The organism is Parafrankia soli, from assembly GCF_001854695.1.
Lineage (GTDB): Bacteria > Actinomycetota > Actinomycetes > Frankiales > Frankiaceae > Parafrankia > Parafrankia soli.
The window spans coordinates 1-115,343 of sequence record NZ_MAXA01000080.1; the positions used below are offsets into that span (position 1 = coordinate 1).

Consider the following 115,343-nt stretch of genomic DNA (forward strand, 5'->3'; position numbering starts at 1 on the left):
CCCTTGGGGCCGAGCGTGACCTTGACCGCGTCGGCCAGCTGGTTCATGCCGCGCTCCAGGCCGCGCCGTGCCTCTTCATCGAAGGCAATGATCTTCGGCATGGTGTCTGGGTCCTCCCAGGGGGATGGCAGTTCGATGGCCTGGCCACAACGACGCCCGCGACGGACGGCTCCGACCCGGCCCCCGTGCGAACGGAAGGATGACCAGGAAGCCTCGTCGTTTCAGCCCTTGGCACTCCCATGGGGAGAGTGCCAAGTCCTGTTTAGCACTCGGCATGGGTGAGTGCAAGCTCGCCCCCCGTGTCCCATCGGCGTGGCGGCAGGCCGCCGAGGCCTCCCCGCCTGCGGCGACATCCACGGGAAATCGGTGTGGCCCCAGGCGGAATCGGTGTCGAACAACGCCATCCTGACCAGCCGCGCACAACTCCCCGCCCGGCTACGCGCACACGACGCCGACCGACCACCACCGGGCTCGGTTCGGCCCGCGACCGGCCCACCACCGGTTCGGGCTGGTCCACCACTGGGTTCGGCCGGGCCATCGCCCGGTGCGCCCGGGCCCCACTGGCCCGTTCCGCGGGAGGCCCCGCCACCGCTGCGCGAGAGCACCCGGGCGCTGCCGCTCCGTGGGCCCGGGTGTCACCGTTCTGCGGGCGCCCGGGAGCCGCGGTTTCGCGCGGGTCCGGGCGCCGACGCTTCGTCGGGGAGAGCGGGAGGCTAGTCGTCGCCGAGGCCGGCGGCCTCGAACGCGGAGAGTGAGGGCGGGATCGTGGCGGTGGGGCCACCTGTGGAGACCAGGGGGTCGAGGGTCTTCAGCCCGTCGCCGGTGTTGTAGATCACCGTCTCGACGTCCGGGTCGAGGAGGCCCTCGTTCAGCAGGCGGCGCAGGCAGGCGACGGTGACGCCGCCGGCGGTCTCCCCGAAGATCCCCTCGGTGCGGGCCAGGAGGCGGATGCCGTCCACGATCTCGTCGTCGGTGACGTCGGTGATGGCGCCGCCGGTGCGGCGGGCGACGTCGAGGGCGTAGGGGCCGTCCGCCGGGTTGCCGATCGACAGCGACTTGGCGATCGTCGACGGCTTCACCGGGGCGACCGTGTCGGCGCCGCGGGCGTAGGCGGCGGCGACGGGGTTGCAGCCGGCGGCCTGGGCGCCGAAGACCTTGTACGGGGTGGGCTCGACGAGCCCGAGGCGGCCGAGCTCGCCGAACGCCTTGTCGACCTTGGTCAGCAGGGAGCCGGAGGCGATCGGCACCACGACCTGGCCGGGGATGCGCCAGCCGAGCTGCTCGGCGACCTCGTAGCCGAGGGTCTTCGAGCCCTCCGCGTAGAACGGCCGGACGTTGACGTTGACGAACGCCCACTCGTACTCGCCGGCCAGCTCGCTGCACAGCCGGTTGACGTCGTCGTAGTTGCCCTTGATCGCGACGAGGGTGCCGCCGTACACGGCCGTCGACACGGTCTTGCCGGCTTCCAGGTCGTGCGGGACGAGCACGACCGAGCGCAGGCCGGCGGACGCGGCGTGGGCGGCGACGGACTGGGCGAGGTTCCCGGTGGACGCGCAGGCGACGGTGTGGAAGCCGAGCTCGCGGGCGGCGGTGAGGGCCACCGAGACGACCCGGTCCTTGAACGAGTGGGTCGGGTTCGCGCTGTCGTCCTTGACCCACAGGGTGCGCATGCCGAGCTCGGCGGCGAGGCGCTGGGCGGGTCGCAGCGGGGTCCAGCCGGCGTCGAGGGAGACGCGCCGTTCGGCGACGTGCCCGGCGGGCAGCAGGCCGACGTACCGCCACAGGTTGGACGGCCCGGCCTCGATCGACGCCCGGGTGACCTTGCGCAGCCGGTCCTCGTCGTAGGCGATCTCGAGCGGCGCGAAACACTCGACACAGACGTGGGTGGCCGACAGCGGGTAGGTGGCACCGCAGTGACGACAGGACAGCGAGACGGCGGGGTTGGCGGCGTCCGGGCTCGGGAGAGTGGCGCGCTCGGGCGCGAGAGTCATGCGGAACTCCTCATCTTTCCCGGGAGCCGGCTGCGTCCCGGGTCGGAATTAGCACCTGCCGCGCATGGATGCGACGGTGGTTGCCGGGGCTTCGCTGGGCCGTTCCCTCTGCCCCTCTGGATGAGCCAGATGAAGTTGTCTGTCCGTACTGTAGACCGCGTGCGGACAGGCGTGCACCGGAGTTCCAGCGGTTTGCCGTGTGCCACAGGTGCTTCGATGACACGTCCTGAGGTGGGCCGCGGTCGGGTCGAGGGGCCGTGTGCCCGCGTCACCTGGGCCGCTTGCCGCCGGCCGCGATCTCGCCGGACCGACACCAGGGAGCCCGAAGCGTGAGCGTTCGCGTGGTCTACACCGATCTCGACGGAACGATGGTCGGCCCGCGGGGCTGCTTCTTCCGGGCCGAGGGCGGCGACACCACCCTTGACCCCGCCCGCGCACTCGTCGACCTGCACGACGCGGACATCGCGCTGGTGCTGGTCTCCGGGCGGACGAGGCCGCAGCTCGTGGAGGCCGCCGGGATCTTCGGCGCCGACGGGTTCATCGGCGAGCTGGGCGCGATCATCGGATGGAACGCCGGGCTCGACACCGAGATCCTGCGCGGCGCGATGCCCGACTCGTTCGAGCGGGTGCCGGAGAGCCTGCTCGACGAGCTGATCCGGTTGCACCCCGGCCGCCTGGAGCTGCACACCCCCTGGCACACCGGCCGCGAGGTGGACGTCATGCTGCGTGGCCGGATCGACGTCGCCGAGGTGGACGGCTGGCTGGCCGAGTCCGGTTTCGGCTGGCTGAGCATGCGCGACAACGGGCTCATCTCACCGGCGCACATGCCCGATCTCGGCGTGCACCCGCACGTCTACCACCTGGTGCCGGACGGCGTCAGCAAGGGCGACGCCGTCGCGCACGACCTCAAGCGGCGCGGGGTGGACCCGGCCGAGGCGATCGCCATCGGCGACTCCGCCAGTGATCTCGCGATGGCCCGTTCGGTGGGGCGGATGCACCTGGTGGCCAACGCGGTGCGCCACCCGGACATCGCCGCGCTGCTCCCGGCCTACGACAACGTGGTGGTCGAGGACGGCCCGCTCGGTGCAGGTTGGGCCACCGCGGTGCGCGCCGCGCTCGGCGCCGGCTGACCGCGGGCCCCGTCGCGGCGGCCATGCCGGGCGGCATTCCGGCGGCGCGCACCCGCGGTGCTTGCGGGTGGCGCCCCGACAGGGCACTCGATGGCCTACGCTCCGCTGTGTGCGTCACATGCCGGGCATCGGGGAGTTCACGGCGCCCGGGAGCGAGTACCCGGCCCAGGCCGATCTGCTGATCGCGTCGAACCGGGGGCCGGTGTCGTTCGTCGTCGGCGACGACGGCCTGCTGCATCCCCGGCGCGGCGGCGGCGGTCTGGTCAGCGGCCTGGCCCAGGTCGTCCAGGACACGCCCGAGGACGGCCGGGAGATCGTCTGGGTCTGCGCGGCCCTCAGCGACGCCGACCGGCGGGCCGCCCGCTCCGCTCCGGGCGGCCGCATCGACCGCAGCGGCTACGACACCGGCGGCGCCTCGGTGCGGATGCTGGACCTCGACCGCGTGCTGTTCGACCGCGCCTACAACGCGGTCGCCAACCGGACGCTCTGGTTCGTCCTGCACCTGTTGCACGCGCCGGCGACGGAGCCGAGCTTCGGCGCGTCCTTCCGCAAGGACTGGGCCGCCTACGAGGCGTACAACGCGGCGTTCGCGGACGCGCTGGCCGAGCTGGCGGCGCCGGGGGCGTGCGTGCTCGTCCAGGACTACCACCTGACGCTGGTCCCCGCCCGGCTGCGCCAGATGCGGCCGGACCTGCGGATAGCCCATTTCAGCCATACGCCGTGGTCCCCGCCGGAGTACTTCCGGATGCTGCCCGACGACGTGTCCGCGGCGATCCTGCACGGCATGCTCGGGGCGGACCGGCTCGGCTTCCTCGCCCCGGCGTGGGCGGCGGCCTTCCGCGACTGCTGCGCCGAGATCCTCGGCGCCGAGGTGGTGGGCGACACCGTCACCGCCGGCGGGCGCACCGTGCGCACCAGCCTGTACCCCCTTGGAGTGGACGCCGCCGAGCTGCGGGACCGCGCCGCCCGCCCCGACGTCCGTGCCCGCGCGGCCGAGCTGCGCGAGCTGGCGGGGGGCTGCCGCCTGGTGGTCCGGGTCGACCGCACCGAGCTGTCCAAGAACATCGTCCGCGGCCTGGACGCCTACCGCGAGCTGCTCCGCTCGCACCCGGAGTGGCACGGTCGGGTCATGCACCTGGTGTGCGCCTACCCGTCCCGCCACGACCTGCCCGAGTACCGCGAGTACACGGCGGCCGTCCAGCACCTCGCCGCCGAGATCGAGGACGAGTTCGGGACGGACACCTGGCTGCCGGTGCACCTGGAGATCAACGACGACTTCCCACGCTCGCTGGCCGCCATGACGCTCGCGGACGTCCTCGTGGTGAACCCGATCCGGGACGGGATGAACCTCGTCGCCAAGGAGGGGATGGTGGTCTCGGCCGACGGCGGGGTCCTCGTCCTCTCCCGGGAGGCGGGGGCGTGCTCGCAGATGGGCGCCGACGCGGTCGTGGTGAACCCGTTCGACGTGACGGCCACCGCGGAGGCGATGCACACCGCGCTGGTCATGCCGGCGGCCGAGCGGCGCGAGCGGGCCCGGCGGCTGGCCGCCGTCGCCGGTGAGCTGCCGCCGCGGGCCTGGTTCCGGGCGCAGCTGGACGAGATCCGCGGCCACGCGCCGGCGGAACCGGACCGCGCCGGCTGATCCGGTTCCCCGGGCCGGGCCGGCCCCCGAGCCCGGTTCCCGGGTCAGGCCCCGAGCGGCCGTCCCGGGTCATGCCTCGAGTCGACGTCGCGGGTCAGGCGCCGAGGCGGTCGGCGAGTACCTCCAGCAGGGTGACCATGCCGGTCGGGCCGCTGACGACCAGATCCGCCCGCTCGCGCAGCACGTCGGGCACCTCCGGGCTGTCGCTGCACACGGTGATCGCGCCCAGGCCGCCGGCCCGCAGCTCGTCGACCGCCTCGAAGGCGGGGAGATCCCCGTAGTCGTCGCCGGCGACGAGGACGGACCGGGCCGCCCGCTCGGCGACGAGCCCGCGCAGGGCACGGCCCTTGTCGTGACCGGGCGGGCGCAGCTCCAGGACCCGCTTGCCCGGCGCCGCCTCGAGCCCGTGCTCCTCGGCGAGCCTGGTCAGCGCCGGGGTGAGCGCCGCCAGCGCGGCGTCGGGGTCGGCGGTCCGCCGCACGTGGACGACCAGCGCGTGCCGCTTGTCCTCGACCGACGTCCCGGCCGGGGCGTCGTGCAGTGCGTCTGGCAGGGCCGAGCGCAGCGCCTCCACCCCGGGCAGTGGTTCCGGGGCGGTGGTCTGCCGGGTCTCGGCGTCCCACCGCTGCAGCCCGTACTGGCCGAGGACGAGCAGGTGCCCGAGATCGGTGAACCGCTCCACCCCGGTGAGCTCGAGGACAGCGTCCACCGGCCGGCCGGTGATGATCGCGACGGTGCCGACGCGGCGGGAGATCCGCCCCAGCGCGGCCATCGCGCCGGGCGCGGGCACCGCGTCGGAGGGCCGGGAGACGATCGGGGCGAGGGTGCCGTCGTAGTCGAGGGCGACGAGCGCCTTGTCCGGCGTCGTCAGCAGGGCGGCCAGGCCGGCGCCGCCGGCCAGGGTGCGCGGGGCGGGGGCAGGCTCGGCGGTGGCGTGGGCACCCGCGGGAGCGGGCGGCGAGGGCGCGGAGGAGTCGGTCACGATCCCTTCCCGGTCACGTCGTTTGTGAGGGATGGTGGCTGCTGGTGGGYCGTTGTCAGGGCTGGTCGTCGGTCGGGAAGTCACGGGTGACGACCAGGATCAGGGTGTCGGTCTCGATGATCCTCGTTTCTGCGCGGGGCACCATGCGCTCGACGCCGGGAACCGTCTCGAGCAGGGTGCGCGCGGCGTCGGCGTCCTCGGGATCGTAGAAGACGGTCGAAACCGGCACGTTGTACTGGCCCAGGTAGTTGCCGACCCGTTCGACCCGGAAGCCGGCCGCCTCCACCCGGTTGGCGGCGCTGTCCGCGAGACCCGCGATCCGGGAGTTGTTCAGCACGACGACGGGCGCGAAGACCTTCGGCGCCCCGGTGGCCGGGGCCGCGGGTGGCTGCGCCGGGGCGGATTGCGGCGTCGGCGACGGCCGCGGGCCGGGTGTCGGGCTGGGCGACCGGCTCGGGGTCGCCCGCTCCGACGGCGTCGGGCTGGAGGAGTCCTCGGGGCGGTCTGCGCCCTGCGCCGGCTCGCCCGAGGGGGCGGCGGGCCCGCCGGTCACCGCAGGGGCGGCGCCGTCGTCGGAGTCGCCGGACCCGTTGAACAGGTTCACCAGCAGAATTCCGGCCAGTACGGCCAGCACGGCCACCAGGGCGGCACCTGCCATGCGCAGGCGGTCACCACCCGGGTGCCGGGAGAAGTCGTGGGAGCCTCTGGGCACGGGCTCTCCTCAGGCGTCGTCGGAACCGTCGTCGCCGGGCTCACCGGCGTCGTCCACATGACCGGCGCGGGCGCGCCGGCGTTGCTCGCGCAGCCGCCGCAGTCGGCGGACGAGCATCGGGTCGGCGGCCAGCGCGGCCGGCGAGTCGATCAGAACGTTCAGGATCTGGTAGTAACGGGTTGACGACAGGCCGAACTCCGCCCGGATGGCGGCCTCCTTGGCGCCGGGATAGCGCCACCACTGGCTTTCGAAGGCGAGGACCCGGGCTTCCCGTTCCGTCAGCCCGTTGGCGCCGCGCCCGTTCTCGCCGGAGCCACCCTCGCCGCCGCCGGTCGCGCTCCCGCCTGCCGCCGCCTGGCTGGGCCCGGAGTTTTCCGGCCCTGAACCGGTTGGCCTGGAACCTGCGGGCCCTGGATCCGCGGGCCTGGATCCGGTGGGCCCGTGACCTACGGGTCCGGCGCTGGTGGGCCTGGAGTTCGCAGGCCCGGAACCCGCGGGCCTGGTGCCGGCGGGGCCGGAGCCGCCCGGGCCGGTGTGGCCGCCGGGGCCCGTGTCCGCGGAGCCGCTCCGCCCCGGGCGCGGCGACGAGGCCGGGCCCGGGACACTTCGGCGCCGGGCCTCGGCATGGGCGGCGTCCACGCTGGGACCTCCTTGTGGGCAGCCTCGCTACGGAGGCGCTCAAGCGGGCGTACGCGCACCACGGTCGCGTGGTCGCCGCCCACTATTTCACCCTGGGCGTCCGACATCCCCGTTCGTTCCCGGGACACACCCTGGCGCGTCGGTCACGCTGCCCCCGCACGGACCCGTCCGGTGGCACGGAGCCCGTCCGGTGGCACGGAGCCCGTCCGGTGGCGCCCGGGCCGGGCGGCCCGGGCGCGCCCTGCCCTACCGTTGAACTGTGCAACCGCCTGAGGACGGGCCCGGTGCCGCCCGGGGCGCCGACGACGGCCGCCGGTTCGCCCGGACGCCGGAGGACTTCGCGTGCCTGGTGTGCGGCGCCACCGTGCGCGGCGACGGGTACACGAACCACTGCCCGGCCTGCCTCTGGTCGCGGCATGTCGACGTCAACCCCGGCGACCGCGCGGCGCCGTGCCGCGGGCTGATGCGTCCTGTCGGGGTGGAGATGCGTGCGCGCGAGACCGTCCTGACTCACCGCTGCGAGAGCTGCGGGCACCTGCGGCGCAACCGGACCTCGCCCGCCGACGCCGAGTCCGCGCTGTTCGCGCTGGCCGCCCGGGTCGCGGACGAGGTGAGCCTGCGGGGCCCGGGCGACACCGGCCTCAGGGGTGGGGCGGCCGTCAGGGGTACAGGCCGCGGGTCCGGTGCGCCTCGGCGACGCGGGCGACCCCGATGATGTGGGCGGCCGTCCGCAGGCTCACCCGCCGTTCGCGGGCCAGCGCCGACACCTCCTGGTAGGACCGCTGCATGAGAGCGCGCAGCCGGTCGTTGACCTGGTCCTCGGTCCAGAAGTACGCCTGGATGTCCTGCACCCACTCGAAGTAGGAGACGGCGACCCCGCCGCCGTTGGCGAGGATGTCGGGGACGATCACCGTCCCCTTGCCCGTCAGGACGTGGTCCGCCTCGGCGGTGACCGGCCCGTTCGCGCCCTCGACGATCAGCGGTGCCCGGACGCGGTCCGCGTTGCCGATGTTGATGACCCCCTCCAAGGCGGCGGGGACGAGCATGTCGACGTTCAGCTCGAGCAGCTCGGTGTTGGTGATCGTGTCGGTGCCCGGGTAGCCGACGACGGTGTCGGCCCCGCGGGCCAGGTGGCGGATCAGCGCGGACGGGTTCAGCCCCGCCCGGTTGTGGATGCCGCCCTTCACGTCCGACACCGCGACCAGCCGGCAGCCGGCGTCGTGCAGGTACTGGGCGGCCAGGGCGCCCACCTTGCCGAACCCCTGGACGGCGACCGTGGTCTCCCGAGGGTCCCGGCCGAGCTCGCGCAGCGCGGCGAACGCGGCGAGCTGGACCCCGCGGCTGGTCGCCCCGGCACGCCCGGCGGACCCCCCGATGGACAGCGGCTTGCCCGTGACGACTCCCGGGGCGGTGTGGCCGGTGTGCGTCGAGTAGGTGTCCATGATCCAGGCCATGGTCTGCTCGTCGGTGCCGACGTCCGGGGCCGGGATGTCCTTGTCCGGCCCGATCAGGGGGACGAGCTCGGCGGCGTACCGGCGGGTCATCCGCTCCCGCTCCTGCCGGGAGAGCAGCCCGGGCTCGACCGCGATGCCGCCCTTCGCGCCGCCGTAGGGGATCCCCATCAGCGCGCACTTCCACGTCATCCACATGGCCAGCGCCTTGACCTCGTCCAGGTCGCAGGCCGGGTGGTAGCGCAGCCCGCCCTTGGCCGGCCCGCGGGCGAGGTTGTGCTGAACGCGGTAGCCGGACAGGACGAGCAGCTGCCCGTCGTCCCGCAGCAGCGGGACGGAGACGGTGATCGACCGCCGCGGCGTGCGCAGCAGGTCGTGCATGCCGTCGTCGAGACCCAGGTGCTGGGCCGCGTCGGCGAGCTGCACGCACGCCGTGTCCCAGGCGGAGCCGGTCCCGAGGATCACAGAACACCTCCGCGGCGCGTCCGGCCACCCGTAACGCGCGGAGCGCGCCGTCGGGCTCCGCGCTCACGGGCGCAAATGCGCACCGTGGAGTGACTCCTGCTGTCGGTAGCAGGTACGTGGGCTCGAGGCACGTAACCGCTCGTGTGACGCTAGGTTGCGCAGCGTACTCGCATGGCTACGACTGTCCCACGTCGGTACCGCGCTCGCCGCCGCGACCGGTACCTTCCGGGGATCGTGAACAGCGCGGGAGTAGCAGGTCCGGCAGGACGGGCGCGCGGCCCGGCACGCTGGTACGCGGCCCTGCGAGGACGGCCGCTGGTCGTCCGGTGGGTCGTCAGCCGGGCCCTGCTGCTCACCCTGGCGCTGGCCGGCCAGGTGTTCGGCGCGCAGCAGAGCGTTCTCGGTGATGTCGATCTCTACCGGGAGTGGGGCCACACGCTCGTCGGTGACGGGACGGTGCCCGGGGACGAGAAATGGCAGTACCCGCCGGGCGCGGCGGTCGTCCTGGCGCTGCCCGCGGTGCCGCGCGAGCTGGCCGGCGTCCCGTATGAGGTGTCCTTCTACCTGCTGATGCTCGTCGTGGACGCGGTGCTCACCCGGGCGCTGGCCCGCCGCTCACCCGCGGCAGCCCGGTACTGGCTGCTGGCCACGCTCGCCCTCGGCCCGGTGATGCTGACCCGGTTCGACCTGGTGCCGGCGGCCGCGGCGCTGGCCGCGGTCCTCGCCCTGGACGGCTCCGCGCCCGGTGGCACCCATGGCTCCGGTGACGCTGAGCCTTCTGATGGCGCTGGTCGGCCGGGGCACTCCCGGCGCCTCCGCCCGTTCAGTTTTTTCGGTGCGCTTGGTCCACTCGGTCGTTTCGGTGGCTGGGTGGCGCTGGGCGTGGCGGTGAAGGTGTGGCCCGGGTTGCTCCTGGTGGCCCTGGGACGACGCGGGCTGACGCGCCCGGGCTCGCCGGTGCTGGGCCGGGTGGCGCGGATCGTGGCGGGTGCGGGTGTGACGGCGGCCGTCCTGGCCGCCGTCCTCGTGCTCGCCGGTTGGTGGCGGGGCGCGCTGGGGTTCCTGGACGCGCAGAGCGCCCGCGGCCTGCAGATCGAGGCGGTTCCGGCCACCCCGTTCGTCGTGGCGCGGATGCTCGGGATCGGCTCCGCCCCGGAGTACTCCTACGGGTCACTCCAGTTCGACGGCGGGCTCGCCAGGGCGGTGGCGACGGCCTGTTCGCTCGCCGAGGTGATCGTGATCGCCGCCGCGGTCCTGTGGTGGTGGGCGCGGCGGTCCCCTGGTCGGGCCGTGGACGCCTCCCCCCGGCCGGGCGGGGACGGTCCGATGGACGCGGAGGGCACATCGCCGGTTGCCGGGCGTGGCCTCGCGCTGGTCCTGCTGATTGTGATCACCTCGCGGGTGCTCAGCCCGCAGTACCTGGTCTGGCTGCTCGTCCTCGCCGCCGCCGCCGTCCGCCCGTCCGCCGCCGGCGCCGAGCGTGTGCGGGCCGAGTCATCGGACCACTCCGAGAGCACAGGCGGCCGGCTCGGGTGGTCCGGGTGGCGTGGGCGGAAGGTCGACGCGGCGGGGCTGCTCGCCGTCTGCGCCGTGCTGTCGCAGGTCGTCTACCCGTGGCGCTACAACGACGTCGTGCAGGGGCGGGTCGTCGGCGGGCTGCTGCTGGTCGCGCGCAACGCCGTGCTCGTCACCGCGGCCTGGTACGCGCTTCGGGCTGCGGCGCGGGAATCGTCCGGCGACGGACAGTCGTCCGGCGACGGACCGCCGGCACAGTCGCCGCCGACACCACTGCCGCCAACACCACCACCAGAGCAGCGCCGAGCAGCGGGTCGGCCCGGCCGAGCAGTCGCCAGGTGGCGGCGAGCGGCGACAGCGTCGCGAGGCACAGCCAAACCGACGTGACGGCGATCAGCCCGACGGCCGCGCGGGTCTGCCGTCCGGGCGGGGATGGGGCGAGTGCGACCAGCGCGGCCAGGAACGGCACGCTCAGAGCGAGATACCACGGGTAGACCACGGGGGAGCCGAGCACCAGGGCCATCCCCCCGAAACCCACGACAACCAGGTCGTCCCGGCGGCCGGGCTCCGGCCCGGTCGGCCTGACGGCGTCGGGCGTGAGCGGCCGGGTGGCCTGCGCCGCCGGTCGCGCCGTCGCTCGCGCCGGCCAGGTCCGCAGCGCGAGCCAGGCTACGGTCAGGCCGACAACGGCCAGCACGAGGGCGCGGGTGGCGCCGAGCACGGCGTCGGAGTCTCCGGGCCACTCGAGGCCGACGATCCGCGGCGCCAGGTCGACGAGGGTCGCGAAGACCGAGGCGGGCGCGATGCCGGTCTCGAGCTTGCCCGAGGTGGCCAACGCGCCTATCCAGGTCGGCCCGAATCCGCCTGCGGCCATCCCGGCCAGCAGCGCCAGGGCCGCCGCCACGGTGTTCGCGGCGAGCGCCGTCCCGATCGTCGCCGTGCGCCGGCCGGGCCGCCCGGTGGCCGCGGCCGGTCCGGAGTGCCAGGCATCGCGGACGTGGACGAAGACCAGCCAGCCGGCGCCGAGGAACGCGGTGGCCTTCACGCTGCCCGCCAGACACGCGAAGGCCACCGCGGTGGCGCCGAGAGCCCAGCTGGGAGCGCGACCGGTCCCGCGGCCACGGTCGATCACCAGCGCCGCGACGAGCAGCGCGGCGGCGAGGGCGTCCAGGTGCGCGCCGCCGACCAGATGAATGATCACAAACGGGTTCGCCGCCAGCAGCGCGAGCACGATCGCCACCGTTCGACCAGAACGGCACCGACCAGAACGGCCACCCTGGTCCGCTCGGCGCGGGCCGCCGGGCAGCCTCAGGGCCAGGGCGACCAGGAGCACGGTCGAGATCAGGGCGACCACCCGCAGCGCGGCGACCGTCCCGGCCGCGCCGGTCCCGAGCAGGTCACCGAGCGCCGCGCACGCGCGTTCGACACCCACCCCCAACCCCCCGTAGGGGGCGTGTGTGTCGCGCCACCGCGGATCGACCGCGGCGATGAACAGACCCCCGCCTGCCTCCCGCGAGAGCAGGCTGTTGATGCCGTGCGTCGCCGGGTCGAGACCGTGCCGGGCGAGCTCGCCCTGGGCGGCGTAGGCGTAGACGTCCCGGCTGAACAGCGGCGGTCCCACCGCGAACGGGACGGCCCACGCGAGCGCGGCGGCGCCGGCCGCCCGCGGCGAGATCGTCCCGCGGCGCGCGCGTGCCAGCAGGAGCAGCCAGCTCAGGCAGAGCCCGATCACGGCCAGCCCGGCTGTGGCGGCAAGCACGCCCCTGGCCGTGTCCGCGGGCTGTCCGGATGGGAGAATTCCCCACCAGGACGACGGGTCGGCCACTTCAGGATCTCGCGGCCCGAGCCGAGCCTCACTGATCATGGCGAGCGCGGCGGCGATCGCGCCGGCCAGGATCAGCCGCCACGCGGGCCGGTCGCCGGCCCCTCGGTCGACGCGGCCGTGCCGCTCGGGATGGGATGGTCCCACGAGCTCGGCGGGGCCGTCCGCCCGAACGGCCGCGCCCCGACGGGCGGCCCGTGGGTCGCCCTGGGTGGTCACGGCGCCGGACGGACCGGCGGCGGAAGGTGGGGAGGTGGCGGGTGGGTCTGCTCGCGACGCCCGAACCACCGGTCGGAACCACCGTGGACGCCCCGGCCGCGTCGGGGATCCCCCGGCCGGGCGGAACCGGGCGTCGCCACGACTCACTCGCACAGATCTCCTGCCTCGCCGTGGGACCCCGTCGCCGTAACAGGCTGGTCGAGGGGGCCGTGACCCTGGGTACGGCGGTGCGGCGGCGCCCCTGGCTGCTGACCGCCGTCCTGTGCCTGATCTGCGTGTGCCTCGATGTGACCGGCCCCGACACCCCTGCCCAGGAGTATCGGGTGTGGCTGTTCGAGCACGGCGGCGCGGTGCTGTGGGACGACGGCTGGTACGGCGGCCATACGATACCGGGCTACAGCGTCCTGTTCCCCCCACTGGGCGCCCTCCTGGGTGTGCAGGCGGTGGGGGCGCTCGCGTGCGTCGCGTCGACCGTCGCCGTCACCAGGCTGTTGCGCGGGCCGGGGGTGCGCCGCGGTCAGGACCTGCCGCTGCTGTGGTTCGCGGTGGCCACCGTGGCCAATCTGGTGGTCGGCCGGATGCCCTTCGCGCTCGGGATGGCCTTCGGCGCGGTCGCGCTGGTCGGGGCACGCGAGCGCCGGGTGTGGCTGGTGTGGGCCGGGGCGGTGCTGGCCTCGCTGGCCTCGCCGTTGGCCGCCGGGTTCGTGCTCATGGTGGGGCTGGCGCTGGCGCTGACCGGGTCGCTGCCCCGCCGCGTGATCCTCGCCTTCGGCGGGGCCGGAGCCGGGATCATCGTCGCCCTCGCCTTCCCGGAGGAGGGCTACCAGCCCTTCCCGGCTGTGACCTTCCTGTCGTTGCTCGCCCTGATCGGTGGCGGGCTGCTCCTTGTTCCGAAGGAGCACCGGGCGGTCCGCAACGGGCTGTTGCTGTGGGCGGGCGCGGCGATCGTGTTCTTCTTCGTGCCCACCCAGGTCGGGGGGAACATCACCCGTCCGGCGACGCTTCTCGCCGGTCCCGCCGCCGCGGTGTTCCTGGCCACCCGGCCGCGGGCGCTCGCGCTGGTCGCCATCCCGTTGATCGGATGGCAGATCGGGCCCATCCACGGCGCGTTCGTGACTCATGGTGATCCGTCCGCCGCTCCCGGGTACTACACCGACCTGCTGGGCTACCTTGACAACGGCGGGCCGGTACCGGCCGGGCGGGTCGAGATCCCCTTCACCCAGGCGCACTGGGAGGCCCGGTACGTCGCCCCGAAGCTGCCCATGGCCCGGGGCTGGCTTCGCCAGCTCGACAGCAAGTACAACGCCCTGTTCTACGACGGGACGCTCACCGCCGAGACCTACCACGAGTGGCTGCTGGCCCGCGGCGTCACGTATGTCGCGCTGCCCAACGTCGACCTCGACCCGTCCGCGGTCGCCGAGGCCAAGCTGCTCCGGTCCGGCCTGCCCTACCTGGAGCTGGCCTGGCAGAACGCCGACTGGAAGGTCTGGCTGGTCCGGGATTCGTCCGGCCTCGTGCGGGGCCCGGCGACCCTCACCGAGCTGGGCGTCAGCTCCGTCGCGGTGTCGTTCGCCAGCCCGGGGGTCGCCACGGTCCTGGTGCACTACACGCCGTACTGGCAACTGACTGAGGGTGACGCCTGCGTGTTCCGGGCCGCTGGGGGCTGGACGGGCATCCTCACCCAGTCGGCCGGCGCCGTGCGCCTGTCCGCCCGGCTCTCCGTGGACGGCCTGACCCGGGCCAGCGCCCTTGACTGCCCGGCCGACCACCGCCTGCACTGACGCGGCGGGTCCAGCCAGGCGAGCGGTCAGCCGGGTGGGCGGTCAGTCGGGTGGGCGCGGTGTCATCCGCACGATGCGCAGGCCGGCTGTGGCCAGCACCTGGGGCATGTTGCGCACCACGTCGCGGTCGCGGTCCTGGTCCGCCGGGGAGAGCTGCTCCCAGTCGACGAGGGACGGGTGACGCGGATCGGAGCCGCCCCGCTCCACCGGCCCGTACCGCACCCCGCGGCTCTCCCGCTCGCGCCGCCAGCGGGCATGCTCCGCCTGGGCGAGCTCCTCCAGCTCCTCCGGCGTGAAGACGAACTCCKGGTCGTGCTCCCCGGCCGGCATCAGCATCCAGTTCCGCCGGCGCAGGACGTCGCTGTACCCGATCGCCTGCGCCAGGTTGGCGGCCCGCAGATCGTCGTCCAGCTCGTCCCAGGGGCGCAAACTCCGCCGCGAACGCAGGACCGCGCCGCCGGTCATCTCCTTGAACAGGTACTTCTCGTGGATGATCCGCGCGAAGCGCTCGATGAGGTCATTCGCCCCGGGATCGAGGGGCAGCGCCTCGTCGTTGACCGCGAAGAACCGCAACCCGCCCTGGACGTCGTCCAGCAGCGCACCGCCGCCACGCCGCCCCGGGCCGGGCGGCGGCGGGACGGGCGCGTCCGGGTCGTCGTCGGGGCCGTCCGGGTCGGGCGCCTCGCGCGGGCCGAAGACGTCCTCGAAGCTGCGCTGCCGGCCGGTGCGCACGACGACCCGGGTGCCATGCTCGCCGAGGCTGGCGGCGCCCAGCGTGCGCGCCACCTCCAGCCCGCGCAGCAGCGCCTCCTCCTCGTCGCCGTGGCAGACGTAGACGAACTCCGGCGGGACGGTCCGGGTGCCCTCGACCGGGTCGTCGAGCTCGAGGACCGCCACGGGCAGCTCCCCGGACGGACTGTCGTTGGCCAACAGCTCGACCCGGGCCAGCGCCGGCTCCCGCGAGCGCATGGCCGCGGCCTCGACGGTCGCGTTCCGCCCCGACAGGACGATCCGCAGCGGTGGCGAGCCGGGCGAGCTGTAGTCGCGCCAGCGCCGCGCCAGCTCCATCACCACGGCCTGGCCCAGGTCGGACATCCCGAGAACGACGACCGGCGCCGGGCGCGCCCGCAGGTCGGGAAACTCGTCCGGCCGGGCCCAGGCAGGCGCGTTGCCGTTCAGCATGGCGTGCGCGCCGAGCACCTCCACCGCGAAGAAGTCGAGGCGGAAGCCAGGGTCGTTCTCCAGGCCGATGCGGCGGGCCCGCAGGTGCGGCAGCAGCGAGAGGTCGCCCACCTGGGCCAGGCAGCGCAGCGGATGGTCCAGCCGGGCGGAGGAGATCCGGCGGCTGCCGGCCCGGCTGGTCCGCACGACGCCACGGGCGGTGAGCGCGACGGCGAGGTTGGAGGCGGTGTCGTCCAGGCAGCTGTAGACGACGTCGGCCCGCATGATCCCCGCGCTGGCCAGGACGAGCCGCTCCACCGGGTCACCGATGACCCTCAGCAGGTTCGGGGGCCGCTCCGCGTCGGGATACTCCCGCTCGGCGTCCTCGGCGACGAGCACGACCCGGCTGTTCCCGACGAGCTTGTCCACGAGCGCGGAGGCGGTCGGCCCGGTGCCGCAGACGATGACGTGCCGGTGCGCGTGCCGGGCGCGGAACCGTTCGAACCGGTGCGCGAACAGGGCGCTGGCGGCGTCGGCGACACCGACGGCCGTCGCCAGCGGGGCGAGGAAACGGGCGATCTCCAGCGCTGGGGGGAACTGCCCGCCGTTCTCGAACATCGTGCCGTCGGCGAGGAAGAGCGTCGAGGCGAAGAAGATCACGTTCGCCCAGGTGAACGTCTCGGGCTCCGCGGAGAAGTGCTGGTACGAGCCGATGAGGCTCAGCACGAGGGCGATCAGCCCGAGCACGAGGAACGTGCCGAGCAGGTGGCGGCGCAGCCATCGGCCGATCCGCCCCATCCGGCCGAACAGCAGCGTCGCGTAGAGCCGCGCCGCCCGCGCCACCACCCCCCCCAGCAGGTGGCGCGGGTCCAGTACCCGGGCGAGCCGGCCTAACCGGCCCGGTCTGCCGGACGGACCGGGAGGACCCGGACCGCCCGACGGACCTCGGGAACCGCCGGCGGTCACTCCGGGCGGTGAGCCGTCATCGCGCCGACGGCTCCGAGACCAGGTCGGCGACGACGATGGTCGTGTCGTCGCGGGCGCCGGCCAGCAGCGCCGCCTCGACCAGGGCGTCCGCGGCCCGCTCCGGTGGTTCCGGGCCGAGCTCGGTCATCAGCCCCAGCAGCTGCTCCGGGGTCATCACCTTCGTGATGCCGTCACTGGCGAGGATCACCCGGTCACCGGCCCGCACCGCCTCGCGCAGGATGTCGGCCTCGATCCGGTCGGCCAGGCCGATGGCGTTGAGCAGCGGGCCGTTCTTGATGGCGTGCGGCGTCGTGACCTGGCGCGGTCGGCCCTTCTGCGGCTGCAGCCAGACGGAGCTGTCGCCGACGTGGGCGATGAACAGCGTCTCGCCCGTCGACTGCTGGCGGCCGAGGATGACCACGTCGAGGGTGCAGGCCATACCTCGCCAGGACGGCTCCTGCCGGGGCTTCTCCCGCACGACCTGGTTCGCCCGGGCGACCGCCTGGCGCAGCCCGTCGGCCGGGTCCTCGGCGTACTGGGGACGGAACCCGGCCACCGTCGTGACCGTCAGCGTCGAGGCGATCTGGCCGGCGGCCTCCCCGCCCACGCCGTCGGCGACGGCGAGCAGGCCGTCGGACACGACGTAGGCGTCCTCGTTGGGGCCGCCGCGCTTGCCGCGCCGGGTGCGGCCGGCCGCGGCCAGCCGCAGGGCGGGAGCCGTGGTCTGGGCCGGCTCGGCCGCGACCAGGCCGGGCGCGGAGGGGTCGGGGGTGGGCACGGTCGGCGCGGTCATCGCAGGTGAGGCCGCCGCGGGCGGCGCGCCCCAGACCGTCTCGCCACCCACCGGGGCCGCCCCGTACCCGCCGGCGCCGGGCCCGGTCGGCGCGGTCGAGCCGATCCGCATCGTCTCGCCGGCCGTCGGGTCGGGGTAGGAGGCCGGTCCGGAGTACCCCGACGACCCCTGGTGCGGGAAGCCACCGGCGAGCGGGTCGTGGTCGTCGACCGCGAGCCGGTAGGCGGCGTCGTCCGTCTCGCCATGGTGCGGGCGCCCGCTGGGGGGCGGAGTCCACCCGGTGGCGTCCGGGTCTCGGCTGTCGTTCATGTAGGTGTCCCTGCCGCCTGAGTCGAGTCCACTCACGTCGATACCCCCCGTGCCGTGGGCACCGGCGTGGGGCCCGCCGGGCTGTGCGGCTCCGGCGAAGTACGCCCCCGCATGGGACGGATCCGCCGGCGCCGCGCCGGTATCGGCGCGTGACGTGTACGCGCCACCGATATTGTGACCTCCGGTCCCGCCGCTTTCCGTAGCGGACGCGACCGTGTCGGTGTCATTCGCTGTACTTCCCCCCGTGCCGGGAGGCCCGTGGCCGGGATCGCGCAGACTGTCGATGCGGGTGGCGTCGGCGTCGCCCCACCCGCTGTCGTCCCAGGCGGAACCGTCACTCCAGGCGGAGCCGGTGTCCGGGCCAGGATCGGCCGCGCTGTCGGTGCCGCGACTCGTGCCGTCCGCGGCCTGCGCCACCTCCACCGCGGCGGGAGCGCTCGCGGGCGCGGTGAAGCCGGGCACGACGCCGTCTGGTGACTGCGGGTCCGGCGCGCGCGTGTCCGGCGCGGCCGGAGCCGACGGCTCCGGGGCGTCGCGCAGCGGGATGCTGCCGGGCCGCGAGCGTCTCGTCTCCAGCGAGCGCTTGCGCCCGGATCCGTAGCCGGTGCGTGGTGCGCGACTGGACAGGACGACGAAAACCACCGCGCCCACCAGAAGCACCACGATGAGCATGATCGGTACCAGTGAGCTACCCATGGCCTCCGTCCCCGCCACGACAACCCGATCACGCTATAGGACGTGTCGGCAGCCGTCTCCATACATAACCAAAGGCAACAACTCGGCGAAGACCGGGCCGGTGTCAGGACTGCGACAGAAAGCTGCTGATTCCACCGGTGCCGCGTCAGGGGCCTGCCGGCCACCGGCAGCAGGTGTCGGGTTCCCGTCCGTATCACCCAAAGGTCAGTATCGCCGGAAGTGCGGCGTCACCGGAAGGGCCTGTCGATCCCGAAAACGGGTCGGGATGTGGCGCCGAGCGGGCGCGGCGGATGAGGTCGCGTCGGCGGGCGGGTACGGGGAGGTCGCCTGGCGCGCGGCGGATCAGGTCGCGTCGGCGCGCGGGCGGGCGAGGGTGAAGGTGTCGAAGGGCACGGGCACGGCGTCCGCCGAGTCGTAGACGGTGACCTGGATGCGGGTCGTCCCGCCCGGCTCGCCCGGATCGACCGTGAGCGCGGCGAACGCGTACGGATGCTCGGGGAAGCGGGCCGCCAGCCACGGGGCCGGCTCGACCGCACGGATCGAGGAGCGCTGCCGCTGCCCTGGCTCCCGTTCCCGCACCCCGACGACCACCCGGCAGGCCGGCGGGTCGAACAGCTGCCCGGCCGACGGCGTGGACGAGCCGCCGGTGCCGATCAGCATGTGCACCGTCCCGGCGGACGTGTCGAGCGTGGCAGTACCGCCCCCGCCGCCCCCCGCGACGGACACCGAGCCCGGGACCGGCCGCGGGGTCAGCGTCGCGCTGCCGTCCACAACCCCCCGTAGCGGGTGTGTGCGCTCGTAGTGGTGTTCGTGCCCGGAGATCACCAGGTCGACGCCGTACTGGTCGAACAACGGCAGCCAGGCCTCGCGCAGGCCGAGGTCCGCACCGTTGTGGAACTCCGCTGTGGAGACTGCTGCCTGGTGCAGGACCACGATGATCCAGTCGACCGCCTGGTCCGCCCGGGCCTCGGCCAACTGCCGCTCGAGCCAGGCGGTCTGCCGACCCGAGCTGTAGCCGTGCAGGTAGACGCGGCCGGCGTCCTGGTAGCAGACGTCGTCGCCGCTGAGCACGACGAACCGTACGCCACCCACTGTGAAGGCGTACCAGAGGCCGGCCAGGTACGGCTCCTCGCCGTTGTCCGGCGGCTGGAAGTAGGTCTGGTAAGCGGCGAGGCCCAGCGCTCCGTTTCCCCGCTCGGTCTCGTGATTGCCGACACTCGGCATCCACGGGCGGCGCGCGGCCGAGGTGCTGATCATCGCGAACCAGTCCGCCCAGGCCCGCGGCGGGACGTCGCTGACGTTCGAATAGGCCAGATCGCCGTCGACCAGGGTGAACAGCGGGTCCACCCGCTCGACGCCGGCGACGAGCGCGCTGGAGGCCGGCGTGCCGAACGGGTTGTCGGACGCGTCGGTGCCGTGATCGCCGAAGCAGGCGAAGGTGAAGGCGGCCCGGCCGCGGGGGGCCGTCCGGAACGACGCCCGGCCCACCTCGCGGACGACCCCGGCCGCCGTGGTCTGGTACGTGATCTCGTAGGTGTACTCGGTGTCCGGCGCCAGCTCGTCCAGCAGCGCGTGGTGCGCGTAGATCTCCCACCCGGTAACCGCGTCCGTGTACGACCTGGTGCCGGCCCCGACCTCGCGGACTGCCTCGGCGGTGCCCGTGACCACCCGGGCCAGCGGCCGGACGACGGGCTCCCTGGTGATCCAGGAGACCACCATCGACGTCGCCGGATCCGCGCCGAAGGCGAGGTGCACCCCGTGCTCGGCGTGCGACGGCCCTCCGCCGGGCCGCGGCGGGGCGTCTAGTGGTGCGGCGTCTCGTGGTGCGGAGGCCGGCGACTCGGAGGATCGTGACCGGGAACGTCGTGGACCGCGAAGGCTGTGAGGCATGACTTCCGGTGGCTACGGCTGGCTACGGGGCTGGCTGCGAATGGCTACGGCTGGTTGCTGATGGCCGCTCACGCCGAAGGGCGGCTGCGCTGGCGCGCAACCGCCCTTCGGATGGGTCTGGCCCGGGTGGGCGACGGCCCGCTCCAAGGCGGAACCGGCCGTCACCTCACGCGCTGGGCGTCCTGCGGCCCGATGTCACTCGCTGGACTTGGCGAGGTCGATCGGCGGGGAGTCCGGCACCGAGTTCGGCTTCGGCTCGCCGCGGAAGACGAACTTCGCCTCCTCGCCCTCACCCTCGACGTCGCCGACCACGATCTCGCCGGGACGCAGCGTCCCGTACAGGATCTTCTCGGACAGGATGTCCTCGATCTCCCGCTGGATCGTCCGGCGCAGTGGCCGGGCGCCGAGCACCGGGTCGTAGCCACGCTTGGCGAGCAGGGCCTTGGCGGCCGGCGTGAGCTCCAGCGCCATGTCCTTGTTCTTCAGCTGGCTGTCGACCCGGGCGAGCATGAGATCCACGATCTGGATGATCTCGTTCTCGGAGAGCTGGTGGAAGACGATGATGTCGTCGATCCGGTTGAGGAACTCAGGCCGGAAGTGCTGCTTGAGCTCGTCCTGGACCTTCGCCTTCATCCGCTCGTAGTCGACCGCGCCCTGGCCGGTGGCGAACCCGATGCCGGGGCCCTTGGAGATGTCCCGGGTGCCCAGGTTCGACGTCATGATCAGGACGGTGTTCTTGAAGTCGACCAGCCGGCCCTGGGAGTCGGTCAGGCGACCGTCCTCCAGGATCTGCAGGAGCGTGTTGAAGACGTCCGGGTGGGCCTTCTCGACCTCGTCGAAGAGGACCACGGAGAACGGCTTGCGTCGCACCCGCTCGGTGAGCTGGCCGCCCTCCTCGTACCCGACGTAGCCGGGCGGGGAGCCCACCAGCCGCGAGACGGTGTGCTTCTCCATGTACTCGGACATGTCGAGCTGGATGAGCGAGTCCTCGTCGCCGAAGAGGAACTCCGCCAGCGTCTTCGACAGCTCCGTCTTACCGACACCGGACGGGCCGGCGAAGATGAACGAGCCGCCGGGGCGCTTCGGGTCCTTCAGGCCGGCGCGGGTGCGCCGGATCGCCTGGGAGACGGCCTTGATGGCCTGCTCCTGGCCGATGACCCGGCGGTGGAGCTCGTCCTCCATGCGGAGCAGACGCGCGGTCTCCTCCTCGGTGAGCTTGAAGACCGGGATGCCGGTCCAGATCGCGAGGACCTCCGCGATCTCCTCGTCGCCGACCTCGGCGACGACGTCCATGTCGCCGGCCTTCCACTCCTTCTCCCGCTTGGCCTTCTCGGCCAGCAGGGTCTTCTCCTTGTCGCGCAGCGACGCGGCCTTCTCGAAGTCCTGCGCGTCGATCGCGGACTCCTTGTCCCGGCGGACGTTCGCGATGCGCTCGTCGAACTCCCGCAGGTCCGGCGGAGCGGTCATCCGGCGGATGCGCATCCGGGAGCCGGCCTCGTCGATCAGGTCGATGGCCTTGTCCGGCAGGAACCGGTCGGAGATGTAGCGGTCGGCCAGGGAGGCCGCGGCCACCAGGGCGGCGTCGGTGATCGAGACGCGGTGGTGCGCCTCGTACCGGTCGCGCAGACCCTTGAGGATCTCGATGGTGTGCGCCACCGACGGCTCCGCGACCTGGATCGGCTGGAACCGCCGCTCGAGAGCGGCGTCCTTCTCCAGGTGCTTGCGGTACTCGTCCAGTGTGGTCGCGCCGATCGTCTGCAGCTCCCCGCGCGCCAGCATCGGCTTGAGGATGGAGGCGGCGTCGATCGCGCCCTCGGCGGCACCCGCACCGACGAGCGTGTGGAGCTCGTCGATGAACAGGATGATGTCGCCGCGGGTGCGGATCTCCTTGAGGACCTTCTTCAGCCGCTCCTCGAAGTCACCGCGGTAGCGGGACCCGGCGACGAGCGCGCCGAGGTCGAGGGTGTAGAGCTGCTTGTCCTTCAGGGTCTCGGGGACCTCGCCCTTGACGATCGCCTGCGCGAGCCCCTCGACGACGGCGGTCTTGCCGACGCCGGGCTCGCCGATCAGGACGGGGTTGTTCTTCGTCCGGCGCGACAGCACCTGCATGACGCGCTCGATCTCCTTCTCGCGCCCGATGACCGGGTCGAGCTTGGACTCACGAGCGGCCGCGGTGAGGTTGCGGCCGAACTGGTCGAGGACCAGCGAGGTCGACGGCGTTCCCTCGGCCGGGGCGCCGGCGGTCGCCGGGTCGCCCTTGCCCTGGTAGCCGGACAGGAGCTGGATGACCTGCTGACGGACCCGGTTGAGGTCCGCGCCGAGCTTGACCAGCACCTGGGCGGCGACGCCCTCGCCCTCGCGGATCAGGCCGAGCAGGATGTGCTCGGTGCCGATGTAGTTGTGGCCGAGCTGGAGAGCCTCACGCAGGGACAGCTCGAGGACCTTCTTGGCCCGGGGCGTGAACGGGATGTGCCCGCTCGGCGCCTGCTGACCCTGCCCGATGATCTCCTCGACCTGTGACCGCACACCCTCGAGCGAGATCCCGAGCGACTCGAGGGCCTTAGCGGCGACGCCCTCGCCCTCGTGGATCAGGCCGAGCAGGATGTGCTCGGTCCCGATGTAGTTGTGGTTGAGCATCCTGGCCTCTTCTTGGGCCAGGACGACGACCCGACGTGCCCGGTCGGTGAACCTCTCGAACATGTGCGCTCCTTCGAGCTGCGACCGACCACACGACAGCCGGTATCCGCATGCTAGCTCCGCCGAGGCATGTCCTCACGCATCGAACAGAAACCTACCCGCCGGAACCGTCCCCCTCGTCGGGGACGGCGTCGCGGCCGGATTGCCGGCCGACCAGCGGAGACGTTCATCGCAACCGTGGCCGACCAGGCATGATTCCGTCACGTGGTTCCGCCAAGAGCGGAACGACATGGTGACCCCGACAGTTCGTGGCCGGGGCTCGACGGGCAGATGATCAGAACTTGTAACCGGAGCCGCGATGCTCCGGGAACGGTGGCGGGAACGGGTGTCTGGGGCCCTGGCCACCGGCTGGACCCGAATCCAGCACTACCGACGGTAACCGATACTCAGGTGGCCCTTCGGTGTGATTCAGGCCACGTTGAGATCACGTCTGACCAGGTCGGGTGCGCCCAGGCCCAGATCCGACCAGAGCGCATCCCACTGGAGCGCGCGCGGTCAGACCACGTCCGGCCAGACCACGCCCGGCCTCGTTCGAGCCTGCCCCGTGGATGTCGGCTCACACCGCCAGACCGCCGGGACCCTGGGTGTCGATCCACTCCCGGAGCCGGTTCTCGCGCTCCTCGGCGGCCACGAACGGACACGCCGTGCAGAACTCGGCGGTGACCCGGTGCGCCAGGCAGCACGAGCCGCGCCGCATGCCCGTGTACGGCCGGCCGCGATGGACGAACTGCTGCCAGGTCGGTCTCGCCCGCAGCGGCGGTGACGCGCTCGCGAAGAAGGCGTCCGCCTCCAGGCGGCCGGCGTGGGGATCACCACTCACCCGTTCGGTGAGAAGAAAGGCACGGCCGCACTGCGCGGCGACGGCGCCCCACAGCGCCGCGTGGCCGAGACGGGCCCGCGGGCGCAGGTCGGCGAGCACGGGCTCGAGGTGGCCGACGATCTGGCTCACCAGCCGCGCGCGCAGCGTCTCGACGTCGGCCACGGCCTCCACGACCTCGATCGGGTCGTCCGCTGTGATGCCCTCGGGGTAGCCGACGCTGTCCGGGTAACTGGCGCTGTCCGGGGGGCCGACGCTGTCCGGGTAGCGGTCGTAGGCGCTGGCCGGGAACACCTGTTCGGTGACGGGGCCGCCGGCCTGGGTGATCAGTTCTGATGCGATCCGCGCCGGCACCGGCGCCGTCAGGACGGGATCCGAGTGCATGATCGTCATCCGCCGCGTTCGGAACGCGGTGGCGTCGAACCAGCCGCCTTCGCGACAGCGCACCGAGATCCCGGCCGGGTCGAGGTCGGGGACCCGGCGGGTGAGGACGAACGCGGTGACGGCCGGCCCGACGATGGTCGCCGCATACCAGGCGGTGAGGTAGCTGACGGCGACCTCGGCGCTGGCCTGGTGATGATCGCGGATGACGCCGAGCGCCGCGTCCAGCCCCGCGGGGCTGCGCAGGTCGGTGGCGTCGATCCAGCCGTCGGCCGGCTCGGGCGACCCGGCGATCGCGTGGCGGTGGTCGAGGGCCGGGGCCACCGCTCGCAGGGTGGAGCCGAAACCCGCCAGGCCGACGGGCCGGGTCGCGCAGTTCTGGGCCGGAATCATCTGCGTGGTCCGGCAGTCGATCGCGCCGCCACCGTCCCGCTGGGCGGGCGGGCCGGGCACGGCGTCGGGGACAGGGTCCTCGTCGGGAGGACTGCCACCGGGAAGGCCGCCGCTGGCCCTGGGTGCGACCGGAGAGGCGTTGCGGAAGACATGGTGTTAGGTAAGCCTAACTTGACCGTCTCCGTCAACTCGGCGTCGCCCACCCGCCACCGCGCCGAGAACATCGCGGCTGGTCCCGGGCTCGCCGGTCGGCAAGACGGATTCGTCACAGTCCGCCGAAGGTTTGGCGCGCGTGATGTCCGGGTTCACCCGGAAACGTCCGCTACCCAGCCGCGTCCGCCCTGGTGGACCCGGCCCGACCGCCGACGGCTCGGCGGACGGGCCCGCCGGGTGCCACCTTCTATCTTCTTTGCCTGCCCCGCGCGCAGGACCACTGAACCGACCGCGGACGGATTCGCCGTGGCCGACCTACGCGACTGGGCAACTCGGCGACCTGTGACCGATCTGACCTGTGACCCAACTGACCTGTGACGCGCCTGACCCGAGACTGACCCGAGCCAGGGCCATGTCCACGAGATCAGCAAGTGAGGTTGACCTTATACCCCGCGCCCTCGGCGGTCCGGCATCACAGTGGGAGGCCGGGGTGGCGCCGACGCGACCTGCGCCACGGTTCCCTGATCCGGAGTTGGCCGAGTCAGCCGGCGCGGCCGGGGCGGGGGCGGTCGGGACGCACCCGGGGCATGGCGACGGTGGGTGGCAGCCCCGGCGGCAGGGGAGCGGCCATCGAGACCGGGCCGACGGAGTCCGGGCTGGTGGAGACGCTCGCGGCCGGGCCGGCGGCGAGCGCCGCGCGCGGAGCGGTCTCGCTCCGGGCGAGAGGAACCCGGCTCAGGGCCACCTCGGCGTCGGGGCCGAGGGCCGGGCGCGGACCGCCTCCCGCCCCGAGACCTACCGTGAGGCCTGCAGCGGGACCTGCCATGGGACCTGCCGCCGGACCTGCCGTGGGGCTCGTGCCCGGCGGCCGTCCACCCACGGGGCGGTGATCCACCCGAGGCGCCGGCTCCAGCTCCCGGGGACCGGGCCGCCGCTCGGCCTCGGCCATCCGGCGCGCGATCCGGACGGCCAGCGTGGAGAAGTCGCGGTAGGCGCGCTGTGTGGTCTGCAGGTGGCTTCCGACGATGCCGTCCGACGGGCGCAGCGCGAAGACCGGCCGCCGGGCGAGCTGCGCGAGCGGCATGAGGCTGCGGTAGTGCTGCACCTGGGCCAGGCAGTGCTGATCGACGGCGATGTCGACCGGCACCCGGGGAGCGACGCCGAGGACCTCCTGGGCGTAGACCGTCGGCATGCGGGAGATCCAGCGGCTGTGCGCGCGCGACGGCCGGTCGGAGCGCCCGTGCGGTGTCAGCATGACGTAACCGAGGGGGCGCATACCGCCACCTGGCAGGCCTGTGACGTCACGCGGGGCCCGGGCCAGCCGGTCGGCCCAGCCGTCGCGCCACGCCCGCAGGGCCGGGCCGAGGTTGCGCAGGCCCTGCATGCTGAACAGGTCCGGGGCGAGCGGGACGACGACATGGTCGCTGGCCACCAGGGCGGCCCGGTTGATCACGCCGAGATTCGGGCCGACGTCGATCACCACGATCTCGACGTCGTGCAGGTCGGCCACCGCGCGCACCAGCCGGCCCAGCGCGCTCATGACGCGGAAGGCCCGGGGGTTGCCGGGCCCCTCGAGGCAACGTGGCCAGGCCTGCGAGAGCTCGTCCTCGAAGCCGGAGAGCTCCAGGTCGCCGGGGAGCAGGACGAGGTTGTCGCCGACCAGCTGGCCGGGCGCGGGCGCGATGTCGCCGGTGCCCTCGATCAGCGGGCGCAGCATCCCGTGGATGGTTCGCGCCGGTGCGGCGGACCGCCGGGCCTCGGGGTGCCACAGGCGTTCGAGCGTGTCCTCGTCCAGGAAGGAGGCGGTCAGGTTCGCCTGTGGGTCGAGATCAGCCGCGAGGACGCGCCGGCCGAGGTCGGCGTACATGTTCGCCAGGTGGTAGACGAGGGACGTCTTGCCCACGCCGCCCTTGTTGTTGAAGAACGCGACCACTGCGGCGGACATGCGCCTCCCCGTCGTCGACCGGAGGATCCCGCGGCCCCGGTCGTTCATAGTGGCACGGACGAGACATTCTTCCCGCAGTCGGCGCGCTCGCGGTGCCGATTCGGCAAGTCCGCGGGACGAGACGGCGCGGCCACCGAGACTTGGCAGCCATGACGACCTCACCGCGAGTGCTCTACCACGTCGTGTGCGCGGCGCTGCCCGCGCTGGCCGCCGCGGACTTCGCCACCGAGGCCCGCCGGGACGGCTGGGACGTGTGCGTCGTGACGACGCCGCGGGCCGCCGCCTGGCTGGACCTGCCTGCCCTCGCCGCGGCCACGGGACATCCCGTGCGCACCGACTACAAGTTTCCGGGCCAGCCCGACGTCCTCCCGCCGCCGGCCGCCTTCGTGGTGGTCCCGGCGACCTTCAACACGATCAACAAGTGGGCGGCCGGCATCGCGGACACCCTCGTGCTGGGGCTGCTCACCGAGGCGCTCGGCCTCGGTCTCCCGGTCGTCGCGGCGCCCTGCCTGGCGGAGCCGCAGGCGGCCCATCCGGCCTTCGCAGCGTCGTGCCGCACGCTGCGCGGCGCCGGCGTGCGGCTGCTCGACCGCTGGACGGCGCGCGATCCCGGCCTGGCCGCCGGCGGCTGGGAGACGGCCGACACCCGCCGGGTGCTCGCCGAGCTCCGGTCCGCCGCGGGCTGACGCCAGCCGTCAGCGGTCGTCGAAGAGGGCCCTGTGGACGGTTTTCGCCAGGGCCTCCTGGCCGGCCCGGGTCGGATGGGCGCTGAGACTCCGGCTCGCGCCGAAAAGGCCGATCGGATTCACCCAGGAGTCCTTGGTGCACATTTCATGCCCGCGCAGAGACCGATCGGTCGATACGTACTCGACACCGGCGTCGGACGCCGCTCTGCGGATAGTCCGGTTGAGCGCGTTGTTCAGGCTGGCGAGCTGGCGGCGCTCACTCTTGTCGAGCCATCGGCAGGTGTTGTCGCTCTGGGACCGCGGAACGACGGTGGGATACCCGACGACCACGATCCGGGAGTGCGGCGCCGCGGCCTTCACCTCTTTGTAGGTGGCGACCAGGACGTCGGGAAGCACGTCCTCGACGTAGTCCCGCCGGCGGCGGTCGTCGCCGTCCCAGAAGCACTTCCATGCGACACAGCTGAACATGACCTGGCTGAACCCGGCGTCGTTGCCGCCGATGGTCAGCGTCACCACGTCCGGTGGGGTCGGCAGGGCGCGCAGCTGTTCGAGCTGGGGCGGAGAGCCCCGCTGAGGCTTGGTCATGGCCTCTGTCGTCGCGCCCCCGCACGCCGCGTGCAGGACGTTGGTGGCCGGCGGGTCGAGGGTGGCGAGCAGCCGTGGCCACGCCCCGGCGCTGCGGCGGCAGCTCGCGAAGGCCGCTTCGAACGGGGGCGTTCCCTCGCCGGAGGAGTACGAGTCGCCCAGCGCGGCCACGGTCAGCGTTCCCGGGGCCGCGGTCGCCGCCCCGGCCGTCCCCATCGGTGTCCCGAGGAGAACGAACAGTGCGGCCGAGACGAACAGTACCGTCCAGGTGAACGGCGCTGTTCGGTTGAACGTCGCTGTTCGGCTGAACAGTGCCGTCCGGTCGTGCCGGCCGTGCGGGCCGCCGAATCGTGAGGTCGCCCCCGTGCTGTGCCGCATGAGGGAAAGGCTAACCCGGGCACGCCGGTGCCGGACGGTTTCCTGCCCGGAACGGGGATGTAGCTGGCGGCGCGTCACCGGATTACCGCGGAGTCCGGCTGTTCCGTCCGGCGGCGCCCGGATGGTTGTCGGAAATCCGATAGAGACGGCGCGGACCGGGTCTTCCCGGACTTCGCCTCAGCGCGGTTCGGTGTTCTTCTCGAAGACAAGCCGCAGCCCGATCAGGGTCAGGTGCGGCTCGTGATTGTCGAGGGTCTCGCTCTCCTTGATCACCAGCGGGGCCAGGCCGCCGGTGGCGATCGTGGTGGCCGGTGTGCCCAGCTCGGCCCGGATGCGGCGGACCAGCGCGTCCACCTGGCCGACGACGCCGTAGATCATCCCGGACTGCAGTGCCTCGACGGTGCTCTTGCCGATCACCGAACGGGGGGTGGTCAGCTCGACGTTGCGCAGCTGTGCGGCACGGGAGGCCAACGCGTCCAGCGCGACCTCGATGCCCGGCGCGAACGCCCCGCCGAGGAACTCGCCCCGCGCGGACACCACGTCGATGTTCGTGGCCGTGCCGAAGTCGACCACGATCGCCGGGCCGCCGTAGAGGTGGTGGGCGGCCAGCGTGTTCATGATCCGGTCGGCGCCGGCCTCCTTCGGGTTGTCGATGAGGATCGGCACCCCGGTGCGGGTGCCGGGCTCGACGACGACGGTCGGCATCGCCGGGAACGTCCGGCTGACCATCCGGCGGATCTCCCGGAGGGCGGCCGGCACGGTGGAACACACCGAGACACCGCCGATCGGGTGGTCGCCGAGGAGGCCGCGGTAGAGCCAGCCCAGCTCGTCGGCGGTCGCTCTCGGGTCGGTGCGGACCCGCCACGAGTTGGCGAGCTGATCGCCGTCGAAAACACCCAGCACGGTGTTCGTGTTGCCTACGTCGATCGTCAGCAGCATGTTTCGGCCGTCCAGGGTCTGTCCGCTCGGGGGGTGGGGTGCGCGCGGTGCGCGGGCGTCAGCGGGGAGCCGGCACCGCGAGGTCGAAGCCGAGGTCCAGCGCGGGCGCCGAGTGGGTGAGCCCGCCGACGGCGAGGAAGTCGACCCCGGTGGCGGCCACCGCGGCGGCCACGTCGAGGGTGAGCCCGCCGCTCGCCTCCAACAGGACCCCGGCCGGCCGGGAGACGGCGACCGACGCGCGCAGCTCGTCCAGGGACATGTTGTCACAGAGGATCAGGTCGGCTCCGGCGCCGACCGCCTCGACGACCTGCTCGACGGTGTCGCACTCGACCTCGACGGGCAGGTTCGGGTACCGGGCGCGCACCGCGGTGAACGCCGCCGCCACGCCGCCGGCCGCGATCACGTGGTTGTCCTTGACCAGCGCGGCGTCGGCCAGCGACATCCGGTGGTTGCGCCCGCCGCCGCAGCGCACCGCGTACTTCTCCAGCGCGCGCAGCCCGGGCAGGGTCTTGCGGGTGTCGCGGACGGCCGCGCCGGTGCCGGCGACCGCGTCGGCCCACAGCCGGGTCACACTGGCCACCCCGGAGAGGTGGCAGAGCAGGTTGAGCGCGGTCCGCTCGGCGGTGAGAAGCCCACGGACGGGACCACGCACCCGGAGCACCTCCGTGCCCGGAACGACCCGGTCCCCGTCGGCGAGCGTCGGCGTCACGGTGACCGCGGCGCCGAGCAGCACCTCGAACACGGCCGCGGCGACCGGCACGCCCGCCACCACGCCGTCCGCCCGGGAGACCACGGAACCGGTACTGATCAGCGCCGCGTCCACGGTCGCCGCGGACGTCGCGTCGACCGCCCAGGCCGGCTCGCCCACCTGCGGGGCCGCCTCACCACCTGGCGGGGCTGCTTCGTCCGCCGGCCGGGGTGCCCCGCTGACCTGCGGGGACGTGGCCACGGGAAGATCCTCGGCGAGGGCCCGACCGATCACGTCGAGGACCGCCGCCGCCTCCAGCCCCGCGGACTTCAGCCCCGCGAGGACGGCGGCCGAAAGCTGGTCGGGGCCGAGCGGCGGCCCCGGCCGCCCGCCACTCACGCCGACCGCGCCTGGGACGCCGTCGACCGGCCCGACGGGGCTGACGGGGCTGACGGGGCCTGCGACCGGGCCGACGGGCCCTGCGCCGCGCGTGCCCCGTTCGACCGTTCCTCGGCCGGCGGTGCCTCGTAGGTCACGATCAGCTTCCCCTCCTGATCCAGCCTGGTCAGCACATGCCCGCGCCAGTGCTCGTCGTCGCGGGCGCCGAAGTCCTCGCGCCAGTGGCAGCCGCGGGTCTCGGTGCGCAGCTCCGCCGCCGCGACCAGCGCGGTCGCCACCGTGCGCAGGTTCGTCATCTCCCAGGCCGCCGGCCCGGCCTGCACGGTCGCCCCGCTGACCCGCAGGTCACCGAGGCCGGCGAGCATCTTGGACGTCGCCCGCAGGCTCTCGGCGCTGCGCAGGACGCCCGCCCCGTCGGTCATCACCCGGGCCAGGTCACCGCGCTCGGTCGGATCGGTCAGGCCCGATCCCCGCGCGCCCGTCGGCTCCCCGGTGGACGGCGTGCCGCCAGGTCCGTCCACCGGGCGGACCCCGGGCAGCCCGGCGATGTGCTCGGCGATCCGCGCCGCGAACACCAGCCCCTCCAGCAGGCTGTTGGACGCCAGCCGGTTCGCCCCGTGCACTCCCGTGCAGGCGACCTCCCCGCACGCGTACAGCCCGGGGACGCTCGTGCGCCCCCACACGTCGGTGCGGACCCCGCCACTGGCGTAGTGCGCCGCCGGGGCCACCGGGATCGGCGTGGTCACCGGGTCGATGCCCGCGGCCCGGCACCGGGCGGTGATGGTCGGGAACCGGCGCAGGAGCGTCTCGGTGCCCAGGTGGCGGGCATCGAGGAACAGGTGGCGCACCCCCTGCTCGGCCATCACCCGCGACATCCGCTTCGCGACGACGTCCCGGGGCGCCAGGTCGGCCAGCGGGTGGACGCCGGCCATCACCCGCCGGCCGGCCGCGTCCACCAGCAGCGCGCCCTCGCCGCGCATAGCCTCGCTGACCAGCGGCTGCTGGCCCGACTCGTGCTCAGGCAGCCACAGTGCCGTCGGATGGAACTGGACGAACTCCAGGTCGGTCACGACCGCCCCGGCACGCAGGGCGAGCGCCACCCCGTCGCCGGTGGAGACCGCCGGATTGGTCGTCGACGCGAAGATCTGCCCCATGCCACCGGTGGCCAGGACGATCGCGCGTGCCGTCACGGCGCCGACGCCGTCCCGGCTGCCCTCGCCGAGCACGTGCAGCGTGGCTCCGACCGCCCGCCCGCCTCGGTCCGTGAGCAGGTCGAGGACGAGCGCGTGCTCGAGCACCTCGATGGACGGGTCGGCGCGCACGGCGGCGATCAGGGCGCGCTCCACCTCCAGCCCGGTGGCGTCGCCACCGGCGTGCGCGATGCGATCGCGCAGGTGGCCGCCCTCGCGGGTGAGTGAGAGCGCCCCGTCGGGCTCCCGGTCGAACCGGGCGCCGAGCGCCGCGAGCTCCCGCACCCGGGCGGGACCCTCGGTGACCAGGATGTCGACCGCCACCGGGTCGCACAGGCCGACCCCGGCCACGAGGGTGTCGCGGTGGTGCTCGGCCGGGGAGTCCCCGACGCCCAGGGCCGCGGCGATGCCGCCCTGGGCCCAGCGGGTCGATCCGGCGTCCAGCAGGGCCTTGGTGACCAGCAGGACGCGGCTGTCCGGGCTCGCCGCGCGCGCGTGCAGCACGGTGGTGAGCCCGGCGATTCCGGACCCGATGACCACGATGTCGGCGTGCCTGGTCCAGCCCGGACGGGGCGCGCCGAGTCGGTGCGGAAGAACAGGCACCTCGCTACGCCCCCCCGCCCAGGCCGCGAGCGCCGGCCGGGTCCAGGACGTCGCCCCGCAGGCTGGACGGATCGCCCGGCAGCGCCGCCGCCGGATCACCGCCCTGCCCGATGATCCGGTTCTCCGCGTCGACGAACAGGACCTTCGGGACGTGCCGGCGTGCCTCGGCGTCATCCATGATCCCGTAGGAGATGATGATGACGAGGTCGCCGGGGTGGACCAGCCGGGCGGCCGCCCCGTTGATCCCGATGATTCCGCTGCCGGCCGGGCCGCTGATCGCGTAGGTCTCCAGCCGGGCGCCGTTGTTGATGTCGACGATCGTCACCTGCTCGCCGGGCAGCAGGTCGGCGGCCGCCATCAGGTCGGCGTCGATCGTCACCGAGCCCACGTAGTGCAGGTCGGCCTGGGTGACCGTCGCCCGGTGGATCTTCGAGTTGAGCATGGTCCGGAACACCGGTCAGACCTCCTTGCCCTTGCCGGCGTCGTTGCGAGCCTCGTTGTGGTCTTTGCTGCGGGCTTCGTCGTCGACGGGGGCCGGCCCGGCCCCCGTCAGGACGAGTTCGACGTTGTCGATCAGCCGGGTGTTCCCGACCCGGGCGGCGACCAGCAGCAGCGCCGGCCCGACCTCGACCGGCCCGAGATCGGACGGGTCGGCCAGCGTCAGGTAGTCGACGCCCACACCCGGCTCGGCGGCCAGCACCGACCGGGCCGCGGACAGTACGGCCGCCGCGCCCGCTCCAGCCTGCCCGGTGCCGGCGGACAGTGCCCGGGAGAGCGCCAGCGCGCTGCGCCGCTGCTCCGGCCCAAGGTAGGCGTTTCGGCTCGACAGGGCGAGACCGTCGGTGTCCCGCACCGTCGGTACTCCGACGATCTCCACCGGGAACGCCAGGTCGGCGACCATCCGGCGGATGCAGACGAGCTGCTGGGCGTCCTTGCGGCCGAAGAAGGCCACATCAGGGCGCACGAGGTGCAGCATCGTGCCGACCAGGGTGAGCATCCCGTCGAAGTGGCCCGGCCGGGACGCCCCCTCGAGGACGTCGCCGAGCGGGCCGGCACTCAGGGTGACCAGCGGTGCGGGATCATGGACCTGGGCCGGGGCGTAGACGGCGTCGACACCCTCGCGCGCGCAGAGATCGAGGTCTGCCTCGAAGGCGCGGGGGTAGCGGTCGAGATCCTCACCCGGCCCGAACTGCAGCGGGTTTACGAAGATTGTGACCACCACCTGGTCGGCCCGGCGCCGGGCCGCTCTGATCAGCTCGGCGTGCCCGCGGTGCAGGGCGCCCATCGTCATCACGACGGCGCGCACCCCCCGCGCGGGGCCGTTCCCGACGGGGGACGCGGCGGGTTCGCTCAGCAGGGCGGCGAGCTCGGCGCGGGTGCGGGCGACGGTGGGCCGGCCCGTTCGGATCGGTGATCCGGAGGCGGTGGTCCCGCCCCCCGGTCCGGCTGACGCCGATGGCGAGGTCGGTGCGGCCGGCGAGGGCAGCGAGGTCGGTGCGGCCGGCCCGGAAATCGGGCGGGCGGGTGATTGGGCAGGCATGTGAACAGGCATCTGTCCGTTCCAGTCCTCGGATGGGGTACCGGACGTCGCCGGACACTGTAACCCGCATGCAACCTCCCCCGGCCCGGTCTGTGACCGGGCCGTCTTTCGCCGCGCAAGCCTGGCCGGGACGGCATCGGGCCGGCTCGCGCCGCGGCCGGAGACCCGAGAAGACACACCGCCCCCGGCCGCTACGGCGCGACCGGGGGCGGTGACTGGACGGAATCGGTGACTGGACCTGCGCGGTCAGTCCTGGCGGTGACGGGGGAAGTCGCCCATGCCGGAGAACGGGCCGTGGCCGGCGGGTGCGGGGGGCACGGCGGGCGCGGGGGCCTGCGCCGGGAGCTGCGGCCGGCGGTCACCCGCCGGCACCGGGACGGCCGTCCCCCGGTCGTCGTCGTCGGCGACGGGCCGGCGGCGCCACGCCCGCTCGCCGATCAGCGTCAGGACGGCGGGCATCAGGATCACCCTGATCACGGTCGCGTCCAGCAGGATCGCCGCGCCGAGCCCCACGCCGAGCTGCTTCATGCTCACCTGCGACAGGGTGGCGAAGATGCTGAACACCGCCACCATGATCACGGCCGCGCTGGTCACCACCCCCGCGCTACGCCGGACCCCGACCAGCACCGCGTCGCGCATCGGCAGGCCCGAGTCGTAGGCCTCCCGGACCCGGCTGAGCACGAACACCTGGTAGTCCATGGACAGGCCGAACAGGATCACGAAGAGCATCAGCGGCAGCCAGTTGGTGATGGCCCCGGTCGAGGTGTAGCCGAGCAGGCCGTCCGCCCAGTGATGCTGGAACACCACCACGAGCAGGCCGTACGCCGCGGCCACCGACAGCAGGTTCAGCGCGACGGCCGCCGCGGCGACGATGGCGCTGCGGAACGCGGCCAGCAGCAGCAGGAAGGCCAGGACCAGCACGAACCCGATCACCAGCGGGGTGCGCCCGTTGAGCTGGGCGTTGAAGTCGGCCGAACCGGCAGTCCACCCGGTGACGTCCGCCGACATCCCGGAGACCGGGTCGATCGTGCTGGGGATGATCTCCCCGCGCAGCGTGTCGAGCACCCGCAGCGAAGCGTTGTCGGTGCCCTCGCCGGCGATCGGGATCGAGATCTTGGCGACCTGGCCGTCCGCGCTGATCTCGGTGGTGATCGGTTCGTACATCATTCCGCTGGCCAGCGCCCGCTCGCGCAGCGCGTCGATGGCTCCCACCGCCTGCGGCGCCCGCACGTCGGCGGCCGAGACCACGACGACCGCGGCCGTCTGCTCGCCCGGGAAGGCCGCCTGGACCCGATCGTAGGTCTGCATGATCGGAAGATCGTCGGGGATGTCGTCCATGCCTGGTTCGACGGTCCGCAGCCCCAGGGCGGGCACTGCCAGCAGGATCAGCAGCCCGCCGGTGACCACCGCGACGATGCCGGGGCGGCGCAGCAGCCGTCCCGTCAGGCCGGGCCGGGTCAGATCGACGCCAGCGGTGCCGGCGACGCTCGTGGTGCTCGTGGTCTTCCTGTCCACGCCCGGGGCGCTGGCGGCGGCGGCGCGGGCGTCGGCGCGGCGGTGCCAGGGCAGCCGCAGGAGCTCGACCCGGTCACCCAGCCAGGACAGCACCGCCGGCAGCACCGTGAGCGAGCCGAGCACCGCGATCAGCACCACGATGACCGTGCCGCCGGCGATCCCGCTGAACACGCTCAGCCCGGTCAGCAGCAGGCCCGCCATCGAGACGGCGACCGTCAGCCCGGACACCAGAACGGCGTGACCCGAAGTGTCCGCGGCGATCTCCAGCGCGCGTTGCGGGCTGTGCCCGGCGGCTCGCTCCTCGCGCTCGCGGCGGATGTAGAACAGGGCGTAGTCGACGCCGACCGCCAGGCCGATGAGCAGCATGACCGAGGTCGCGGTCTCGTCCGTGGGCAGCAGCCGGCTGGTGAAGGCGACGACACCCAGCGCCCCGACGAACGCGGTCAGCGCGAGCGCGACCGGCACCAGCGCGGCGACGACCGCGCCGAAGACGGCCAGCAGAATGCCGAGGGTGAGCGGGATGGCGAGCAGCTCGGCCCGCTTGAAGTCCTTGCCGATCGTGTCGCCGAGCGCCTTGTCGGCACTCGCCTCGCCGACCTCCTCGACGAGCAGCCCCGGATGCTCGTCGGCCGCGGCCGCGACGGCGGCCAGCACCGGGTCGATCCGGTCGGTGGCGGTGTCCTCGTCACCGCGCATCTCGAAGGTCACCATGACCGAACGACGGTCGGTGGACACCAGCCCGGGGTTCGCCTCCACCCCGGGCAGCGCGATCGGCGCCCGCAGGTTGGTCACCTCACCGGTGCCGTCGAGCCGCGCGGCGACGTCCGCGAGGGCGGCCCGCAGCTCGGGGTCGGCGAGCAGCTCCTCGGGGCTGGCAGCCTGCGCCGGCCGCTGGATCAGCACGTTCTCGTTGGCGGGGGAGGTGAACCCGTGCGCGTCCAGGGTGCTCTGGGCCCGCCCGTCCTCACCGACGCTGTAGTCGTCGTCACCGAGGGTGCTGGTCCCGATCAGGCTCCCCAGCAGCGTGACGAGCACGACGCCGAGGATCCAGCCGCCGATGGCGAGGCGGCGGTGCCGCACGCTCCACCGGGCCGCGCGGGCGGCCAGGTGGGTGGCGTGCGTGGGGCCGCCGGGGGACGCGCCGGTCGGCGCGGCCCGGTGGGTGTGGCGTGGGCCGCGGCCGGCGGGCCCGTCCGAGGCGCCGGACCCCGACGGGGCGGGTGAGCGGCGCGGCGTCGATGCTGTCGGAGGTCTCGTGCGCATGGAACGACGATCTCGTGCCGGCCGTTCCTGGTCACTGCGGAGAGCTACCAGGTTTGAGGTGCCGAAACCCTCCGTGGCCCGGTGGGGTTCGCTCGCGGCCCCAGGTGGGGCTAACCCCCGGTCAGTTCCCGGCCGCGGTGGGCGGTCAAGCGGTGGACAGGTAGTCCTTGAACGAGATCCCGGTCAGCCGCTCGTAGGCCTCGACATAGCGGGCGCGCGTCGACTCGACGATGTCGTCGGGCAGCTCCGGCGCGGGCGGGTTGCGGTCCCACCCCGTGCTGACCAGGTAGTCGCGGATGAACTGCTTGTCATAGGACGGCTGCGTGCCGCCCGGCGTCCAGGCGTCCGCCGGCCAGAACCGGGACGAGTCCGGGGTGAGCACCTCGTCGGCGAGCCGCAGCACGCCGTCCGCGTCGTGGCCGAACTCGAACTTGGTGTCGGCGAGCAGGATCCCGCGCTCGGCGGCCAGATCACTGGCCCGCCCGAAGATCTGCAGGGTGAGCCGCTCAAGCTCGGCCGCCAGCTCCGTGCCGACCCGGCCGGCCGCGTCGTCCCGGCTGATGTTCTCGTCGTGCTCCCCGATCGGTGCCTTCGTCGACGGCGTGTAGATCGGGTTCGGCAGCCTGCTGCCATCCTCCAGGCCGGCGGGGAGCGGATGGCCGCTGACGGTGCCGGAGCGCCGGTAGTCCTTCAGACCGCTGCCGGTCAGGTAACCGCGGGCGACGCACTCGATCTGGACCATGTCGAGCCGGCGGCACAGCATCGAGCGCCCGCGCAGCTGCTCGGCGTAGGGCGCGAGTTCCGCCGGATACTCGTCCACACTCGAACTGATCACATGGCTCGGGACGAGATCACCAAGCTGGTCGAACCACCACAGGCTGAGCCCGGTGAGCACCGCGCCCTTGTCTGGGATCTCCGTGGGCAGCACGACGTCGAAGGCCGAGATCCGGTCGCTCGCCACGAGCAGCACCGCGTCATCCCCGACCGCGAACAGCTCACGCACCTTCCCCGAGCCGAGATGCGTCAGCCCGGCGAACTCCTCATGTGTCAGCGGCATGGTCCGACCGTACCGGTAGCCTCCTGCCCGGGACGCCCGCTCAACGTGCCTCTTCGTGATGCCCCCGCTCGGTTGCCCGGCGGCGGACCCGGGCCGGGGCGACCGGCCCGGGGTCCTGGTCGGGATGCGGATGCCGGCAGCCGCCGGCAGCATGTCGCCTTGTGGCGAGCGCCGGGGGCACCGCGGGCGGTTCAACGGCCGACGGCGTCTTCCGTGCCGCGGCCCGGGCCATCCTCTTCCCGCCAACCGGTCATCCCCGGCACGCCGTCTACGGGACGGTGCTGGCCGCCGGCCTGATCGCCGCCCAGGACCCTGATCAGGACTCGGCCGCCGAGATCATCGCCGCGGTCGCCACGACAATGGTCGTCTTCTGGCTGGCACACGGCTACGCCCACGCCATCGGCCACCGCGTCCGGCACGACACCGGTGACGGCATCGGGCGCGTAGCCGATCGCCGAGCCGACGCCGACGCCGGCTGGTCTGGCGCCCGGCGCGCGCTGGTCGAGAACTGGCCGATGGTCCGGGCCTCGTTCCTGCCGCTCGCCGTGCTGGCAGTCGCCCGTGCGGCCGGCGCGAGCGTCAGTGACGCGCAGGAGGCGGCACTGTGGACCTCGCTGCTGCTGCTCTGCGCATGGGGCCTGTTCTCCGGGCGCGCGGGAGGCCTACGCCGCTGGCGACTCGCCGGCTACACCGCGGGAATCGCCCTACTCGGCATCATTCTGATCGGCCTGGAGGTCGCCATCCACTGACCGTTGCCCAGAAGTAGCCGGCAACCGGCCAGGCGTGGCCGGTATTCGGGCATCCGCGAAGGTGCGGTGTGGGGGGCGGGTGGCTGGGATCCGGGTCGGTCCGGGCTGGTCCGGACCGATTCTGGCGCTCGACTACTCGCCTTTTCGTTTCTTTCTCGCCGTTTCGGGTGGCTTTTCCGGTGGAACCCTGCCTGAAAGAGCGAGAAGGCCGCCGGGCCGCCGGGCCGCCGGGTCCCCGGGCTGCCGGGCCCCAGGGGTCGCCGGGGTGTACGAGGCCCGGGGGCGAGACCTCCGGGGCTGCCCCCGGCCCTTCGTCCCGCCGGCGCCCGCCCGGGATCCCTACCCCTGAACCCGGAAGACAAAAATATTGGGAAATCGTATTCGTGCTTATATCTTTAGTGCGCCTGACGGTTGGCTATCGAAGAATTTTCAGCCAGATCATCGATCGAGGGCTGGATATCGGCGCACGGCTGGATTTGCTCCTGGCACCGTGGAAGGCATGAGTCGCCACGACCCCGCGCTTGCTCGGGCCCTGGCGGTCGCGTGCCGCCAGAAGGGTGCGCTCACGCGCGTACAGGCGCGTTGTGCCGGCCTTACCGACCATCGCCTACATCAGTTGGTCCAGAACGAGGACTGGCTCAATCCCGTCCAGGGCGGATATGTCGTCCCCACCTGCGACACTTATCTTGGGCGCTGTCAGGCGGCGCTGCTCGTCCTGCCGTGCGCCACCCTCTGCGGCCTGACGGCAGCGCGCCTGCACGAGTTCCCGACCCTGCCGCCGTGCTCGGACGACGAGCCGATCCACCTGCTCCTGCCACCCGGTTCCTCGCGGCGGCGGAACAAGGGCGTCGTGCTGTGGTACGACGCGATGTCCGCCGAACAGCAGGAGCAGGTGCACGGCCTGCGGGCGACGAGTGCGGCCCGCACGCTCGTCGACCTGCTGGCGTCGGGATCACGTGACACCGCGGCCAGCCTGCTCGACCATGCGGCCGAGGGCGGCCTCGTAGCGCCCGAGGAGCTCGACGAGCTGCGCGGCGCCCTTGACACCCAGCCCGAGGCGACTCGGCCGGACCCCGTCCGGCCCGACACCTGACCTCGGCTTTCACCCGTTGCCCCCGACCCGACCGGCCTGGGCCAGGCCGGGCTGGGCTGGGCCAGCCCGGCCGGACCGGGTTGGGTCAGGCCCTTCCGTCCGGTCCGGCCCCGGTACGTCCGCTTCGCCTAGCCCAGCGCGGCCAGTCGGTCGAAGACGGGGGTGAGCCGCTCGACATAGCGTTCCGGTCGGCTGACCTCGTCCAGGCGAGCCTCGTCGAGCGGCAGGCCGCGGTCGCCCGCGTGCTTGCGCAGCGTCTCGCGGAAGGGGACGCCCGTCTGCCAGGTTTCCATCGCCGCCGCCTGGGTGACGGCGTAGGCGTCCTCGCGCGACAGCCCGGTTTCCACCAGCTCCAGCAGTACCGCCGAGGTGTAGACGAGCCCGCCGGTGGCGTCGAGGTTCGCCCGCATCCGTTCCCGGTCGACGACGAGGCCGTCGACGAGCCGGGTGGTGAGGTGCAGCAGGTAGTCCACGCCGCAGGCGGCGTCCGGCAGGGCGATCCGTTCGGTGGAGGAGTGCGAGATGTCCCGCTCGTGCCACAGCGGGACACCTTCGAGGACGGGCACGTACTGGGCCCGGACGATCCGGGCGATCCCCGCGATGCGCTCCGACATGATCGGGTTCTTCTTGTGCGGCATCGCGGACGAGCCCTTCTGGCCCGACCCGAACGGCTCGGACAGCTCCCGGACCTCTGTGCGCTGCCCGTGCCGCACCTCGAGGGCGACCGCCTCGCAGACCGTCGCCAGGCCGGCGAGGGCCGCGACCCAGGAGGCGATCCCGTCCCGCAGGACGACCTGTGTCGCGACCGGCGCCGGGGTGAGGCCGAGCTTGTCCGCGACGTAGCCCTCCACGTCGGTGTCGATGTTCGAGTATGTGCCGACCGCTCCCGAGATCTTCGCGACGCCGACGTCCGCCCGCGCCGCGCGCAGCCGGTCACGGCAGCGGGCCATCCCGAAGGCCAGGTCGGCGACGCGGTGGCCGAACACCGTCGGCTCGCCGTGGATGCCGTGCGTGCGGCCGACCCGCAGGGTCCCGCGGTGCGCCAGCCCGAGGTCGCGCAGCGCGGCGACCAGCCGGTCGGCACGGGCGAGCAGCAGGTCGGTGGCCTCGACGAGCTGGCAGGCGAGCGCGGTGTCGAGCAGGTCCGACGAGGTCATGCCGAAGTGCACGTAGGCCGCGGCGGAACGCGGCTCGGTCTGGTCGGCCCAGGCGGTCAGGAAGGCGATCACGTCGTGCTGGGTGACGGCCTCGATCTCGGCGACGGCCTCCGGCGTCGGGGCCGCCGCGGCACGCACCGGGCCCACCGCGTCGGCCGGGACGCGCCCGGCCGCCGCGTGCGCCTCCAGGACCAGGACCTCGACCTTGCACCACAGCTCGTACTTGTTCGCCTCGGACCACACCCGACCCATGTCGGGCAGCGTGTAGCGACCGATCATGCGCGTGCCGCCGCGGTCGCCGCCGCCGCGACGTCAGCGAGAGAGTCGGCCGCTGCCTGCTCGAACTCGTCCTTGAACGTCGCGAGCTTCAGGCCGAGATCCGGGTCGCCCAGCGCCAGGATCTGGATCGCGAGGATCGCGGCGTTCGTCGAGTTGTTCAGCCCGACGGTGGCCACCGGCACGCCGGGCGGCATCTGCGCGATGGCGAGCATGGAGTCCATGCCGTCCAGCGCGCCACCGGAGATCGGCACGCCGATGACCGGCAGGGTCGTCAGGGCCGCGACGGCGCCCGGCAGCGCGGCGGCGAGCCCGGCGCCGGCGATCACCACCTGGATCTCCCGCGCGCGCAGCTTCCCGACGTACTCCGCGAGCGTGCGCGGGGCGCGGTGCGCCGAGAGGGAGACCTCCTCGTAGGCGACCCCGAAGCGCTCCAGGGTGGCGCCGGCCTTGCTCATGGTCTGGGTGTCCGACGGGGAGCCGTAGACGATCGCCACCCGCGGATCCGTCGAGCCGCCCCTTGCCCCGTTGCCCTGTGACGACTTGCCCTGCGACACGCTCACTCCTTCTTGTCCTGCTGGTCCTGCGACTGGTGAAGGTCGCCCACCCCGGAACCGGCGCGGTGGACGTCCACCGCGCCGCGCATCCGGGACGGGTCCCCGATGTCGGTGCGGTAGTGGGCACCGTCCAGCGAGATGCGGCTGATGGCCTCGTATGCCGATCCTCGCGCGGACTCGAGGTTCGAGCCGATGGCCGTGACGGACAGCACCCTGCCACCCGACGCGACCACCTGCCCCTGTTCGTCCCGGCGGGTCCCGGCGTGGAGCACGTCCACCCCCGCCAGCGCGCCGGCCGCGGCCAGACCACGGATGGGATCACCGAGCCGCGGGTTCGCCGGGTAGCCGGCGGCGGCGACGACCACGGTGATCGCGGCCCCCGACCGCCACACCGGCGGCCGCCGCCCGGAGAGCACGTCGGTCAGCGGCGTGTTGAGCAGTGCCAGGATCGCCTGTACCTCGGGGTCACCGAACCGAACGTTGAACTCGACCACACGAATGCCACGGGACGTCAGCGCCAGCCCGGCGTACAACAGACCGGTGAACGGGGTTCCCCGGCGGGCCATCTCGTCCACTGTCGGCCGGATCACCGTGCGGACCACCTCGGCGGTCAGGTTCCGCGGCGCCCACGGCAGCGGGGTGTAGGCCCCCATCCCGCCGGTGTTCGGGCCGGTGTCGCCGTCGCCGACCCGCTTGTGGTCCTGAGCGGGCAGCAGCGGCACCACCGAGCCGGACTCGGTGACGATCGCGAACAGCGAGACCTCGGGCCCGTCGAGGTACTCCTCGAGCACCACCCGGTCGTCCGGGCCACGCAGGCTCGCCCGGACGGCGTCGACGGCCGCGTCCCGGTCGGTGGTCACGGTGACGCCCTTGCCTGCGGCGAGACCGTCGTACTTCACGACGTACGGCGGGCCGAAACTATCCAGATCGGCCAGCGCCGAGGAGATCTCGGTGTGGTCCCGTGAATCGGCCGTGGGGACGCCCGCCGCTCGCATGATCTCCTTCGCGAACGCCTTGCTGCCCTCCAGTCGCGCGGCCGCGGCGGACGGGCCGAACGCCCGCAGCCCACGGGCCCTGATCTCGTCGGCCGCGCCGGCGACCAGCGGGACCTCGGGGCCGATCACCGTCAGATCGGCGCGCACCGACTCGGCGAGGGCGGCGACAGCATCCGGATCGTCGACCCGCAGCGGACGCGGCTCGGCCAGCTCCGCCGTCCCCGCGTTGCCCGGGGCGCACACGAGCGAGCCGACATTGGGATCCCGGGCCAGCGCGCGGCACAACGCGTGCTCACGCCCGCCGGAACCGACGACGAGGACCTTCACAGCTCGGGGGAGGCCGGGGTGGCGGCCGCGGAAGTCACGGGGTCCAGGTTAGCGTGCACGTTGATCATCCTTTGCCTTGTGGCCCTGTCGGCGATGCCGTCCCGAGTGTCCCGGGGATCGACTGGTGCCAGCAATGTCCGCTTGCTCATCAGCAAGAAGAGACCACGACAGGACCCGTGCCGCCTCCACCGACCACCGCCGTGTCGCATGGTCCAGGCCCCCGCCCGGCGCCCGGCTCGGGCCGCGGGGCTCCGGGGGGCGCGCGTCGGCGCCGTCGACGTCCTTTTATCCGTTTCGATGAAGCGCGGCGACTGAATGAGTGCATGGACTCACTCGATCACCACACTTCTCTGTGTACGCCGGAAACGGCGCCGGTGGTGGAGATGGAATTAGATGTGGCTAATAGATTAAGAAGGCGGAAGGGCTACAGGCCCACGCCGGCCTGCCAGAGCATGTGAGCCATTCCGTGCACCAGGTGAAGTGCGCAACGGCGGGCGTCCACCTCGGCCATGCCCTCGACTATCGACGGGGCGTCGACGGGCCACACCTGCACCTCACGGCCGAGCACCGTCAGCGGCGCGGGGGCGTCGCGGCCCTCGAAGGTGCGTCCGTCCGGTTCGACGAACAGGTGCAGGGAGCGTCCCGGGGCCGGGAAACTCTCGCAGCGCCAGTAGAGGAGCGGCCAGGCATGCAGCCGCTCGCGGCGAAGGAGCCGGCGGCGTGCCGGTGTGGTCCCCGACCGACGTCCGTGCTGGCCGGTGGGCGGCGGACTGGCGGTGTCGGGGTCCGCGTCGTCCTCGCCACGGCGACGGTCCTGTCTGGAGTCGTCATCCCCGGCCCGTGCGGCGGCGCGGTCCATGGTTGACGTCCGGAGTCGTGGCGTGCCGTCCCAGTCGGGGACATCGTCGTGGGACCGTTCGGCGCGGCGGCCGTTCGTGCGGACGATGACCGGTGGGGTGAGGCGCTCGGCCGCGCAGAAGCCCAGGAAGTCGTCGATCTGGGCTTGGACGTGCTCGGCGATCGCCGCCGCCCGCTCGAGGCGCTGGGCCTCGGCGCGCTTCGAGCTGCGGATGGCGTGACTGCCGCGCAGGAGAACGTCGGTCAGGGTCTCCGGCAGCGCCTCGCCGGTGGGGGAGAAACCGACCGGCCACGTCGCGGGGTCGATGCCGTGGCGTAGCGGATGGTCAGGATGGACGGTGGGTGACCAGCGTGCCGGGCCTGGCTGGCGTGGCGCCGTCGCCGGCTCGAGTTCGGTCGAGGGTCGCGCGGTGGCGAGTGTCTCGTTCGTGATCTCGGAGCCTGCGCCGTCGGCGCCGTCGGCGTGCTCGTCGTCCCAGGAGGCCTGCGACGGGTATCCCGCCATCGCCACCACCCCCGGTCGTCGCCTACTGTGACCGGCCAAGCGTCGACCGTAACGCTCCGTAGCGCAACTCCGGCCCGACCCGATCACCGCGCGAGACTGTTCACCGCACGGGGGACCGGTCACGGCTCGGGTCTGGGCACGGCACGGGTGAGACTCTCGCCCGCGCGCCGGGCTGGCCGGGACCGGGCACGGCAGGGTGGACGGCTGTGGGGGCCGTGCCCGGGTCAGATCAGTTCGTTGATCACCAGGGTCTGGGCGCGGCCGGGGCCCACCCCGACCGCCGACACCGGGGCGCCCGCCATCTCCTCGAGTGTCGCCACATACGCCTGGGCGGCCTCGGGGAGATCGGCGAACCGGGTGACACCCGAGATGTCCTCGTGCCACCCAGGCAGCTCGACGTAGATCGGTTTCGCGTGGTGGAACTCCGTCTGCGTCATCGGCATCTCATCGGTGCGCTGACCGTTGATCTCGTAGCCCACGCAGACCGGCACCGTGTCGAAGCCGGAAAGTACGTCGAGTTTGGTGAGGAAAAGGTCGGTGAGGCCGTTCACCCGGACTGCGTAGCGGGCGATGACCGCGTCGAACCAGCCGGTGCGCCGGGCCCGGCCGGTGGTGACCCCGAATTCTCCGCCGATGCGGCGCAGCTCCTCGCCGACCTTGTCGTCGAGCTCGGTCGGGAACGGGCCGGCGCCGACCCGGGTCGTGTACGCCTTGATGATCCCGATCACCCGGTTGATGCGGGTGGGGCCGATGCCGGCCCCGGTCGCGGCGTAGCCGGCGGTCGGGTTCGAGGAGGTCACAAACGGATACGTGCCGTGGTCGACGTCCAGGAGGGTGCCCTGGGAGCCCTCGAGGAGGACGACCTTGCCCTCGCGCAGGGCGGTGTCGAGGAGCAGGCCGGTGTCGGCGATGTGCGGGGTCAGCCGCTCGGCGTAGGCGGCGTACTCCTCGACGACCTCGTCGACCTCGATGCGCCGCCGGTTGTAGACCTTGGTCAGGACCTGGTTCTTCTCCCGCAGCGCCAGCTCCAGCTTCTGCCGGAAGATGCCGGGGTCGAGCAGGTCCTGCACCCGGATGCCGGTGCGGGCGACCTTGTCCCCGTACGCAGGGCCGATGCCCCGGCCCGTCGTGCCGATCCGGGCCTTGCCCAGGTACCGCTCGGTGACCCTGTCCAGGGCGCGGTGGTGCGGCATGATCAGATGGGCGTCCGCGCTGATGAGCAGAYGGGAGACGTCGACCCCGCGGGCCTGTAGGCCGTCCATCTCCGAGAGCARCACACCGGGGTCGATCACGACGCCGTTACCGATCACCGGAACGCAGTCGGTGCGGAGCACACCGGACGGAATCAGGTGCAGGGCGTAACTCTCCGCACCGATCACCACCGTGTGTCCGGCGTTGTTGCCACCCTGGTAGCGGACGACGTAGTCGACGGCGCCGCCCAGGAGGTCGGTCGCCTTTCCTTTTCCCTCGTCGCCCCACTGGGCGCCGATGAGGACTAGTGCGGGCACCGGGCGAGGTTACTAGGGATATGGGCCCGTCGTGGTCCGTCCGTCAGACCCTGCGGGCCGGCGGCGGCGTTCCGTGGCCGGATGGCGGCTATGCGAGACCGAGTTCCGCGGCCGCGGCCGGGTCGCTGTCCGTGAGGAACTGCCGGCACCGGGCCGCCTCCTCGCCATCGTTGATCTCCGCCGCGGCGCGGGAGAGCGCGGCCAGCGCGCGCAGGAAGCCGCGGTTCGGCTCGTGGGACCACGGGACCGGCCCGTGCCCCTTCCAGCCGGACCGGCGGAGCTGGTCCAGGCCCCGGTGGTACCCGGTCCGTGCGTAGGCGTACGCCTCCACCGGGCGCCCGGCGCGCAGCGCGTCCTCGGCGAGGACCGCCCAGCCGAGGCTGATGGCCGGGAACCGGGCGGCGACCGTGTCCGGCGTGTCGCCGGCCCGCAGCGCGTCCGCGGCCGCCGCGTCGGAGGGCAGCAGCGTGGGCGGCGGGCCCGACAGGAGGTTCTGGTTCGCGGGCGGTGTCGTCATGACCTCATCCTGCCCGACGCCGGAGCCGTTCCGGGGCCGAGCCGCCCGCGGACGGCCACTGAACGGCCACGGACGGCCGCGGGCCCCGCCGGCATCGCGTCGGCGCCCCGCCGGCGTCGTGCCGCCGCCGGCCCTGCTTCTCCTGTGTCAGTCGATTTCTTCCGTAGTCTGTCTGTTGGTTTTTAGATTTCTGCTTGACGGCAATCGAGGGCCGGGCGGACCACGGCACGGGCGCGGAGGCGAGATCGGGACCAGCCCGGGACCACAGCGCCCTCGTGGAACCTCGTGCCAACGAGGCATAGCCCGACCTGCCAGACGGTCATGAGGACCCGGCGCCCGTCATCCGGAGGTACGCGTGGCCGCCGCAGGTCCGGCGCCGTCCGCGGTCCTGGCGGGTGGCGACGGCGATGTCAGGGGCTGTGCTCCGCCGGGCACCGCGGTCCCGCCCGGCCTGGCCCCACGCCCGGCCTGGTCTCGCTGCGGGTGGGCGGGCGCGCACGACGCCCGGCCCGGCGACATCCAGGCCCCGAGGCGCCTTGACATGGACGCCGCGCGACGTCCCGACGTGGCACCGCAGGCCGTCAGCGCCGGCCGTGGCAGCCGCCAGCCGCTGACGGCGCTGTCAGCCGCTGGGAGCGGATGCGGGTGCCGGCCGTCGGGGTCGTGCCGCAAGCCGGCTGACGGCGCTGTCAGCCACCCTGGGGGTGCTGCCGACGGTGTGAGGGCGGCTGCCGGCCGTCTCAGGGCGTGCGACAGCTGTCGACGCTGTCAGCTGTCGGCAACGTCCGTTGGCGCCGCCGACGTCGGCCGTCGACGGTGGTGTCAGGTGAAGCCGGCGGTGCCGGGGTGCCTGGCGGTGCCGGGGTGCCTGGCGGTGCTGTGCGTCAGGCGGCGCTGGTGGTGTCAGCCGCTGACGGTGGCGTTCCACAGGTTCTGGCCGACCACGCCGGGCTGACCGTCACTCACTCGGGTGAGGTACGAGTAGAGCGCGGCGATGCCCTGCGATTCCGGGCCGAACTTGCCGTCGACGGTCAGGACGAACCGGCGGTCGCGCATCTCCGCCTGYCATATGAAGGCGTCCGCGCGCACGTCGTCGCCCATACCGACGTTCAGCGCCTCGCCGCCGAACTGGCCGCCGACCTCAGCCCGAGCGCGCTCGAGCGTCATGGGCGGCTCGGCCGGCGTCAGGGCCTGGGCGATCACGTCGCCGCCGGCACCGGACGACGCCGGCGCCGGGCCGTTCCTCGTGAGGCCGAGCTTGCTGGTGCAGCCGGGCCATGGTGACCAGCCGCGGCTGTTGTACAGCTTGTACGCGGCCTCGTCCTGCATCGCGGGAGGAGCCTGGTCGGGTCGGCCGGGGTAGCCCAGGCCCGTCCAGGTGCGCTGGTCGAACTGGTAGGCACCGTAGAAGCCGTTGCCGGTGTTGATGGCGTAGTTGCCGCCCGACTCGCACTTGCGGAGCTTCGCGAAGTCTTCGGCAGTCGCCGCTCCCGCGGGAGCGGCGGTCACCGCGAGCCCGGTGCCGACCAGCGCCGTCACGGCGCCGGTGGTGCGCAGGACCCGAGTCGCGGTGGACGGTCCCTGGGTCGCTCGGTGCCTTCCGCCACGGCCATTGGAACGGGCGGGAACACGATCATGCGATCGCATCAGAGTCCTTCCCGTCGCCTACGGGGTGAGCTGTCGGGTTCGGGCTGGAAGTTGCCCGGTCGGCGCCGCGGGCCCGGAGCCCGTCCTCGCGGATCGGTGTGCTCCCGGCCGCACGTTTCGCCGGCTTAACCCCTAGGACGCCGGGGGGCGTCCGGATGGTGGGTCCCCCGCTCCTGCCCGATGTTGTCCGTGCTCGTTCCGGCCATGGGGACGGGGGCAGGACTCGGCGTCCGTCCGCATGACCTCGCCCGGGGAGGCGAGTGGGCGGAACTGTAGCGAGATCTAGCTAGACGGCGCAAATTCGGGCGGCTAGTGGGGGATGCGAAAGGACCACATCGGAGCTACCCGAATGGGCTGATTGACGAGTGACGTAGCCGATTGTGACGAGACGCACTAATCCGGATGACGTTACCGCCAGGCCGCGGACGGCCGTCCGCCGGGGTGGGTCGGGCCGCGTGCCGTCGCGTCTGGACGGCTCCTCGAAAGTACGTTTGTCGTTCGTTTGTAGTTTTTTCCTAGATAATTACGTTTTGTATATCTAGCGTGGCTATATGTAGGTTGATGGGGTTGTGGGCCCGGGGGCACGGGGCGCGGCGGAGGGAGGACCTGCACGGGCGACGGGATCGGGCTGGCCGTCCGCGGCGGGCGTGTCCCGGCCTGTGTGGGACACGCCCGCCCGCCGGGATCACCGGCGTGGACGGCTCCTCCTGCGGCCTGGGCCGGAGGAGATCATGCGGCGGGCTCGACCTAGCAGAATCGGCGGCGGATCACGCGCCGCGGCGACTTGGCTGTCGGAGGGTTCGTCCGATCATCGGGTGGATCACGGATGAGAACACGGCCCCCGGCATCGGGACTTCGACGCCGGCTTGCCGCCTGAGTCCGTACCGCCTCCCGTGCCGCGCGGATCGTTGGGGCGATCCGCGCACCGCCCCCGCCCGCACGGCGGGGTCTGCCCCGTGCGGGCGGGTCATACGGTCCTGGCGCCGGCGGGTCTTCGCCGCGGACGAACCGGGGCGACGCAGAGTGCCGAGCTCGTGCTGGTGGGGGAATCGCGGTTGCGACAGCACGTGGTCGGCCGCGGGCGGGATGTCCGGAGACACACCGGCTGGGCGGAGTTGGAACACGGATGATTCGCCGGCGCCCGGTTCGAGGGCCTGAGTCCATGGAGGGATGGCTCACCGCGACGGGCGCGGGTGGGATGCCTCGTCCGGGGGAAGGACGCCTTGCGAAGGGGGCTCGACCGGTGCGTGGGGGCCACCGCGACCGGACGGCGGCGTGGGGGCGGCCGTCAGGAGGGTGCGGTGGGTCGGTTCAGGCCAGCGGGGGAGCGGGCGCCGCGTGCGGCGGTGGCCGTCAGACGGCCCGGCTGGTGACCGAGTGCGCCGGTCAGCAGACGTCAGCCGAAGGTGGCCGCCCAGGTCTGCGGACCCAGGACGCCGTCCACCACGAGGCCGCGTGTGGCCTGGAAGTCACGCGCCGCGGCCGCGGACCGTGGTCCGTAGCTGCCGTCGACCGTGAGGGGGTAGCCGAGGGAGGTCATCTTGGCCTGCCAGGAGCGGACTTCGTCGCTGACCTGGTTGACCATCGACGCGGTGTATGTCCGCGTCAGGTTCGGGACGCCCGCGGCTGCGGGCTGGGCGACCAGCGAGGTGCGCTCGGCCGCTCTGGACGCCTGGACCCCGGCGCCTGATGACGACGCGCCGGGCAGGAGCTGCTCGGAGCCCATTCCGCTCCCGCAGACCGGCCACTGGCCGAACCCGGAACGGAGTGCGAGTTGCAGTGCCGCTGCGTCCTGCACGGCGGGCGGAGCCGTGTGTGGCAGCCCCGAGTAGCCGAGGCTGCGCCAGGTGCCTGGCGAGAACTGGTAAGCGCCATAGTAGCCGTTACCGGTGTTCGTCGTGTAGTTACCGCCGGACTCGCATTGCCGTAGACCTTCCCAGGTCGTGGCGGCGTTGGCCGGCTGGCTCAGGGCGAGTGTTCCGCCGACCGCCGCGGCGATGACGGGGACGGAGACGAGAGTGCGGGCCCGGCTGCGGGTACTGCTGCGGCGTTGTCGGCCACTGGTACGTGCGTCGGACATGCGTGAGTTTTCCTTCCCCACGCCTGCGAGGTGAGCTGTCGGGTTCGGGCAGGGAAAAAGCCCGGCCGCCAAGTCAGGAACTCCGGAAATCCTGTGCCTTCGGCAACGGAGGACAAGCTTCCTCCTCGTGCCGTCGGCGTTAGCGGCTTCACCCCAAGGTCCCCAGAATCGGCGACCGGGTATTGGTTCCCCCGCTCCTGCCATCGGGTTTCTGTTTCCAACGGATGGGGGCAGGGATTCGGCGTGCCACCCGTCGGGTGCCCGGCCTGTCTCCGGGCACGGCGAAGACCATAACCACGCCGTCAGGTCGAATGACAAGCACTGAATGCCTCAGGTGAAAAAGAGCACACCGTCCGGTGGCTGCTTGAGGTTTGATCACGGTGCTGGTATCGCGCGCGCATGCGCGCTCATTAACTTGGCGACCGCGTCGTGGAGGGTGGTTCGTACCGACAGATCACACTGGTGAAAGATCATTACCATTGGGCGTGCTGTCGGCAATCAAGCCGAATATGCGAGAAGGCTACCCGCGGCCGGCCAGGCCGTCATCAAGCAGCTAGAAAATTCATATCGTCGTGCTGATGTCGGCCCGCATGCCGTGATGTGTGAGAAACGCAACTGTAACTATGAGTTAACTTGTTGGGGTGTTTCTGTGACTGCTTGCGGGGTGGTGGCGTCCCTCGGGGTCGGGTCGGTACGTCCCGTTCGCCCCTCGGATCGATCTTGGCTGAGGTGGGTCCGTGTGTGTCTCTCGCCCGTGATCGGGCGATCGCGTGGGCTGTCTGGTGCCTCTCTGCGTGCCCCGAAGTAGCCCCGTTCGGGCGGGAATCCGAGCTGTCCCGCGGGCCCACGGGCGGGGCGGCGCGCGGTTCGGCCACGGGCGTGCGTCTCGGGGTGGGCCGGAAGAGGTATCACCGGGGCGCACGAACGGGTGCGCTCGGGTCACCGCGGCAGCAGCGTTCGGCGCGCGGCCGCATGTGTCGGCATGTGTCGGGTAGGACGCATCGGGGCGGCTGAGACACATAGGAGCCCACGCGAACGCTGCGTCCGGTGTGGACTCCGATGGGTCGTGCGCGTGGTCTCAGCAGGCTTTACCCGATCCGCAACCCATGAGGGGCCTGTGATGGGCTGTGGGCTTCGGAGTGTCCTGGGTTGGTATGGGCGCCGATGTCGCGCCGACCGCCCGCACGATCTTCATGAGGCCTCGCCGGGCGGGTGACGCCTCGCGTCCACATCGAGGGTGCGCTTCCGCATGGATGGGAGCGGGTGCACACTCTGTTCCGAGTTGGCGCCGTGTGCTCCGCTGGGCACCGCACGTCCACGATAGCTTTGCGTGCCTATTTGGGCACTATGCATCCCGGGTGTCATTGGGTGTCCGGATGGCACTGAGCGTCCCGGGCGGCATCGGGCGGCACCGGGTGTCGGGCGGCACCGGGCGAGGGGCCCCGTCCTGGGTAAACGGTGCGTGTCCCGACAGGTACCTCATTGTTTCCGGGGAATGCGGTCCCCCGGGCGCGCGGCGCTCAGGGGGTTCCGGTGCCGCCCTCCGCGGCCGCGGACGCTCGGCCGACCGAAGAGCAATGAGGAGACACGGCGTCGAGACATAGGGAGAGCGGAGCCATGGGGAGAACAGTGCCATGTGCGGCCGAGGGCCACAGCCCGGGACACATGGACTCCGCGGGGCATAGATGTACTCCCGGGGACAGACGTCCCCGGGAGGGAGAGGAGCGGATCAGGTGACCGTCGGGCCGTGAACCGGACGAGGCTGGTCAGACCCCGATCGACCGGCCGGCGGACCGCAGGTCGTCACAGGCCTGGGCGACCCGGGCGGCCATGGCGGTTTCGGCGGCCTTGCCGTAGGTGCGCGGGTCGTAGGCCTTCTTGACCCCGACCTCACCGTCCACCTTGAGGACACCGTCGTAGTTGCGGAGCATGTGGTCGACGATCGGCCGGGTGAACGCGTACTGGGTGTCGGTGTCCACGTTCATCTTGATGACGCCGTAGTCGAGCGTTTCGCGGATCTCGGAGAGGTCCGACCCACTGCCGCCGTGGAAGACCAGGTTGAACGGCTTCGCGTCGGCGGCCAGGCCGAGCTTCTCGGCCACGTGCTGCTGACCCTCGCGCAGGATCGAGGGTCGGAGCTTGACGTTCCCTGGCTTGTAGACGCCGTGCACGTTGCCGAACGTCGCGGCCAGCATGTAGCTGCCCTTTTCTCCGGTGCCGAGAACCTCGGCGGTGCGGAACATGTCGCCGGGGGTGGTGTAGAGCTTCTCGTCGATGGCGCCTACGACGCCGTCCTCCTCACCACCGACGACACCGATTTCGACTTCCAGCACGATGCGCGCCGCGCGACAGTCGGCGAGCAGCTCGTCGGCAATCTTGAGGTTCTCCTCGAGCTCGACCGCCGAACCGTCCCACATGTGGGACTGGAAAAGCGGGTCGCGGCCCTGCGCCACGCGCTCCTTCGAGATGGCGATCAGCGGGCGGATGTAGGTGTCCAGCTTGTCGGCGGGGCAGTGGTCCGTGTGCAGCGCGATGTTCACCGGGTATGCCTTGGCGACGTGGTGCGCGTATTCGGCGAGCGCTTCCGCGCCCAGCACCATGTTCTTGATGGTCGTTCCCGAGAGGAACTCGGCGCCGCCGGTCGACACCTGGACGATTCCGTCGCTGCCGGCTTCCGCGAAACCCCGGAGCGCGGCATTGAGGGTCTGCGACGAGGTCACGTTGATGGCGGGGTAGGCGTAGGCGTTCGACTTCGCCCGGCTGAGCATCTCGGCGTAGACGTCTGGGCTGGCGATGGGCATCGGTGGAACTCCTCGAAAGGTGTAGGGGCGCCGCGGCCGGCTGGCGGCACGCACCGCCCGCGGGCCTTGGCGCCGGCCGCGCCGCCGAACCCGCCACCGGATCCCTGGATCCCCATGAGTCCGGTCGCGCCCGACGCGTGCCGACGGCAGGTGTAGGCCGAAGGGTATGCCGTCGCGCGCCTCGGACGGGTGTGGTTCCACGCGACATCGCCGGAAGGCGGCTGGATGTCTCCTCCCCGCCCGCCGCGCCCGGCAGACTGGCCGAGTGGACATCGAGAGCCTCTCCGGGATGACCCTCTACGTCATCCTCTTCGCGGTGATATTTGCGGAGAGCGGGATCCTGGTCGGCTTCTGGCTTCCAGGGGACACCATCCTGTTCGCGGCCGGTCTGGTCGCCGCGGATCCGGCCGCGGACGTGTCAATCGTCGTGGTCGCGGTCGGTGTCGCGGTGGTGGCCAGCGCCGGCGCCGTGGTGGGCTATGCCACCGGCAGCCACCTGGGCCGGCCCTACCTGGAACGCCGACACGCGCGGGCGCTCGGCCGAACCGAGGAGTTCTACCGCCGGTTCGGCGCGGTGACCCTGATCGCGGCCAGGTTCGTCCCCTGGGCGCGGACGTTCGCTCCGGTGCTGGCGGGCGCGGTGGCGATGCCGCGGCACCGGTTCGGTGTGGCCGTGGTCATCGGCGCCGTCGTCTGGGGGACGGGCCTGACCCTGCTGGGCTACGAGGCCGCCTCGATCCCGGGCCTGCGGGACGCGGCGCTGTGGATCGCGCTGGTGGTCATCGCCGTGTCCGTCCTGGCGGGGGCGGTCGGTGAGCTGCTCCGCCGGCGGGTAGCGCGGCCGCGGGGCCTGGCGGCTCCAGCGGGACCAGTGGGACCAGCCCGCACTGAGCGGGTCCCGGGAGATCCCGGCGACGGGACCACCTCGGACTGACCCCTTATATGCCTGGTCGGTGGGTTCGTCCTGGCCCGGCCGGACCCCTACGGCTACAGATCGCTAGTCTCTTCGGGTGAGCGAGCGGCCGGCAAGCCGATCACACAGAGGGTCCGAATGCACTCAGAGCGTCCTGAACGTGGCCGGGCTGCGCCGTCCGGTCCGGGCTTGCGTGTACGGCCGGGCTCGCATGCGCGACCGAGCTCGCGTGCGCGGCCGGGCCGGCGTGCGCGGCCGGCCCCGCGTGCGCGGAGTTCGCGCGCCGCGGACCCGGCCGGCCCCGCGGGCCCGGTCCAGGACGTGGTCCGTGGCCGGCGGCACCGAAGACGTCCCACGCCCGGGCGGGCGGGCGGGCTGCGCGCCGCCGCGGGGCTGGTGGCGCTGACGCTGGTCACGCTCGGGCTCGTGGCGGCCTCGGGCGAGGTCCCCTCGACGTCGAGCGCGGCGGGCCGTGGCCTCTCCGGGTTCAACAGGGTTGTCGCGGACGGGACCGGTGCGGGCACCGCGGATCACACCGCGGGCACGGATGCCGTCGGCGCACCGCCTGGCAGCGCGTCGCGGAGCGGGCGGGGCGCCCTGGCCGGGTACGGCGGGTCGCCCGCCGATCCGGTGTGGCCGGCCGACCGGGGGCCGGTGAGCGGTGTGCTGGTGCTGCGGGCCGATCCCGCGCTGCTCGCGATCATGGCCGCCGACGGGCAACCGGGCTCGGCACCGGGCGAGCCCTGGGTCCTCTACCTGCTCTCGGGCCCCGTGAACGTGACCCGGTGGGCGATGGGCGAGCCGTTCGAGGCAAGCATCGACACCCGGCAGCTGCCGAACGGCGACTACACCCTGTCCGAGGTGATCTTCCGCGCGACGCACGCCCCGCTGGTCCGCACCGGCCGGGTGCCCGTCGCGAACCCCCTCCCGCCCGGGGTGGACCAGACGGCTCCGGGCGGAGCCGCGCCGCGGTCAGCGGCGGCCGCCGCTGATCCGGGCGACGGCACGCCCCGGGGTACGCCGCCCGGCCCTGCCGGGTCGGCCTCCGCGGGAGTGTCGGGCTCCCCGACAGGCGCCGGTTCGCCGTCGGGCGCCGAGCCGGCGGCGGGCGCGAGCGCCGCGGTGGCCGGGCCGGCACCGGCCCCCGTCGCCTCCGGCGCCCGGCTCGCCGGGACCCCGACCGGCGCGGGCGGCGGTGCCGGGTCGGCGGCGACGGCCGCGCTGATCGAGGAGGTCGTCACGCGGACCAATGCCCAGCGCTCGGCCGCGGGCTGCCCGGCCCTCACGGTCGACGCCCGCCTGGCGGCTTCGGCCCAGGAGCACAGCGCGGACATGGCGGCCCGGAACTACTTCGACCACAGCGGCCGGGACGGGCGGTCGCCCTTCGACCGGATCGCGGCGGCGGGCTACGTCTTCTCGATCGCGGCGGAGAACATCGCGGCCGGCCAGCGGACCCCGGCCGACGTCGTCGCGGACTGGATGGCGAGCCCCGGCCACCGGGCGAACATCCTGAACTGTTCGCTCAGCCAGATCGGTGTCGGGTTCGCCACCGGAGGTGACTACGGCACCTACTGGGTCCAGGATTTCGGCTCGCCGTAACGGCACCAATCGGGCGGCCCATTCCCGCTGGTGGTCTTTTGTCGACCCTTTTCTGTGGCCTTCGGGTGGCGTCTCGAAACCGCTCCGGAGGGTCCCGGACGGCGCCCCGGACGGCGGCCCGCGCCGGCCCAGAACCAGGCGCCCTCATCGGGCCCGGTACTATCGCTCGCCATCATGCTCAGGCCGGCCGACTCCGCCGGCAGAGCGGACACCAAAAGATCACGTATCGTCTGGTCCGGAACAGGCCGGGTCGGGTAACCAGCCGCCGGTGTGCGTGGGTCGGCGCCGGCCGGCTGGCCGCGAAGCGGGTGAGGGAGGGCGAGCGTGGTGCGGTCGGTGGTCACCGGCGCGGCCGGATTCCTCGGCGGCGCCGTGGCGCATGAGCTCCGCCGGCGCGGTGACGAGGTCATCGGGCTCGACGTGCGGCGCGCGCCGGGCGTCACCCTGGCCGACGTCACGACGTCCGGGAGCTGGGAGAAGGCGCTCGAGGGCGCTGACCTGCTCGTGCACGCCGCCGCCGTGGGCATGGGCGGCGTCGGGGAGCTGGCGCCGGTGCGGGCCGGCCGGGCGACCCCGCCCAGCGGCATCACCACCGCGCAGATGCGCAAGGTGCTGCTCGGCGGGACCGCGACGGTGCTCGACGCGGCCCAGCGCGCTGGTGTCCGCCGCGTGGTCCACCTGTCCTGCGTGAGCGCGCTCGGCGACGACGCACCGCACGTGGCCGACGAGTCCGCGCCGGTCGGCCTCACCGGCGAGCCGCGCGCCGACGCGATCGCCGCCGCCGAGCAGACCGTCAGCGCGGCCGCCGCCCACGGGGCCCCCGTCACCGTGCTGCGGATCGCCGACGCCTACGGCCCGCGCGCCGGCCGCTGGACGCTGTGGCCCGTGCTGCTGATGCGGGCCGGCCGGTTCGTCCTCGTCGACGGCGGGCGCGGCATGCTGAGCCCCGTCCACGTCGACGACGTGGTGAGCGCGGTGATGGCCGTCGCGGCCGCCCCGGGCGAGGCGGTGACCGGCCAGGTGCTGCACGTGACCGGTCCGGGCACGGCGACGGTGGCCGAATTCTTCGGGCGGTACGCCGCGATGGCGCAGGTGCGGGCGCCCCGGTCCGTGCCTGCGCGGCTGTGCGAGGTCGTCGACGCCGTCGACCGGCTGCCGAGCCGGCAGTCGGCGTCCGCGGGCGGCCGTCCGGGCCTGCTACGCGGGATCGGCGCGGCCCTCATGGCCAACGTGGACCCGCGTGTCCGGGTCGACCTCGGCCCGCTGACGATCCAGGACGTCACCAGGCGCGGCACGGTCTCCGGGGACCGGATCGCCGCGCTCGTCGGCTGGCGGGGCGAGGTCGACCTCGACGAGGGCATGCGGCGGACCGGTTCCTGGCTGCGCGACCGGGGCCTGCTGGGGGTCCCGGAGCCGGCCCGCCGTGGGTGAGGGTCCCACCCTCACCACCGCGCGGCTGCGCGCACTCCCCCTCACCGTCTGGAACGCCGGGTTCGTCGCCGAGGAGCTCGCGCAGGCGATGGTCGCCGCCAACCACGGCGCGCCTGTCCGGCTGGCGGCCGGCGAGCTGTTCGGCGGCGCGGTCGACTCCGCGCCGGCCGATTCCACGCCGGCCGACTCGGTCGCCACGGACCCGACGGGTGTGCGCCGGGAGCTGCGGCGCAGGATCGGTGCCGGCCGGGGAATCCTGACCTGGGTGCTGCGTGCGGACGACGGCACGGCGCTCGGTCTGCTCGCCGCCGACATGCATGCCGCCCGGGCCGCGGTCGGCGTCCGGGTGAGCGCCGCCCACCGGCGCGACGGGTACGCCGCGGAGGCCGTCCGGGCCGTCGCAAGCTGGCTGGAGTACCGGGGGGTTCTGGTCGGGACGAGGGTCCGCGTCGGGGACACCGCCGCGAAGCGGCTCGCCCAGTCGACGGCGTTCGTGCCCACCGGCGTGCTGCTCACCGAACGCCGTCGGCTGTGGATCCGCCCGCCGCCCGGCTGACGCTGTCGGCTGCCCCGTCCCGGATGTCGCGGATGGTCGGCCAGTCACCTGAATGTCGCGGATGACCTGGCAGTGAGGGATATCCGGAATGGCCGGGCCTCGGCGGGGCAGTCCGGGATGGCCTGGCAGTGGTCTGACGATCGCCGCGTGACCCGGCATACATCGTTACTTAGAGTTAACGTTGTCGGCGTGTCGAGTGGCCTGGGTGTCCGCGGGCGCCGCGGCGCGAGCCGGTGGCGCGGCCCCGGGCGTCGACGCTCCAAGCGCCCGCTGTCCAGCGGCCGATTGCCCGAACGTGCCATCGGCCCTGGTCACCCTCTTTCCCTCACCCCCCGGGGGTGGTATTTCTGAGGGCCACCCGAGGCTGGGGTGTCGGCTATCCGACACAGGTTTTTCATGGTTCCGTGAGACGGCGGGGCCGGGCCGGACACGCCGATACCACGGCCCCCTGTTCAGATCGTGACGTCCTGGGGCACCATAGGAACCGATGTCGCAACCGGTAGCCGGGTCCGCCCGGCCCCGGCGGGGGCGTCTGCGACGGGCCGCGGGCGGCGCGTCGCAATGGGGAGGGAGCCCGCACGTCCGGCGTCACCTGCGCCCTGGGAGGTCTGCACGATGAGCGTGGATGCCCGTCGGGAAGTTCCTACCGGAACACGGTCGAGCGAGGTCACGTACGACCATCTGATCATTCCGCCGCACTGGCGGCGGCCGGCGGGGCCCGGGCCGGGGGAGCCGAACCCGCTGTTCCCCGCGGGCGAGCAGGCGACGGCACCGCCGCCCGGGCCCGCCGTGACCGGCGCGTCTCCGATCAATCCGATGACCGGCCCGATGACCGGTCCGCTGCTGGTCGGCACGACTGCCCGCGCCTTCGCCAAGCTGGACGACATGGTCCGGCTCGGTGACGACGACCGCGCGGTGATCGACGACCGGCGGGCGGAGGCGGAGCGGGCGCTGCGGTCGATCTTCCCGCCGCGCTGCGCGCTGCCCCTGGTGGGCGTGGCCACGATCGGGTCCGCCGGGCGCGACACGATGATCCGTCCGCTCGACGAGGTGGACATCTTCGTGGTCTTCAGCGCGGCGAACAGCGCGTGGAAGCGCTTCCGGTGGGATTCTCGCGACCTGCTCGTCTGCGTCCKCAACGCCATCGGTGGCGACCGGGTGCAGACGATCGGCACCCGCGGCCAGGCGCTGCGCATCGTCTACGACGCCGCGCCGGACGTCCACCTCGTGCCGGCCTTCGACCACCCCCGCGCCGGCTACGTCATCCCGGACAGGGTGGGCGGCTGGCTGCCGACCCGGCCGGAGCGGCACGCGAGCTGGACGATGGACCTCGGCCCGCGGGTCATCTCGGCGGTCCGGCTACTCAAGGCGTGGAACCGGGTGTGCGGCAGCCACCTGCGCTCGTTCCACATCGAGGCGCTCGCGGGGCAGGTGCTCGCGGGCCGCGGTCTCAACACGCGCCAGGGCCTCGCCGAGGTGTTCCGGCACATGGACGAGGTCGGCCTCGTGGTCGGCGATCCGTCCGACATCCGCGGTGACCTGTCCAGCTACCTTCGCCAGGACGACCTCGAGGATCTTGGCGCCTTCGTCCGCCAGGCGCGCACCTACTCGGCCAAGGCGGCCGCGGCCGAGCGCGCCGGAGACCACGAGGAGGCCGTCAGCCTGTGGGGCACCGTCTTCGGCCCGGAGTTCCCGACCTTCGGGTGACGTCGGCCCGCCGGGCCCGCTGATCACCGGCGGCGCCTGGCCGGTAGCCGGCCGGTGGCTCAGTGCACCGCGTCGGGGTCGCGTGCCCCGGACAGGGGGCGCAGCGGCGTCCAGGCCGGCGAGCCGGTCACGATCGGCACGGCGGCGACCCTGCTGAGCCGGGAGCGCTCGGCCTGCGCGGCCGCGATCGCGTGCGCCTGGCGGACGTCCAGCAGCCGGGCGTGGATCCGCACGGGGCCGCCCGCGCAGTCGAGGTGGACGTCCGCGAGGCGCAGCAGGCGATGGGCCGGGTGCTGCACGACCCTGATGCTCTGCACCTTGCCGTGCGGAATGATGTCGGTGCGCTGCCACAGCACTCCGCCGCGGACGACGAACACCCGGTCGTCCGCGCCACAGCGCATCCGGCGCCACCGGACCGGCGCGATCAGCCGGGCCCGGCCCGGCGGGCGCGGCAGCGCCATGCCGTCGACGTCCACGGCCGGCAGCAGCCGTTCGATCACGTTCACGGCCTGCCCGCGGGGGGCGACGGGCAGCAGCATGCTCCGGGCGTCGCCGGCGACGTTGATCTGGAGCTCCACCCAGCCGAGCCAGCGCCACAGCGGCGAGCCGCGCAGGCTCACCGCCTGGACCCGGCCGTGCGGCACGGTGTGATGGGCGCGGTCGAGCAGGCCGCCGCGGATGCGCAGGCCGTCCGGCGATTCCGACACCGTGAACCGGAAACCGGTCGCGAAGCGGTCGAAGGTCGTCCGCCACACTCCGACCAGCGCGGGCGCGACCGCGATGAACCCGGCGAAGGTGCCGGTGAGCAGGGCCGGGGTGACCAGGATGAAGGCCGCGCCGAGTGCCAGCCACGGTGCGGGGGAGAGCGTGATCGCGGCTGCCAGGCGTAGCGGCGGAACGTACGCGAGCGGGCGTTCGGGTGCCTCTCCGGCTCCGGGCGCCACGCCGGCTGCGCGGGCGAGCAGCTCCGCCCGCAACAGCCTCGCGCGTTCGAGCGAGAGGTAGCTGAGCCTCGTGCCGGATTCCTCCGCGTCCCCGTCGTGCGTGCCGGCGAGATCCAGCCGCAGCACGGCGAGCCCGGTCACCCGGGCGATCAGCGGCTGGGCGACGTCCACCGACTGGATGCGGTCGAGCCGCACATGCCGGACACGCTTGATCAGCAGGCCGGTCTCCAGCCGCAGATCCTCGGCTTCCACGCGGTAACGGGTGAACCGCCAGGCGCAGTAGCCGTATGCCGAGGCTGCGGGCAGCAGCGCGGAGAGGGTGAGCGTGACACTGCGAACCGTCAGTTCCTCGGCGAAGTTCTTCAGAATACTGACGGCGACCGCCACCACCAGCAGCCAACCGCGCAGCAGCGGCGTGAGCGGATGAAGATGGTGGTAGCCGTCGTCCGGCTCCGCACCGGCGGGCGGCGGCTGGAGCGACGGAGCCGCGTCCTCGACCGACGGCTCCGGCTCGGCTCTCGTCATAACGCGGCCCTGGTCGCTGGCCCTGCCGTGCCCGCGAGCCCTGCCCCGCTCACCGGACGTTCCCGGTCACAGGACGGCCGCCTGGGCCTCGCCGCGCTCGGTCAGCGAATCCCGCAGCCGGGCCGCCTCGACCGGTGACAGCCCAGGGATCACGGCGTCCGTGGTGGCCGCGGCGGTGTGCAGCCGCACCTGCGCGATGCCGAACCGCTGCGCCAGCGGTCCGGCGGTGACGTCCACCAGTTGCATGCGGCCGTAGGGGACGACGACCAGCCTCCGGACGAAGGTGCCGTGGCTGATCAGGAGGTCCTCCTCGCGCTCGGCGTAGCGCCAGGCGCTCCAGGCCCGGCCGATCGAGCGCCAGCCCCACACTGTGGCCGCGGTCGGCACGGCCCCCACCGCCAGTCCGGGCAGCCCCAGGAACGCCCCGCCGATCAGGCTGACCAGCACGATCACCGGGATGGCGCCGATCAGCAGCAGCAGCCGGCGCAGGCGGCGCAGCTGCGGCGACAGGCCCCGCCAGCTACCGGGGTCGATCCGCCAGGAATGGGAGCTCCACCCCGGGCCAGGGGTATCGGCCGGAGCTGTGTGCATCTCGCAACCATAAGGTCTTGCGCGTGGCACGCTGAGCCATTTCGCGGCGCGACGGCCACGGCGGAACCACCACCGGGCCGTTGCCCCGGCCCGGTGTCCGCACCGTCTGGGCTGTTGGCGGCCTGTTTATCGGTTCGCTTCGGTGCCTTCGTCCTCCTCGGCTCGGGCGCGTTCCTCGGCACTGTCGAGGGCCGCGGCCGCGGGCTCCATCGCGCTCAGGGGAACACCGAGCGCTCCGAAGTCAGCGAGCGTCTCGTGGCCGGTGAGCTGGCCGGTGAGCTGGCCGGTGACTGGGCCGGCGGGCCGGGCGTGTTCCGGGTGGCTGGGCCACCACACGACGGGGCCGACGTCCAGTGCGAGCGCCGGCACGAGCACCGAGCGGACCACAAGCGTGTCGAGCAGAACGCCGAACGCGACCAGGAAACCGACCTCGGCGAGCTGGACCAGCGGGAAGATGAGCAGCACGGCGAACGTGGCGGCGAGCACGACCCCGGCCGAGGTGATGACCCCGCCCGTCACCGCGAGGCCACGGCGGACACCGGCGGCGTGCCCGATGCGCTCGGTCTCCTCCTTCACCCGGGTCATCAGGAAGATGTTGTAGTCGACGCCGAGCGCCACCAGGAAGATGAAACCGATCAGAGGCAGTGCCGGATCGATGCCGGGGAAGTCGAAGACGTAGCGGTAGACCAGCGCGCTCGCGCCGAGGGCGGCGAAGAACGACAGCACGACCGTGCCCATGAGCAGCAGCGACGCGACGACGGAACGCAGCAGCAGCCCGAGGATGAGCAGCACCACGACGAGCACGACCGGAATGATCAGTTCGCGGTCCCGCACGGCCGCGTCCCGGATGTCCAGGTTGACGGCGGTGTTGCCGCCGACGAGGGCGTCGGCGCCGGGTAGCGCGTGCACGGTCGTGCGCAGCTTCTCCACCGTCCGGAACGACTCGGGACTGTCCGGCGGCGCGTCGAGCACGACCAGGAACTGGACGAGCTCGGACGTCCGCCCGCTCTCCGCCGCCGCGGCCACGCCGGGAGTCGCACGGACCGCCTCGGCCACGGCATCGGCGCGCGCGCTGTTCGCCACCACGAACGTGGGCGCGGTGACGCCCGGCGGGAAGCTCCGCTCGGCCAGGCGCTGGCCCTGGACCGACTCGACGTTGTCGCGGAAGGCCTGGTCCTGGCGCAGGACGCCGGGCAGGACGAGCATGCCGATGACGAGCGCGCCCAGCACGGCCACGGTGGTGACCCAGACCGTCCGCGGGCGGCGCCCGATCACGGCGCCGGCGCGCGCCCACGCGCCGGCCTCCACCGACCGCTCCGCCTGGCCCAGACGCGGCACGAACGGCCAGAACAGCCGTCGCCCGCCGACCACCATCGCCGCCGGCAGCAGCGTGAGCATGGTGACCAGCGCGACCGCGATCCCGATCGCGCAGACCGGGCCCAGCCCGCGGTGCGAGTTCAGCTCGCCCAGCAGCAGGCACAGCATGCCGATGATCACTGTGCCCGCCGACGCCAGGATCGCCGGGCCGGCGCGGCGCAGCGCGACCAGCATCGCGGTGGCCGGCTCGGCGTGCCGGGTCAGCTCCTCGCGGTAGCGGGAGATGAGCAGCAGCGCGTAGTCGGTGCCGGCGCCGAAGACGAGCACCCGCAGCATGCCGGCGCTCTGGCCGTTCACCGTGAGCCCGGCGTGCTCGGCGAGAAGGTAGATCAGTCCGGCCGCGGTCTGGTCGGCGATGCCGACGGACAGCAGCGGCACGACCCACAGGAACGGACTTCGGTAGACCGCGAGCAGGATCACGGCCACGATCGACGCGGTCACGAACAGCAGCGCGCCCTCGATCTTCACGAACACGTCGTAGGTGTCGGAGACCAGGCCCGCGGGCCCGGTGACCGCGGAATCCAGGCCTGGTTCCGCGGCGGCGGCCTGCCTGGCGATCGTCCGCATGCGCGCCACGTCGGCGGTGAAACGGTCGGCGTCCGTGGTCTGCGGCATCGGGACGGTGATGATCACCGCGCGATGATCCGGCGCGGGGATCACTCCCGGGATCGTCGTCGCCGCGAACCCGGCGAGCTCGGTGCGCAACGTCGTCGCGACGTCCAGGTCGGCCTTGGTCAGGCCGCCGTCACGGGCCAGGACGACCACCGCCGGCACGGCGTCACCGCCGGGGAGTTGCCGCTGGGCCTCCAGCAGACGGGTCGACTCGGCGCCCTCGGGGAGGAAGGCGGCCGCGTCGTTGGTCTCGGCGTCGGTGAGCATCAACGCGAGCGGGCTGACGGCGACGCCGATCAGCAGCCACACCAGGACGACCGCCCAGCGGAACCGCCGCGTGTGGAGCGTGGCACCGGGACGCGGCAGGCCCATCAGGCGTGTCCTCCTCCCGTGTCCCGCCGGTATCCCTCCTGATGCTGCCAGCTCAAAGCTTCGGACGCCCACCAAGCCACTACGTACACTGCCTGTCGCCCGCGGCCGAGACGCTCCGCGTCTGATCGGTCGCGTGTCCGATCGGTCGCGCGCCGCCTTTGACGGGGTGCGAACGGTTGATGCGGTGCGAATGGTGGAAACGCCCGGCCATGTCAAGGGGGGTACCAAGCTCCCCGATCGGCCGCCGGCTGTCCCTACGACGACAGAAATCATGGTGTCCGCAGTCGTACTTATGCGGCATCGTGGATGGGGCTGCCAATGCGGCGGGCAACCGCAATGACGCGGAATTCACGGTCCGACTACTCGACTCGGGCCGCCATTCTTGGGGGTTCAACGATGGACGTGCGGAATTCGGGATCGTGGAGGCCGTGGCGGTCGCGGCAGTCGCCGAGGTCGTCGCGGCCGTGGCGGAGCGGACCGGCGAGTGCCGGCCGCGGCGGGCTGGCGCTGGCCGCCGCCGCGCTGGTCGTGGCCTCGTGCCAGAGCGGCGGGAGCGGCGGGAGCGGCGCGGCGGGCATCGTGCCCGCGGCGACCTCCGCGCCGCCCGGCCCGTCGCAGGCACCGGTCGTCTCCCGGACCCCGGCCGAGCCCACGCTGCGAGCCGAGGACTACGTGCTCACCGAGGGCGCGATCACGGCCGGGTTCACCGCCTCTCCCGCGGACCCGCAGTCGAACTCCGACGACCTGACCATGGTCCAGGTGGCGCAGTGCCTCGGCGTACCCGCCGAGCAGTTCAGCGACGAGCACCTGGACACCGCCGACGGCCCGGACTTCACCAGCGACGTCGACGAGTTCGTGACGATGTCGTCCTCGGCGCAGATCGTGACCGAGGAAAAGGTCGCCGCCGACCTGGAGATCCTGAACAATCCGCGGTTCGCCGAATGCTTCGGCCAGACAATGCAGGCGGAGTTCGACGCCGACACCGGCAGCGGGGCCACGGTCGAGATCGTCGCCGCCGAGTCTCCGGCCCCGCCCGCGGGGGCGAGCGGGCTACTGCGCATTTCCATGGGTGTGACGGCCGGCGGCGAGACCGTGGGCCTGGTCCTGGACAACGTGTTCTTCTTCGAGGGGCAGGTCGAGGTTGTGGTCAACTACGCGAACGTCGACAACACCCCGCCGCAGGTCCATCTGCAGCGTATCGCCGACCAGATTTCCGGAAAGCTCCAGATCCAGTAATCCCGCGGCTGGCCCAGTGGTCAGCCGGCGGTCCAGGCGGTCGCGATCTCGGCCGCGACCGCCACATTGCTCCGTACTACGGCGACATTCACTTCCAGGCTCGCGCCGGCGGTCTCGGTGTGGAAGGTCTCCAGCAGGAACGGCGTGACGGCCTTCCCGCGCAGCCCACCCGCCTCGGCGCGGCGCAGCGCCTCGGCGAGCACCCGGTCATGGACGCCGGGGTCGAGCGCCTGCTCGCGCGGCACCGGGTTCGCGACCACGATCGCGGACGTCAGCCCGAGGCGGTCGCGGGCCGCCATGGTGCCAGCCACCTGCCGGGCGTCGTCCACCCGCCAGTCCAGACGGTGGCCGGAGCCCGGGAGGTAGAAACCCGGGAACTCCGAGGTGCGCCAGCCCAGCAGCGTGATCCCGAGGGTCTCCATCCGCTCGAGGGTCGCGCCGACGTCCAGGATCGACTTGACGCCGGCGCTGACGACGGTGATCGGGGTGCCGCCCAGCGTCGGCAGGTCGGCGGACTCGTCGAAGGACTCGCCCGCCCCGCGGTGCACGCCGCCGAGCCCACCCGTCGCGAACACCCGGATGCCCGCACGGGCGGCCAGCATCGACGTGGACGCGACCGTGGTTGCGCAGGTGCGCCTCAGTGCGGCGGCGGCGGGCAGGTCGCGCACGGACGCCTTGGCCACCGCCGGGTCGTCGGCGACGCGGCTGAGCGTGGCGTCGTCCAGGCCGATGGTGGGCACTCCGTCGATCACTGCGACCGTCGCGGGGGTGACGCCGCGTTCGCGCAGCATCTCCTCCAGTTCCACGGCGACCGCGCGGTTGCGCGGGCGCGGCAGGCCGTGGGCGATCAGCGTCGACTCCAGGGCGACCACCGGCCGGCCGGCAGTCAGCGCCGCCGAGACCTCGGCGGAGACGGCCAGGCCCGGACCGGGTGAAATCATCCGCCAACTCTAGGCGTAGTGCCGCGCACCACCGACCGCTCGGTGCCTGATGGTCACCGCTCGCGGTTCGCGGGGGTCGTCGCCGGTGGACGTCAACGCTGCACGATACGAAACTCTGTATACGGATAGCCATTCGTCGGCGGTCGGGGCAGGGTTTCTTGTCGTTGGACGGACAGTATTAACGGGTTATCCGCAGCGATGACCCGACGTACCCTTCTTGTTGTGAGAGCGATGAAATCAACGGAAATACCGCGTGCGGGAGCCCCCGGCCGGCGGCCGTGGATTCCCGGGATGTCGATGGCCCTGCGGGCCGGCGTCGGCCTGCTGGCGCTGCTCGTCGTCGCGACCGCCTGTACCGGCGGGAGCTCCACCCGGACCCGCGGGGCGGACCGGCGCAGCGACTCGACCGAGGCCGACGTCGGCGTCGAGGACGTCAACCGGGGCGGGACCAACGGCGCGGGCGGCCGGCGGACGCCGTCACCAGCGCCGTCGCCGCTGACGGCGGCGGACTTCGTGCTCACCGCCGGCCCGGAGACCGCGGGATTCAGCCAGGACCCGCCGCAGCCGGCGAGCGGCCCCAACTCGGTCGCCAGCGCACCGTCGTCGATGTTCGACGGCGCGGTGGCGACGTGCGCCGAGGCGACCGACGCGCAGATCGGCGCCTCGTCGACCGGTGACGCCGACGGCCCCGTCTTCACCCACGACACCAGCGGGGCGGATCTCCGCTCCTTCGCGTCGGTCTACGCGGACACCGCCACCGTCGCGGGGCATCGGGAGATCGTCCGGCTCGACCGCTTCGCCGGGTGTTACGGGCGGGCCCTCGTCGACGAGCTCGACTCCGACGAGCTCGGGGCCACCCTGATCGGCACGGAGACGGTACCGCCGCCGCCCGGGGCGACCGACCGGATCACGGTCACCATCGACATCGTCACCGCGCAGCAGCAGAGCTTCCGCACCTACGTCGACCTGATCATGATCTTCACCGGTCGGGCGGAGGGGACGATCAGCCTGGTCACCCCGTTCCAGCCGGCGGATCCGGCCCTGCTCGCCACGCTGACCGGCCAGGTGGAACGCAAGATCGCCGCCCAGTGACGGCCCCGCACCGGCCGGGGCCGACCGGTCCCGGCCAGCCCCGGCCGCGCGTGCTCAGATGGCCTGCGCGCGGGCCGTGGAGTGGACGCTCAGCGCCGAGCGCTGCCCGTCCACGTCGACCACGACCCCGTCGCCGTCCCTGATCTGGCCGGCCAGCAGCTCGCGGGCGAGCTGGTCGCCGATCGAGGTCTGCACCAGGCGGCGCAGCGGCCGCGCCCCGTACACCGGGTCGTAGCCGGCGTCCGCGAGCCAGACCTTGGCGGCGTCGGTCACCTCGAGGGAGATCCGGCGGTCGGCCAGCCGCCTGCGCAGCCGGTCGATCTGGATGTCGACGATCCTCGTCAGATCGTCCCGGCCGAGCTGCTCGAAGACCAGCACGTCGTCGAGCCGGTTCAGGAACTCCGGCTTGAAGGCGTCGCGCACGGCGACCATCACCGAATCGTGGCGGACCTGCGGGGGCAGGGTCGGGTCGGCGATGTAGACCGACCCCAGGTTCGAGGTCAGGATCAGGATGGTGTTCCGGAAGTCGACCGTGCGGCCCTGGCCGTCGGTCAGCCGGCCGTCGTCGAGCACGGCGAGCAGCACGTCGAAGACGTCCGGGTGCGCCTTCTCGACCTCGTCGAGCAGGATCACGCTGTACGGGCGGCGCCGGATCGCCTCGGTGAGCTGGCCGCCGGACTCGAAGCCGACGTAGCCGGGAGGCGCGCCGATCAGCCGCGCCACCGAGTGCTTCTCGGCGTACTCGCTCATGTCGATGCGCACTACCGCCCGCTCGTCGTCGAACAGGAAGTCGGCGAGCGCCTTGGCCAGCTCCGTCTTGCCCACACCCGTCGGCCCGAGGAAGAGGAACGAACCGGTCGGCCGGTCCGGGTCGGCGATGCCGGCCCGCGCGCGGCGGACGGCGTCCGCCACGGTGCGCACGGCCTCGTCCTGCCCGATCACGCGACGGTGCAGCTCCGTCTCCATGCGCAGGAGCTTGCTCGTCTCGCCCTCGAGCATGCGACCGGCGGGGATGCCCGTCCACGACGCGACGACCTCGGCGACGTCGTCGGGACCGACCTCCTCGCTGAGCATCGCCCCGCCGGGCGAGTCCGATCCGGCGAGCGCGCCGGTCGCCTCGGCGAGCCGCTTCTCCAGCGTCGGGATCGTTCCGTACCGCAGCTCACCGGCCTTGGCGAGGTCGAGGTCGCGCTCGGCCATCTCAGCGGCGCGGCGGGCGTTCTCCAGCTCCTCCTTGATCTTCTGGACCTCGGAGATGGAGTTCTTCTCCCGCTGCCACCGCGCGGTCAGCGCGGAGAGCTCCTCGCGCTTCTCCGCCAGCTCGCGCTGCAGCCGGTCGCGCCGTTCCCGGGACGCGTCGTCGTTCTCCTTCGAGAGTGCCATGTCCTCGATCTCGAGACGGCGCACGGCCCGCTCGAGCTCGTCGACGGCGACCGGCCGGCTGTCGATCTCCATCCGTAGCCGGGACGCCGCCTCATCCATCAGGTCGATCGCCTTGTCGGGGAGGAACCGGGCGGTGACGTACCGGTCGGACAGGGTGGCCGCGGCCACCAGCGCCGAGTCGGTGATCCGCACCCCGTGGTGGACCTCGTAACGCTCCTTGAGTCCGCGCAGGATGCCGATCGTGTCCTCCACGGACGGCTCCCCGACCATCACGGGCTGGAAGCGGCGCTCCAGTGCCGGGTCCTTCTCGATGCGGGTGCGGTACTCGTCCAGCGTCGTCGCGCCGATCATGCGCAGTTCACCGCGGGCGAGCATCGGCTTGAGCATGTTGCCGGCGTCCATCGCGCCCTCGGCCGCGCCGGCGCCGACGACGGTGTGCAGCTCGTCGATGAAGGTGATGATCTGGCCCTCGGCCTCGCGGATCTCGGTGAGCACCGAGGTCAGCCGCTCCTCGAACTCACCGCGCAGCTTGGAGCCGGCGACCATCGAGCCGAGGTCGAGCGAGACGATCCGCCGGCCGCGCAGCGACTCCGGGACGTCGCCCGCGGCCACCCGCAGCGCGAGCCCCTCGACGATCGCCGTCTTGCCGACGCCGGGGTCGCCGATCAGGACGGGGTTGTTCTTCGTGCGCCGGGAGAGCACCTGCACGACCCGGCGGATCTCGGTGTCGCGGCCGATCACCGGGTCGAGCTTGCCGTCGCGGGCCCGCGCGGTGAGGTCGATGGAGTACTTCTCGAGCGCCCGGTAGGCCCCCTCGGGATCCCTGCTGGTGACGCGGCGGGCGCCGCCGCGGACGCGGTCGAACGCGCCGCGCAGGGCGTCCGGGGTCGCGCCCGCCTCGGCGAGGATGCGGGACGCCTCCCCGCCCTCCTCCGCGAGCGCCACGACCAGGTGCTCGACCGAGGTGTACTCGTCGCCGAGTCGGGCGGCCTGGCGCTCGGCGTTGTTCAGGACGGCGACGAGCTGCCGGGACAGCTGCGGCGGCGCCACGTTGGCCCCGGCGGCGCGGGGGAGCCGGCCCACCGCGGCCTCCGCCCGGGAGCGGATGTCCGCCGCCGGGGCGCCGACGGCCTCCAGCAGGGCGGCACCGACACCGTCGGGCGCCTCGAGCAGGGCGGTCAGCAGATGCAGCGGGTCGACGAGCGGCGATCCGTCGCCGGTGGCACGGCTGATCGCGGAGGACAGAGCCTCCTGCGAGCGGGCGGTGAGACGGTCAGCGTTCATGGCGATCCCTGTGTCTCGAGGCGATCCGATGTCGTGCGGTCTTCAGTCACTGGTCCCACGCGATCTCGCGGTTCGGTGGTCGCGACATCGCGTGGAACTGCGTCCACCAGCTACAACGCTCAGTATACCTGAGTCATTCCCACTCAACTTGCTGGACATGCGTCGGTATGGCCGGCTTTCAGGTGCCGGGGTGTCGTTGTTGTGGAGACGCGGACGGGTCCGGGGCCCGCGCCCGGATGAGCTGCCCGGCGACCGCGGCGCCGGTCCGGGTACCGACGCCGCGTCGCTGCCCGGCCCGGCGCCCAATACCGGCACCCGGTACCGGCACCCGTGTCCGACTTGTCGTCGGCATCGGACCGGGCTTCGGACCTGGTCTTCGGACTCTGTGTCTGGTGGAGCCGGGGTCAGCGGCGATGGCCCGGTCGCCAGACGACGACCGCGCCTCGCTCGATGGGGACGAGGTCGCGCCGGTGGCTGGCGTGGGCCTCGGCCACCCGGCGGTCCGCGTCGGCCCGGGCCTCGGCGAGCTCCTCCGCCAGCTGACGGACCTGCGCCTGCAACGCGACCACCTGGGCACCAAGGTGCAGAATCTGCCGGATGCCCTCGAGGTTGACGCCCTCCTCCTGGGAGAGGCGCTGGACCTCGCGCAGCAGGGCGACGTCACGGGCGGAGTAGCGCCGGCCGCGGCCCGCCGTACGGCCGGGGGTCACCAGCCCGAGCCGGTCGTACGACCGCAGTGTCTGGGGATGCATCCCGGCGAGCTGCGCCGCGATGGAGATCACGTACACCGGGGCGTCGTCGTCGTGCGCCGGGCCGGCCGCGGGGCCGGGCGGCTGGTAATAGGTGGCACCGGGGTCGTGCACCGTGCCACTCCCGTTCATGGGGCTGTTTCTGCCGGGAGACGGCGGCACCATGCCGGCGGGGCCCCCGCCCGCCGCCGGCCCGGCAGCCCTCGTTCCGGGGCCTGCACCCGCGCCGCGCGGGGAGCGCGGCGGATCGGACGTACGGTTCGGACGCGCGTTCATGCCCGTCCCTCCATCTGGGCTATCAGGGATTCACGAGGGTCCTCGGGATGCGCCCGCGCGAACTCCTGGAGCGCGGTGCGCGCCTTCGGTGAGAGCTCGGACGGCTTGGGAACGGTCACCTCGAGCGTCACGATGAGGTCACCGTTCTCCCCGCCGGGGCGCGGGACGCCCCGGTTGCGGGCACGCAGCCGCCGTCCGCTCGAGGTGCCGGCCGGAACCTTGACCGTCAGCGGGGTGCCGTCGATCGTCGGTACCTTCACCGAGGCGCCCAGGGCCGCCTCGGTGATCGTCACCGGCAGGTTGATCGTCAGGTTGTGGCCCTCCCGCCCGAACACGGGATGGCTCTGCACGTGCACGGTGACCTCGAGGTCACCGGCCGCGCCGCCGCGCTCGCCGGGCGAGCCGCGCCCGCGTACCCGCAGGCGCTGACCGTCGCTGACCCCGGCCGGGATGCGGATGCGCTGCTCGCGCTCGCGGCGGCCGGTGCCGTGGCAGTCGGGGCAGGGGTGGTCGATCAGGCTGCCCTTGCCCAGGCAGTCGCGGCACGGCTCGGACAGCGCGAACCCGCCCTGCGACCGGGAGATCACGCCGAGGCCTCGGCAGACCGGGCACGTCCGGGGGGACGTCCCGGGGCGGGCCCCGATGCCGGCGCAGGTGGCGCAGGTGGCGGCCCCGGGCAGCCGCACCGTCGCCTCGAGGCCGGTCAGCGACTTCTCGAACGAGATGGTCACCTCCGCCGCGATGTCCGTGCCGCGACGCGGGGCGCGCCCGGTCGGTGACCGCTGGAAGAGGTTGTCGAAGATCCCGCCGAGCCCGCCGCCGTTGCCGTTGAGCAGGTCGTCGAGGTTCAGGTTCCCGGCACCCGGGCCGTAGCCGCCCGGCGTCCCGAACCCGCCCATGCCGCCGCCGCGCCCACCCGCACCCGGGTAGGAGCCGGAGGCGAACAGCGCCCGGGCCTCGTCGTACTCCCGCCGGCGGTTCTCGTCGGAGAGGACGTCGTAGGCCTCGGACACCTCCTTGAAGCGTGCCTCCGCCTTCACATCCCCGGGGTTCTTGTCCGGGTGCAGCTCCCGGGCGAGCTTGCGGTACGCCTTCTTGATGTCGGCCGCGGACGCGTCCTTGGGGACACCGAGAGCGGCGTAGTAGTCCTTCTCAACCATGTCGCGAACACTCACGGCGCCCCTCCTTCCGTCATGAAAGAGCCCGGCGCGCGGGCATCGGGAGCATCCGGGCGCCGAGGGCCAGCCGGCCGCCGGTCAGGTCGGAACGAGCCGTCCCGCCCGGCGCTGAGCACCGGGCGGGAGGCACGCGAACGGTCCATCGGCATGGTTCAGTAGGCCATCTCTTCAGTCGGCGCTGACGGTCGGTCCCCCGCGGTCCGGACCCGGAACACTGCCGGTGTCGTCCGGCAGGGGAGCGTTCTCCCTTCCGGGAGACGCGCCGGCGGCCGGCTGACCCTCGGCGGCGTCATGCCCGCCACCGAGGCCGACCTCGGTCACCCGGTCCGAGATGCCCTCGCCCGGCCCGTCGTCGTACGGCTGGTCACCGCTGTCGTCGGACGGTTCCGCGACCGCGACCTGCGCGGCCCGGAGCACGAAGTCCCCCCGGCGGTAACCCGCCCGGAAGATCTCCACGCAGGTCGTCTCGGCGACGTCCGACCGGTACGAGTGCATCAGGGCGTGGTGCAGGTGCGGGTCGAACACCTCGCCCGGCGCGCCGAACCGCTCCAGGCCCGTCGACTCCAGCGCGGTCTCCAGCGCCTCGGCGATGGCCTTGAACGGCCCCTCGAGATCACCGTGGTCGCGGGCGCGGCCGATGTCGTCGAGTACCCCGAGCAGCCCGCCGAGCAGCTTGGAGACGGCCTGGTCACCGGCGGCGTCGCGCTCGCGCGCGGCGCGCCGGCGGTAGTTGTCGAACTCGGCCTTGAGCCGCTGCAGGTCGGCGGTCCGCTCGCCCAGCTGGCCGCGCAGCGACGCGACCAGCTCGGAGTCGGCGTCGGCCGGGCCCGCCCCGGCCGGGCCCAGGGGCTCGGTGCCGGGGGCGGCCGCACCGGCGGCGGTCCCACGGACCTGGCCGGTCTCCGGGTCGATGCGCCGCCTGTCCTTGACGATGGGCTCCTCCGGGCCGCCGTCCCCGCCGGCCCGGCTGTCGTCCAGCCGGTGCTCGCCGTGGGCAGAGGTCACTTCTTGTCCTCCTCGTCGACGATCTCGGCGTCCACCACGTCGTCGTCGGCCTGGCCCGCCCCGGCTCCGGGAGCGCCCGGGGCACCCTGCGCGCCCGCGGCCTGGGCGTACATCGACTCGCCCATGGCCTGGCTGGCCTTGGTCAGCTCGTCCGCCGCCTCGCGGATCGCGGCGATGTCCRTGCCGCCGACCGCGCCGCGCAGCGTGCTGAGCTTCTCCTCGACGTCGGACTTCACGCCGGCTTCGATCTTGTCGCCGTTCTCGGCCAGGAACCGCTCCGTCGAGTACACGAGAGACTCGGCGCGGTTGCGGGTCTCGGCCTCCTCCCGGCGCTGGCGGTCCTCCTCGGCGTACTGCTCGGCGTCCTGCACCATGCGGTTGATGTCGTCCTTCGGCAGCGCCGAGCCGCCGGTGATCGTCATCGACTGCTCCTTGCCGGTGCCCAGGTCCTTCGCGGACACGTGCACGATGCCGTTGGCGTCGATGTCGAAGGTGACCTCGATCTGCGGCATGCCGCGGGGGGCCGGGGGCAGGCCGGTCAGCTCGAACATGCCGAGCTTCTTGTTGTAGGCCGCCATCTCGCGCTCGCCTTGGAAGACCTGGATCTGCACGGAGGGCTGGCTGTCCTCGGCGGTGGTGAAGATCTCCGAGCGCTTCGTCGGGATCGTCGTGTTCCGCTCGATCAGCTTGGTCATGATGCCGCCCTTGGTCTCGATACCCAGGGACAGCGGGGTGACGTCGAGCAGCAGGACGTCCTTGACCTCACCCTTGAGGACACCGGCCTGCAGGGACGCGCCRACCGCGACGACCTCGTCCGGGTTGACGCCCTTGTTCGGCTCCTTGCCGCCGGTCAGCTCGCGGAYGAGGTCCACGACGGCGGGCATCCGGGTCGAACCGCCGACGAGCACGACGTGGTCGACGTCGCTGATCTTGATGCCGGCGTCCTTGACGGCCTGCTGGAACGGGCCCTTGCAGCGGTCGATCAGGTCCTGCGTCATCCGCTGGAGCTCCGCCCGGGACAGCGAGACGTCCAGGTGCAACGGGCCCTCGGCCGACGCGGTGATGTACGGCAGGTTGATCGAGGTCTGGGTGGACTGCGACAGCTCGATCTTGGCCTTCTCGGCGGCCTCGCGCAGGCGCTGCAGCGCCATCTTGTCCTTGCCGAGGTCGACACCGTGCTGGCCGTTGAAGGTCTTGATCAGGTGGTCGGTGATGCGCTGGTCCCAGTCGTCACCACCGAGCTGGGTGTCGCCGGAGGTCGACTTGACCTCGACCACGCCGTCGCCGATCTCGAGCAGGGACACGTCGAACGTGCCGCCACCGAGGTCGAAGACCAGGATGGTCTGCTCCTTCTCACCCTTGTCCAGCCCGTAGGCCAGCGCCGCCGCGGTGGGCTCGTTGACGATGCGCAGGACGTTCAGACCGGCGATGGTGCCGGCCTCCGTGGTCGCCTGCCGCTGGGCGTCGTCGAAGTAGGCCGGGACGGTGATGACGGCGTCGGACACCGACTCACCCAGGTAGGCCTCGGCATCCCGCTTGAGCTTCTGCAGGATGCGGGCGCTGATCTCCTGGGGGGTGAACTCCTTGGAGTCCACCGTCATCTTCCAGTCGGTGCCCATGTGACGCTTGACCGACCGAATGGTCCGCTCGACGTTCGTCACGGCCTGCCGCTTGGCGACCTCGCCGACGAGCACCTCGCCGTTCTTCGCGAAGGCCACGACTGACGGAGTCGTCCGGGAACCCTCGGCATTGGCGATCACCGTGGGCTCTCCACCCTCGAGCACGCTCACGACGGAGTTCGTGGTGCCGAGGTCGATACCGACCGCTCGTGCCATGTCTGTATGCCTCTCGATCATGCTGGCCCGCCTGGTGGAGACCGGCGGGACGCCCTAGTTGGTGTGAGCCCCGGACTGCGTCCTGCGCCGAAGCGTCGGTCGTGTGCGCGGCTGCGTTGGTGCGGATGTTGGTGGTGCGACTGTGGCGGTGTGGCTGTGGCGCTGCTGTCTCTCGCTGCCACCCGGCTCCGGTCGCGCGCACCCGCGCCCGGAGCCGACTTGAGTACGGTCGACTCAGGATGGACGCTCTTAGGATAACCAGACGAACCTGAGTCCTGTCCACTCAATATTGCTCCGTCGGACGGACTTGCGGGGTCGGACACCTCAAGTATCACCTTATGTGGTCGAGGCGTCGCTCCTGATGCAGGGCTGGTGCCGCCGCGACTTCCGCCCGGTCGCGGGGCATCCGGCGTCACGGGTATGCCGGGGCCTTGGCGTCTCGGGGTTTTCGGGCATCCTGCGGCTTCGGACACCAGGGGCTTCGGGCTTCAGGCGCCTCGGGCTCCGGGGCGCGCGGCCTGAGGGCAGGCGCCGATCACCGCGAGGAGGCGCCAGGACAGCCCCGGAGCGCCCGGCGCAGCAAGATCCAGAAAAGCGCGGCGGCTCAGTGACAGCCAGGACTCACCCAACCGCCACGCTTTGCCCGGGAGGGGCTGTGGGGTGATCTTTGAGGATGGGAGTCCGGGCGTGAGCCGGTGGCGCTGATCAGGGCTGTGCGGCCGGTCGGGGGCGCGGGGCTGTCAGGTTCTTCGAGTCGCCGTGCTGCCCGAGACGCGCCGGCAGGACGGGCCTACGACCCGGATCCGGGCCCGGAGGGCGGGTGGGCGCGGTCGTCGCCGGGGGCGGGGGGCTGGTCGCCCTTTGCCGTCGTCGGGCCGTCGCCCCCGCGGGGCCGGCTCGACGTGCTGATGGACTCGCTGCCCCGTGGCTGGCGGACGGCGGCCAGGATGCGGCCGCGCCGGCCCTCGCCGGGGCGGGCTCGCGGGGGTCCCTCCAGGGACTTGGCGGTGCCTGTTCCGTCCACGTCCAGCAGGCCGATCGCGTCGGTCGCCGTGTCCGTCCCGGAAGCGGGCGGTGGGCTGTCGGTCGGGCCGTCGGGCTGGTCGGCGGCCCGGGCGAGGGGCATGCCGGCGCGGTCGATGAGATCGGCCTGGCGGCCGAGGTCGGCTTCGATCTGGGCGAGGCGCTCGAGCATCTCGGAGGCGTCGCCGCCGCGCTCGCGGATTGTGCGCAGGGCGTCCATCAGGGTGAGCCACTGGTCGCGGTCGACGACGACGTGCTCGGCGAGCCGGTTGGAGGAGTACGGCGGGAAGAGCCGCTGGGCGGCGGCGAGGACCTGCTGGACCTGCCCGGGGTTGAGCCGGCCGGGCTTGCTCCGGACGTACTTGACGACGTCCTTGACGCTGATGATCGTGACGCCGTCCAGCGCGCCGTCGCTCCACAGGACGCTCGCCTCGACCATCACGAGGACCGGGTAGACCGGGATCTTCGTGGTGGGCAGGGCGGCGCGGACCTGGTTGCGCACCTCGCCGCCGAGCCATGAGGTCTTGTCGATCGCGGGCTTGAGCGACTCGCCGTCCACCATGGCACCGCCCTTGGTGTAGCGGACGATGCCCTTGTTGGTGTCGCTGCCGAGGATCATGACGCCGCCGGGACCGATCAGCAGGTGCCCGATTGTGGCCTGCGAGTAGGGGACGGCCCGGTCGTGCATGATCACATAGCCGTGTCGGCGGAGCCGGGAGATCGCGCGGGCGGTCTTGCGCTCAGCCTCGGCCGCCTCGCGCAGGGTCTCGACGTCCGGCGAGACACCGAAGGCGGCCACGGCGATGCCACCGGGCCAGACGATGAGCAGGACCACGAAGACGGCCACGCCGAGACCGGGCAGCCCGAGCCCGAACCCGATGACCAGGCCGAGGCCCATGCCGACCACCGCGGCGCGGATGGCCGCGCGCGGCACCTCGCGCGCCAGGCGGTCGCGTCGGACCATCGCCTGGTTCTCTCGCGCGCGCAGGTATTCCGTGTGCTGGGAGAACCCGGGCCGCCCGGCCCGGGGCGTCGCCGGCCTGGTGCTCGTCGCCATCGTGCCCACCATGGATCGCAGGGGTCGTCAACGTGGTTGGAGACCGTTCTCCGGAGCGCGCCGGGCGTCGTCGCGACAGCGCTGTAGCCGGCCGGCTGAAACCTCTGGCCCGACCCGGTCACGGCGTGATCCCGTGACCGCCCGGACCGAGGCACCCACCCCATGGTGCGGGGAGGCTCATGGTCATCACAAGAGTTGACATCAGCGCTCTGGATGATCCACGAGCAACAGGCCGCCGGCCGGCGGAGTGCCACAACGCGTGCCACCCGGCGATTGGACCATGTGGTCCCACCTGGGGCTCGTGGGGTGGCCAGACGAGAACGGACAGTGCGGAGAGTCGTGGTTCGGGCGGTTGTCTGCCACTCAAAGTAGCAGGCCCCCCGGCACGCCGGGCAAGATCAGCCCAATAGGTCCCCGATCCCGCCCCACTCGGACCACGTCGTGGCAGGGTCGGGGGTGTTCGGGGTCGGGAGCGGGGGATCTAAAGGTGATGGCCCCCGGGAGCCACCCCGGATGGTGTCGTTGTGGGACTTTCGGAGGGGGAGTGATGCGTGTCCGGTGATCGTGACGTGTCTCTGGTCACTCCGCTCGTCGCGGGTCGTACGGTCACGGGAAGGCTTGCGCTTCGGAGTGGGCCCGATGGCCGTCACGCGGGTCGCGGTGGCAGCGGAACGCTCCGCGTTGATGGCCAAGGGTGGGGCGGCCGTCGCGCTCAGGAAGTTACCGGCGGGTACGGGTAGGCTCGCCGCGTCGCCGGGCGGCACCGGTTGTCGTCGGTCAACACCGGTCAGCACTGACCGGATAGCACAGATGGAGGACCTGTGAGAATCGCGATCGGTCTAGCGATCACGCTGATCGCTCTCGCGGTGGCCGGCCGCCGCGTCTTCTGGCTGACCAGACTGATCAGGTCCGGTCAACCGGCGGAGGGCCGGCTCGACGACCTGCCGACCCGGATCTGGACCGAGATCAGCKAGGTGGGCGGCCAGCGCAAGCTGCTCAAGTGGTCGGTGCCCGGCCTGGCGCACGCCTTCACCTTCTGGGGCTTCACCATCCTCGGCCTGACGATCGTCGAGGCGTACGGGGCCCTGTTCGACCACGACTTCCACATCCCGCTGTTCGGGCACTGGGCGGCCATCGGGTTCCTCGAGGACTTCTTCGCAGTCGCCGTGCTCGCGGGCCTGATCACCTTCACGGTCATCAGGCTGCGCAACGCCCCGGCCCGGCTTGACCGCAAGTCCCGGTTCTACGGCTCCCACATCGGCCCGGCCTGGGTCATCCTCGGGATGATCACCCTGGTCATCGTGACCCTGCTGATCACCCGTGGCGCCCAGTTCAACGCGGGCACCCACCCGCAGGGCGACACCAAGTGGGCGTTCGCGTCCTGGCTGGTCAGCCTGCCGCTGGATGCCTTCTCGGAGCACACCAACGAACACATCGAGACGGTGTTCCTGCTCCTCAACATCGCGATCATCATGGGCTTCCTGGTGCTGGTGGTCTACTCCAAGCACCTGCACATCGGCCTGGCGCCGATCAACGTCATCCTCAAGCGGGAGCCGGTCGCGCTCGGCCCGCTGGGCACCACGCCCGACATCGAGAAGCTGATGGAGGAGGACGAGCCGATCGTCGGGGTCGGCAAGGTCGAGGACTTCTCCTGGAAGGCCATGCTCGACTTCTCCACCTGCACCGAGTGCGGGCGGTGCCAGAGCCAGTGCCCGGCCTGGAACACCGGCAAGCCGCTGTCGCCCAAGCTCCTGATCATGGACCTCCGGGACCACCTCTTCGCGAAGGCTCCCTACCTGCTCGCGCCCAAGGGCGCCGAGGACGGCGAGAGCGCCGAGGAGACCACGAAGGCGGCCGCCAGCGCGTCCGAGGACGGCTCCGGCAAGCACAAGGTGCACCACCACGTGCCCGAGTCCGGCTTCGGCCGTGTCCCCGAGCCCGGTCAGCCCCAGGTGGACCGCCCGCTCGTCGGCACCGCGGAGGAGGGCGGGGTCATCGACCCCGACGTCCTGTGGTCGTGCACCAACTGCGGGGCCTGTGTCGAGCAGTGCCCGGTGGACATCGAGCACGTCGACCACATCGTCGACATGCGCCGCTACCAGGTCATGATCGAGTCGGCGTTCCCGTCCGAGGCCGGCGTGATGCTGCGCAACCTGGAGAACAACGGCAACCCGTGGGGTGTCTCGCCGCGCTCGCGCACCGAGTGGACCGACGGCCTGCCGTTCGAGGTGCGCATCCTCGACGAGGGCGAGCAGATCCCGGACGAGGTCGAGTACCTCTACTGGGTCGGCTGCGCCGGCGCCATCGAGGACCGGGCCAAGAAGGTCGCGCGCTCCTTCGCCGAGCTGCTGCACACCGCCGGGGTCGAGTTCGCCATCCTCGGCAGCCAGGAGTCCTGCACCGGTGACCCGGCGCGCCGCCTCGGCAACGAGTACCTCTACCAGGAGATGGCGAAGGCCAACATCGAGCTGTTGAACGAGACGGGCGTCAAGAAGATCGTCGCGACCTGCCCGCACTGCTTCAACAGCCTCGCCCGGGAGTACTCCTCGCTCGGCGGGACGTTCGAGGTCGTCCACCACACGCAGCTGCTCGGCAAGCTCGTCGAGGAGCGCAAGCTCGTCCCGATCACCCCGATCGACTCCTCGGTGACCTACCACGACCCGTGCTTCCTCGGCCGGCACAACAAGGTCTACACCCCGCCCCGGGAGATCCTCGAGGCCATCCCGGGCATCCGTGGCCAGGAGATGCACCGCTGCAAGGACCGTGGCTTCTGCTGCGGCGCCGGCGGCGCGCGGATGTGGATGGAGGAGAAGATCGGAAAGCGGGTCAACGTCGACCGCATGGAGGAGGCCCTCGGCCTCGATCCCGATGTGGTCTCGACAGCCTGCCCGTTCTGCATCGTGATGCTCTCCGACGCCGTCACCGAGAAGAAGCTCGCCGGCGAGGCCAAGGAGAGCGTCGAGGTGCTCGACGTCTCGCAGCTGCTGGCCCGCTCACTGGTCGCGCCGACGCCCACGCCGACAGCGGAGCCGCTGAGCAGCTGAACCGGTAGCGAGTGGATCAGGCAGTAGCCACGCCGTCGCGGCCGCCCCCGGGGATTCGGGGGCGGCCGTCGTCGTGTGTGCGGTCAGGCGCCGTGTGATCCGTTGGGGATCTCGGGCACGGCCGCCCGGGTGAAGTCGCGGTAGGCACGGGACGGCGTCGGCCCGCGCTGACCCTGGTACCGGGAGCCGTAGACCGCCGAGCCGTACGGGTGCTCGGCCGGCGTCGACAGCCGGAACAGACAGAGCTGGCCGATCTTCATCCCGGGCCAGAGCTTGATGGGCAGCGTCGCGACGTTCGACAGCTCCAGCGTCACGTGGCCGGAGAAGCCCGGGTCGATGAACCCGGCGGTCGAATGGGTCAGCAGGCCCAGCCGGCCCAGGCTCGACTTGCCTTCGAGTCGGCCGGCGAGGTCCTCCGGGAGCGTCACGACCTCCAGCGTCGACCCGAGCACGAACTCTCCCGGGTGCAGGACGAACGGCTCGTCGCCCTCGGGCGCCACGAGCTCGGTGAGATCCTCCTGCTCCACGGCCGGGTCGATGTGGCTGTAACGGTGGTTCTGGAACACCCGGAACGCGCGGTCGAGCCGCAGGTCCACGCTGGACGGCTGGATCAGCCCCTCGTCGTAGGGGTCGAGCCGGACGCGGCCGGCGGTGATCTCGGCCCGGATATCCCGGTCGGACAGCAGCACGTTCGTGGACGCTACCGCAGCCGCCTGGACGTCCCGCCGGCACGAGCCCGGTGGATCATCGCTGCCCTCTGATGGCGGGATGTGCGGACTGCGGTGATTTCGCCGCCGTCGCGGTGTGGGAGTCGCGGTGTCTCGGGTAGGAGCATCCCGGACGCGTGCGAGGTTGCCGTCACGGGACATCGCCTTCGGTGACACTCTGACTGCGGAGGGAACTGCCGTGCGGAGAGGGAACCAGTCCGCGCGAGGGAGCTGGCGACGCAGCCGGACGACGATCCAGGATGGGGACCGATGCTGGGGCTACCGGATCACATCGAGGCATGCCTGTTCGATCTGGACGGGGTACTGACCCGTACCGCCGCCGTCCACGCCGCGGCGTGGAAGGAGATGTTCGACGACTTCCTCGAGAACTGGGCTAGGCGGTCCGGTGACCCGTTCGTCCCCTTCGACATCGCCACCGACTACGCCGACCATGTGGACGGCCGCCCGCGCGCCGACGGCGTGCGCGCGTTCCTGGACTCCAGGGGCATCCACCTCCCGCCCGGAGTGCCCGGCGACCCGCCGTCCGGGATGACGATCCAGGCGCTCGCCACCCGGAAGAACATCCTGCTTCTGGAGAAGCTGAAGGAGATGGGCGTGGAGGTGTTCGCCGGCTCCGTCCGCTACCTGGAGGAGCTCGAGCGTGCCGGCGTGCCGCGTGCGGTCGTGTCGTCCAGTGCGAACTGCGCCGAGGTGGTGCGGGCCGCCGGCATCGAGCACCTGCTGCTGGCGCGGGTCGACGGCCTGGTCGCCGAGGAGCGCGGCCTGGCCGGCAAGCCGGCCCCCGACACCTTCCTGGCCGGTGCCGAGGCGCTGGGGGTGGCCCCCGGCGCCGCCGCCGTCTTCGAGGACGCCATCGCCGGGGTGCAGGCGGGCCGGGCCGGTGGCTTCGGCTACGTGGTGGGGGTCGACCGGGTCGGCCACGCCGAGGCGCTGCGCGGCAACGGCGCCGACCGGGTGGTCGAGGACCTCGCCGAACTGCTCGGTGGAGGTTCGACCGGCCCGGCCTCCGCCGGCTCCGCGTCTGGCGGCTCCGCGTCTGCCGGCCCGGCCACCGGTGGGGGCGACGCGTGATCGGCAGGCCCTCCTACCCCATCGAGTCCTGGTCGCTGACCGAGCACGGGCTCGACATCGACGACCTGGCCCGCTCCGAGTCGCTGTTCTCGCTGTCCAACGGGCACGTGGGCATGCGCGGGAACCTCGACGAGGGCGATCCGCACGGGCTGCCCGGTACCTACCTGAACTCCGTCCACGAGCTGCGGCCGCTTCCGTACGCCGAGGCGGGATACGGATACCCCGAGTCCGGGCAGACGGTCATCAACGTCACGAACGGCAAGATCGTCCGCCTGCTGGTCGACGACGAGCCGTTCGACGTCCGCTACGGGGACCTTCTCGCGCACACCCGCACGATCGACTTCCGCGAGGGGGTGCTGCGCCGGGAGGCCGACTGGGTCTCCCCGGCCGGGCAGCGGGTCAGGATCCGCACCCAGCGTCTCATCTCCTTCTCCCAGCGCTCCGCCGCCGCGATCCACTACGAGATCGAACCGGTGGGCGACACCGCGCGGGTCGTCATCCAGTCCGAGCTGGTCGCCAACGAGCAGCTTCCGGGGCGCAGGGGCGACCCGCGCGCCGCCGCCGTCCTGGAGTCGCCGCTCATCTCCGAACGGCACCGCGCCCGCGAGACCATGGTCGAGCTCGTCCACCGCACCCGGCACAGCGACATCCGGGTCGCCGCGGCGATGGACCACATCTTCGACGGCCCGCGTTCGCTCGGTGTCACCTCGGAGAGCGAGCCCAACACCGGCTGGGTCACCGCGACGGCCGTCCTCAAGCCGGGCGAGACCCTGCGGATGGTCAAGTTCCTCGCCTACGGCTGGTCCGAGCAGCGCTCTCTGCCGGCGCTGCGCGACCAGGCCACCGCCGCCCTCGTCGCCGCCCGCCAGACCGGCTGGGACGGCCTCGTCGCCGAGCAGCGCGAGTATCTGGCGGACTTCTGGCGCCGGTCCGACGTCGAGGTCGACGGGGACGCCGAGGTGCAGCAGGCCGTCCGGTTCGCGCTCTTCCACGTCCTGCAGGCCGGCGCGCGGGCCGAGCGCCGGGCCATCCCCGCGAAGGGGCTCACCGGCCCCGGGTACGACGGTCACGCCTTCTGGGACACAGAGAGCTACGTCCTGCCCGTCCTCACCTACACCGCGCCGGCCGCCGCCGCCGACGCGCTGCGCTGGCGGCACTCGATCCTCCCGCTGGCCCGCGAGCGCGCCCAACTACTCAACCTCGACGGCGCGGCCTACCCCTGGCGCACCATCCACGGCGAGGAATGCTCCGGCTACTGGCCCGCCGGGACGGCGGCCTACCACGTCAACGCCGACATCGCCGACGCCGTCCTGCGCTACCTGTGGGCCACCGAGGACGAGCAGTTCGAGCTCGAGGTGGGTCTGGAGATCCTCATCGAGACGGCGCGGCTGTGGCGTTCCCTCGGCCACCACGACCTCTCCGGCCGTTTCCGCATAGACGGTGTGACCGGCCCGGACGAGTACTCCGCGCTCGCCGACAACAACGTCTACACCAACCTGATGGCCCAGCGGAACCTCGTCGGGGCGGCCGACGCCGTCCGGCGCCATCCCGAACACGCCCGGGCCTTCGGGGTCGACGCGGAGACCGCCGCGAGCTGGCGCGACGCCGCCGAGGACATGTTCATCCCGTTCGACAAACGCCTCGGGGTCCACCCGCAGTCCGAGGGATTCACCGAGCACCAGGTGTGGGACTTCGAACAGACCAGGCCGGAGCAGTATCCGCTGCTGCTCCACTTCACCTACTTCGACCTCTACCGCAAGCAGGTCGTGAAACAGGCCGACCTGGTACTGGCGATGCAGCGCCGCGGCGACGCGTTCACCGCCGAGCAGAAGGCGCGCAACTTCGCCTACTACGAGGCGCTCACCGTCCGCGACTCGTCGCTTTCCGCCTGCTGCCAGGCCGTCATGGCAGCCGAATGCGGTCACATGTCCCTCGCGCACGACTACCTGCGCGAAGCCGCCTTCATGGACCTGAAGGACATCGAGCACAACACCGGCGACGGCCTGCACATGGCCTCGCTGGCCGGCAGCTGGATCGCGCTCGTCGAGGGCTTCGGCGGGCTGCGTGACACCGGTGAGCTGCTCTCCTTCAGCCCCCGCCTGCCCGAAGGCCTCAGCCGGCTCGCCTTCGGCCTGCGCGTGCGCTCCCGCCAGCTCCGCGTCGAGGTGGTCGACTCGTCCGCCACCTACACGGTGCTCGAGGGCGAGGCGATCACGATTCTGCACCACGGCGAGAAGGTCCGCGTCTCACCCGACCAGCCCTGCAAACTGGACGTCCCACCGGTGCCGGCACAGGAACGCCCGAGGCAGCCMGCCGGCCGGGAGCCGCTGCGGTTCCTGCACCAGGGCAACGGCACCGAGGTCACCCGCGCGGCCGACGTCCACCCCGTCGACGGGTGACCGGGCCGTGGGCCGACCAGGGTGACAGACCGGGGGCGGACCAGCCTGAGCGCGAAGTCCGGGGGTGGCGGTGGAACACGTGCCGCCCGAGTCCAGTAAGATGCGGTAGCACCATGCGGGCGTAGTTCAGAGGCAGAACACGAGCTTCCCAAGCTTGCAACGCGGGTTCGATTCCCGTCGCCCGCTCGAGCCGGTTCGCTGTGGTTGCCGCCCCTGGGGGGCGGCTTCCCGGGGGGCCGTTGTTTTTTCGGGGGGCGACCCCCGAAGCCCCCGAGCGGCGGGCCTGGTTGGCTGGTGGGGGTGGTTCTCCCTCTTTGGGATGGGTCCTGCCTCGGTGCGCTGCAGTCGTCCGATCCTCGCGGCACGTTCAACAGGATCGTTCGTGTCGAGCTACCTTCGGCTGAGCCGTTCAGGCACGTTCACTCACCGGGAAGCCCCTGGTCGACGACGGCGTCGAGGTCAGCGAAGAACCTGTCGGCGTCGAGCGGCGCCTCGTGCGCGAACATCGCGAGGACCTACGTCGCCCAGCTCGTAGCCGGGCAGCGCCGCCGCCACCCGCGCTCGGTCAATCATCATGATCGGGCGCCCGGCCTCCGGTGATGCTTATCGGAGACCATCGCGAAACCGCCCGTTTCCCCCGGCACGATGAGTGATCCTATGGCTGCGCACCGGACGACCGGACGGCAGGGCCACGCCGTCCCAGCGCTCCGCCTCACCGACCGGCACCGATGATGCTGTGGCGTGCGCTGACATACTTCCGGGGCACCCCCGGTTCCTGTCCGCGGGGGAGCGGCGGTCCGCGGTGGCAGTTTGCCCGGTTCCAGCCGGGGGAGCCTGCCGGCGCAGGCACACGTCCCACCATCGAGGAAAGGCTGATCGCATGGGCGTTTCGATTGAAACCCTCTCGCAGGGAGACGGCAAGACTTTCCCCAAGAAGGGGGACCGGGTGACGATTCACTACGTCGGCACCCTGCGTGACGGCCGGCAGTTCGACTCGTCCCGTGACCGGGGCGCGCCGTTCGTCACCGAGATCGGTGTCGGCAGGGTCATCAAGGGATGGGACGAGGGGGTTCCCCAGCTTTCCCTCGGTGAGAAGGCCGTGCTCACCATCACGCCCGACTACGGGTACGGCCCCGGCGGTTTCCCGCCCGTCATCCCGCCGAACTCCGACCTCCTCTTCGAGGTGGAGCTTCTCGCCATCAACTGACCTGGTGACAGAGCTGGGAGCGCGCGGACCGGCGGCAGCCCGCTCGGGCCGCCGCCGGCCGCGTTCCACCTGGCGGCCGAGAGCCGCGTCACGGTGATGGGCAGCTCACGGTGATGGGCAGCTCACGGTGATGGGCAGCTCACGGTGATGGGCAGCTCACGGTGATGGGCAGCTCACGGTGATGGGCAGGTGGCGCCGGCCCATCCCATGACCATGCAGTAGGTGCCGCGGCTGACCTTCCACTCGCCATCGACGATCAGGGCGTTACCGTTCTGCTCCCCGAAGTCGATCCCGCCCTGGTAGGCGATGCGGAAACGAAGCGCCGCGTGCCGCGGGTCGGTGAAGACGATGTCGCTCGTGGTCACAGCGGCGGTGTGTGTCGCCTCGGGGAAGTTCTGCGTCGCCTGGGCGAGGGTGGMGGCCCGGTCGGGGCCGTCCTCGACCGCGGCGAGGCTGTGCGCCGGGTCCTGGCCGCCGGTGAACGCCTGCGCGTAGGACGCCTTGACGGCGGCCTCCGCCCGGGCGCGGACGAACGGCTGGGGTCCGTTTCCCCCGGCCAGGGCCGCCTGCGCGGGGATCATGGCCGAGACCGCGGCTACCAGGAGCGTCAGTGCGGCCAGGTGCCGCCTCCGGCGCGTGCGGGTGGTTCCGTTGCCGGCCGGGCGTCGGCCCGGTCGATCGGACATCGTCATCGAGTCCTCCTCTGCGGCGTGGTTGCCGCATTCGGATAGATGTCGGCATGTCCGGTCAGGTTGACGCGAAACGGGCGGAATCTCCTGGGGCAGGGACGATCGCCTGGATGTGCACCGTGAACAGCGATTCGCCTGCCGGCGGACAGTGCGCGGTGCTGTGCGGAGTGGCGAGTGGTGTCAGCGGTTGACGTACGTGCCGTCGCAGCTGTAGATCCGCGTCCTGCCGTCGTCGTTGTCGTCGACGTAGCTGAGCTTGAGGCTTCCGTCGTAGATCCAGCCGGCGGTGGTGGAGCCGTCCAGGCGGGCCCACCACCACAGGTTGTTGTGGCCGTTGACGACGCTGCAGTGCAGCCAGACCTTCTTGCCCTTGGCCAGGCTCGCGACCGCGCCGCATGCCGCGTACGGCCCGCTGCGCAGCGAGGAGGCCTCGGTCAGCACGCCGTACCCGTCGCCGTTGTAGCCGTGGCTCGGGCTGCCGGGGCATCCGCTCACGGCCGTGCTGGACGGCGCCGGTTTCGGGGTGGGGGCCGGTGCCTGTGGCGCGGTCGCTCCCGGCGTGGTCGCGGCCGGCGGTGGGGTGAGGGGAGTCGCGGGGCCGCCCGCGTCCGCGGGCGGTGAACCGGGCGCGCCGGCTCCCAGCCCACCCGGTGGGGTGCCGGGAACGGGCAGGCCCGGCCCGGGCGCCACCGGACCGGGGAGGCCCGCCTTCGGATCGAAGGGCGGCCTGGCGGGGTCCGCCGTGGGCCCGTTCACGGCCGAGGCGACCATGGGCGTGGAGGGCGACGGCTCGTCGGAGCGGGTGAGTAGCACGGCGGCGAGCGCGCAGACCACGACGAACGCGACCGCGCCGATCGCGCCGACCAGCCAGGGACGGCGGCCGTGGCCGGACCGGCGCGGTGCTCCACCCGCCGCGACGCCGCCGGCTCCTGCGACGCCGCCGGCCGCTGGGATGCCGCCGGCTCCGGCGGGGGCGGCGGTAGGCGGTTCGGTGAAGGCCGGGGACGGAGCTGGAGTCGGGGGTGGGGTGGGCAGCGGGGCGAGGTGGTAGCGGGTTACCTCGGCGGCGACGGTGGGGGGCAGCCACCCCGCGCCGGTGGTCAACTGTTCGTCCGAGGTCAGCTGGTCGATCGGGGCGATCAGTCGGCAGAGCTCGATCAGCTCGGTGGGGGTCGGCCGGCGCGCGGGGTCCTTCTCCAGGCAGTGGGCCAGAACATCGCGTACCTGCGGCGGGCAGCCGTCCCAGTCGGGCTGCTGGTGCTCGATGCGGTGGAAGACGGCGGCGTCGACGCCGAACGGCGGCCGGCCGGTCAGGGCGTAGTAGGCGGTGGCCCCGAGGGCGAAAATGTCACCGGATCGGTCGAGCTGCGCCCCGCGAACCTGTTCGGGAGCCATGAAGGCGGGTGTTCCGAGGCGCGCTCCGGTCTGTGTCATCGCGGCCGTCGCGGCGTCGAGGGCGCGCGCGACACCGAAGTCGATGACGCGCGGGCCGTCCGCCGCGAGAATGACGTTTCCTGGTTTCAGGTCGCGGTGGATCACCCCGACCCGGTGAATGGACTGCAGGGCCTCCGCGACACCCGCGATCAGCATCAGGACGGTCGTGGCGGGCAGCGCACCCGTCCGTGCTACGGCTATCGCGAGCGACGGGGCGGGGACGTAGGCCGTGGCGATCCACGGGCGCACCGCGTCGGGATCGGCGTCGATGACCGGAACCGTGTAGGGGCCCTGCACCCGCTGTGCGATCGCGACCTCTTTCGCGAACCGGGCGCGGAAGTCGGGGTCGGCGGCGAACTCCGGACGGACCACCTTGACCGCGAGCGGTCGTCCGCCGGGGGTGTACGAGAGGTACACGGCGCCCATGCCGCCCTCGCCGATCCGGGCCCGTAGCGGGTAGCCGCTGATCTCGTCCGGGTCGTGCGCGGTGAGCGGGGTGAGCGGGGTGAAGACGGCGTCCCAGGCACGGGTGAACGTTCCGCCCGCCGCCGACGTCCCGCGTGTCGGCGTCTCGGGTGGGAGGGACGCGGGTTGCGGTGCGTGGCCACCGGATGGCGGCGGGTGCGGGTCGCTTCCCGCCGTCCTCGGTGGCGTGCTGCGCATCATGCCCTCCGGATGCCGGCCCGCTTCGGTTCCGGCATGCCGGCTGAGACCGCCGGAACCGGATGAAGATCGTCAAAACCAGTCGAGACTGCAGAAACCGGTCGAGATTATCGGAAAATGCCGATCTTCATCATATTGGCCGGTCAGTGGGCGGCCAGCGGAGGGTGGAGCCCCGGGACGCGCTACCGGGGCGCGTGCGGCTCCTGACCGGCCGCCGGCGCCGGGGCTTCCGCCGGACGTTCCAGGCGCGGCCAGATGTCCGGTTGTGACCCGTCGACGTCGGTGAAGCCGTACTCGGCCGCGAGCTGGCCGGAGGTCACCGAGCGCTGGTTCCAGCGGGCCCGTCCCGGATCGGCGGCCAGCGCGGCGACGGCGCGCCCGACATAACGCGGCGACTCGGAGAACGCGAAGTCCGGCGGAGCACCGCCGGTCGGAGCGCCGCCGGTCGAGGCGCTGTCGGGCGGGGTGAGGGCGTCGCGCCAGGTCTCCTCGGTGACGCCGAACGCCTCGAGCATCATCTCCGAGCGCAGCCAGCCGGGCGTGACGGCGACGGCGGTCCCGCCGTGCGGGGCGATCTCGTGGCCCTGCGAGAAGGCGAGCCGGTTCACGGCGACCTTGGCGAGGTCGTAGTACACGGAGATCCGGTAGTTGGCCGCGTTGTAGTCCGTCGTCCCGTCGGTCACCTCGACGACCAGCCCGCCCGGGCGGTCGATCAGCAGCGGGAGCAGGTGGTGGGAGGTGATCAGGTGGGTGTCCACGGCGAGCCGCAGGATGCGCATCCCGCGGTCGAGGCCGTGTTCCCAGACCGGCGTGTCCCACTCGCTCGGCCCGCCCTTGAGGACCTCGCCGCCCCAGATGTCGTTGACGAGCACGTCGAGGTGCCCGTGCTCGGCGCGGACGCGGTCGGCGAGCCGCCGCACCTGCTCCGGGTCCAGATGGTCGACGGGGACGGCGATGCCGGCACCACCGAGCCCGGTGACGAGCTCCGCGGTCTCCTCGATCGTCTCGGCGCGGTCGTAGTCGGAGCGCAGGACGCCCGTCCTGCTGCTGCGGCCGGTGCAGATGACGGTGGCGCCGGCCTCACCGAGGGCCGCCGCGATCCCGCGACCCGCGCCGCGGGTGGCACCGGCGACGACGGCCACGCGCCCGCGAAGGGCGCTCCTGTCGGGAGCCCAGGGCGTGCGGACCGCTGCGGCCGCCGTGCGGACCGTCGCGGGTGGTGTCGCCTGCGCGGACATGGGCCCGAATATGCCAGCGGGCGGGTCAGTGGCGGAACTGGACCGGATCGACGGCGAGCCGGTTCGTGGCCGCCCAGTCCCGGCCCCACTCCCACATCGCCTGCAGCACTGGGGCGAGGGACCGGCCCTGCGCCGTCAGCGCGTACTCGACGTGCGGCGGTGCCGTGCTGACGGGTATCCGGTCGACGATTTGGATCGCCTCGAGCTCCCGCAGCCGCTGCGCCAGCATCTTCTCGGTGATGTCGGGGATGAGCCGGCGCAGCTGTGCGAACCGTAGCCGGTCGTGTTCCTTCAGATGGGCGAGGACGACCGGCGTCCACTTCCCGCCGATGACGTCGACCGTGACCTCGACGTGGCAGTGATAGCTGCGGCCGGGCCGCGCCGTGCCCGGGGGCTGGGGCGTGTCCGGGGACATCGTCACCACTCCTCACCACTCCTCGCGGGACGCCGTGCCCGCATGGTACGCACTTTTTTGTGCGTACCATGCGGATCGCCTATGCCAGGTTTCCCGCTGATAGTTTCGGGTTCTCCCCAGTCGCCGGAGGTGAAAAGGTGATCCGGCTGTGATCGTCGAGTACATCCGATACCGGATACCGGAACACAGCACTGACGAGTTCGAGAAGGCGTATTCGCGAGCCGCAGCGGTGCTCGAGCGGTCGCGGAACTGCCTGTCGTTCGAGCTCACCCGCTGCGTCGAGACGAACGTCCAGTACATCCTGCGCATTCAGTGGGATTCGGTCGCCGGTCATCTGGACGGCTTCCGGCGGAGCGCGGAGTTCCGTGAGTTCCTGGCGCAGATCGGGCCGTACGTCGAACACATCGAGGAGATGCAGCACTATTCTCCCACGGCGGTCGCCGGGCGGGGCGGGGGAGCACCCGAGCCGCCCACCCTTTACGAATGGGCCGGCGGCGCCGAGGCCTTCGAGCGGCTCCTTACCCGTTTCTACGAGACCGTCGTCGAGGACGACCTTCTCGCGCCGCTGTTCGCGGGCATGAATCCGGCGCACGCCCACCACGTGGCGATGTGGCTCGGCGAGGTTTTCGGTGGCCCGGCCGAGTACACCGAGAAACGCGGCGGGTACGAGAACAAGCTCGCCCACCACGTCGGCAGGGCCATCACCGAGCCGCAGCGCCGACGGTGGGTGAGCCTGCTCGTCGACGCGGCGGACGAGGTCGGGCTGCCGGGCGATCCCGAGTTCCGGGCGGCGTTCATGGGCTATGTCGAATGGGGCACCCGCCTCGCCGTCGAGAACTCCACGCCCGGCGCCACACCCATGCCGCACGCGCCGGTTCCGCGTTGGGGCTGGGGCGTCGCGCCGCCCTGGCAGCCATCCTGAGCCGCTTTCAGTCGGTGGGTGGTGGCGGCGGTGCCGCTCGCGCGAGCCGGCCGGCAAGCTCGCGGACGCGGTCGACGAGCTCGGGCGGTTCGAGCACGTCGAAGTCCGCGTCGACGAGGCTGAGGTAGATCGCGAGCGCGTCCAGCGAGTTGGAACCCGTCCGGACCAGGCAGCTCTCGTCGTCGAGTGCCTCGATCACGGCGGAGGTCGGGCTGAGCGAGGCGGCGATCACCCCGGCGGGTGCGTGGTAGCGCACGCGGGCCTGGTACCGGTACCCGGCGGTGGAGACCGACCAGGACGTGTACGCCTGGATGTCGTCCGCGGGTGGGTCCCGGGGGGTGAACCTCGGGCCGGTCGGGGTCTTCGGCGCGATGCGGTCGAGGCGGAAGTTGCGCCAGGCGCCACGGCCGACGTCCCAGGCGATGAGGTACCAGCGCCACCCGGTGTGGACGAGGGTGTGCGGTTCGGCGATCCGCGCGGTCGGTGTCCCGTCGTGGTCGCGGTAGTCGAACCGCAGCTGCTGGTTCTCGCGGCAGGCGGTCGCCACGGCCATCAGGACGTCCGGGTCGACGGCCGCGGGATTCGTGCCACGCAGGGACACTGTGACCGAGTGTAGCGCCAACACCCGGTGCCGAAGCCGGGTCGGCAGGACCTGCTCGAGCTTCGTCAGCGCACGGATGGCGGACTCGGCGATGCCCTCGACCGAGCCGCCGGCGGCGGTGCGCAGGCTCACGGCGACGGCGACGGCGACGGCGACGGCGACGGCCTCGTCGTCGTCGAGCAGCAGGGGCGGCAGCTGGGCACCCGCGCCGAGGCGGTAGCCACCGGCCGTGCCGGGTGCGGCGTGCACGGGGTAGCCGAGGCTGCGCAGCTTGTCGACGTCCCGCCGGACGGTGCGGGCGGTGACCCCGAGCGGTCGGCCAGGTCCGCCCCGGACCAGTCTCGGTGGGTCTGCAGCAGCGAGAGCAGCCGGAGCAGGCGGGCCGAGGTCTCGAGCATGTCCCGAGTCTGCCGTGGCCAGCGGACAGCTTCGGTCCGCGATCGGCCGCTTCTCGTCGGATGCTTTACGACTGATCCGGTTGATTGTCCGGAAAGTGGTAGGGCCGCATGAGGCCACAAGTGGACACATGTCACGTTCCCGGGCCCGGCGTGATCCCGTGGATCGGGGGGATGGCCCAGAAGACGCCACGAACCCTGACCGGTCAGCTACCTTCCCCTACATGCGCGGTCTGGGGCGTGGTGGATCATCACTTTCCGAGATGGGACCGTCGCGGTGCGAGGAGGTCTGATATGTGTCATCTGTTCGCGATGAGCAGCGGCGGCGAGCGGATCCAGGCGACCTTCTGGCTGCTGGACGCGCCAGACAGCCCGCGGGCCCAGACCCGCCGTCCCCCGGACGGCGCGGGCTTCGGCTTCTTTGACGACGAAGGCCGGCCCGAGGTGGTCAGGCAGGCGATTCGTTCCCGCGCCGACACGGCGTTCGCCCGCGAGGCGCAGCAGGTCACGTCGTCGACGTTCGTCGCGCATGTGCGGCACGCCTCGACCGGGCGGGTCGATAACCGCAACACACACCCATTCGTCCAGGATGGTCGGATCTTCGCCCACAACGGGGTCATCGAGGGGCTGGGTAAGCTCGACGCAGAGCTTGGCACGACATGCTCCGGCGTGCTCGGCGACACCGACTCGGAGCGCTACTTCGCCCTGATCACCCGCGAGATCGCGGCGCGGGACGGCGACGTCGCGGCGGGCATCACGGCCGCGGCGAACTGGATCGCCGAGAACCTGCCGCTCTACTCGATCAACATGATCCTGGCCAGCGGGGACGATCTGTGGGCGCTGCGGTATCCCGACACGAATGGTCTGCATGTGCTCCAGCGGGCCCCGGGCGGGCGTAACAACCGTCACCTGGATCACGCCAGCCCGTTCAGCGAGATCCGGGTCCGCTCGGTCGACCTGACGACCCGCCCCGCGGTGGTCGTCGAGAGCGAGCGGATGGACGAGGACCCACGGTGGCGGCTGATGGCCAGCGGGGAACTGCTGCACGTCGGCCCGGACCTCAAGGTGACGTCCAGCATCGTCGTGGCCGGCCCGCCGGCGCATCCGCTGACCCTCGACGACCTTCGTCCCGAGGCGGCCGCGTCGCAGACGACCGCCGTCCCCGACCTCCCGGTCTCGGCCTGAGCGCGGGCACGGTCTGAGCTCGGAGCGGTCTGAGCGGGCACAGCCGGGGCGGGCGGCCGGGGCGGGGAGCGTGCCGGCCATGACTTCACCACAGCCTGTGGATAACTTGTGGAAAGTGTGTGGAGAGCTGTGGACAGCCGCGGCCCCCGCTCGCGCCACCCGGCCGCCCCGCCAGACCGGCATCCCTGGTGGGGCAGGCTTTTCGAGCTGGCTCCGGCGCGCGCCGCCTGCCCCGTCCGGCGGTGGACGGCCTGTTGACGGCGGACAGCACCGGGCGGGCATCGGGCGGGCGCCGTGGCACTACCCGGAGACGGCGGCCTACGGCCCGATCGGGCCAGCGTGAGCACCACTTCCGGGCGGGCCCGTCGACACCGGGCGGGAGCGGCGCGACCTGGATGACTCGCTTCCCTTTCGCCGGACGACGTCCCGCGGGGGGCCGCACGGTCCCCGTCGGCCGTGACGATTGTCCCCTCGCGTGGTTATGGTCGACTCAGGGTCCTCCCCGCTCGAACCGCCGCCGTGGTGGCATCCCGGTCATCCCGGGGCGGCACTGCCGAAACGTCGAGTACGCAAAGCCGGTCAGATACGCAATACCGGCCAAGTGCGCTATATCAGTCAAATACGTAAAGGCCGGTCGAGTACGCAACGCTGGAGTTCAGGCCTTGGTCGGCCCGAAAGCGCCGATCGCCTGGATGAATCATCGCACCGCATGGCCGGATGGTGGGGTCACCTGAGCTCCGGGATTCCGGCTTCCAGCCGGAACACCCGTCACCGGACACCGCGGATCCGCGGCCGTTGGTGTCACCGGCGGCCGTTGACCGACATGAAAGACATCGACGACCTGCGACGACACCCGCGACCGCGGTGGACAGAGTGGACAACCCGGACTGGCGGCTCGGACGGACAAGGGACGGACGTCCCGAATCGCCGGGGTGACATACCCATCAGGACCACGTCGAGACGTGAGGAGGACCGCGGCATCGGGTAGGAGGACCCGATCGGATCGCGACGTCGATGACGACGATGTGACCAGCGAGAAGGGATCACGAGTGACCATAAATGTCGCCAGGACCGGGCTCTGGATGCCCGCCGGGCAGTGGCCACGTGGCACGGCCGAACGTCGCGACACCGCCCAGGAGCTCGAGGAGCTCGGCTACGAGATGGTCTGGTTGGGCGGCGCGACGGCGGACCTGGAACTACCGGCGGCGCTGCTGGAGTCCACCGAGAACCTGTGTGTAGGCACCGGGATCCTGAACATCTGGACCGAACCGGTCGACCTGCTGGCCGACACCTACGGCATGTTGGAGAAGGCCCATCCCAGCCGCCTGCTGCTCGGGGTGGGAACCGGGCACGCGAAGCGGGTCGAGGCGACGACGGGTCGCCGCTACCACCACCCCTACGGCGCCGTCCTGTCCTACCTCGACGCGCTCGACGCGGTGGGCATCCCCGTCTCGGCGCGGGTGCTGGCGGCGCTCGGGCCGCGCATGCTCGGCCTGGCCGCGCAGCGGGCAGCCGGGGCGCACCCCTTCCTCGTCACACCGGAACACACCCGGATGGCACGGGAGATCCTCGGCGGCGGCGCACTGCTCGCGCCCGAGCAGAAGATCATCCTGGAGACGGACGCCGACCGGGCCCGCGCGATCGGGCGGGCCGCGCTGGCGGTCTACCTGGACCTGCCGAACTACACGAACAACCTGCGGCGGCTCGGCTTCACCGACGCCGACCTGGCCGGCGGCGGCAGCGACCGCCTGGTCGACGCCCTCGTGGCGTGGGGCGACATGGACACCATCCGGGCACGGCTGGACGAGCACCGCGCGGCCGGCGCGGATCACGTCTGCGCGCAGATCCTCACCGGCAGCCGGGAGCTGCCGCGGGAGCAGTGGCGTGACCTGGCCGCGGGGCTCGACCTGAGGCCGCGGGCGGGCGCCGGAGCTCACGGAACCGGCCTCTGACCGCGGTGGAAAGGCGGCCGCCGGGTTCGCGGTGACCTCGGGCCCCCGAGGTCACCAAAAAGATCCACTGGCAGTCTTGCCTGCGAAGGTAGTACCTTCGCAGAACCGAGTTCGTGCTGCCCTGTGTCTGCGGCCCTGTCACGGAGTGTGACGTATGCCCGCAGATCGTTCTTTTCTCGACGAAGCAGCCCGCACGGGAGCAATCCGCACACCGGCGGCGCCAACCCCGGTTGGTCCGGCCGATGCCTCGGCGCGTCCCACGCCTTCTGCCCCGGCCGAGGTTCCGGCCACTCCCGCCCCGGCCGGTAAACCCGATGGATCCGAGGGCGCACCTCGTCCCCGAGCCGCCGCGGACGCCTCCTGCGAGGTGTCCGCGGCGGGGCCCGCGAGTGGGCCCGCGAACTTCCTGAGCGAGAGCGGCGGCCTGCTGGACAGCCTGATGACCGGCATGGACGTCGGCGAGCGCTCCCGGATGCTCGGGATGATCAGCTCGAGCGTGGAGGCCGAGCGGGAGGCCGCGCTCGACGGCCGGATACGTCGCCAGGTCGACGTGGGACCTCGCCACCGGCGGCGGCGTGAACCAGGTCAGGAGCCCGATCCGGCGTCGGCCGGCGCGGGCCCGGATGACGTCTCCGACCCCGCCGAGCGTTCCGGGCGCGTCGACCGGTGATCCCCGAGGGCTTCCTGGTTACTCTCGATGATCCCATGGCGCTGAAGATCACGGTACGGCTGAACCCGTGGGGTGCCACGGCGGCGCTCGACGGCGACCTGGACATGGCGACCGAGGCGCCGGCCGGGCCCGCCCTCGACGCCGTGCTGACCGCGGTCGCCGCCCGGCGTACGCGCTCTCCCGGGCCTGTGGGACCTGTGGGGCTGGTGCTCGACGTGTCCCGGGTGTTCGCCGACGTCCGCGGACTCACTGTGCTGCACCTGCTGTGGCGCGCCGGGGAGCGCCGCGCGGTCGCCGTCGCGCTCAGCGGAGCGGGGCCGCTGCTGCACCGTATGGTGGAGCTGCTCACGTCGCCTGGAGTTCCGCTCTACCCTGACGTCGCCGAAGCCTGGAACGCCGTGCTGACCACGTCCGAGCGAGTGGAGCGGGTGTAGTCGGCGGTCGTGCCGACGGTGCCTCTCCGCGCCCTCCGGCCAGTCGCGGGAGAACACATGGAGATCGAAAAGGCGCGCCTGGACGCCAGCCTGACCCGGCTGCACCACCTCGTCCCCGAGCGGGTAGAGCTCGGTGAGCTGCTGTCCGAGGCCGTGCGCGCGATCACCGACGTCTTCGGGCTCGACGGCGCCGGCATCCTCGTCGTCGACGCCGACCGGGCCCTGCGCAGCGTCGCCGCGAGCAACAGCAGCGGGCGCCTGCTGGAACAGGTGCAGGAGGAGCTCGGCGAGGGCCCGTGCGTCGAGTCCTTCGTCCTGGACGAGCTGGTGGTGAGCCCGGATCTCGCGGGTGAGGCCCGCTGGCCGCAGGCCAGGCCCAGGCTGCTCGCCGGCGGGGTGCGGGCGGTCCTCGGCGTGCCGATCCGGATGGGCGGCGGCCCGATCGGGACGTTGAACGTCGCCGACGACTCGCCCCGGGAGTGGACCTCCGCCGAGCGCGAGGCCCTCGAGCGGTTCGGGCAGGTGCTGGAGAGCATCCTGCTCGCCGGTATGGTCGCCGACCGCAGCACCAAGCTGGCCCGCCAGCTGCAGTTCGCCCTCGACTACCGCGTCCCCATTGACCGGGCCGTCGGCTACCTGATGGCCGTCTGGGACACGGACGCCGTCACCGCCTTCGAACGGCTGCGCCGCGCGGCGCGCAGCAGCCGCCGACGGGTGTCCGAGCTGGCCGAGGAGATTCTCGCCGGGCGGGTCCGGCTCTGAGACCCGCGGGTCCGGCTCTGGGTCCGCGGGTCCGCGGGTCCGGCTCCGAGGCCCGCGAGGCCGTCGTCGCCCGAGGCCCCCGGTTTCCCCGAAGCCTGCGGCTGTCTCGACCCCGCTTCCGGGGGTTAGCCCGATGGCTGCCGCGCCTCGTGTTCTTGTTCACTGTCCGCGGGGAAGCTTCGGGTTGTCACCAGACCGACAGGCCACATGTCTACCGCTTGCTCGCCTGGTCGGGAAGTGTCGGCCCCTGATGCCACCATCCGGTGAGTGATGGCCGTGGATTTCCCCACGGCAGAGACGAATTAGCTAGAGGAATAACGAATGATCCAGAAAGGAGGGTGATGATCGAGGCACGAGGGCTGACCAAGCGTTACGGCCGTACCGTTGCCGTCAACGACCTGACCTTCACGGTGCAGCCCGGCAAGGTGACCGGCTTCCTGGGCCCCAACGGCGCGGGTAAGTCGACCACGATGCGCATGATTCTCGGGCTCGACCACCCGTCGGCCGGCAAGGTCCTGATCGGCGGGCGCAGGTACCGGGAGCTCAAGGAGCCGCTGCGCGAGGTCGGCGCGCTGCTCGAGGCGAAGTGGGTCCACCCCAACCGCTCGGCGCGCGCACACCTGCGCTGGATGGCCGCTTCCAACCGGCTGCCCGCCAAGCGGGTGGACGAGGTCCTGGAGATCGTCGGTCTCACCGGGGTGGCCGGGCGCCGGGCCGGGGGCTACTCCCTCGGCATGGCCCAGCGCCTCGGGATCGCGGTCGCGCTGCTCGGTGACCCCGGGGTGCTGCTGTTCGACGAGCCGGTGAACGGCCTGGACCCGGAGGGAATCCTCTGGATTCGCCAGTTCATGCATCGGCTCGCCGATGAGGGTCGCACGGTGTTCGTGTCCAGCCATCTCCTCTCCGAGATGGCGCTGACCGCCCAGGAACTCATCGTCATCGGCCGCGGGCGACTCATCGCGCAGACGAGCACCAAGGAGTTCATCAACTCGGCGTCCGACTCCTCGGTGCGGGTACGCGGCCCCGAGATGGAGCGGCTGCACAGTGTCCTCACCGGCCAGGGCCTGGCGGTCCAGGAGACACCCGCCACCACCGACATCCCGGCCGCCCTGGTGGTTCGCGGCAGCTCCACCGAGCAGGTGGGCGAGCTGGCCGGCACCGTCGGGCTGGTCCTGCACGAGCTCTCCGAGTCGCGTGGCTCGCTGGAGCAGGCGTTCATCCAGATGACCGGCGGCGACGTCGAGTATCACGCGGGCGGTGTCGGCCCCACCGGGCCGCTCGTCGGCACCGGGCCGGCCGGCGCACCCGGTGTTCCCGGGTTTGCCGGCCCGCCGCCCGGCGCGGTGCCACCAGGGGGTGCTCCTCCCGGCGCTGTGCCCGCTCCCACCCCTCCGGGCGCGACACCCGCCGGACCATCGGGCCCCGGCGGCCCGTCGGTACCGGCGCCTACCAGCCCCGGTACCGATGCCTGGACGGGGGTCAACAAGCCATGACGCTGCTCACCGTCGAGCGGATCAAGCTCTTCTCCACCCGCTCGCCCTGGTGGTGCATGATCCTCGCGGTCGCGCTCACCGTCGGCCTCACCGCGGTCTTCAGCGCCGCGACCAAGCCGAGTGACCTCGCCGATCTGACACCGAGCGTGACGCAGTTCGCGTACAACTTCGGGCTCGTCGTGATGATGGTGATGGCGGCGCTGGCCGTCACCACTGAGTACCGCTTCGGGACGATCAGRTCGACGTTCCTCGCCGTTCCCAGCCGGACGCCGGCGCTGCTGGCGAAGACGGTCGTCGTCGCCGGGCTCGCCGGGATCGTCGGCGAGATCACCGCGGTGGCCTCCTGGGGCGTCGCGCGCCTGATCCAGCCGGACGCCCCGCTGGTCCTGAACACCAGCCAGGAGTACCGCAACGTCTTCGGGATCGGGCTGATCTACCTTCTCGCGGCAATCTTCGCGATCGGTCTCAGTCTGTTGATCCGGCACAGCGCGGGCGCGATCGTGGTCATGCTCGTCTACCTGTTCCTGGCGGAGAGCCTGCTGCCGGTCATCCCGCGCATCGGTGACCACATCCAGGACTGGCTGCCCTTCATCGTCGGGAACAACTTCATCGTCGCGGGGCAGCCGGAGACGAACGACGGGCCGCCGGTGGTCGGGGGCCTGCCCTTCGGGCCCTGGGGATCGTTGATCTACTTCGCCGCAGTCTGCCTCGGCATCCTGGCGATCGGCCTCGCCGCCGCCAAGCGGCGGGACGCCTGACCCACCGCGGGAAGTCTGGCCCCCAGCGGGTCGCCTGACCCGCTGGGGAAGTCGACTGATCGGGGCTGCGGGGGCCCGGCCGGACGTCGTTCCGGTCGGGCTCTGTGGCGTCGGGCGCTGGGGAGTCGGTCCTTCTGGAAGCCGGGCTCGGGATGCTCGGTCGAGATTGTGCCGATTGCTGCCTCCAGGCAGGCAGTTTGTGGTCTGAAGCAGGGCCCGCGCGCATCCCACGCCGCTACTGTGGGTAGCGAATACTCTGATGCGACAGCTGTGGTGGCGGGGAGCGGCTCGTCCGCGGCTGTTCGGAGCATTCGACAGCGACCCCGGGCATTTCTGCCTCACCTCGGCGGCTCGCGTCGCGATCGTCGCTCCCGCCCTGCTCGCCCTCGTCTCCACGCTTGTCGGCGATGTGCGGATGAGCCTGTTCGCCTGGTTCGGCGCCTACGCGCTCCTCGAGTTCGTCGACTTCGACGGGCCCCGACCGGCCCGGCTCACCGCCTACCTCACGCTCGCCACCACCGGTGCCGGGATGGTCGTCCTCGGCACGCTCGGCTCGCGCTCGCCCTGGCTGGCGGCGTCGATGACCGCGGTCGTGGCCTTCGTTGTGATGTTCTCCGGCGTGCTGAACGCCAAGGTCGCCGTCGCCGGCCGATCCGCGTTGCTCGCCTTCGTGCTGCCTGTGATGACACCCGGCCCGATCTCGGCGATACCGGAACGGCTGGTCGGCTGGGGGCTGGCCTCGGTCGCCTCGATCACCGCCGCGATGCTGCTCTGGCCGCGCCGCCCGCCGGACCGCCTGCGCGCGGAGACGGCGGACGTCTGCCACGCGCTCGCGACGGCCGTGAGCTGGCAGCCCCAGGTGCCGGACCCGCCGGCGGCGGTGTCGCGCGGTCCGGCGGCCGACGTGTCGCGGCGTCCGGCGCCCGATCTCTGGCCGGCGCTGCGGCGGCTGCGGCGGCAGTTCGTCGCGACGGCCCACCGCCCGACCGGGGTCGGTGGCCGTGCGGCGGCGCTTGGCCACCTGGTGATGGACGTCAACTGGCTGGTGCCGTTCGCCCTTCCGTGGCCGGAGCGGGACCGGACCGCCCGCGCCTGCTTTCCCGCGGAGGCCGCCGAGCTGCACGCCGCCGTCACGGCGACGCTGCGCGCGGCGGCCACCCGCATCGGACCGTCCGACCACGGTCGGCCCAGGCCCAGGGCCAGGGCCGACGGCGGGGGTGGTGGGGTGCGGGTCGGGGACGATCGGCTCGGGATCGCGCGACTGGAACGGTCCGAGCGGGCGATGCGGTCGGCGTTGCTGCGGCAGCTGCGGGAGCCGGCGCCCGCCTGCCCACCGGACCTCGCCGCGGCCGAGGCGTTCCGCCTGCGCCGGCTGGCCCGGGGGGCCAGGGAACTGGCGCTGAACGTGCTGCGGGTGACCGGCCCCCGCCCGCCTGCGAGTCCCGTCCGGCGCGCCGTGGACGCGTTCCATCACACGCGCCGGCTGGTGCGCGAGCGGGGAACCGCCGCGACCGATCTCGCCGCCGGCTACGCCAGCCCGCGGTCGGTGTGGTTCCGCAACAGCGTGCGCGGCTCCCTCGGCCTCACCACGGCGGTGATCATCGCCCAGGCCGCCGGCTCCAGCACGGCTTCTGGGTCGTGCTGGGGACCTTGTCCGTCCTGCGCTCGAACGCCATGGCCACCGGTTCCGCCGCGGTACGCGCGCTCGCCGGCACCGGAGTCGGCATCGTCGTGGGTGGCCTTTTCGTGGTCGCCGTCGGCACCCACACCGCCGTCCTGTGGGCGGTTCTCCCGCTCGCCGTGCTGCTCGGGAGCTACTCCCGCCGCAGGTCGGGCTTCGTACTGGGCCAGGCGGGCTTCACGGTCGCCGTGCTCATGCTGTTCAACATCGTCGAACCCGCCGGCTGGCGGGTGGGCATAGTACGGATCCAGGACGTCATGATCGGGTTCGGGGTGAGCATCGTCGTCGGTGCCCTGCTGTGGCCCCGCGGTGCGGTCGCCGTGATCCGGACCCGCGCCGAATCCGCCTACCGAAGTGCGGTGACGTTCCTCGATCTCGTCGTCCCGCACGCGCCGGGTGCCCCCGAGCATCCGGCCGTGGCACCGGCCGCCCGCGAGGCGATCCGGGCCGGCCGCCTCCTCGACGACGCCGTACGCCAGTTCCTCGCCGAGCAGCCGCCGGGCCGCTTCGACGTCGACGCGCTGATGACGATCGCCGCCGGCGCGCTGCGTATCCGGCGGACGGCGCAGCTCCTGTGGAACGGGGACGTCCCCTGGCCGCCCGATCTGACGCCCGATCTCCCACGCGCGGCCGGCGCCGGCCGCGCCGAGGCCACCGGCTTCGCCGTCGCCCAGGGCATCCTCATCGAGGACATGCGGGACCTCTGCCGTTGGTACACCGCCTACGCGACGGCCCTCGGCGCCGCGCGGCAGCCACCCGAGCCCGAAGCCGGCTCCGGCCGGGCCGCTACAGCCGGGCTGATCATGATCCACAGGGCTGCCCGCGCGCACCGCGGCCCCGAGATCCTCGCCGGTGCCGCGCTGACCTCCCGGGCCGCCTACCTGGACATCCTGCGCGACCTGCAGCCCCGGCTGGCGGCCGCCGCCACGGCGCTCGACCGGACGTCCGACAGCGGCCGGGACCGCCCGCGCAAGCCGGTCGATCAGGCGCCGGGGGCCCAGGGGTCGCGGCCGGCCCCGGAACGCTCGCGAGCCTTCATCCGAGCCTCGTAGACGTGCCGCTGGCCGTCGGTGAGCAGGGCGCGCACTCGTTCCTCCGTGCTGACGAACGGCCGGTAGTACAGGTCGTCGTACTCCTCGACGATCTGGAACGTCCACCGTCCGTCCAGCACGTTGCGGCCGTGCAGCTCCCGCCGTACCTCGGCCGCCAGCCGCGGGTGCCCGGCCTCGCGCAGGGCGTCCAGCGCCTCGCCGAGAATGAGATCGGCGCGGCCGGAGAGCTGGTGGAAGGAGTACAGCGCGCCCCGAGCGCGCTCCACCCACTCGAGGGCCTCGCTGAGCTTGCCGGCCGCCGCAGAGGTCGCGTCGTCGACCTGCGGGACCGTCCGATCAGCCGCGGGCTCTGCGAGCTCTGCGGGTGTGGCGGGCGTCGCGGAGGACGGGGGCGGCGTGGGTGCGGCGCGCGCTGTGGGCTTCTGGGCCGCCCACGAGGTGTGGCGATCGTGCCGCCCCGCGGTGTTCGGTGCATGGGCACTGGTCACAGTCCTGGCGTGCCCGGCCGGGCCGGACGCAATCAAACCGATCTTGCGCGGACCACCTGAGGCGACCGGCACGATGGGCGTGGCGCGAGGCCGACGACGGAGGAGAACACGGTGGACCACGAAGACACTGATGGTCCGTGGTGGGTGCACTGCCGGTGCGGTGAGCTCAACGGCGAACATCCGACCGAAGCCGACGCCCGTGCGGCGGCGGATGGCCATTCGGCCTCGGACAGGCGATGCGGCGAGATCTCGATGAGCGCCTGCCGACCGGGCGTCGGCTTCGTGCCGATGTTCCTGCTGGGCGACGACAGCTGCACCGACGCGACGACCGACCAGGAGGCCGACGGCCAGTGGCAGGTCACCTGCTCCTGCGGCGCGCTGGACAGCCTGCGTTTCCTCACCGCACAGGACGCCCAGGAGGCGATGGGTGATCATCTCGATGCCGAGGACGACCGCGCCCGCGCGCTCTTCGAGCAACTCGCCGGGGACGGCTTCGAGGGCCGCCTCCGCCGCGGCTGACGAGCCGGGGTCAGGGGCCTTTCGTCTCCCGACCGAGACAGTCGGGTGATGTCCCGGACACCACGGCCGCGGGCTGTGAGACCCTGGTCAGGTACCCGGCGGGCACATGACAGACGAACTCCGGCAAGCCGGACACAGCCTGGCAGAGTCTCCGCAGGTCAGGAGGGCTCGCCTAGTGGCCGATGGCGGCGGTCTTGAAAACCGCTATGGGGAGTGATCCTCATCGTGGGTTCGAATCCCACGCCCTCCGCTCTGTGATGTCTCGGGACATCGGCATAGCCCTGAACCCACGATCCTGGGTTCAGGGCTTCGTGGTTTTCGGGCCCGGCCATGCGGGATCTCCCGGAGGGCCGGACCCCCGGGCGGGGGACGGGCGGGCGGCGCATATGGGGTCGTGACGGCATCGGGGGGTGGCGGCAGACTCGGTGATGGCAAGCGGGTGGCGGGGGTAGGGCGCTTTGGTCGGGGGCCAACGTCCAATCACACCCGCGGCCTGGGCGCACGCCGGCACGGGGGCGGCGTGCGGTAGGTGGTGGGCACCAGTCCGGGGGGATCCGGTGCCCACCACCCATCCGAACGGACCGGTGAAGTGATCGTCCGGCCTCACCCGATCAGGCCAGGTCCCCCCGGGAGGTGGACGCGCCCCGCAGGTGGGTCTGCGGCGCGATCGTGCGGTCCTTCGCGCGGGAGCCCAGGTAGCGGGCCTGCGTGGCCGCCTGGAAGGGCCAAAAGCGGGCCGTACGAACAAGAACTCTGAAGAGTCGACGCCCGGTTGCGTGACGCTTGTGCCGGTGTACGACAGGATGGCCCGGTGCCTCCCCGCCGCTCTACTGGTCGGCGCGCGATCCCGGCCCCGCTCGCGCCGAACACCGCCCCACGTGCCGTTTCGGTGACGTTGCCGATCCGTCCGGGCCCGTCCGCCCAGCAGGCGCTGCCCATGCCGGTCGAGTCCTCCCGTCAGCCCGCGCGCCTGCGCGACTTCCCCACCGCGATGAGCTGTGGCGGCTGCGCCGAGCACTGGTCCGATCTTGAGGCAGCCCACTGCCGGGCGTGTCATCAGATCTGGCCGTCGGCGGTCGGGTTCGACGATCATCTCGTCGAGTGCCCGGCCGCGCCCGAGATCGCCCCGCGTAAGCCGAAGCGGATCCCGGACCAGCGCCGACGTCCAGCAGAGGGCGCGGAGGCCGGGCCCGATGTCCCCGCGGACGCCGCCCGCGACGAGTGGAACGTCGCCTGACACCGACCGGCTGACGGGTCCCGCGGGGCAACCTGGCGCGGACGAGCCGGCCATCGGGCGCAACGGCCCGGTCGGCGGGTCCTCGAGCTGCTACGTTCCGGCGCGGGAGCGCGGTTGGGCGTTCCGCTAGGGCGCGCGCGGGGCGGGAGGACGGCATGACCGTGTGCGGGCTGCTGCGGCTGGACGGCGCGGATGTCCGTCGCTCGGCGCTGACCGGGATGCTCGCGGCTTCCTCGATCGGTCTGCCCGCCGCGCGTCGCGTGCACCTGGATGGTCCGTTCGGGGTGGTGACGGCCGCTGACAGCGCCGCCGCCCCGATGCCGTCCGTGCTTGTGGGGCCGTCCGGGCTGGTCATCGTGATCGCGGAGCATGCCGCGGACGGGTGGGTCGTCCCCGGCGTGGGGTCGGTGACCGTGCTACGGCCGGGGAGATCATGGCGGCCGGTGCCGCTGCGCTCGCTGCGCGGGGGGAAACCGGACAGAGACGCCGTCCACCTCGGAAAACGGAGGGACCCAGGTGATCTGGGTGATGCCGGCGGGGCTGTTGACGATGAGCTCGGTGATCTGGGATCGCGCGGGGAGCGGGACCGGGCGGCTGACGGAGATCACGGCACGGGAGTCGCGTCCGCGCTGATGCGCGCGTACCGGGCGGCTGGCCAGCGCGCGCTGGAGACGCTGGGGGAGCACCTGCTGGCGATCGTCTGGGAGCCGGGCCGCCGGCGGATGATCGTGAGCCGCGGTGGCCGGCGTGCGGAGGAGCTTGTGGTCTGGTCCGACGGGCGGTACTTCGCGTTCGGGATGGAGCGGGCTCAGGTCCTCGCGGCGCGGCCGTTCGGGCTCGCCCGGCCGCGCCGACTCGCGGCCGGGGAGACCCTTCCCATCACCGTCGCGACCAGGATCCGGCGCCCGCCGTTCGTGGACCTCCCCGAGCCGCGGGGGAGCGAGGCCGACGTCCCGGCGACCTGACGACCTGGTCCGCTGCCGGCAGCGGCGGGGTGGGCGCGGTGCCTAGACGGGTGCCCGGCCGGTGCCGGCAGCGCCGGCGAGCCCGGCGCGGACGAGCCCGGCGATCTTCCGCTCCGCGACGAAGGACAGGAAGGGGATCGTGCCCGCGAGCATGACCAGGACGGTCCGGCTGGCCGGGAGGCGGATCCGGCTCGCCAGATCGAGCGTCGCCGCCAGGTAGACCATGTAGAGCACGCCGTGGATCGGCCCGATGGCCGCCACGACGGACGGCTCGTCCGCCAGGTACTTCAGCGGCATTCCGACCACGACCAGCGCGATCAGGACGACGCCGACCACATAGGCGATGATCCGGTAGCGCAGGAGCGCGGACCTGACCGCGGCGGGCGCGGAACGCCCCCCACCGGGTGTTGCCGGCCGACCGGACGCCGGGGCGGCCGACCGTGACGTCACGGGGTCGGAGGATGCCGTCACCTGCGGTCTCCCTTGGTGTCGTTGTCGGAGCCAGCGGTGTCGCGTTCGTACAGCGACGCGAGATAGCGGTTGTAGGCGGCGAGCTCGCGGTCCTCGTCGGTCTCCACCTCGGCCAGCGGATCACCGGCCAGCGGATCACCAGCCGTCGGACGGCCGAGCCGGGCCGGCGCGGGCGTCACCGCCACGGTTCCGGCTTTCCCCTGGCGCGGTACGGCCACGAGTGAGCCTGGTCCGTTCAGAGGGTCGCCGCCCGTGGGAGCGGGCGCCTCGGGCGCGATGCGTCCGGCCTTGCCCCACTGGGGTCCCGGATCGTCGGGGTCGCGTGGGCGGAGATCCTCGGAGATCATGCGATACCACCAGTAGGCGACGAACGCGGCGAACATCGGCCATTCGACGCCGTAGAAGAGGTTCTGCATGCTGCCGTGATCGGATTCGCCCTTCGTCCACTGCCAGACGCCCATCCGGAGGAAGAACGCGATCAGTGCGAGCGCGAGCGCGTGACGGGCGAGCCACCACGGGGAGAGCAGGATCCTGCGCACGGGACCGACGCTACCCGCCGGGTTGGGCCGGCGGGTACAACAGACGATCCGGACGTGGCGGACGCCTCCTGCCGGGGCCGCTCCGACTGGTCCGACCGGGCGATTGGCCCGGATCACAGTGTGATCCGTGCCAAGGGCCACCGGGAGGTGCCTGACTGGGCCGGCCGGCGGGGGAGGGCGCCATGGGGAAGTGTGGTGGGAGGGCCTGACGGGCGGAAAGCAACCCTCCCACCGGACGGAGCTCTGGTACCGCTCGGCGGAGGGCACTTCGTTTGCCGAGCGGCGTACCTGGTGTTCGAGCTTCCGCGCTGTGTGCGGCCCGCCCGCCCGGCTGGGGGGGGTTAGCGGGGATCGGGCGGGCCGGAACGACCACCGCAACCTGGCGCGGAGTACGGCGGTGCGTTCATATGTCCAGTCGCTTCGGACCGTGTGCCAGGTTGCCATCTTTCGCGATGTTTTTTTCTGTTGTCTGGGAAGAGTCCTTTGATGGGCCTCGGTGTTTGCCTGGTGTCTGTCATGTTCTTTGGTTGGCTACTGTGTGGCGTGGCTGAAGCGGTTCGGAGCCCGTGCCGCGGCAGTCCTCAGTAGAGGACTCCCGCCGCGAGCGTGAGCAGCCCGACGCCCGAACCGGCCGCCACGGTGACGGCGATCGAGCCCTGACCGCGGGGAAGCCACACGGAGAGCACCCCGTCGGCGTCCCCCCGCTGCCGGGCACTTAGTGCCACGCTGCGCGACCAGGCGTTCCGACCATCGCCCACGGTGACGCGCACGCTGCCGTCCGGGGAGCCCAGATAGAGATCGAGGCGCCGCGCCTGGCCGGCCAGGGCCACGTCCAGCCGTACGGAGCCCTCGATGACCAGTCGGTCGTCGTCGCGGGAACCGGAGCTGACGGGCCGGCCGCCGTGCCAGGAGAAGCGGTTGGCGAATCCGCCCGAGCCAGAGCCGGGGCCGCGCTCGATCCGGGCGGTGCCGATCCCGGGCCGCGGGATGTCGGCCCGGGTCTGGACGCCGTCCGCGCCGAACAGGACCCAGTCGAGGCACCCCGCCGTCGGCAGGCTCACTTCCTGGCCGTGGCTGAACGGCGCCGTGGACACGCTGACACCGCCCGAGCCACCGGAGCCACCGGAGCCGCCGGAGCCGCCGGAGTCACGCCGTGCGCCGTCGCGACCCGGGGGCGTGTCGGCTTCGCCGGCTCCGCGGTCCGCGGAGCCGGAGCCGTCCCGGCCGCCGGAGTGGCGCGAGTCGTCGCGGCGGGGAGCGGCGCCGTTGTCGCCGCTGCCGCCGCTGCCCGGCCGGGTGTCCCGCGGCGCCGATCCGCCCGTCCCCTGGTCAGATTGGGACGCCGGTCCGTCCGGCGCGCCGGACGGTGCCGCGCTCGCGCCCGCGCCCGCGCCCTGGGACGGAAGACCTTCGGGGCTCAGCACGGCCGGGTCCCCGTCGCCCGGTGCCGGACTCGGTGGCCCGGCGCTGCTCGGAGCGGGGGTGACGCCGAGGCTGTCGGCCGGTGGCGCATTTCCGGCATCGGCGGAGGCCGCGCGGGGAATCCGGGTCGGCGCGGCCGTCACGGTGCCCGTGTCCGGTCGGGGGGTGAACAGGGTGCCGCTCAGCAGGACGACGCCGACCAGGGCGGTCGCGGCCGTGCCCACGACCGTGGGGATGAGCAGGCGTGGCCGCGTCCGGCGAGGGCGGCGCTGGCGCGCGGTCGCGCGCGGGCGTGCGGCTGCTCCCGCTGGCGGTGGGGTTCCTGCCGGTCCTGGTTCTACTGGTCCTGTCGACGGCGTTGGTCCTGTTGGCGGCGGTGCTCCTGCCGGGGACGTCGTCCCTGCCAGCGGCGTCGTTCTCGGCGCCGGGATCACCGGATGATCGACCGGCCGGGCCGCGGGCGCCAGATGCCGGGCTGCCGACGGGTCCATCGCGGCGATGCGGGCACGGATGCGTTCTGTGTCCGGATCGTGCTCCGTGAGCTCGCGGGCCAGTAGGGACCGCAGCGTGCTGGTGAAATCTTGGGAGGACGGCGGCGTGGCCGTGGCCGCTCCGGAGCCGTCGCTGACGGGCGCCGAGGCCGCCACCGAGCCGGTCTCAGCTCGATCGCCGGTGCCGGCCTGATCGCCCGCGGTGCCGTGACCGTCCACCCGGCGGCGGGAAGAGCTCGAGATGAAACGGTCCCTGATCATGACATGTCCATTATGAGACCCGCGATCGTCGTGGGTACCGCTCACCGCCGTACACAGTCATGGTGTGAGGTCTCCAGGATCCGAGGGCGTCTCGCCGGAGGAACGTGCTGGTGGGTCCTCCTTTGTGCGCTCCGGGGTCTTGGGAGTGTTCTCAGCCCTCGCTGCCGCGGAGCCGTCCGGGTGCCTCGCTGTCGCGCAGCCGGTTCAGCGCCGACCGGGCGACGCTCGCCGGATCCGTTCCGCCGGCCGCACGCCGGCGGCCGCGCGTGGCGCCGGCTCGGCGCGGTGCCTGCGGGGCCAGGGGGCGCGCGTCCGGTTTTCGGGCCGGGGTGCCGTCCGGCGGGTCGGAGTGGGTCAGTTCGGGCCTGGTGCCGAGTACCCGTTCGAGCTCGGCCACCGCCTTGGATGTCTGGCTCTTCACCGTTCCGACGGAGATTCCCAGCGTCAGGGCAGTGTCCGCCTCGGACAGGTCGAAGGCGTACCGCAGCACGACACACGCCCGCTTCCTGGCTGGAAGGGTCATCAGCGCGGCGCGCAGGTCCACGGCGGCGGGAACGTCAGCGTCATCCGGAGCGTGCTCGGTGCGTTCGGCCAGCATGCCGAGGACGGTCATCCCCCGGCGTTCCCGGATCACCCGCCGCAGCCGGCTGGTGGCCAGATTCGCCACGATGCGCCGCACGTAGGCGAGTGGGCTGTCCGCGCTGCTGACCCGCTCCCACTTGGACCAGGCAGCCGTGAGCGCCTCGGCGGTGAGGTCGTCAGCCGCGTCGTGGTCGCCGGTGAGCAGGTAGGCGAAACGCGACAGCTCGCGGTGGTGGCGCTCGAAGAACTCCCGGAACTCGACCGGCGCGTTCGGGGGCGTGCCCGTGCCGCCGGCAGATTCCGGCCCAGCCGCCTCGCCCGGAACAGGCTCGGGGTCCTCCAGGTCGGACCACCCCGCCTCGTCCCGGGCCGTGTGCCGGCCCGGGAGCCGATCGTCGGAGCCGGTGAGCCCGTCGTCGGAGCCCTGGCGCTGGGGCGGGGCGCCGCTGGCGGCCGCATCGGTGCTCACGCCCGTGGCCAGGGAGTCCGGGTACCAGTGCGGTCCGCGTCCACGGTGCGCCCCCGCGCTCTGGTCCGGTCGTGGCGGACGCGCCCGGCCGGTGGGCAGGCGTGGCGCATGGACGCCGACGTCCGCGGCGCTGTCCACACTCACCAGGCACACTCCCACGGCTGGTCTTGGCGATACTCGTGTGTCCACGGGCGTCTCCGCCGCGGCCGCGGGAGATCCTTGTTAACGGGTACGACATCGCCGCTCGACCGGACGGTACTCCGTGCCGGAAGTATTGCGAAAGGGGTACATCCCGACGAAATCGCCTCCTGGTCGGATTCGTTTCCTGGCTGGGCGCGTGACCTGGCGGTACCCGTTCCAGGCTCGGGCGGTGGTGTCTCGTGCCGGGCTGGTGCCGTCCCTCCTGGGTTCACGCGCCTGGGGCTGTCGGAGGCGGGGCTGTCGAGCCAGGGCTGTCGCGGCCGGGGGTTTCGCAGCGGGGGCTTGGTGGCCGTCGTCGCTGAACGGCGATGTTTCCCGCGGACGGAGTGCGGGGTAGGCGATGTCTATGTCTGCGCTGACTGCTCGGGTGCCGTCTGCCCTGGAGCTGACCGCTCGAGTACCGCCTGCCCTGGAGTCGCCCGGCCCGGTGCGCACGCCGGGCGCCACTCCGCGGCGGCCCGACCCGCCCCCGCTCGACCCGGACGCCCCGATACCGGACGATCCCGGGCCGTTGCTCCCCGACACCCCCGATCTTCCGCCCGCGCCGCACGAGCCGTCCCCTTTCACCCCGCCGGCCCCCGAGCGGCCGGAACCGGAGCCGGAACCCGTCTGAGCTCGCGCCGGCGCACCCGGCCCGCGCCGTACAGTGAGGTCCGTGCATGCGGTGACGGTGAGCGCTCCCGGTGGACCCGACGTCATGAGCTGGTCGGAGGTGCCCGACCTCCCGCCGCCCGGCAACGGTGAGGTCACCGTCGACATCGTGGCGACGGCCGTCAACCGGGCGGATCTGCTGCAGCGGCAGGGCTTCTATCCCCCGCCCCGCGGCGCGACCGAGATCATCGGGATGGAGTGCTCCGGCCGGGTGGCCGCGCTGGGCCCCGGGGTCGACGGTTTCGCCCTGGGTGACGAGGTGTGCGCGCTGCTGGTGGGCGGGGGATACGCGACCCAGGTCAATGTCCCGGCGGCCCAGCTGCTGCCGGTTCCCTCCGGGGTCGACCTCATCCATGCCGCGGGCCTGCCCGAGGTCGCGTGCACCGTGCACTCCACGGTCTTCGAACGCGCGGCCCTGGCGGACGGCGAGGTCTTTCTCGTCCACGGCGGCGCGTCCGGCATCGGCACCTTCGCGATCCAGGCTGTGCGGGCGCTGCGCCCGTCCGCGGTGGTCGCCACGACGGCGGGCAGCGCGGAGAAGCTCGTCCGCTGCCGCGAGCTCGGCGCGCACATCACGGTCGCCTACCGGGACGAGGATTTCGTCGCCCGGGTGCGGGCGGAGACCGGCGGCCACGGCGTCGACGTCATTCTCGACAACATGGGCGCGTCGTACCTGGAGCGCAACGTGGACCTGCTGGCGACCGAGGGCCGCCTCGTCGTGATCGGGCTACAGGGCGGAACCAAGGGCACCCTGAACCTGGGGGCCCTGCTCCCCAAGCGGGCCAGCGTGCACGCGCTCTCGCTGCGCGCCCGTCCGGACGCGCAGAAGGCCCGGATCGTCGCGGGCGTGCGCGAGGAGTTCTGGCCGGAGGTCGCCGCCGGGCGGATCCGGCCAGTGATCGACCGTGTCCTGCCGATAACCGAGGTCGCCATGGCCCACCGGGTGCTGGAGGAGTCCGGGCATGTGGGCAAGGTCGTCATGACGGTGGGCGGCTGAGCCGGCGGTTCGGCCGCCGGGGTGAACTGCCGTGACCGGACGAGATGTTCGCCGTGCCACCGGATGGATTCGTCCGACCAGGAGGGCAGGATGGTGGGCATGACAGACCAACCGGAACCCCGTGTCGTCGTCGTCGGCCCGGACGGCGCCCTGCAGGAGGCCCCCGGCGCGGTAGGCGTCCCGCTCACGCCCTCCGCGGGGCATGGCGGGCGGGCCGGCGCTGATGGGCCGGGCGAGGGCAAGAACCCCTTCGCCGGCATGGTGTCCCAGCCGGACAAGGTCATGCGGATCGGCACCATGATCAAGCAGCTGCTCGAGGAGGTGCGGGCCGCACCGCTCGACGACGCCAGTCGCGTTCGGCTCCGGCAGATCCACCAGAGCTCGATCACCGAGCTCTCGGACGGGCTCGCCCCGGAGCTACGCGCGGAGCTCGACCGCCTGTCGCTGCCGTTCGACGAGGACGCGACCCCCTCCGACGGTGAGCTGCGGATCGCCCAGGCGCAGCTCGTCGGCTGGCTCGAGGGGCTCTTCCACGGGTTGCAGACCGCGCTGTTCGCCCAGCAGATGGCGGCGCGGGCGCAGCTCGAGGAGATGCGTCGCCGGGCTCTGCCCAGCGGGCAGCAGCAGGGCGACAACGAGCCGTTCGGCGGCGCCTACCTCTGACGCCGGCGACGCCGGCACCCGCCTGGTGCCGGCGTCGGGCGGGTCAGCTCGCCGGGCTCACCGAGCTCATGTTGAAGTCCGGAATCCGCAGCGCGGGCATTCTGGCCAGCGTGAACCAGTCGGCCCACTCCCGCGGCATCGTCCGCGTGCTGGCACCGATCTCGGCGATGCGGCCCAGCAGGTCCACCGGCGACTCGTTGAACCGGAAGTTGTTGACCGCCCCGACGACCTCACCGTTTTCGATGAGAAAGACGCCGTCCCGGGTGAGGCCGGTGAGTAGCAGGACCTGAGGGTCGACCTCCCGGATGTACCACAGGCAGGTCAGGAGCAGGCCGCGCCGCGTCGAGGTGATCATCTCGTCCAGGGTGGCGGTGCCGCCGCCGTCGAGGAGCAGGTTGTCGACGAAGGGGGTCACGGCGATGCCCTGACCGGCGAGGCCGGCCGCGCCGGCGCTGATGCCGTTGCCGGAGCTGTTGCTGGTGCCGTTCGGCGCGGCGGCCGGGGCGGCCAGGCTCGCGGCGCGCGCCGACGAGCGGGTCTGGACAAGCGCGTTGAGACGACCGTCCCGGATCCAGTCGGTCGGTCCCAGCGGCAGCCCGTTGTCGAAGACACTCGAGGTCGCCGAGGACGCACCAGCCGTCACGAACGGCGCGGTCGTCAGGCCCGCCGCGCTGGGGTCGCTCCACAGGCGCAGGCCGGCGGGGCCGAGCGCCTCGCCCACGCGCGTCCCGCCGCCGGCGCGGCTGAACACCGTGCGTCCCTCGGCGGCGTCCCGCCCGGCCGCCGACCAGTACAGGTAGACCATGAGGTCGGCGACGGCGGAGGGGGGGAGAAGCGTCTCGTACCGACCGGCCGGCAGCTCCACCGACCGGTCGCACCAGCGCAGCCGGGCCCGCAGACGCGCGTCGGTCGCGGCGACGTCCACATCGGTGAAGTCCTGGGTGGACTGCCCGTGCCACACGGAGCCACCGGGGGCGGCGCTCTTCGCGTTCCACTCCACCGAGCCGGTGGGCTGGCTGTGCCGCAGCCGCAGGCCGGTCGACGTCCCGAGCCAGGTCGTGGTGTGGTCGTGCTCGGCGAAACCGAACAGGCGCCGGCCCTCCGCCCGCGCCGCGCCGAACGCCTCGGCCAGGTCGCCGGCGAAGGAGGCGAACACGTCGCTGCTGGTCCGCTCGGCCGGGTCGGTGAAGGACCGGCCGCCGACCGCCGCCGCCGCAGGCACGACCAGGTCGCTGTAGTCCTCGGCGTCGTCTGATTCGCGTGCGGCCGCCTCGGAGGCGCGGACCAGCGCCTCCAGGCCCGCCAGATCGGCCCCGCCGCCCGGCCCGTCCACCGTCGAGGTGGAGCGCACCCCGAACGAGCGCCCGATCACGCTGATGATGGTCACGGAGCGGTCACGCGCGGCACCGTTCGTGGTGAGCGTGTTGTTCGCCCAGCGCAGGTTCACCGTGCTCGACTCGCTGGCGATCACGATCGCGCCGTCCGCGCGGGACAGCTCCAGCGCCCGTTCGACGATCTCGTGCGAAGCACGGATCGCCTGTGTCGTGCCCGTCACCGGGAGCCCCTCGCTCATCGGCCGCCCTCGCGGCGCGTGTTCAGGATGTTGACGTCGCGGAACAGCGCCGACGGGCAGCCGTGGCTGACCGCCGCGACCTGGCCGGGCTGGCCCTTGCCACAGTTGAACGCCCCGCCCAGCACGTAGGTCTCGGGGCCGCCCACGGCGTCCAGCGAGCCCCAGAAGTCCGTGGTGGTCGCCTGGTAGGCGACGTCGCGCAGCTGGCCGACGATCCGGCCCTTGCGGATCTCGTAGAACCGCTGCCCGGTGAACTGGAAGTTGTAGCGCTGCATGTCGATCGACCAGCTTCGGTCGCCGACCACGTAGATCCCCCGGTCGACCCGGCCGATCAGGTCCTCCGTGGACGGCCCGCCGGGCGCGGGGAGCAGTGAGACGTTCGCCATCCGCTGGAGCGGTACATGCCCGGGGGAGTCCGCGAAGGCGCAGCCGTTGGAGCGGTCCACGCCGAGCGCGGACGCGTTCTGCGCCGCCATCCGCCGGTCGAGCTGGTAGCCGACCAGGACACCGTCGCGGACGATGTCCCAGCGGCGGGTCTGCACGCCCTCGTCGTCGTAGCCGATGGTGGCCAGGCCGTGCGGTGCCGTCCGGTCGCCGGTCACGGTCATCGCCGGTGATCCGTAGCGCAGCGACCCGAGCTTGTCGAGCGTGGCGAAGGAGGTCCCGGCGTAAGCGGCCTCGTAGCCGAGAGCCCGGTCGAGCTCGGTGGCGTGCCCGACCGACTCGTGGATCGTCAGCCACAGGTTCGACGGGTCGATAACCAGGTCGTAGCGCCCCGGTTCCACCGACGACGCCTTCGCCTTCTCTGCCAGCAGGGAGGGGATGAGCTCGATCTCGGACTCCCAGTCCCAGCAGCCGGCGGCCGGGCCGCTGACCATCCACTCCCAGCCGCGGCCGGCCGGAGGCGCGATGGTGCGCATGGACTCGAAGCCACCCGCCGGGTCGACCCGGGTCGCCTCGAGCTGGCAGAGCACGCGGACCCGCTGCTGGGTGGTGTCCGTCCCGGCGGTGTCGGCGTAGAACTTGTTCTCTATGACGGCGGCGAACCGTCCGTCGACGTGATCGACGTCCTCGGCGGAGTACAGCGACCGGCACAGCCCGCCGATCCGCTCGACCTGGTCGCGCGGATCGACCGAGAACGGGTCCGTGGCGTAGCTGGAGACCCAGGTCGCGCCGGCGTGGACGGGCTCGTCGGCCAGCTCGACCGGCTCGGAGTTCAGCGGCCGCGCCAACTTCGCCATGGCGACGGCCTCCCGGGCGACCCGCACGGCCTCGTCCACGGTCAGATCCACACCGGCGGCGAAGCCCCAGGTCCCGTCGTGGACGACGCGGACGGCGAAGCCCGCGGTGACACCGTCCGAACGGCTCTCCAGGCCGGCGTCGCGGAACGACAGCGACGACTCCTTGAGACGTTCGATCCGGATGTCGGCGTGGGCGGCACCCAGGTCTCGGGCGGCCTGGAGCGCGGCGTCGGTGAGGGCCGCGGCGGGCAGCGCGCGGAACTCCTCGTCGATCTCGTGCGGGGGCAGGGCCGGCTCGGCCGGATCCCGGGGAACGGAGGTCGCCATGCTCCTATCCTGGCCTCCCCGACCGTCGGCAGTGCCGTCGCATGCGACTCCACCCGGGATCCGCGTCGCCGGGGGTACCGGAGCCGGTGACAGAGCCACAAAGGGGCACGCGAGTGGGTCTCCGGGTCGGCCTCCCCCCGAGCTGAGGCCGACCCGGAGACGTGCGGGCGCCGACATCAAGATGTCGACGCGATTCGGATGGGTCGCCGTGGGCCCGTGGGCCCGTGGGCCCGTGGGCCCGTGGCCGGGCCGGCCGGGCGATCGGAAGCGATCAGGTGCGGTCGGGCCGGTCGGACTCGCGAGGGCTGCTGGGCCCGTCGGGCTCGTCGGGTTCCGCCGGTCGGTCGAGCTCCGGGCGGATTCGGTGGTTCCTCGCGGGATGCTCGCCCGGCAGCCTGCGGCGGCGCCGGTCGCCGTCGCTGTTCGCGCCGCCGGGCACCAGCGGGAGCGCGGGCCGTGGGGGAGGCGCGGGCCGTGGCGGTATCCGCAGCCGGTGCTTCGACGCTGCCGTGGGGCGTGGCACGTCGGCGTGCTCGTCGGTGCTTTTGGTATCGCGGGCCGGGCGTCCCGGGGCCGGTCGGGGTGGGGCCGCCGACGGCGCCCTGGCCGTCTCGGCCTCGTCCGGCGTGTTCGGCCCGATCCGGGTTCCGATGACGGCGTCCCACCGACGTTCCACCTCGCGGACGGCTTCGACGAGCGGTTCCATCCGATCGGCCGGGGCCGTGCCACCGAACAGGTCCAGTGTTGTGGTCAGTGCACTGACGAAGTACTGGGCGTCCGGCGCGAGCAGATCGACGCGGGCCGGACGACCGGGCCGGGGCGTCACCGCGTTCAGATACAGGCCGACGATCCGGTCGATGCGGGCCGCGATGTTCTCGAAGAACGGGTCGGTCGGCTGGTCCCGGTGATTCCGCCGGCTCCGCGGTTGGCCGGGCCCGCCCATCGTGCTCTCCCTGCCATCGGCAGGTGCGGTTTCCGGCGCCCATGCGTTCAGGTCCGGCGGCGTCTGGTGCTGGACGGGTAGATCGGGGTAAAAGTCGTCGTCCAGCTCCGACAGGGACACGGGGAGGTCGGAGTGTGTCCACCGCAGCGCGGTGGGATCCGGGCGCGGAACCGGCCCGGTCTCGTTCCCGTTTTCGAACCGCTCGCCGTGTCGCCTGGACCAGCTTGCCCACACAACCGTACCGAGGATGATGAGCACCGCGCCGAGCACGGTCAGGAAGAAAGCGCCCCAGTGCGTGCCGCCGCCGGGTGCGGCGCCGGCGGTGGCCTCGGGGGACAGGCTCCGCGCCGGCGGCGGGACT

At 72.5% G+C, this 115,343-nt stretch carries 84 protein-coding genes, 2 tRNA genes, 2 pseudogenes and 2 riboswitches (1 of these 90 running past the window's edge); of the genes and pseudogenes, 35 read left to right on the forward strand and 53 right to left on the reverse strand.

What is annotated here, in order from left to right:
- Positions 1–713: 713 nt before the first annotated feature.
- Positions 714–1,991 carry a threonine synthase gene (gene thrC / locus BBK14_RS08475; protein WP_012157620.1) on the reverse strand — a complete coding sequence of 426 codons (1,278 nt, stop codon included), beginning with the start codon at positions 1,989–1,991 and terminating at the stop codon, positions 714–716.
- 7 nt (positions 1,992–1,998) lie between these two features.
- Positions 1,999–2,118, reverse strand: a riboswitch (SAM riboswitch).
- 202 nt (positions 2,119–2,320) lie between these two features.
- On the opposite strand from thrC, the gene BBK14_RS08480 reads away from it, so the two are divergent.
- Both BBK14_RS08480 and BBK14_RS08485 read left to right on the forward strand, forming a co-directional pair.
- The gene (locus tag BBK14_RS08480; protein WP_071060780.1) at positions 2,321–3,121 is read left to right on the forward strand and encodes an HAD hydrolase family protein; all 801 of its coding nucleotides are present in this window, start codon (positions 2,321–2,323) and stop codon (positions 3,119–3,121) included.
- Between the two features lie 118 nt (positions 3,122–3,239).
- On the forward strand, positions 3,240–4,763 hold the full coding sequence (locus BBK14_RS08485) for an alpha,alpha-trehalose-phosphate synthase (UDP-forming) (protein ID WP_071060782.1): 1,524 nt from the start codon (positions 3,240–3,242) through the stop codon (positions 4,761–4,763).
- 94 nt (positions 4,764–4,857) lie between these two features.
- Here BBK14_RS08485 and otsB read toward each other — a convergent pair whose 3' ends face one another.
- Genes otsB through BBK14_RS42065 form a run of 3 tightly spaced genes read right to left on the reverse strand, consistent with a single transcriptional unit; the run spans position 4,858 to position 7,096 of the window.
- Positions 4,858–5,745 carry a trehalose-phosphatase gene (otsB, locus tag BBK14_RS08490; protein ID WP_071060784.1) on the reverse strand — a complete coding sequence of 296 codons (888 nt, stop codon included), beginning with the start codon at positions 5,743–5,745 and terminating at the stop codon, positions 4,858–4,860.
- A gap of 55 nt (positions 5,746–5,800) precedes the next feature.
- On the reverse strand, positions 5,801–6,457 hold the full coding sequence (locus tag BBK14_RS08495; RefSeq protein WP_071060786.1) for a LytR C-terminal domain-containing protein: 657 nt from the start codon (positions 6,455–6,457) through the stop codon (positions 5,801–5,803).
- Positions 6,458–6,466: 9 nt separating this feature from the next.
- Entirely contained in the window at positions 6,467–7,096 is a 630-nt protein-coding gene (locus tag BBK14_RS42065; RefSeq protein WP_071060788.1) for a DUF3263 domain-containing protein, read from the reverse strand.
- A 259-nt stretch (positions 7,097–7,355) separates the two neighbouring features.
- On the opposite strand from BBK14_RS42065, the gene BBK14_RS08505 reads away from it, so the two are divergent.
- Positions 7,356–7,811 (forward strand): RNHCP domain-containing protein, encoded by a 456-nt coding sequence (locus BBK14_RS08505; RefSeq protein ID WP_071060790.1) that lies wholly within the window; start codon positions 7,356–7,358, stop codon positions 7,809–7,811.
- On the opposite strand, the gene BBK14_RS08510 is transcribed toward BBK14_RS08505, so the two are convergent.
- Positions 7,756–9,012, reverse strand: coding sequence for a Glu/Leu/Phe/Val family dehydrogenase (locus BBK14_RS08510; RefSeq protein ID WP_071060792.1), 1,257 nt, complete (start codon positions 9,010–9,012; stop codon positions 7,756–7,758). The two genes, BBK14_RS08505 and BBK14_RS08510, sit on opposite strands and share 56 nt — an antisense overlap.
- A gap of 1,687 nt (positions 9,013–10,699) precedes the next feature.
- Positions 10,700–12,568, reverse strand: a complete 1,869-nt coding sequence (gene mptB, locus BBK14_RS38785; RefSeq protein ID WP_071060794.1) for a polyprenol phosphomannose-dependent alpha 1,6 mannosyltransferase MptB — start codon at positions 12,566–12,568, stop codon at positions 10,700–10,702.
- A gap of 41 nt (positions 12,569–12,609) precedes the next feature.
- Between mptB and BBK14_RS08520 the strand changes: the two genes are divergently transcribed.
- On the forward strand, positions 12,610–14,349 hold the full coding sequence (locus BBK14_RS08520; protein WP_071060796.1) for a hypothetical protein: 1,740 nt from the start codon (positions 12,610–12,612) through the stop codon (positions 14,347–14,349).
- Between the two features lie 42 nt (positions 14,350–14,391).
- Here BBK14_RS08520 and BBK14_RS08525 read toward each other — a convergent pair whose 3' ends face one another.
- The 6 genes from BBK14_RS08525 to BBK14_RS08550 all read right to left on the reverse strand — a co-directional run bounded on the left by BBK14_RS08525 (position 14,392) and on the right by BBK14_RS08550 (position 26,550).
- Positions 14,392–16,356, reverse strand: a complete 1,965-nt coding sequence (locus BBK14_RS08525; protein WP_420849137.1) for an NAD-binding protein — start codon at positions 16,354–16,356, stop codon at positions 14,392–14,394.
- 136 nt (positions 16,357–16,492) lie between these two features.
- Positions 16,493–18,274 (reverse strand): PP2C family protein-serine/threonine phosphatase, encoded by a 1,782-nt coding sequence (locus BBK14_RS08530; protein ID WP_071060798.1) that lies wholly within the window; start codon positions 18,272–18,274, stop codon positions 16,493–16,495.
- 342 nt (positions 18,275–18,616) lie between these two features.
- Positions 18,617–20,029 (reverse strand): purple acid phosphatase family protein, encoded by a 1,413-nt coding sequence (locus BBK14_RS08535; RefSeq protein ID WP_071060801.1) that lies wholly within the window; start codon positions 20,027–20,029, stop codon positions 18,617–18,619.
- A gap of 330 nt (positions 20,030–20,359) precedes the next feature.
- Entirely contained in the window at positions 20,360–22,864 is a 2,505-nt protein-coding gene (locus BBK14_RS08540) for an ATP-dependent Clp protease ATP-binding subunit (protein ID WP_012157634.1), read from the reverse strand.
- A 553-nt stretch (positions 22,865–23,417) separates the two neighbouring features.
- A complete protein-coding gene (locus BBK14_RS08545; RefSeq protein WP_241831309.1) occupies positions 23,418–24,512 on the reverse strand; it encodes a Fe-S oxidoreductase in 1,095 nt (364 codons plus the stop codon).
- A 634-nt stretch (positions 24,513–25,146) separates the two neighbouring features.
- Positions 25,147–26,550: a ParA family protein gene (locus tag BBK14_RS08550; RefSeq protein WP_071060803.1), complete on the reverse strand. Its 1,404-nt coding sequence runs from the start codon at positions 26,548–26,550 to the stop codon at positions 25,147–25,149.
- A 149-nt stretch (positions 26,551–26,699) separates the two neighbouring features.
- Between BBK14_RS08550 and BBK14_RS08555 the strand changes: the two genes are divergently transcribed.
- Positions 26,700–27,236 carry a flavoprotein gene (locus tag BBK14_RS08555; protein ID WP_071060805.1) on the forward strand — a complete coding sequence of 179 codons (537 nt, stop codon included), beginning with the start codon at positions 26,700–26,702 and terminating at the stop codon, positions 27,234–27,236.
- A 9-nt stretch (positions 27,237–27,245) separates the two neighbouring features.
- Here BBK14_RS08555 and BBK14_RS08560 read toward each other — a convergent pair whose 3' ends face one another.
- The 8 genes from BBK14_RS08560 to BBK14_RS08595 all read right to left on the reverse strand — a co-directional run bounded on the left by BBK14_RS08560 (position 27,246) and on the right by BBK14_RS08595 (position 37,393).
- Positions 27,246–28,199 carry an SGNH/GDSL hydrolase family protein gene (locus BBK14_RS08560; RefSeq protein ID WP_071060807.1) on the reverse strand — a complete coding sequence of 318 codons (954 nt, stop codon included), beginning with the start codon at positions 28,197–28,199 and terminating at the stop codon, positions 27,246–27,248.
- A gap of 177 nt (positions 28,200–28,376) precedes the next feature.
- Positions 28,377–29,138: a type III pantothenate kinase gene (locus tag BBK14_RS08565; RefSeq protein ID WP_012157640.1), complete on the reverse strand. Its 762-nt coding sequence runs from the start codon at positions 29,136–29,138 to the stop codon at positions 28,377–28,379.
- A 58-nt stretch (positions 29,139–29,196) separates the two neighbouring features.
- The gene (nadC, locus tag BBK14_RS08570; protein WP_071060809.1) at positions 29,197–30,225 is read right to left on the reverse strand and encodes a carboxylating nicotinate-nucleotide diphosphorylase; all 1,029 of its coding nucleotides are present in this window, start codon (positions 30,223–30,225) and stop codon (positions 29,197–29,199) included.
- A complete protein-coding gene (locus BBK14_RS08575) occupies positions 30,222–32,018 on the reverse strand; it encodes an L-aspartate oxidase (RefSeq protein ID WP_071060924.1) in 1,797 nt (598 codons plus the stop codon). The genes nadC and BBK14_RS08575 overlap by 4 nt, the downstream gene beginning before the upstream one ends.
- Before the next feature lie 4 nt (positions 32,019–32,022).
- A complete protein-coding gene (gene panD, locus BBK14_RS08580; RefSeq protein WP_071060811.1) occupies positions 32,023–32,472 on the reverse strand; it encodes an aspartate 1-decarboxylase in 450 nt (149 codons plus the stop codon).
- A gap of 3 nt (positions 32,473–32,475) precedes the next feature.
- Positions 32,476–33,558: a pantoate--beta-alanine ligase gene (gene panC / locus BBK14_RS08585; RefSeq protein ID WP_071060813.1), complete on the reverse strand. Its 1,083-nt coding sequence runs from the start codon at positions 33,556–33,558 to the stop codon at positions 32,476–32,478.
- A 246-nt stretch (positions 33,559–33,804) separates the two neighbouring features.
- Entirely contained in the window at positions 33,805–36,336 is a 2,532-nt protein-coding gene (locus BBK14_RS08590; protein ID WP_241831311.1) for an MMPL family transporter, read from the reverse strand.
- A 145-nt stretch (positions 36,337–36,481) separates the two neighbouring features.
- Entirely contained in the window at positions 36,482–37,393 is a 912-nt protein-coding gene (locus BBK14_RS08595; protein WP_071060815.1) for a phosphoribosylaminoimidazolesuccinocarboxamide synthase, read from the reverse strand.
- A gap of 161 nt (positions 37,394–37,554) precedes the next feature.
- Here BBK14_RS08595 and BBK14_RS08600 point away from each other — a divergent pair, with 161 nt between their 5' ends.
- Together BBK14_RS08600 and BBK14_RS08605 are read left to right on the forward strand one after the other, a co-directional pair.
- On the forward strand, positions 37,555–38,142 hold the full coding sequence (locus BBK14_RS08600) for a hypothetical protein (RefSeq protein ID WP_071060817.1): 588 nt from the start codon (positions 37,555–37,557) through the stop codon (positions 38,140–38,142).
- A gap of 499 nt (positions 38,143–38,641) precedes the next feature.
- Positions 38,642–39,235 (forward strand): hypothetical protein, encoded by a 594-nt coding sequence (locus tag BBK14_RS08605; RefSeq protein WP_071060819.1) that lies wholly within the window; start codon positions 38,642–38,644, stop codon positions 39,233–39,235.
- Positions 39,236–39,363: 128 nt separating this feature from the next.
- On the opposite strand, the gene purB is transcribed toward BBK14_RS08605, so the two are convergent.
- The 9 genes from purB to fbaA form a co-directional block, all read right to left on the reverse strand.
- Positions 39,364–40,671, reverse strand: coding sequence for an adenylosuccinate lyase (purB, locus tag BBK14_RS08610; protein ID WP_071060821.1), 1,308 nt, complete (start codon positions 40,669–40,671; stop codon positions 39,364–39,366).
- Complete coding sequence (gene purE, locus BBK14_RS08615) at positions 40,668–41,231, reverse strand: 5-(carboxyamino)imidazole ribonucleotide mutase (protein ID WP_071060823.1); 564 nt, start codon at positions 41,229–41,231, stop codon at positions 40,668–40,670. Before purE ends, purB begins: the two co-directional genes overlap by 4 nt.
- Positions 41,228–42,547 carry a phosphoribosylamine--glycine ligase gene (purD, locus tag BBK14_RS08620; protein ID WP_012157652.1) on the reverse strand — a complete coding sequence of 440 codons (1,320 nt, stop codon included), beginning with the start codon at positions 42,545–42,547 and terminating at the stop codon, positions 41,228–41,230. Before purD ends, purE begins: the two co-directional genes overlap by 4 nt.
- Positions 42,548–42,971: 424 nt before the next feature.
- Positions 42,972–43,910 carry a hypothetical protein gene (locus BBK14_RS08625; protein WP_071060928.1) on the reverse strand — a complete coding sequence of 313 codons (939 nt, stop codon included), beginning with the start codon at positions 43,908–43,910 and terminating at the stop codon, positions 42,972–42,974.
- A 224-nt stretch (positions 43,911–44,134) separates the two neighbouring features.
- Positions 44,135–45,418 (reverse strand): adenylosuccinate synthase, encoded by a 1,284-nt coding sequence (locus BBK14_RS08630; protein WP_071060825.1) that lies wholly within the window; start codon positions 45,416–45,418, stop codon positions 44,135–44,137.
- 88 nt (positions 45,419–45,506) lie between these two features.
- A complete protein-coding gene (locus BBK14_RS08635; protein ID WP_071060827.1) occupies positions 45,507–45,935 on the reverse strand; it encodes a DUF3151 domain-containing protein in 429 nt (142 codons plus the stop codon).
- 903 nt (positions 45,936–46,838) lie between these two features.
- Positions 46,839–47,582: a transglycosylase family protein gene (locus BBK14_RS08640; protein ID WP_071060829.1), complete on the reverse strand. Its 744-nt coding sequence runs from the start codon at positions 47,580–47,582 to the stop codon at positions 46,839–46,841.
- Positions 47,583–48,978: 1,396 nt separating this feature from the next.
- The gene (locus tag BBK14_RS08645) at positions 48,979–49,662 is read right to left on the reverse strand and encodes a transglycosylase family protein (protein ID WP_071060831.1); all 684 of its coding nucleotides are present in this window, start codon (positions 49,660–49,662) and stop codon (positions 48,979–48,981) included.
- 5 nt (positions 49,663–49,667) lie between these two features.
- Positions 49,668–49,888, reverse strand: a riboswitch (cyclic di-AMP (ydaO/yuaA leader).
- A 1,540-nt stretch (positions 49,889–51,428) separates the two neighbouring features.
- Positions 51,429–52,463 carry a class II fructose-bisphosphate aldolase gene (gene fbaA, locus BBK14_RS08650; protein ID WP_012157661.1) on the reverse strand — a complete coding sequence of 345 codons (1,035 nt, stop codon included), beginning with the start codon at positions 52,461–52,463 and terminating at the stop codon, positions 51,429–51,431.
- 265 nt (positions 52,464–52,728) lie between these two features.
- On the opposite strand from fbaA, the gene BBK14_RS08655 reads away from it, so the two are divergent.
- The 5 genes from BBK14_RS08655 (at position 52,729) to BBK14_RS08675 (ending at position 58,669) form a co-directional block, all read left to right on the forward strand.
- Complete coding sequence (locus BBK14_RS08655; protein WP_241831315.1) at positions 52,729–53,397, forward strand: DedA family protein; 669 nt, start codon at positions 52,729–52,731, stop codon at positions 53,395–53,397.
- A 300-nt stretch (positions 53,398–53,697) separates the two neighbouring features.
- Positions 53,698–54,975 (forward strand): CAP domain-containing protein, encoded by a 1,278-nt coding sequence (locus BBK14_RS08660; protein ID WP_275078462.1) that lies wholly within the window; start codon positions 53,698–53,700, stop codon positions 54,973–54,975.
- 324 nt (positions 54,976–55,299) lie between these two features.
- Positions 55,300–56,406 carry an NAD-dependent epimerase/dehydratase family protein gene (locus tag BBK14_RS08665; RefSeq protein WP_071060835.1) on the forward strand — a complete coding sequence of 369 codons (1,107 nt, stop codon included), beginning with the start codon at positions 55,300–55,302 and terminating at the stop codon, positions 56,404–56,406.
- Entirely contained in the window at positions 56,399–56,962 is a 564-nt protein-coding gene (locus BBK14_RS08670) for a GNAT family N-acetyltransferase (RefSeq protein ID WP_071060837.1), read from the forward strand. The genes BBK14_RS08665 and BBK14_RS08670 overlap by 8 nt, the downstream gene beginning before the upstream one ends.
- 615 nt (positions 56,963–57,577) lie before the next feature.
- Positions 57,578–58,669, forward strand: coding sequence for a nucleotidyltransferase domain-containing protein (locus tag BBK14_RS08675; protein ID WP_071060839.1), 1,092 nt, complete (start codon positions 57,578–57,580; stop codon positions 58,667–58,669).
- A gap of 59 nt (positions 58,670–58,728) precedes the next feature.
- On the opposite strand, the gene BBK14_RS08680 is transcribed toward BBK14_RS08675, so the two are convergent.
- The 3 genes from BBK14_RS08680 to BBK14_RS08690 form a co-directional block, all read right to left on the reverse strand.
- Entirely contained in the window at positions 58,729–60,138 is a 1,410-nt protein-coding gene (locus tag BBK14_RS08680) for a PH domain-containing protein (RefSeq protein ID WP_071060841.1), read from the reverse strand.
- A 66-nt stretch (positions 60,139–60,204) separates the two neighbouring features.
- A complete protein-coding gene (locus BBK14_RS08685) occupies positions 60,205–60,729 on the reverse strand; it encodes a PH domain-containing protein (RefSeq protein ID WP_071060843.1) in 525 nt (174 codons plus the stop codon).
- Between the two features lie 126 nt (positions 60,730–60,855).
- Entirely contained in the window at positions 60,856–63,090 is a 2,235-nt protein-coding gene (locus BBK14_RS08690; RefSeq protein ID WP_071060845.1) for an MMPL family transporter, read from the reverse strand.
- Positions 63,091–63,486: 396 nt separating this feature from the next.
- On the opposite strand from BBK14_RS08690, the gene BBK14_RS08695 reads away from it, so the two are divergent.
- Positions 63,487–64,326: a hypothetical protein gene (locus BBK14_RS08695; protein WP_071060847.1), complete on the forward strand. Its 840-nt coding sequence runs from the start codon at positions 63,487–63,489 to the stop codon at positions 64,324–64,326.
- Positions 64,327–64,346: 20 nt separating this feature from the next.
- Here the strand turns inward: BBK14_RS08695 and BBK14_RS08700 are convergent, their stop codons facing one another.
- Positions 64,347–65,267 (reverse strand): pseudouridine-5'-phosphate glycosidase, encoded by a 921-nt coding sequence (locus tag BBK14_RS08700; RefSeq protein ID WP_071060849.1) that lies wholly within the window; start codon positions 65,265–65,267, stop codon positions 64,347–64,349.
- 291 nt (positions 65,268–65,558) lie between these two features.
- Here BBK14_RS08700 and BBK14_RS08705 point away from each other — a divergent pair, with 291 nt between their 5' ends.
- On the forward strand, positions 65,559–66,359 hold the full coding sequence (locus tag BBK14_RS08705) for a hypothetical protein (protein WP_235014468.1): 801 nt from the start codon (positions 65,559–65,561) through the stop codon (positions 66,357–66,359).
- Positions 66,360–66,413: 54 nt separating this feature from the next.
- On the opposite strand, the gene clpB is transcribed toward BBK14_RS08705, so the two are convergent.
- The 6 genes from clpB to BBK14_RS08735 all read right to left on the reverse strand — a co-directional run bounded on the left by clpB (position 66,414) and on the right by BBK14_RS08735 (position 76,149).
- On the reverse strand, positions 66,414–69,026 hold the full coding sequence (gene clpB, locus BBK14_RS08710; RefSeq protein WP_071060852.1) for an ATP-dependent chaperone ClpB: 2,613 nt from the start codon (positions 69,024–69,026) through the stop codon (positions 66,414–66,416).
- A gap of 404 nt (positions 69,027–69,430) precedes the next feature.
- Complete coding sequence (locus BBK14_RS08715) at positions 69,431–70,051, reverse strand: heat shock protein transcriptional repressor HspR (RefSeq protein ID WP_071060854.1); 621 nt, start codon at positions 70,049–70,051, stop codon at positions 69,431–69,433.
- Positions 70,048–71,226 carry a molecular chaperone DnaJ gene (dnaJ, locus tag BBK14_RS08720; protein WP_071060856.1) on the reverse strand — a complete coding sequence of 393 codons (1,179 nt, stop codon included), beginning with the start codon at positions 71,224–71,226 and terminating at the stop codon, positions 70,048–70,050. The genes BBK14_RS08715 and dnaJ overlap by 4 nt, the downstream gene beginning before the upstream one ends.
- Before the next feature lie 171 nt (positions 71,227–71,397).
- On the reverse strand, positions 71,398–72,234 hold the full coding sequence (grpE, locus tag BBK14_RS08725) for a nucleotide exchange factor GrpE (protein ID WP_071060857.1): 837 nt from the start codon (positions 72,232–72,234) through the stop codon (positions 71,398–71,400).
- Positions 72,231–74,069 carry a molecular chaperone DnaK gene (gene dnaK / locus BBK14_RS08730; protein ID WP_071060859.1) on the reverse strand — a complete coding sequence of 613 codons (1,839 nt, stop codon included), beginning with the start codon at positions 74,067–74,069 and terminating at the stop codon, positions 72,231–72,233. The genes grpE and dnaK overlap by 4 nt, the downstream gene beginning before the upstream one ends.
- 790 nt (positions 74,070–74,859) lie before the next feature.
- Complete coding sequence (locus BBK14_RS08735; RefSeq protein WP_071060930.1) at positions 74,860–76,149, reverse strand: nuclease-related domain-containing protein; 1,290 nt, start codon at positions 76,147–76,149, stop codon at positions 74,860–74,862.
- A gap of 821 nt (positions 76,150–76,970) precedes the next feature.
- Between BBK14_RS08735 and BBK14_RS08740 the strand changes: the two genes are divergently transcribed.
- Positions 76,971–79,193, forward strand: coding sequence for a (Fe-S)-binding protein (locus BBK14_RS08740; RefSeq protein ID WP_071060862.1), 2,223 nt, complete (start codon positions 76,971–76,973; stop codon positions 79,191–79,193).
- An 83-nt stretch (positions 79,194–79,276) separates the two neighbouring features.
- Here BBK14_RS08740 and dcd read toward each other — a convergent pair whose 3' ends face one another.
- Positions 79,277–79,882, reverse strand: coding sequence for a dCTP deaminase (gene dcd, locus BBK14_RS08745; protein ID WP_071060864.1), 606 nt, complete (start codon positions 79,880–79,882; stop codon positions 79,277–79,279).
- A 288-nt stretch (positions 79,883–80,170) separates the two neighbouring features.
- Between dcd and BBK14_RS08750 the strand changes: the two genes are divergently transcribed.
- The 4 genes from BBK14_RS08750 to BBK14_RS08770 all read left to right on the forward strand — a co-directional run bounded on the left by BBK14_RS08750 (position 80,171) and on the right by BBK14_RS08770 (position 84,598).
- Positions 80,171–80,992, forward strand: a complete 822-nt coding sequence (locus BBK14_RS08750; RefSeq protein WP_071060866.1) for an HAD family hydrolase — start codon at positions 80,171–80,173, stop codon at positions 80,990–80,992.
- Positions 80,989–83,391 (forward strand): glycoside hydrolase family 65 protein, encoded by a 2,403-nt coding sequence (locus tag BBK14_RS08755; protein WP_071060868.1) that lies wholly within the window; start codon positions 80,989–80,991, stop codon positions 83,389–83,391. The genes BBK14_RS08750 and BBK14_RS08755 overlap by 4 nt, the downstream gene beginning before the upstream one ends.
- Before the next feature lie 115 nt (positions 83,392–83,506).
- Positions 83,507–83,577, forward strand: a tRNA-Gly gene (locus BBK14_RS08760).
- 694 nt (positions 83,578–84,271) lie between these two features.
- Positions 84,272–84,598: an FKBP-type peptidyl-prolyl cis-trans isomerase gene (locus tag BBK14_RS08770; RefSeq protein ID WP_071060870.1), complete on the forward strand. Its 327-nt coding sequence runs from the start codon at positions 84,272–84,274 to the stop codon at positions 84,596–84,598.
- 173 nt (positions 84,599–84,771) lie between these two features.
- Here the strand turns inward: BBK14_RS08770 and BBK14_RS08775 are convergent, their stop codons facing one another.
- From BBK14_RS08775 to BBK14_RS08790, 4 genes are all read right to left on the reverse strand, one after another.
- Entirely contained in the window at positions 84,772–85,290 is a 519-nt protein-coding gene (locus BBK14_RS08775; protein ID WP_198541213.1) for an MTB12 C-terminal domain-containing protein, read from the reverse strand.
- 177 nt (positions 85,291–85,467) lie between these two features.
- Positions 85,468–87,384, reverse strand: coding sequence for a serine/threonine-protein kinase (locus tag BBK14_RS08780; protein WP_071060932.1), 1,917 nt, complete (start codon positions 87,382–87,384; stop codon positions 85,468–85,470).
- Between the two features lie 182 nt (positions 87,385–87,566).
- Positions 87,567–88,622: an SDR family oxidoreductase gene (locus BBK14_RS08785; RefSeq protein WP_071060872.1), complete on the reverse strand. Its 1,056-nt coding sequence runs from the start codon at positions 88,620–88,622 to the stop codon at positions 87,567–87,569.
- Positions 88,623–88,647: 25 nt separating this feature from the next.
- Positions 88,648–89,037 carry a winged helix-turn-helix transcriptional regulator gene (locus BBK14_RS08790; protein WP_071060934.1) on the reverse strand — a complete coding sequence of 130 codons (390 nt, stop codon included), beginning with the start codon at positions 89,035–89,037 and terminating at the stop codon, positions 88,648–88,650.
- A 148-nt stretch (positions 89,038–89,185) separates the two neighbouring features.
- On the opposite strand from BBK14_RS08790, the gene BBK14_RS08795 reads away from it, so the two are divergent.
- The gene (locus BBK14_RS08795; protein ID WP_071060874.1) at positions 89,186–89,959 is read left to right on the forward strand and encodes a globin domain-containing protein; all 774 of its coding nucleotides are present in this window, start codon (positions 89,186–89,188) and stop codon (positions 89,957–89,959) included.
- A gap of 7 nt (positions 89,960–89,966) precedes the next feature.
- Here the strand turns inward: BBK14_RS08795 and BBK14_RS08800 are convergent.
- Positions 89,967–90,958: pseudogene (locus BBK14_RS08800) on the reverse strand (helix-turn-helix transcriptional regulator).
- Between the two features lie 291 nt (positions 90,959–91,249).
- On the opposite strand from BBK14_RS08800, the gene BBK14_RS08805 reads away from it, so the two are divergent.
- From BBK14_RS08805 to BBK14_RS42735, 8 genes and pseudogenes are all read left to right on the forward strand, one after another.
- On the forward strand, positions 91,250–92,140 hold the full coding sequence (locus tag BBK14_RS08805) for a class II glutamine amidotransferase (RefSeq protein WP_071060876.1): 891 nt from the start codon (positions 91,250–91,252) through the stop codon (positions 92,138–92,140).
- A 1,049-nt stretch (positions 92,141–93,189) separates the two neighbouring features.
- Positions 93,190–94,092 (forward strand): LLM class F420-dependent oxidoreductase, encoded by a 903-nt coding sequence (locus tag BBK14_RS08810; protein ID WP_071060878.1) that lies wholly within the window; start codon positions 93,190–93,192, stop codon positions 94,090–94,092.
- A gap of 367 nt (positions 94,093–94,459) precedes the next feature.
- Positions 94,460–94,762 (forward strand): hypothetical protein, encoded by a 303-nt coding sequence (locus BBK14_RS08815; protein ID WP_071060879.1) that lies wholly within the window; start codon positions 94,460–94,462, stop codon positions 94,760–94,762.
- Positions 94,763–94,797: 35 nt separating this feature from the next.
- Positions 94,798–95,196: an anti-sigma-factor gene (locus BBK14_RS08820; RefSeq protein ID WP_241831316.1), complete on the forward strand. Its 399-nt coding sequence runs from the start codon at positions 94,798–94,800 to the stop codon at positions 95,194–95,196.
- Between the two features lie 57 nt (positions 95,197–95,253).
- On the forward strand, positions 95,254–95,958 hold the full coding sequence (locus tag BBK14_RS08825) for a GAF domain-containing protein (protein WP_071060883.1): 705 nt from the start codon (positions 95,254–95,256) through the stop codon (positions 95,956–95,958).
- 341 nt (positions 95,959–96,299) lie between these two features.
- A complete protein-coding gene (locus BBK14_RS08830) occupies positions 96,300–97,451 on the forward strand; it encodes an ABC transporter ATP-binding protein (protein ID WP_071060885.1) in 1,152 nt (383 codons plus the stop codon).
- A complete protein-coding gene (locus tag BBK14_RS08835; RefSeq protein WP_071060886.1) occupies positions 97,448–98,209 on the forward strand; it encodes an ABC transporter permease in 762 nt (253 codons plus the stop codon). Before BBK14_RS08830 ends, BBK14_RS08835 begins: the two co-directional genes overlap by 4 nt.
- Positions 98,210–98,468: 259 nt before the next feature.
- Positions 98,469–100,942, forward strand: a pseudogene (locus BBK14_RS42735) (FUSC family protein).
- On the opposite strand, the gene BBK14_RS42740 reads toward BBK14_RS42735, so the two are convergent.
- Positions 100,873–101,430 carry a hypothetical protein gene (locus BBK14_RS42740; protein WP_241831319.1) on the reverse strand — a complete coding sequence of 186 codons (558 nt, stop codon included), beginning with the start codon at positions 101,428–101,430 and terminating at the stop codon, positions 100,873–100,875. The pseudogene BBK14_RS42735 and the gene BBK14_RS42740 overlap by 70 nt on opposite strands.
- A gap of 111 nt (positions 101,431–101,541) precedes the next feature.
- On the opposite strand from BBK14_RS42740, the gene BBK14_RS08850 reads away from it, so the two are divergent.
- The 4 genes from BBK14_RS08850 to BBK14_RS08865 all read left to right on the forward strand — a co-directional run bounded on the left by BBK14_RS08850 (position 101,542) and on the right by BBK14_RS08865 (position 104,151).
- Positions 101,542–101,949 carry a hypothetical protein gene (locus BBK14_RS08850; RefSeq protein ID WP_198541214.1) on the forward strand — a complete coding sequence of 136 codons (408 nt, stop codon included), beginning with the start codon at positions 101,542–101,544 and terminating at the stop codon, positions 101,947–101,949.
- 161 nt (positions 101,950–102,110) lie between these two features.
- Positions 102,111–102,199: transfer RNA gene (locus BBK14_RS08855), tRNA-Ser, on the forward strand.
- Positions 102,200–102,838: 639 nt separating this feature from the next.
- A complete protein-coding gene (locus tag BBK14_RS08860; RefSeq protein ID WP_235014917.1) occupies positions 102,839–103,186 on the forward strand; it encodes an FDXHR family putative zinc-binding protein in 348 nt (115 codons plus the stop codon).
- Positions 103,187–103,341: 155 nt separating this feature from the next.
- The gene (locus tag BBK14_RS08865; RefSeq protein ID WP_071060888.1) at positions 103,342–104,151 is read left to right on the forward strand and encodes a hypothetical protein; all 810 of its coding nucleotides are present in this window, start codon (positions 103,342–103,344) and stop codon (positions 104,149–104,151) included.
- 42 nt (positions 104,152–104,193) lie between these two features.
- Here BBK14_RS08865 and BBK14_RS08870 read toward each other — a convergent pair whose 3' ends face one another.
- The 4 genes from BBK14_RS08870 to BBK14_RS08885 form a co-directional block, all read right to left on the reverse strand.
- The gene (locus tag BBK14_RS08870) at positions 104,194–104,622 is read right to left on the reverse strand and encodes a DUF3817 domain-containing protein (protein WP_083390808.1); all 429 of its coding nucleotides are present in this window, start codon (positions 104,620–104,622) and stop codon (positions 104,194–104,196) included.
- A complete protein-coding gene (locus BBK14_RS08875; RefSeq protein WP_071060890.1) occupies positions 104,619–105,161 on the reverse strand; it encodes a hypothetical protein in 543 nt (180 codons plus the stop codon). Before BBK14_RS08875 ends, BBK14_RS08870 begins: the two co-directional genes overlap by 4 nt.
- 581 nt (positions 105,162–105,742) lie before the next feature.
- Complete coding sequence (locus tag BBK14_RS08880) at positions 105,743–107,335, reverse strand: hypothetical protein (RefSeq protein ID WP_131802197.1); 1,593 nt, start codon at positions 107,333–107,335, stop codon at positions 105,743–105,745.
- Positions 107,336–107,486: 151 nt separating this feature from the next.
- Positions 107,487–108,530 carry a SigE family RNA polymerase sigma factor gene (locus BBK14_RS08885; protein ID WP_241831320.1) on the reverse strand — a complete coding sequence of 348 codons (1,044 nt, stop codon included), beginning with the start codon at positions 108,528–108,530 and terminating at the stop codon, positions 107,487–107,489.
- Positions 108,531–108,933: 403 nt separating this feature from the next.
- On the opposite strand from BBK14_RS08885, the gene BBK14_RS08890 reads away from it, so the two are divergent.
- From BBK14_RS08890 to BBK14_RS08900, 3 genes are all read left to right on the forward strand, one after another.
- On the forward strand, positions 108,934–109,200 hold the full coding sequence (locus tag BBK14_RS08890) for a hypothetical protein (protein WP_241831321.1): 267 nt from the start codon (positions 108,934–108,936) through the stop codon (positions 109,198–109,200).
- A gap of 57 nt (positions 109,201–109,257) precedes the next feature.
- Positions 109,258–110,235: an NAD(P)H-quinone oxidoreductase gene (locus tag BBK14_RS08895; protein ID WP_275078463.1), complete on the forward strand. Its 978-nt coding sequence runs from the start codon at positions 109,258–109,260 to the stop codon at positions 110,233–110,235.
- A gap of 99 nt (positions 110,236–110,334) precedes the next feature.
- Positions 110,335–110,898, forward strand: coding sequence for a bacterial proteasome activator family protein (locus BBK14_RS08900; RefSeq protein WP_083390817.1), 564 nt, complete (start codon positions 110,335–110,337; stop codon positions 110,896–110,898).
- A gap of 43 nt (positions 110,899–110,941) precedes the next feature.
- Here the strand turns inward: BBK14_RS08900 and BBK14_RS08905 are convergent, their stop codons facing one another.
- The 3 genes from BBK14_RS08905 to BBK14_RS36805 form a co-directional block, all read right to left on the reverse strand.
- Positions 110,942–112,471 (reverse strand): metallopeptidase TldD-related protein, encoded by a 1,530-nt coding sequence (locus BBK14_RS08905; protein WP_071060898.1) that lies wholly within the window; start codon positions 112,469–112,471, stop codon positions 110,942–110,944.
- On the reverse strand, positions 112,468–114,039 hold the full coding sequence (locus BBK14_RS08910; RefSeq protein WP_071060900.1) for a TldD/PmbA family protein: 1,572 nt from the start codon (positions 114,037–114,039) through the stop codon (positions 112,468–112,470). The genes BBK14_RS08905 and BBK14_RS08910 overlap by 4 nt, the downstream gene beginning before the upstream one ends.
- Positions 114,040–114,310: 271 nt before the next feature.
- Positions 114,311–115,343, reverse strand: the 3' portion of a protein-coding gene (locus tag BBK14_RS36805; RefSeq protein WP_071060902.1) for a DUF4064 domain-containing protein. The gene runs 203 nt beyond the window's last position; 1,033 of the gene's 1,236 nt are visible here — the last part of the coding sequence; its start codon lies beyond the right edge, outside the window; its stop codon occupies positions 114,311–114,313.

What these genes read in the sequence shown, in the direction of transcription:
- BBK14_RS08485 (WP_071060782.1), top strand. Translation starts at nt 3,240, where the DNA reads ATGCCGGGCATCGGGGAGTTCACGGCGCCCGGGAGCGAGTACCCGGCC.
- BBK14_RS08770 (WP_071060870.1), top strand. Translation starts at nt 84,272, where the DNA reads ATGGGCGTTTCGATTGAAACCCTCTCGCAGGGAGACGGCAAGACTTTC.
- BBK14_RS08750 (WP_071060866.1), top strand. Translation starts at nt 80,171, where the DNA reads ATGCTGGGGCTACCGGATCACATCGAGGCATGCCTGTTCGATCTGGAC.
- BBK14_RS08680 (WP_071060841.1), bottom strand. Translation starts at nt 60,138, where the DNA reads ATGACGAGAGCCGAGCCGGAGCCGTCGGTCGAGGACGCGGCTCCGTCG.
- clpB (WP_071060852.1), bottom strand. Translation starts at nt 69,026, where the DNA reads ATGAACGCTGACCGTCTCACCGCCCGCTCGCAGGAGGCTCTGTCCTCC.
- fbaA (WP_012157661.1), bottom strand. Translation starts at nt 52,463, where the DNA reads ATGCCCATCGCCAGCCCAGACGTCTACGCCGAGATGCTCAGCCGGGCG.
- BBK14_RS08705 (WP_235014468.1), top strand. Translation starts at nt 65,559, where the DNA reads ATGTCGATGGCCCTGCGGGCCGGCGTCGGCCTGCTGGCGCTGCTCGTC.
- BBK14_RS08645 (WP_071060831.1), bottom strand. Translation starts at nt 49,662, where the DNA reads ATGTCCGACGCACGTACCAGTGGCCGACAACGCCGCAGCAGTACCCGC.
- BBK14_RS08825 (WP_071060883.1), top strand. Translation starts at nt 95,254, where the DNA reads ATGGAGATCGAAAAGGCGCGCCTGGACGCCAGCCTGACCCGGCTGCAC.
- thrC (WP_012157620.1), bottom strand. Translation starts at nt 1,991, where the DNA reads ATGACTCTCGCGCCCGAGCGCGCCACTCTCCCGAGCCCGGACGCCGCC.
- BBK14_RS08560 (WP_071060807.1), bottom strand. Translation starts at nt 28,199, where the DNA reads ATGCGGCACAGCACGGGGGCGACCTCACGATTCGGCGGCCCGCACGGC.
- BBK14_RS08910 (WP_071060900.1), bottom strand. Translation starts at nt 114,039, where the DNA reads ATGGCGACCTCCGTTCCCCGGGATCCGGCCGAGCCGGCCCTGCCCCCG.
- BBK14_RS08785 (WP_071060872.1), bottom strand. Translation starts at nt 88,622, where the DNA reads ATGTCCGCGCAGGCGACACCACCCGCGACGGTCCGCACGGCGGCCGCA.
- BBK14_RS08790 (WP_071060934.1), bottom strand. Translation starts at nt 89,037, where the DNA reads ATGTCCCCGGACACGCCCCAGCCCCCGGGCACGGCGCGGCCCGGCCGC.
- BBK14_RS08905 (WP_071060898.1), bottom strand. Translation starts at nt 112,471, where the DNA reads ATGAGCGAGGGGCTCCCGGTGACGGGCACGACACAGGCGATCCGTGCT.
- BBK14_RS08530 (WP_071060798.1), bottom strand. Translation starts at nt 18,274, where the DNA reads ATGGGTAGCTCACTGGTACCGATCATGCTCATCGTGGTGCTTCTGGTG.
- BBK14_RS08700 (WP_071060849.1), bottom strand. Translation starts at nt 65,267, where the DNA reads ATGATTTCACCCGGTCCGGGCCTGGCCGTCTCCGCCGAGGTCTCGGCG.
- purB (WP_071060821.1), bottom strand. Translation starts at nt 40,671, where the DNA reads ATGATCGGTCGCTACACGCTGCCCGACATGGGTCGGGTGTGGTCCGAG.
- BBK14_RS08690 (WP_071060845.1), bottom strand. Translation starts at nt 63,090, where the DNA reads ATGGGCCTGCCGCGTCCCGGTGCCACGCTCCACACGCGGCGGTTCCGC.
- BBK14_RS08715 (WP_071060854.1), bottom strand. Translation starts at nt 70,051, where the DNA reads ATGAACGCGCGTCCGAACCGTACGTCCGATCCGCCGCGCTCCCCGCGC.
- BBK14_RS08595 (WP_071060815.1), bottom strand. Translation starts at nt 37,393, where the DNA reads ATGCCGCTGACACATGAGGAGTTCGCCGGGCTGACGCATCTCGGCTCG.
- BBK14_RS08900 (WP_083390817.1), top strand. Translation starts at nt 110,335, where the DNA reads ATGACAGACCAACCGGAACCCCGTGTCGTCGTCGTCGGCCCGGACGGC.
- BBK14_RS08540 (WP_012157634.1), bottom strand. Translation starts at nt 22,864, where the DNA reads ATGTTCGAGAGGTTCACCGACCGGGCACGTCGGGTCGTCGTCCTGGCC.
- BBK14_RS08605 (WP_071060819.1), top strand. Translation starts at nt 38,642, where the DNA reads ATGAGTCGCCACGACCCCGCGCTTGCTCGGGCCCTGGCGGTCGCGTGC.
- BBK14_RS08805 (WP_071060876.1), top strand. Translation starts at nt 91,250, where the DNA reads ATGTGTCATCTGTTCGCGATGAGCAGCGGCGGCGAGCGGATCCAGGCG.
- BBK14_RS08550 (WP_071060803.1), bottom strand. Translation starts at nt 26,550, where the DNA reads ATGTCCGCCGCAGTGGTCGCGTTCTTCAACAACAAGGGCGGCGTGGGC.
- BBK14_RS08735 (WP_071060930.1), bottom strand. Translation starts at nt 76,149, where the DNA reads ATGGCGACGAGCACCAGGCCGGCGACGCCCCGGGCCGGGCGGCCCGGG.
- BBK14_RS08695 (WP_071060847.1), top strand. Translation starts at nt 63,487, where the DNA reads ATGGACGTGCGGAATTCGGGATCGTGGAGGCCGTGGCGGTCGCGGCAG.
- BBK14_RS08565 (WP_012157640.1), bottom strand. Translation starts at nt 29,138, where the DNA reads ATGCTGCTGACGATCGACGTAGGCAACACGAACACCGTGCTGGGTGTT.
- BBK14_RS08865 (WP_071060888.1), top strand. Translation starts at nt 103,342, where the DNA reads ATGACCGTGTGCGGGCTGCTGCGGCTGGACGGCGCGGATGTCCGTCGC.
- BBK14_RS08635 (WP_071060827.1), bottom strand. Translation starts at nt 45,935, where the DNA reads ATGACGACACCGCCCGCGAACCAGAACCTCCTGTCGGGCCCGCCGCCC.
- BBK14_RS08820 (WP_241831316.1), top strand. Translation starts at nt 94,798, where the DNA reads ATGGCGCTGAAGATCACGGTACGGCTGAACCCGTGGGGTGCCACGGCG.
- BBK14_RS08555 (WP_071060805.1), top strand. Translation starts at nt 26,700, where the DNA reads ATGACGACCTCACCGCGAGTGCTCTACCACGTCGTGTGCGCGGCGCTG.
- BBK14_RS08625 (WP_071060928.1), bottom strand. Translation starts at nt 43,910, where the DNA reads ATGGCGGGATACCCGTCGCAGGCCTCCTGGGACGACGAGCACGCCGAC.
- BBK14_RS08890 (WP_241831321.1), top strand. Translation starts at nt 108,934, where the DNA reads ATGTCTGCGCTGACTGCTCGGGTGCCGTCTGCCCTGGAGCTGACCGCT.
- BBK14_RS08590 (WP_241831311.1), bottom strand. Translation starts at nt 36,336, where the DNA reads ATGCGCACGAGACCTCCGACAGCATCGACGCCGCGCCGCTCACCCGCC.
- BBK14_RS08830 (WP_071060885.1), top strand. Translation starts at nt 96,300, where the DNA reads ATGATCGAGGCACGAGGGCTGACCAAGCGTTACGGCCGTACCGTTGCC.
- BBK14_RS08685 (WP_071060843.1), bottom strand. Translation starts at nt 60,729, where the DNA reads ATGCACACAGCTCCGGCCGATACCCCTGGCCCGGGGTGGAGCTCCCAT.
- panC (WP_071060813.1), bottom strand. Translation starts at nt 33,558, where the DNA reads ATGCCTGCCCAATCACCCGCCCGCCCGATTTCCGGGCCGGCCGCACCG.
- BBK14_RS08780 (WP_071060932.1), bottom strand. Translation starts at nt 87,384, where the DNA reads ATGCGCAGCACGCCACCGAGGACGGCGGGAAGCGACCCGCACCCGCCG.
- BBK14_RS08880 (WP_131802197.1), bottom strand. Translation starts at nt 107,335, where the DNA reads ATGATCAGGGACCGTTTCATCTCGAGCTCTTCCCGCCGCCGGGTGGAC.